Raw genomic sequence first — 112,671 nt, 5'->3', positions numbered from 1 at the left:
CTCGTGCATGTCGCTAGGCCGGGAAACCCAACCCAGGCGACTCATGCCCGCCGCCACGGCGCCGGAAGACACCAGCACCAGCTCGACGCCCGCGCAATGCAGCGCGACCATCTGCTCGACCCAAACCGCCATGGCGTCGCGATCCAGACCGCGACCATCGGCGGTCAGCAACGCACTGCCAATCTTGACTACCCAGCGCTTGGCGCCGGTGACCTTCTCACGCATACCCTCAACCTTAGAAGTCAGGCTTCACACGTTTCATCCGGACCGGCCGGCGCCGCTCCGATCAAGGCACGTAGAAGATTTCCGGCCCATCGCCGTCGTCTTCGTCATCCTCGAAATCATCGTCATCCAGATCGTCGGCATTCTTCAGGCCGGCGCGACGCAGGGCACGAGCATCGTCCAGCGCCTGCAGACGGGCACGGGCCTCGTCCTCGATGCGCTGATCCAGCGCCGCCAGGGCTTCGCCGTAGGCCGGCTCTTCCTCGATGCGCAGGGTGCGCTCGTCCAGGTACTTCATGATGTCCTGGCTCAGGGCCTCGGTGCCTTCGCGCTCCAGGGCGGAGATCACGTAGACCGGACCTTCCCAGCCCAGACGCGCCACCACTTCCTGCTTGCGACGCTCCTGCTCCTCGGGCTCGAGGATCTGGTCCATCTTGTTCAGCACCAGCCAGCGGTCACGCTCGGTCAGCGCCGGGCTGAATTTCTCCAGCTCGTTGACGATGGTTTCCGCGGCATCGGCCGGGTCGCTCTCGTCCAGCGGCGCCATGTCGACGATATGCAGCAGCAGACGAGTGCGCGCCAGGTGCTTGAGGAAGCGGATGCCCAGGCCGGCGCCTTCGGCAGCGCCTTCGATCAGGCCCGGGATATCGGCGACCACGAAGCTCTTGAAGCGGCCGACGCTGACCACGCCCAGGTTCGGCACCAGGGTGGTGAAGGGGTAGTCGGCGACCTTCGGCTTGGCGGCGGACACCGCACGGATGAAGGTGCTCTTGCCGGCGTTAGGCAGGCCCAGCAGACCGACGTCCGCCAGCACCTTCAGCTCCAGCTTGAGGTCGCGGGCCTCGCCGGGCTTGCCCGGAGTGGTCTGGCGCGGCGCACGGTTGGTGCTGGACTTGAAGCGGGTGTTACCCAGGCCGTGCCAGCCACCCTGGGCAACCATGATGCGCTGACCGGCAGTGGTCAGGTCGCCGATGATTTCCTGGGTGTTGGCATCGATGATGGTGGTGCCGACCGGCACCGGCAGGACCAGATCGTCGCCCTTGGCGCCGGTGCAGTCCTTGCTGCCGCCGTTCTCGCCGCGCTGGGCGTCAAAACGGCGGGTATAGCGGTAGTCCACCAGGGTATTCAGGTTCTCGTCGGCCTCGAGGAACACCGAGCCGCCGTCACCACCGTCACCGCCGTTGGGACCGCCTTTCTCGATGAACTTCTCGCGGCGGAAGCTCATGAGGCCGTTGCCGCCGTCACCGGCTTTCACGTGGATGGATACTTCGTCGACGAATTTCATTGCGAACGCCTCCCGCAGCACCTGCGGGTTGAAAATAAGAAAAGGAGCATAGGATACAGCCAAGTCCGCGCAAACGCCCGAACCGACAGCACCTCGCCTGGAAACGCCAGAAACAAAAAAGCCCCGTCGCGAGACAGGGCTTTTTCAGTGAGAGCTCGCTTAGGCAGCGACGACGCTTACGTAGCGACGGCCAAAGGCGCCTTTCACTTCGAACTTGATCACGCCGTCGATTTTCGCGAACAGGGTGTGATCCTTGCCCATGCCAACGCCGTAGCCAGCGTGGAACTGGGTGCCGCGCTGACGCACGATGATGTTGCCTGCTTTCACAGCCTGGCTACCGAACAGCTTCACGCCAAGGCGTTTACTTTCGGAATCGCGACCGTTGCGGGTACTACCGCCAGCTTTTTTGTGTGCCATGAGTCAATCTCCTGAAAAGGAATTAGGCCTGGATGCCGGTGATCTTGATTTCAGTGAACCACTGGCGGTGGCCCTGACGCTTCATGTGGTGCTTGCGGCGGCGGAACTTGATGATGCGCACTTTGTCGTGACGACCGTGGGAAACCACTTCAGCGGTCACTTTCGCGCCTTCTACCACCGGCAGGCCGATCTTGACGTCATCGCCGTTGGCGACCAGCAGAACGCGATCCAGGTTGATCGCTTCGCCGGTGGCGACGTCGAGTTTCTCGACCTTGAGGAATTCGCCTTCGGTGACTTTGTATTGCTTGCCACCAGTAACAATTACTGCGTACATCTGGATGTCTCCGTTAGACCTGCTCACCCGACGCTTTATAGAAAGAGGAATCGGTCGGCATGGCTGCATGGGGCCGGAAAGGACGCCCGTGCAATTGCGTAAGGCAGGGTATGCCAGGGAAGTTCGGGGCCGCGATTGTACGCAAAGCCATGTCCCGGATCAAGCCTCACGGGGCCTTACCTTGACAGCCCTACCCCCGGCACCTAGCATGCCGCGCAATCTACGAGGAGCGCTGTCTTTGATGCAACCCCAGGCTTTCTATCGCGTGGTGGCGGACGACTTCACCGCCGTCGACGGCATTATCCGCCGCCAGCTCACTTCCCGCGTTCCCCTGGTGGAAAAGATCGGCGACTACATCATCTCCGCCGGCGGCAAGCGTCTGCGTCCGCTGCTGGTGCTGCTCTCGGGCAAGGCCCTGGGCTACTCGGGCGATGACCTGAAACTGCTGGCCGCCACCATCGAGTTCCTGCACACATCCACCCTGCTGCACGACGACGTGGTCGATGCCTCCGGCCTGCGCCGCGGCCGCGCCACCGCCAACGCCCAGTGGGGCAACGCGCCGAGCGTGCTGGTGGGCGACTTCCTCTACGCCCGCTCCTTCGAAATGATGGTCGAGCTGGGCTCCATGCCGGTGATGCGCATCATTTCCCAGGCCACCCGCGTGATCGCCGAAGGCGAAGTGCTGCAGCTGACCAAGGTGCGCGACGCCAGCACCACCGAAGAAACCTACATGGAAGTCATCCGCGGGAAGACCGCGATGCTCTTCGAAGCCTCGACCCACAGCGCCGCCGCGCTGGCCAACGCGCCGGCCGAGCAGTCCGAGGCGCTGCGCCTGTTCGGTGATGCCCTGGGCGTCGCCTTCCAGCTGGTCGACGACCTGCTCGACTATCGCGGCGACGCCACCACCCTGGGCAAGAACGTCGGCGACGATCTGGCCGAAGGCAAGCCCACCCTGCCGCTGATCGCCACCATGCGCGACGGCACTCCGGAACAGGCCGCGCTGGTGCGCAAGGCCATCCAGCAGGGCGGCAGCCAGGACCTGGAAGGCATCCGCGCCGCCGTCGAGGCCGCAGGCGCCCTGGACTACACCGCCAACCTGGCCCGCGAGTACGCCGCCCGCGCCATCGACTGCCTGAAGGTGCTGCCGGACAACGAATACCGCACCGCACTGATCGAGCTGGCCGAGTTCGCCGTCGCCCGCACACACTGATCCGCCGTTTCGCAAAAGCCCGCCCCGGTTCGCCGCGGCGGGCTTTTTGTTGCCCTTCCGTTGCCCCGGGGCAAGGGATCATCGTCCGCGCAGAAAAATCTTCGATTGGGACTTGCTATTGAGATAATAAGAATTATTCTCAATAAACGATTCACACGGAGGAACTGCCATGACCTACATGATCGACGCCTGGCTGGATCGCCCGCATCCCTATCTGCGCATCCTGCATCGGGATACCGGGGAAGTCTGCGCGGTACTGGAGGAAGAGGCGCTGGACGAGCTGCGCGAACAGGGCGGACTGGAGCTATCGGAGCTCAATACCAGCGAGCCGCTGGTGCTCAAGGAGCTGGTGCGCAACCTCTTCCTGTTCTGTTACGCCCGCGCGCTGCGCTGAAGGCGCTTGAGAGATTACGGCGGCGCCGGTTGCGTCGTCGGTGCTCCGCCGCCCGGGAGGCGGATGCACAAAGGGGCGCCGGAGCGCCCCTTTCTCCTGCGGAGTTGCCAGGGACGGCACTCCGCAGTGAGCCGCCCGATATCAGAGGATATCCAGCAGCTCGACGTCGAACACCAGCACGCTGTGCGGCGGGATGCTGCCGACAGCCTGGCCGCCATAGGCCAGCTCGCTCGGCACGTGCAGGCGCCACTTGCTGCCAGCATTCATCAGCTGCAGGGCCTCGACCCAACCGGCGATCACGCCGCCTACCGGGAACTCGGCCGGCTGGCCGCGCTCGTAGGAGCTGTCGAACACGGTGCCGTCAACCAGGGTGCCGTGGTAGTGGGTGCGTACGGTGTCTTCGCGGGACGGCTTGGCGCCTTCGCCTGCGACCAGCACTTCGTACTGCAGGCCGGACGGCAGGACGGTCACGCCCTCACGCTTGGCGTTGTCCACCAGGTACTCGCGGCCAACGGCGGCGGCGGCTTCGGCTTTCGCCTGGGCTTCGGCCTGCATGCGCTCGCGGATCACCTGGAAGCTGGCGGACAGGGCTTCGCCCGGCACACGGCTTTCCACGTTGGCGTAGGCGTCGGACAGGCCGGCCAGGATGGCGTCGAGGGTCATGCCCGGAACCGGGTTCTCGCGCAGCTGGTCGCCGAGCTGACGGCCGATGCCGTAGCTGACGCGGGCTTCGTCGGTGGAAAGGTTGAGTTCGCTCATGGCGGCGCTCCGCTGGGGGTTCAAAAAAGGGCCGCCAGCCTAGCACAGATGGTTCGCCGTCCCCACCGCCGCCGGCCTAGTGCAGCGGGATGGGCACGCCGTCGCCGATATCGCGCTCGTCCTGCATGCCGACCATCTCGTCATGCACCACCGCGTGCACCAGCCGGAACGGCACTATCGGCAAGGCACGCAGCAGCTCGCGGGCATGCTCGACGGAGCGCACGCTGAGCACGTGCCCCATCGCGTCCTGGACCGGATAGAAACGGCCGCCCATCCGCGCTTCCAGCACATAGATATCGCCTTCCAGCGACACCAGATTGATTTCGTCGATATCCCCGGCGAGCGAGCGGTTGGTCAGTTCCTCGAGGTTCATGGGGTACCTCCTGCACGTGGCGTCATGCAAAAAGTCTTGTACAGCTCCCCGTCACCGCAAGGCGGAAACGCAGCCGCCCGTCCGTTTCACAACGGCCGGGCGGCTGGAGGGGGACTTTCGGGATCAGTGGTCGTGGCGCGTGGCCTTGTCCAGGTAGCCCATGGCGAACGCGGACAGGACAAAAGTGAGGTGGATGATCACGTACCACATCAGCTTGTTGTCCGGGACGTTCTTGGCATCCATGAAGATGCGCAGCAGATGGATCGAGGAGATCGCCACGATGGAGGCGGCCACCTTGTTCTTCAGCGAACTGGCGTCCATCTTGCCCAACCAGCTGAGCTTCTCCTTGCTCTCGTCGATATCCAGCTGGGAAACGAAGTTCTCGTAGCCGGAGAACATCACCATCACCAGCAGGCCGCCAACCAGCGCCATGTCGATCAGCGACAGCAGCACCAGCACCAGGTCCGCCTCGGCGATGGTGAAGATGCTCGGCAGGATATGGAAGATTTCCTGGAAGAACTTGATGGTCAGGGCCAGCAGCGCCAGCGACAGGCCGATGTAGATCGGCGCCAGCAGCCAGCGGGCGGCATACAGGGAGTTTTCGACGAAGCGTTCCATGGCTCTCGAGGGGACTGTTCGGAAGGTGCGGAGTATAGCCGAAGGCAATTTCGGAGCCGTCCCGCATTTCTGTGGACAAATATGTCGGCTGCCCGGGATCGACAGGCGAACGTCAGGCACCACAAGCATCCGCTGCTCAGACGGTGTCCCGCATCAGGATTCGGGGCGGAACTGATAATTCCCGAGATTGCGGCTGCGCTCACCGTTCAGACGGCGCAGCTCAGCTTGCAGGTGCAACTGCCAGATCGGCGGATCGTACGCCTCGACATAGCCCTGCTGGGCCAGGCAGTCGGAAATCGCTTCGAGCACACCCTCGGCAACGAAGGGCCCGAAGAACGGGCCTTGTGCCTTGATGGCGGTGGGTTGTGCGCCGGCCATGCCGGCCGCGCACAACAAGGTCCAGAGTCCATTCTCTCCAGCCAACGGCCTGATCGCGCATTCGATTCGCGTGGTCAGCCCCAGACAGGGGCGGATAAGGCAGAGGTTACGCGGCATGGCGGCACCCTCGCGGCGGTCCTGAGTTCGAGACTACACCCAGGTTCCGACACGCGAAAGCGCCGTTTTATCCACGCCGGCTGTGGATAAGCATGTGAACTGCGCGGGGGCAGTAGCGCCGGAGCGCCGCCCCGCGCGGTGCGTCCCCGGCTGATCAGGTTCTGCTCAGTCGGCATCCTTCTTCTTGCGCGCCCGCTCCTTCTCCACCGGCGCCTTCGCCGCCTTGGCCTTCGCCACGGCCTCCTTGACCGGCTTTTCCTTCTCGTCCTCCTCCATACCCAGCTCGGAGATCTCCTTCAGGCGCTCGACGACGCGGGCATTCACACTGCCCTTCGGGAAGTTGCCCTTGGCATCCGGCGCACCGGCCGGCTGACCGACCAGCAGGCTCAACGCCTCGTCGGCCTGGCGAACGGCATAGATATGGAACTGGCCGTTGCGAACCGCCTGCAGCACACGTTCATCGAGCATCAGGGTACTGACGTTGGAGCGCGGGATGATCACCCCCTGCTCACCGGTCAGCCCACGGGCCTCGCAAAGACGGAAGAAGCCTTCGATCTTCTCGTTGACCCCGCCGACCGCCTGCACCTCGCCGAACTGGTTGATCGAGCCGGTAATGGCGAAGCACTGGCGCAGCGGCGTGCGCGACAGCGCGGAGATCAGCGTGCAGACCTCGCCCAGCGAGGCACTGTCGCCATCCACGTAGCCGTAGGACTGCTCCAGGGCGATGCTCGCGGAAATCTCCAGCGGGAATTCCTGCGCATAGCGGCTGCCCAGGTAGCCGGTCAGGATCATCACGCCCTTGGAGTGGATCGGCTGGCCGAGGCTCACCTCGCGCTCGATGTCGACGATGCCGCTGCCGCCGGGGTAGACGGTGGCGGAAATCCGCGCCGGCACGCCGAAGGCCGAGTCACCGACTTCCAGCACGGTCAGGCCGTTGCACTTGCCGACGGCGGCGCCTTCGGTATCGATCAGGATGATGCCGGCCAGCATGTCGTCGAGGATGCGTCCGGACACCCGCCCGGTGCGGGTCTCCTTGGCCTTCAGGGCGCGCTCGATATGGCCGAGGTCGGTCACCGTCTCATTCGCCAGCTGGCGGATGAAGTCCGCCTCGCTGACCAACTGGAACAGGTCGCTGATGCGCGCCGACAGGCGTCCCTGGTGCTCGGCCAGGCGCGCACTGTAGGTCGCCAGGCGGGCTACGGCGGCGCTGGTCAGCGGCGCCAGTCCCTCTTCCGAGGTGCGGGTTTTCAGCAGTTGGGCGAACTGTTCGAGGCTGTCCTCGCCCAGCGGGATGTCTTCGTCGAAGTCCACCAGGACGCGGAACATCTCCTGGAAGTCCGGATCGAGATCCTGCAGCGTGTAGTAGATCTGCCGCGAACCGATGATGATCACCTTGATGTTCAGCGGGATCACCTGCGGCGTCAGGCTCATGGCCGCCAGGCGGCCCAGTTCGGCCAGCGGCGACTCCATCTTCAGCTGGCGCGAATGCAGCGCACGCTTGAGCGCATCCCAGACGAACGGCTCGCTGAGCAGCTTCTCCGCTTCCAGCACCAGGAAGCCACCATTGGCGCGGTGCAGCGCGCCCGGACGCAGCTGGCGGTAGCTGGTGTACAGCGCGCCCTGGTCGGAGGCGTACTCGATGCGGCCGAACAGGTTGTCGTAGGTCGGGTGCGACTCGAAGATCACCGGCGCACCGCTGGTGGCATGGTGGCCGATCACCTGGTTGGGCGCGTACTGCTCCTGCAGACCCTGCTTGCGCTGCGGATCGGTGCGGTCGGAGTCCACCAGTTGATCAACCACGGTCTTCAGCAGGTTCAACTGCATCGCCTGCAGATAGGCGCTGACACCGGAGTTGTTGTTGTACTTCTCCACCAGCGGCGCCAGCAGTGGCTGCAGGGCCAGTGTGATGGTTTCCTCGTTGAGCTGGCGCAGCTGGTTGCTGGACTCGCGCTTCCACTGCGGCAGGCTGGCCAGTTCTTCGTTGAGGTGCTCTTCCAGTTCAGCGATGTCGGCGTGGAAGCGCTCGCGCTCCGCCTCGGGCAGTTGGGCGAACTCCGCTTCGTCCAGCGCCTTGCCATCGCTCATCGGGGTGAAGGCGATGTTCGCGCTGTCGCGGTACAGCGCCACGTCCTTCTCCAGCGCCAGGCGCTCGACGGTGTCGAGGGCCTTGTCGTAGCGCTGGTTGAAGGCGCGGTCGATGGCGCTCTTCTTCTGCTGGTAGGCCGGGTTCTCGAAGACCGAGGGGAAGGTGGCGAGCAGGTTGTCGATCAGGTGGTCGAGGTCGGCGCCGAAATCCGCCGCGCTACCCGGCGGCAGCTCGATGGCGCGCGGCTCGCGGGATTCATCGAAATTGTTGACGTAGACCCAGTCCGCCGGGGTCGGCAGACGCTTGCCTTCTGCCTTCAGGTAGCGCTGCACGAACGAGAAGCGACCGGTGCCCGGCTCGCCCATGACGAACACGTTGTACCCCGGACGCGGCATCGCCACGCCGAACTGCAAGGCCTCCACCGCGCGCTCCTGGCCGAGTACGCCAAGGAAGGGCTCCAGTTCGTCGGTGGTGGTGAAGGGAAATTGTTCGGGGAAGAAGGGACGGGTCAGTTCATCGGGCGCCAGGCGCAGGCCTGCTGCAACGGAATCGGGCATCGGAAATCCTTGCTTCGGGCGGCGCAAGGCCGCGGAGAGTTGTCCGCATTCTCGCGCCGCCCGCGCGCCACTGGCAAGGCAGTATTGGTGACAGTTTCAGTCCACCGCATCGGCGCAGCGCAGGCAGTGCTCCGCCGCCGGCAACGCCTGCAGCCGGCGCGCCTCGATGGGCTCTCCGCAGCGCGCGCAGAAGCCGTAGGTGCCGTCCGCCAGGCGCAGACGCGCCAGGCCGACCAGCCGCATGCCCGCCTCCGCTTCCGCCAGCAACGCCCGCAGGACGTCGTCATTCTGCCGCTGCTGGGCCTGCTCGGCGAAATCCGGCGAATGGGTCCGGCCGAGATCGCGACGGATCGCCTCGGCGCGCCGGGAATACTCCATCGCCAGTTGATCCAGGCGCGGACGCGGATCGAAATCGGCCATGGCGACCTCCTTGCAAGGGGAACTCCTTCCAGTGTGGCCCGTTCCAAGGCAACCGCCGCTGATGCCGATCAATAACCTGCCGGCAGGCGGCGGAAAGCCCGAATGCGCCGCACAGGAGCGCACCGGCTTCCTTGACACCCCGCGCTCATTCCTAAAAGCTTCAGGCGGCGCTGTTTGCTGTCAGCGACACCTGCCCGTATTCAAGAAAAGAGAGAAAAACGATGAAAAGGATTCTGATCGGTACCCTCCTCGCCACCGCCTCCCTGAGTGCTATGGCCGACGCTCCCGGTAGCGACGGCTGCGGCTGGGGCAACATGCTCTTCAAGGGCCAGCGCGGCACCGCCACTCACGTCCTGGCGGCCACCACCAACGGCACCAGCGGCAACAACACCTTCGGCATGACCACCGGCACCAACGGTTGCCACACCAACGGCGCACTGACCTACGGCGGCAAGCCGATGATCGTGCTCAGCAGCATGATGGACGAGCTGTCCGAAGACATGGCCAAGGGCAACGGCGAAGCCCTGACCACCTACGCCGTGGTCCTGGGCGTGCAGCCGCAGGATCGCGCGCACTTCGCCGAAGTGACCCACCAGCACTTCGCCCAGATCTTCAACAAGTCCGACGTCACCGCGGAAGACGTGTACGCCAACACCCAGGCTGTCCTGAAGCAGGACGCCCAACTGGCCAAGTACGCCGAACAGGCCTGACGGCCACGCGCGAGCCCACCGTCACGGTGGGCTCTCTTCTCCCCTTCCAGTAGCCCCCTCCATGCCCAAACGCCTGTTGCCCTGGATGGCGCTGTGCGCCTGCACCCCACTGTTCGCCGCACCACAGATCGCTCCGGAGCGCCTGCAAGCACTGGCCAGCGAACCCTACTGGCTCGCCCTGGGGCACTACGAACATGCCAGGCTGGGCGGCTGGCGCAGCTTCGTCGACGACCCGAAGTTCTTCCTCGCCGCCGACGGCGAGCAGCACCCCGATGCCGAACTGGCCGCGACCATGAAGGCGCTCTACGCCCCCGCCGAGCTCGGCGACAAGCACGCCCAGTGCGTCTACCCGGCGCGTACCCGCTGGCTGCGCCAGCAACTGCAGCTCGACGACCTGCCGTCCGTGGCCTGCCAGGAGTACAAGACCTGGTACACCGACATCAATCCGCACAGCGCGGTGCTGGTATTCCCGGCGGCCTACCTGAACAGCCCGTCCTCGATGTTCGGCCACACGCTGTTGCGCATCGACCAGGCCGACGTCGACTCCGACAACACAGCCCTGCTGAGCTATGCGCTGAACTTCGGCGCCTACATCGAGGGCATGGACAACAGCATCCTCTACGCCTGGAAGGGCCTGATGGGTGGCTACCCCGGGCTGTTCGCCCTGGTGCCGTACCGCGAGAAGCTCTCCGAGTACAGCCGCCTGGAGAACCGCGACCTCTGGGAATACCGGCTCAACCTGAACCCTGAAGAAACCGGGCGGATGGTCGAACACGTCTGGGAGCTCAAGCAGGTCCGCTTCAAGTACTACTTCTTCGACGAGAACTGCTCGTTCCGCCTGCTGGAGCTGCTGGAAATCGCCCGCCCCGGCACCGAACTCACCGACCAGTTCCCGCTCACCGCCATTCCCACCGACACCGTGCGCGCGGTGAAGAACGCCGGGATGATCGACCGCATCGACTACCGCCCCTCCCGCGAGCGCGAACTGCTCGCCCGCGGCGCGCCGCTGAGCCACGACGAGAAGGTCCTGGCACGCCAACTGGCGGACGATGACCGGCTGCTCGACAGCCCCGAATTCAAGGCCCTGCCCGCCGACCGCCAGGCGCTGGTGCAGGACACCGCCTTCCGCCTGGTGCGCTACCGCGCCACCGGCCAGGAACGCGACGCCTCTACTGCCTCGCGCAGCTACAACCTGCTCAAGGCGATCAACCAGAACCCGCCGCCAGCCCTGACCGTGGAGCGCCCCGGCCAGCCGGAAGACGGCCACGAGTCGCGCACCTGGCAGCTCGGCGCCGGCAGCCGCGACGGCGAAGCCTTCGCCCAGTACGGCCTGCGCATGGCCTACCACGACCTCGCCGACAACCAGTACGGCTTCCCCCTCGGCGCGCAGATCGAAATCGGCCAGATGAAGCTGCGCCAGTACGAGGGCAATCGCTGGCAATTGCAGCAACTGGACCTGGTCACCATCCGCTCGATGACGCCGCGCAACGAACTGCTCAAGCCGCTCTCCTGGCAGGTTTCCGGCGGCTGGGAACGGGTGCTCGGCAAGCACAGCGACGACGACCACGACACCCTGGCCGGCCATCTCAACGGCGGCGCCGGCGGCAGCTGGAAGCTCAGCGACGAGCTGCAGGCCTATGCCCTGGGCACCGCGCGGATCGAGAACAACCCGGACTTCGCCGCGACCATCGCTCCGGCGCTGGGCTTCGACACCGGCCTGCTGTGGAGCAACCCGCTGGGCAACCTGACCCTGGAAGCCAAGGGCGACTACTTCCACAACGGCGAAGTGCGCCGCAACGTGAGCTTCGGCCAGCAGGTGGAGCTGGGCCGCAACCTCGGCCTGCGCCTGTCGGCCCAGCGCGAGTTCAGCCAGCTGGCCACCCCGGTCAACGAGGTGATGCTGGAGCTGCGCTGGTACCACTACTGAGGCGCCACGCGTCTCAGTTCTTCAGTGCCGCCCAATCCAGGCCGAACCGGGCGAGGTACTTGCGCAGGCGGTCGGCGTCGTTGGGGTTCTGCTTCTCCTGGCGCGAAACGGCGAACAGCTGGCGCCCGGCGTCGGACAGGTTACGCGCCTGCCGGCACACGGCGATGACCGCTTCCAGTTGCAGGCGGTCGAACAGATCCAGCGCCTCGGCGCCTTCGCCCAGTAGCGCCTCCACACTGCCCTCCGACTGCGCGGCGCCCCAGAAGCGACGCAGACGGCCGATCTCCTCCTCCACCAGCGTCTCATCGATGCGCCCGCTGTCAGCCAGGGTCGCCATGCGTGTGATGGAGGCGGACAACTCGCGGAAGTTGCCGCTCCACAATGCCTGCGCTGAGTTGGCGAAAGCCAGGTAGCGCGTGCGCGCCTCGCGGTTGAAGCGCACCAGGCGACCCTGCTCGCGGGCGTGGCGCTCCAGCTCGAAATCGATGTTCGGCTCGATGTCTTCGCGGCGCCCGGCCAGGCCCGGCAGGTCGAAGGTCCAGAGGTTGATGCGGGCGAACAGGTCCTCACGGAACAATCCTTGGGCGACGCGCTCACGCAGGTCGCGGTGGGTGCCGGCGATCAACTGGAAGTCGCTGCCCACCTCGCGGTCCGAGCCCAGCGGAAAGAAGCGCTTCTCCTCGATGGCCTTGAGCAGCATGGCCTGCTCGTCCAGCCCCAGCTCGCCGATCTCGTCGAGGAACAGCATGCCGCCGTCGGCCGCGCGGAGCAGGCCTTCGCGGGCATTCTGCGCGCCGGTGAACGCCCCCTTGATGTGCCCGAACAGCGCGGACATGGCGCCATCGCCGCGCAGGGTCGCGCAGTTCACCTCGACGAAACGGCCCTGGAACTGGTGCCGGGCGCGCTTGAGTTCGTAGACGCGGCGAGCGAGGAAGGACTTGCCGGCGCCCGTCGGGCCGATCAGCAGCATTGGCGCGCGGGAGCGCCCGGCGACCCGCTCGATCTGCTCGATGGAACGGTTGAATGCGGCATTGCGCGTGGCGATACCGGACTTGAGGAAGGCCAGGCTCTCCTCCTGCTCGCGGCGGAAGCGCGTGGCAATGCGGTCGTAGCGCGACAGGTCGAGGTCGATCACCGCCACCGTCCCTTCCGGGTGCCGCGCCTCATCCTTGCGCCGCGACGGCGAGGCCTGCACCAGCCGCGCCGGCAGGTAGCGCGCCTCGGTCAGGAGGAACCAGCAGATCTGCGCCACGTGGGTCCCGGTGGTGATGTGCACCAGGTAATCCTCGTGCTCGGTGTCGAAGGCGTAGCTACCGACGAAGTCATGCAGCGCGCCGTAGACCTCCTCGAAATCCCAGGGGTTGCGCAGCGCCATGGGATGCAGGCGCACCTCGGTCTCCGGTGAAACGTGCCGGACGTCGTCGGCGATGCGTTCAGCCAGGCTCACATCCCGCGCATCCAGCCCATGGATCAGCTCCAGGCGGTCGATCAGCAGGTCCTGCTGCTGGCACAGACCAACGGTCGGCCGCCATTTCTGCCAGCGCGCCGCGCCCTTGCCGACCCGATCCAGGGTCGAGCCGAGGAAGCCAATGGCGACGGTTTTCTTCGCCTGCATCTTTTATCCCAAAAGATAAATACCGATCCAAAGATATCCATAAATCAGGAAAACCACCAAGTCGTAGCAGCATATTGAAACCCAGTAAAAATAATTAAATCGTTATCTATCAACAACTTGAATAAAAACTCAGGCAGGCCAGGAGAAACCTGGCACGCCCCTCGCTATATCCCTTTCGACCGCATCGCTGATGCAGCCCACGGGCAGGGACTCCAACTCCCGCCGGTGCCCGAGCCCACCCCTGGTGTCGGCTTCGCGCATGCCGCTGCAGCAGTCACGGTCAATGGCGCGGTAGCTCAGCCTGGTAGAGCACTCCCCTTGAAGGGAACCGTCGCAGGTTCGAATCCTGCCCGCGCCGTTCGATAGCTCAGTCCGGTAGAGCAGCCATCGAAGGAATGGCCTGTCGCGGGTTCGACTCCCGCTCGAACACTGCCCTGTTAAGGCAGCTACTCATGAATGCAACACCCCGCCGGTGCGGCAACGGGACATGCGCCAGCAGCCAGGATGGCTGAACAACGCAAGGGACCCGGAGCCACCGCCGGCCCGCCCGGTACGCGAATCGGGCTTGCGACAAGGCAGGTGCTGGCCGAAGGAATCGGCCGCCTGGACAGGACGCCCGCAGCGCCCGCCTCTCGCAGGCTCCATCCGCGCCACCCGGCGGGCCGGCGAGCACCGGCACCAGGACAAGAGAAAAGAAGGAAGAGAGCAATGAAACTGCTGAAGCGCTTTACCGTGAAGAAGAACGAACGCGGCCTGCTGTACTCCGAGGGCGACTTCCTGGCGATCCTCGAGCCGGGCATCCACCGCCACTTGGACCTGTACAACCGCCTGAGCGTGGAAACCTTCAGCCTGAACACCCCGCTGTTCGAGCACCGCCTGGCCGGTTACCTGCGCCAGTCCGAACCGGCGCTGGTCGAACGCTACTTCACCCGTATGGACCTGGCCGAGAACGAGGCAGGCCTGCGTTTCGAGGACGGCGTGCTGGCGGAAATCCTGCCGCCGGGCAGCCGCCGGCTGTACTGGAAGGGCCAGACCGAACAGCGCCTGGAGCGCATCGACCTGAGCCAGGACTACCGGCTGGCCGCCCCGCTGCTGGCCCAACTGAGCCAGCCGAACCTGCGCGGCCGAAGCCTCACCGGCCTGGACGCGGTGCTGATGGCGCAGGTACCGGCCTACCAGGTCGGCGTACTGAAGGTCGACGGCGCGGTCATCGAACTGCTGCCGGCGGGCCAGTACGGCTTCTGGCGCTACAACCGCCAGGTGAGCGTGGAGCTGATCGATACGCGCATCCAGGCGCTGGAAGTCAGCGGCCAGGAAATCCTCACCCGCGACAAGGTGAGCCTGCGCCTGAACCTGGCCGCCAACTGGCGCTACAGCGACGTGCTGACGGCGTACTCGCGCCTGTCCAAGCCGCTGGAGCACCTGTACCGCGAGCTGCAGTTCGGCCTGCGGGCGGCGGTGGGTACGCGTTCGCTGGATGAGCTGCTGGAGAACAAGCAGGTCATCGACGAGTCGGTCGGCGCCCACCTCGCCGAGCGGCTGGCGGGCACCGGCATCGAGGTCAGCGGCCTGGGCGTGCGCGACATCATCCTGCCGGGCGAGATGAAGGCGCTGCTGGCCCAGGTGGTGGAAGCGGAAAAGGCCGCACAGGCCAACGTGATCCGCCGCCGCGAGGAAACCTCGGCGACCCGCTCGCTGCTGAACACGGCCAAGGTGATGGAAGAAAACCCCACCGCCCTGCGCCTGAAGGAACTGGAAACCCTGGAACGGGTGGCCGAACGAATCGACCGCATCTCGGTATTCGGCGGCCTGGATCAGGTATTGAATGGACTGGTAACGCTGAAGCAGGCCTGAACAGGGCCTGCCCGGCAAAGAGGAAGGCGCCTTGAAAAGCAACAAGCAACGCCGCCAGGAAATCCGCCTGGCCCGGCAGCGCCGCAAGGCAAAGAGGGCCCGGCCCGCGGAACAGCCCATGGCCCCAAGCGCGCCCGTCGGCACCTTCCCGGTCACCCGCTCCGAGCTGGCGCCCTACAACAGCTACGGCGATCCGCTTTTCGTCCGGCGCGGCTGGTATGAGGATAAGGCCTTTACCTGCCAGGACTGCGGAGCCCGGGAAACCTGGACCGCCGCACAGCAGAAATGGTGGTACGAGGACTGCAAAGGGCAGGTCTACTCCACTGCGATTCGCTGCCGGGCGTGCCGATTGAACAAACGAATTCGCGACGGCCGGGCACAACCCGCCCCCGGCCAGCTCGCCACCGAACAGAAGAGAGTCAAAGCATGAGCAACAAGACCTTCCAGCTGCTGGAAATCGCCAACGGCAAGCCGATCAAGCTCTGGACCCAGGGCGTGCCGGTCGAGGACGACGCGCGCCAGCAACTGATGAACACCGCGAAGATGCCGTTCATCTTCAAGCACCTGGCGGTGATGCCGGACGTGCACCTGGGCAAGGGTTCGACCATCGGCAGCGTGATTCCCACCCGGGGCGCGATCATCCCGGCGGCAGTCGGCGTGGATATCGGCTGCGGGATGATCGCCGCGCGCACCTCGCTGATGGCGGCCGACCTGCCGGACAACCTGCACGGCCTGCGCAGCGCCATCGAGAAGGCCGTGCCCCACGGCAAGACCTTCGGCCGCCGCGACCAGGGCGCCTGGGAAAACGTGCCGGATCACGCCGATGACGCGTGGAAGGCGCTGGCCGGTCGCTTCAAGGCGATCACCGCCAAGTACCCGAAGCTGGAGAAGACCAACAACCGCCAGCACCTGGGAACCCTCGGGACCGGCAACCACTTCATCGAGGTCTGCCTCGACGAGGCCGACCGCGTCTGGTTCATGCTGCACAGCGGCTCGCGCGGGGTGGGCAACGCCATCGGCAACCTGTTCATCGAACTGGCCCAGGCCGATATGCGCCAGCACCTGGCCAACCTGCCGGACCGCGACCTGGCCTACTTCGAGGAAGGCAGCCGGCACTTCGACGACTACGTGGAAGCCGTGGGCTGGGCCCAGGACTTCGCCCGACAGAACCGCGAGCTGATGATGCGCGCGGTGATCGCGGCGGCGCGGCAGGTCATCCGCAAGCCGTTCGAGGCCAGCCTGGAAGCGGTGAACTGCCACCACAACTACGTGCAGAAGGAACGCCACTTCGGCGAAGAGGTGCTGGTGACCCGCAAGGGCGCGGTGTCCGCGCAGAAAGGCCAGCTCGGCATCATTCCGGGATCGATGGGCGCCAGGAGCTTCATCGTCCGCGGGCTGGGTAACGAAGAGGCGTTCTGCTCGTGCAGCCACGGCGCCGGCCGGACCATGAGCCGGACGAAGGCCAAGAAGCTGTTCACCGTGGAAGACCAGGTGCGCGCCACCGCCCATGTCGAATGCCGGAAGGACAAGGACGTGATCGACGAGATCCCCATGGCCTACAAGGACATCGACGCCGTGATGGCGGCCCAGCGCGAGCTGGTGGAAGTGCTGCATACCCTGCGTCAGGTGGTGTGTGTGAAGGGATAGCGCGAGGCACGCCGAATACGGCCCGCCTCGACTGCAAGACAAGGAATCGAAAGATGAGCAAGGACCTGATCGAACTCGACGGCGCCGAAGGCGGCGGCCAGATCCTGCGCAGCGCGCTGAGCCTGTCGATGATCACCGGCAAGGCGCTGCGCATCGTCAATATCCGTGGCCGGCGTTCGCGGCCGGGACTGTTGCGCCAGCACCTCACGGCGGTGCGGGCGGCGGCGGAAATCTGCGGCGCGACGGTGGAAGGCGCGGAGCTGGGTTCGCGCAGCCTGACCTTCCGTCCTGGTGCGATCCTCGGCGGCGACTACCGCTTCGCCATCGGTAGTGCGGGCAGCGCCGTGCTGGTGCTGCAGACCCTGCTGCCGGCGCTGCTGTTCGCCGACGCACCGGGCAGCCTGGCGCTCAGCGGTGGCACCCACAACCCGCTGGCGCCGCCGGCCGATTTCATCGAGCGCACCTGGCTGCCCCTGCTGCGGCGCATGGGAGCGAGGGTGGATTTCGAGCTGCTGCGCCACGGTTTCATGCCGGCGGGAGGCGGCGAGCTGGTGGTGAGGGTGCTGCCCAGCGAGCTGCAGCCGTTGCACCTGATGGACGCTGGCGCCGAGCGCTCCCGCTCGGCCCGCGCCCTGCTGACGGGCGTACCCGGCCACGTCGCCGAGCGCGAACTGGAACGGGTCCGCCGCCACCGTGGCTGGAGCGCCGCCAACACCAAGGTAGTGCGCCTGCCCGAGGACCAGGGGCCGGGCAACGCGCTGCTGCTGGATATCGAGTGCGAGCAGCTGACGCTGGTGTTCTGCGCCTTCGGCCAGCCGGGCGTCAGCGCCGAGCGGGTTGCCGGCCAGGCGCTGCAGCAGGCGGATGCGTGGCGCACCAGCGGTACCGCCGTCGACGAACACCTGGCGGATCAGTTGCTGCTGCCGATCGCCCTGGCTGGCGGCGGCAGCTTCACCACTCCGCTGCTGAGCGATCACTTGCGGAGCAACCGCGCGGTGATCGAAGCTTTCCTGCCCATACGAATCGACTGCCAGGCCCATCCGGCGGGTGGCCAGCACATCCGCATCACACCGGTTTGACGCGTTCCTCACAGCTCGCCGGATAGATTGCTGACACGTCCCCTGCCGGGACGTGCCTCTCCATCCGGCGCGTGCGCCCGCCCATTGGCACACGGGAGTTCCCATGGCGCCCCGCGCCATCCTCATTCTGCTTCTGCTCGCACCGCTGGCCGGCTGCGAGACCACCCACCAGACGCTCATCGCCCAGGGCTATCCGCCCGCCTACGCCGACGGCTTCGACGACGGTTGCGGCAGTGGTCGCCAGGCGGCGGGCGCCATCACCGGCGAGTTCCGCAAGAACGTGCCGCGCTACCTCGATGAGCCGAAGTACGCCCTGGGCTGGAACGACGGCTTCCAGCAATGCCAGGCCATGCGCGTGAGCCAGGAGCGCCAGCAGTACGAAGAACAGCGCAACAGCGACCGGGACAGAGACTGGGAACAGCAGAAAGACCGTGCACTGTCCCGCGCCCTGCGCGGCAACTGACCGCTGCGGCAACCCTCCACCCCCGTACGGCGCCGCGCGCTTGATTCCGGTCAAGCCGCGCCCCGTCCGTCTGGCCTCTTCTTGAACTCAGAACAAACCAGAAAAGCCTGAGAAAAAGGAGACTCCACATGCAGCCCATCAAACTGGTCCTGGGCAGTCTGCTGCTGGCCGTGAGCACGGCGGCGGCGCAAGCGAACGCCGACGTCCTGCGCGACAACGCCAACAGCATCTTCAAGCCCATCCCGGAGCAGGCCAGCGACAAGCTCGACCCCAACCAGATCGAACTGGGCCGGCAGCTGTTCTTCGAGCCGCGCCTGTCCGCCAGTCACGTGATCAGCTGCAACACCTGCCACAACATCGGCACCGGCGGTGCCGACAACGTGCCCGCGTCCAGCGGCCATGCCTGGCAGAAAGGCGCGCGCAACTCGCCCACCGTGTTCAACGCGGTGTTCAACGTTGCGCAGTTCTGGGATGGCCGCGCCAAGGACCTGGAAGAACAGGCCAAGGGCCCGGTGCAGAACCCGGTGGAGATGCACAACACACCGAAGAACGTCGAGGCCACGCTGCGCAGCATGCCGGAGTACGTCGCCTCCTTCGAAAAGGCCTTCCCCAGCGACAAGCAACCGGTCAGCTTCGACAACATGGCCCGCGCGCTGCAGGCCTTCGAGTCGACCCTGATCACCCCGGACTCGCGCTTCGACCTTTACCTCAAGGGCGACGACAACGCCCTCGACGCCAAGGAGAAAAGGGGGCTGCAGACCTTCATGAGCTCAGGCTGCATCAGCTGCCACAACGGCGTGAACCTGGGCGGCCAGGCCTACTTCCCGTTCGGCCTGCTGAAGAAGCCCGACGGCAAGATCCTGCCCACCGGCGACAAGGGCCGCTTCGCGGTGACCAAGACGCAGAACGACCAGTACGTGTTCCGCGCCGCGCCCCTGCGCAACATTGCGCTGACCGCGCCGTACTTCCACAGCGGGCAGGTCTGGGACCTGGAGGAAGCGGTGGCGATCATGGGCACCGCGCAGCTGGGCAAGCAGTTGAACGCCGAGGAAGTCGGCGATATCGTCGCCTTCCTCAAGACCGCCACTGGCAAGCAGCCGAAGGTGGAATACCCGATCCTGCCGCCGAGTACCGCGACCACGCCCAAACCGGTGGATTAACGACAGGACTGCAGGACCGAGGGGGGCGCCCAGCCCTTGCTCGCGAACGAGCCGAGCAGCGGAGCCAGACCGATTCGCGAGCAAGCTCGCTCCTACGAAAAGCCTGCGCGAGCCACAAAGAAAAACGGGCCCATCGGGCCCGTTCTTCATTTCCAGGGTGCGATCAGACCACGCCCTGCGCCAGCATGGCGTCGGCGACCTTGACGAAGCCGGCGATGTTGGCGCCTTTCACGTAGTTGATCCGGCCATGCTCTTCGCCGTAGGCGACGCAGGCATGGTGGATGTTCTGCATGATGCTGTGCAGGCGCTGGTCCACCTCGCCGGCGGTCCACAGCAGGCGCATGGCGTTCTGGCTCATTTCCAGGCCGCTGGTGGCCACGCCGCCGGCGTTGGAAGCCTTGCCCGGCGCGTAGAGAATGCCGGCCTCGAGGAAGATATCCACAGCCTCCAGGGTCGACGGCATATTGGCGCCCTCGGCTACGCAGACACAGCCGTTGGCCAGCAGGGTGCGCGCATCACTGGCGTCCAGTTCGTTCTGAGTGGCGCAGGGCAGCGCGATGTCGCAGGCGAGCGCCCATGGACGCTGGCCGGCCAGGAAACGCAGGCCGGGGCCGGACATTTCGCTGAGACGGCCGCGACGGACGTTCTTCAGCTCCATGACTTCTTCCCACTGCTCCAGGGTCAGGCCCGCCTCGGCGAACAGGGTGCCTTCGGAGTCGGACAGCGAGATCACCTTGCCGCCCAGCTCCATCACCTTCTGCGCCGCGTACTGGGCAACGTTGCCGGAGCCGGAAATCGCCACGCGCTGGCCGTCGAAGCCGCTGTTGCGCGCCTTGAGCATTTCCTGGGCGAAGTACACGCAGCCGTAGCCGGTGGCCTCCGGGCGGATCAGGCTGCCGCCGTAGGCCAGGCCCTTGCCGGTCAGCACCGAGGTGAACTCGTTGGACAGGCGCTTGTACTGGCCGAACAGGTAGCCGATCTCGCGGGCGCCCACGCCGATGTCACCGGCCGGCACGTCGAGGTCCGCGCCGACATGGCGGAACAGCTCGCTCATGAACGACTGGCAGAAGCGCATGACTTCGGCGTCGCTCTTGCCCTTGGGATCGAAGTCCGAGCCGCCCTTGCCGCCGCCCATGGGCAGCGAGGTCAGCGAGTTCTTGAACACCTGCTCGAAGGCCAGGAACTTGAGCACCCCCAGGTTCACCGAGGGGTGGAAGCGCAGGCCGCCCTTGTACGGGCCGATGGCGCTGCTCATCTGCACGCGGAAACCACGGTTGACTCGCACGCGACCGGCGTCATCCACCCACGGCACACGGAACAGGATCGCGCGTTCGGGTTCGACGATACGCTCGACGATGCCGGCTTCCAGGTAGTGCGGATTGGCTTCGAGGAACGGCCAGAGGGAGCGCAGCACCTCTTCCACCGCCTGGTGGAACTCGGGCTGATCGGGGTCGCGCCGCTTGAGGCGCTCGAGGAACGAGTCAACGGATTGCGTCATGTCTACACCGGTACTTTTCTGGTTATGTGATGCTTTTTTGCCGGCAGACTCTAACAAGCTGAAACGCACACAGATAGTGCAAAGTGACGCCTTTATGAATCTTTTTGGTGCAAATATATAAACCAAGGCTCGCCGGCCCATGCAGAAAACCAGATTTTTGTATACAAAATCAATAGCGATCGCATGCAAACAAGTGGCTGAATGAGGAGCGCCATGACCACCCGACTCGCCGCTCTCCTGCTGAGCGCAGCACTCGCCAGTGCCAGCCTTCCCGCCCAGGCGGCCATGAAGCTGGGCAACTTCACCCAGTCCGGGACGCTGCTGGTGGCGGATACCTTCGACAGCGAGACGCTTCACAAGTCGGACTTCAGCACCGACGACCTCAAGCGCATGGCCCGGCAACTCGAAGAACAGCAGCGCACCCTGGCGGACCAGGCGCGGCTGATCGACAAGCTGGAGCGCCGGCTGGAAGAGCAGCAGCGCGCGCTGGACGATCTCAAGCGCAGCCGCTGAAGCACCGGGAAGAAAAACGCTGAAACGAAAACGGGGCCCGAAGGCCCCGTTTTCATGCAGAAGCGGCTTACGCCAGCTTCTTGTAGCGCACGCGGTGCGGCTGGGAAGCCGCGTCGCCCAGACGCTTCTTGCGGTCGGCTTCGAACTCGGTGTAGTTGCCTTCGAAGAAGGTCACCTTGCCGTCGTCCTCGTAGGAGAGGATGTGGGTGGCGATACGGTCCAGGAACCAGCGATCGTGGGAAATCACGATGGCGGCGCCGGGGAAGTCCAGCAGCGCTTCTTCCAGCGCACGCAGGGTTTCCACGTCGAGGTCGTTGGACGGTTCGTCGAGCAGCAGCACGTTGCCGCCCTGCTTCAGGGTCAGGGCCAGGTGCAGGCGGCCACGCTCACCACCGGAGAGGTCCTTGACGAACTTCTGCTGGTCGGCGCCCTTGAAGTTGAAGCGACCGACGTAGCTGCGCGACGGGACTTCGTAGTTGCCGATCTTGATCTGCTCGAAACCGTCGGAAACCTGTTCCCATACGGTCTTGCTGCCGTCCAGGCTGTCGCGGCTCTGGTCGACGCTGGCGATCTGCACGGTATCGCCGATCACGATGGAGCCCGAGTCCGGTTGCTCCTTGCCGGTCAGCATGCGGAACAGGGTGGATTTACCCGCGCCGTTACCACCGATCACGCCGACGATGGCGCCCTTGGGAATGCTCAGGGACAGGTCGTCGATCAGTACGCGATCGCCGTAGCCCTTGCTGACGTTGTGCAGCTCGATGACCTTGTCGCCCAGGCGCGGACCTGCGGGGATGTAGATCTCGTTGGTCTCGCTGCGCTTCTGGAATTCCTGCGACTGCATTTCCTCGAAGCGCTGCAGACGGGCCTTGGACTTGGCCTGGCGGCCCTTGGCGCCCTGGCGCACCCATTCCAGTTCGGCCTTCATGGCCTTGGCGTGGGAGGCTTCCTGCTTGGCTTCCTGGGCCAGGCGGTTGGCCTTGGATTCCAGCCAGCCGGAGTAGTTGCCTTCGAACGGGATGCCGTGGCCACGGTCCAGTTCCAGGATCCAGCCGGCGACGTTGTCGAGGAAGTAGCGGTCGTGGGTGATCGCCACCACGGTGCCCGGGAAGTCGTGGAGGAAGTGTTCCAGCCAGGCGACGGAGTCGGCGTCCAGGTGGTTGGTCGGTTCGTCCAGCAGCAGCATGTCCGGGGCGGACAGCAGCAGGCGGCAGAGCGCTACACGGCGCTTCTCGCCACCGGAGAGGTGCTCGATCTTGGCGTCCCACGGCGGCAGTCGCAGGGCGTCGGCGGCGACTTCCAGCTGACGCTCCAGGTTGTGGCCGTCGGAGGCATGGATGATCGCTTCCAGCTTGGCCTGCTCGGCGGCCAGGGCGTCGAAGTCGGCATCCGGATCGGCGTAGGCGGCATAGACTTCGTCCAGACGGGCCTGGGCGGCCTTGATCTGGCCGACGGCCTCTTCGACGATTTCACGCACGGTGGCCTGCGGATCGAGCTTGGGCTCCTGCGGCAGGTAGCCGACGTTGATGCCCGGCATCGGGCGGGCTTCGCCTTCGATCTCGGTGTCGACGCCAGCCATGATGCGCAGCAGGGTGGATTTACCCGCGCCGTTCAGGCCGAGCACGCCGATCTTGGCGCCGGGGAAGAACGACAGGGAGATGTCCTTGAGGATTTCACGCTTGGGCGGTACGACTTTGCCGACCCGATGCATGGTGTAGACGTATTGAGCCATGGATACCTGACTTCTGAGATGAAAAGTGATCGGAATGAGCCGGAATGGACTGCGGCAGTGCCGGCGCTGCTGGCCGGATACGGTGGAGCGCCCCACCGGCGGGCGCAGAGGGCCGGTTCAGGGCCTTCGCGCGAAGCATGGCGCGGTCATGTTCACCCGCGCGCGTGCGGCAAAGCTACCGGAATGGGCCAGGAAGGGCAAACGACGCTCGTCGGCCGTGCTGGCACATCGCCGTACTTCCGGGCATCCTAGCCATGCCGAATTCCGCCGTATCGCCCCCAGGTAACAGGTCCTTGTCTACAACACCCCGCCCGTCCCCGGACACCCTGACCCGACCTGGCCGCGTGGCGACCCGGACAGCCCTGATGCTGCTGGTATTGCTGATGCTCGGCCTGCTGGCCTGGCAGCTGCACCAGGAGTTCCGCAGCCAGGAACGCTTCGAGCGCGAGCGGGTGACGCTGCACAGCGAACAACTGGCCCAGCGCATCTCGCTGACCCTGGAGCTCAAGGCCATGGCCGCACAGGCCCTGCTCCGGCAACGCGACGACCGCGGCGATGTCGACGGCGAGCCCGCCCTGCTCAGCGGCTTGCGCCGCATCTATCCGGCCTTCCACAGCCTGGTGCGCCTGGACAGCAACGGCGTACCGCGGCGCGACTCCGCCATTGGCTTCAAGGATGCCGCCTTCCTGGCCGCCCTGCGCGAGCGCGGCGGCCAGCAGGACTATCACTACGCCTTCAGCGAAGAGAACGGCGGGGTGTTCTACATCTGGCTGCGCGCCACCGTGCCTGGCGGAGGGGACAGCATCATCCGCCTCGACGAGCGGCTCGCCCGCCGTGGCTGGAGCGGGCAGCTGCGTCCGAATGCGCCGCCATGGATTCTCGAAGACCAGGTACGGCACAAGGTCCTCGGCCGCTCCAGCGGTTCGCGCCCCGGCCCGCTTACCGCTGCCTCGCCGCTGGAGCAGGCGCAGAGCCTCGAAGCACTGCCGATCCAGAACACCGACTGGCAATTGCGCCCGCTGTTCGACGCCCAGCGCGTGCGCACCGCACTGCTGCCGCGGCTGGTCGGGGAACTGGCGCTGCTGCTGTTGCTCGCCGGCGTCACCGGCGGCGCCCTGCTGCGCCTGCAGCGTGAACAACAGAACCTGCGCGCGCTGACCGTCGACTCCCAGCAACGCCTGCGTCAGGCCGCGCAGGCGCTGGGCGCCATCGACGAGCGGGTGCTGGTGACCCGCGCCGACGGCCGCCTGGCCTACCTCAACCCGCAAGCGGAGCTACTGTTCGGCATCCCGGCCGACCAGGCCGCCAACCATCATCTGCTGGAACTCCTGCCGGGGCTGGGCGCCCAGCAGAGCGGCGAGGTCAGCCCGCTGGACAACGGCAGCACCGAGCTGGTCCGGGTCAACCATACCGGGCAGCCGCGTCTGTTCGCGGTCAGCCGCCGCCCGCTGGACGACAATCCCCTCGCACCGGAGCTGCCATGGCTGCTGCGCGACAACCTCCCGCACGGTGGCCAGGTCTGGGTGCTGCGCGACGTCACCGAGGAACAGCAGGCGCTGCATATCCTCGAAGAGACGCGGCGGCGCTACCAGGACATCTTCGACGGCGTCGGCGTCGCCCTCTGTGTGCTCGACCTGTCGGCACTGCGGCAGAACCTGGTGGACCTCAACCTGCGCCGGCAGAACGATCTGCAGGAGTGGATCGCCGCGCAACCCGAGCGTCTGCCCGGGCTGCTGCGCCAGGTGCGCATCACCGAGATCAACAACGTCGCCAAGCGCCTGATGGGCGTCAGCACCACCGAGCAGGCCTGGCAGGTGCTGTTCGGCAGCGCCGGCATGCGCCCGGACGGGGTGCGCAGCAAGATGCTCGACGCGGTGCTGGCCGGCCACGGCATGATCGAGCTGGAAGCCTGCATCCAGACGCGCCAGGGCGAGCAGCGCCACCTCTGGCTGCAACTGCGTGTGCCGGAGATGATCCAGGACTTCCACGCGGTCACCCTCAGCCTCTCCGACATCACCTCGCGCAAGCAGGTCGAGCTGTCGCTGGTCGAGCGCGAGAAGTTCTGGTCCGACGCCGTGCGCGCGGTGCCCGACACCCTGTACATCCACGACATCGCCGCGCGCCGGGTGATCTTCAGCAATCACAACCTCGGCTACCAGCTCGGCTACAGCCCCGACGAGCTGCGGGCGATGGGCGAGCGCTTCTGGGAAAAGGTCCTGCACCCGGACGACGTCGAATACTACTGGCGCGTGCGCAACCTGCAGCAGGTGGTGGGCGACGGCCTGCTGCTCGACAGCCAGCTGCGCTGGCGCCACCGCGACGGCAGCTGGCACTGGTTCGACGTCCGCGAGCAGGCCTTCACCCGCGACGCCGCCGGCCGCGTGGCCCGGCTGATCGGCGTGGCCAAGGACATCACCGACACCGTCGAGGCGCACAACTCCCTGCGCGAGAGCAGCCGCCGCTACCGCATGCTGGCCGAGAGCATCAGCGACGTGATCGTCTCCACCGACGCCCAGGTCAAGCTCAACTATGTCAGCCCGTCGATCCAGCAGGTGTTCGGCTACAGCGCGGACTGGGTGCTGCACAACGGCTTCCAGCAGGTGGCCGCCAACCCGGCGCAACTGGAACGCCTGAGCGCACTGCTGGAGCGGCTGCACGACGCCATCGGTGAGCCCACGCGCCTCGCCGAGCTGCGCGAGAACACCGAGCCGCAGCTGTTCACCCTCGACTGCATACATGCCGATGGGCACAAGATTCCGGTGGAGCTGCGCATCGCCCTGATGTGGGACGACCACGGTTGCTTCGAGGGCCTGCTCGGCGTCGCCCGCGACATCAGCCAGCAGCGCCGCGCGGAACGCGAGATGCGCATGGCCGCCACGGTATTCGAGCACTCCACGGCGGCGATCATGGTCACCGACCCGGTCGGCTACATCGTGCAGATCAACGACTCCTTCACCCGCCTCACCGGCTACCAGGCCGAGGAAGTGCTGGACCAGTTGCCGCGCCTGCTCACCGCCGACCGCCAGGAGGCCAACCAGCTCAAGCACGTGCTGGACAGCCTGCGCAAAAGCGGTAGCTGGGAAGGCGAGATCCTGCAGAAGCGCAAGAACGGCGAGCTGTATCCGTCCTGGGTCGGCATCACCGCCGTGCACGACGAGGAAGGCGACCTGGTGAGCTTCGTCTGCTTCTTCAGCGACATCAGCGAGCGCAAGGCCAGCGAGCGGCGCATTCACCGCCTGGCCTACTACGACGCCCTGACCCACCTGCCCAACCGCACGCTGTTCCAGGACCGCCTGCACACCGCGCTGTTGCAGGCGGAGCGACACCAGCAGTGGGTGGTGCTGATGTTCCTCGACCTCGACCGCTTCAAGCCGATCAACGACTCCCTCGGCCACGCCGCGGGCGACCGCATGCTCAAGGAAGTGGCCGAGCGCCTGAGCCACTGCGTCAGTGACGACGACACCGTGGCGCGCATGGGCGGCGACGAGTTCACCCTGCTGCTGCCCGGCCAGGGCGACCGTGAGCGGGCGCTCCGCCAGGCGATCCAGGTGGCCGAACAGATCCTCGCCAGCCTCGCCCGTCCCTTCACCCTCGAAGGCCGCGAATTCTTCGTCACCGCCAGCATCGGCGTGGCGCTGTCGCCGCAGGACGGCGCCGAGCTCAGCCAGTTGATGAAGAACGCCGACACGGCGATGTACCACGCCAAGGAGGTGGGCAAGAACAACTTCCAGTTCTACCAGGCCGAGATGAACGCCCGCGCGCTGGAGCGCCTGGAACTGGAAAGCGACCTGCGCCGCGCCATCGAGCAGGAAGAATTCATCCTGCATTACCAGCCGCAGTTCACCGGTGACGGCCGCCGCCTCACCGGCGCCGAGGCGCTGCTGCGCTGGCAGCATCCCAAGCGCGGGCTGATCCCGCCGACGGAGTTCGTTCCGGTGCTGGAAGAGCTGGGCCTGGTGGCCCAGGTCGGCGACTGGCTGCTTGAGCAGGCCTGCCTGCAGCTCAAGGCCTGGCACCGCGACAAGGTACGGGTGCCGAAAGTCTCGGTGAATCTCTCCGCCCGGCAGTTCGCCGACGGCCAGCTGGGCGAGCGCATCGCCGGCATCCTCCGCGACACCGGCATTCCGCCGGCGTGCCTGGAACTGGAGCTGACCGAAAGCATCCTGATGAGCGACGTGTCCCAGGCCATGCAGATTCTCCGCGGGCTGAAGCGTCTGGGCCTGGCGATCGCGGTGGACGATTTCGGCACCGGCTACTCCTCGCTCAACTACCTCAAGCAGTTCCCCATCGACGTGCTGAAGATCGACCGCAGCTTCGTCGACGGCCTGCCCCATGGCGAGCAGGACGCGCAGATCGCCCGCGCCATCATCGCCATGGCCCACAGCCTGAACCTCATGGTGATCGCCGAGGGCGTGGAGAGCCACGACCAGCTGGAGTTCCTGCGCCAGCACGGCTGCGACGAGGTACAGGGCTTCCTCTTCGGCCGCCCGGTGCCGGCGGACCAGTTCGCCGCGCTGTTCGCCAGCAACGCGATCTTCCTGCTCGGCTGATCGCCGAGCAGCTGCAAGCTGCAAGCTGCAAGCTGCAAGCCAGCTCAGGATGGCCTGGCTTCTCGCCTGAAGCTTGTGGCTTGGCGCTTGCAGCTGGCCGTGAAGGCCATTTGTCAGCCACATGACCGCCTTTCATGTGCCAGCACAGCCGCCTTGGGTTAGAATGCGCGCCTTTCCCCAGCACCCGATCCTTAAGAGGACCGCCATGTTCAGCCGTGATTTGACCCTCGCCCGCTACGATGCCGAACTCTTCGCCGCGATGGAGCAGGAAGCCCAGCGCCAGGAAGAGCACATCGAGCTCATCGCCTCCGAGAACTACACCAGCCCGGCGGTGATGGAAGCCCAGGGTTCGGTGCTGACCAACAAGTATGCCGAAGGTTATCCGGGCAAGCGCTACTACGGTGGCTGCGAGTACGTCGACGTCGTCGAGCAGCTGGCCATCGACCGCGCCAAGCAGCTGTTCGGCGCCGACTACGCCAACGTCCAGCCGCACGCCGGCTCCCAGGCCAACTCCGCCGTCTACCTGGCCCTGCTCAACGCCGGTGACACCATCCTGGGCATGAGCCTGGCCCACGGCGGTCACCTGACCCACGGCGCCAGCGTTTCCTCCTCCGGCAAGCTGTACAACGCCGTGCAGTACGGCATCGACGCCAACGGCCTGATCGACTACGACGAAGTCGAGCGCCTGGCCGTCGAGCACAAGCCGAAGATGATCGTCGCCGGCTTCTCCGCCTACTCCCAGGTGCTGGACTTCGCCCGCTTCCGCGCCATCGCCGACAAGGTCGGTGCCTACCTGTTCGTCGACATGGCCCACGTGGCCGGTCTGGTCGCCGCTGGCGTCTACCCGAACCCGGTGCCGTTCGCCGACGTGGTCACCACCACCACCCACAAGACCCTGCGCGGCCCGCGCGGCGGCCTGATCCTCGCTCGCAAGAACGAAGAGATCGAGAAGAAGCTGAACTCCGCCGTCTTCCCGGGCGCCCAGGGTGGCCCGCTGGAGCACGTGATCGCCGCCAAGGCCGTGTGCTTCAAGGAAGCCCTGCAGCCCGAGTTCAAGGCCTACCAGCAGCAGGTCCTGAAGAACGCCCAGACCATGGCCAGCGTGTTCATCGAGCGCGGCTTCGACGTGGTTTCCGGCGGTACCCAGAACCACCTGTTCCTGCTGTCCCTGATCAAGCAGGACATCACCGGTAAGGACGCCGACGCCGCCCTGGGTCGCGCCTTCATCACCGTGAACAAGAACAGCGTGCCGAACGACCCGCGTTCCCCGTTCGTCACCTCCGGCCTGCGCATCGGCACCCCTGCCGTCACCACCCGCGGCTTCAAGGAAGCCGAGTGCCGCGAGCTGGCCGGCTGGATCTGCGACATCCTGACCAACATGGGCGACGAGTCCGTGGTGGACAGCGTGCGCGAGAAGGTCAAGGCCATCTGCGCCAAGTTCCCGGTATACGGCGCCTAAGCTGAAACCGCGAACCGCTATACGAAAAAGCCCGGCTGATGCCGGGCTTTTTCATGTCTGCGATTTGGTCGGCGCGACGTGGCTCCTACAAAAGCAGGCACCGGAGCGGGCCATCCCCCCTTTATTACGGTTGCCCACTCGACTTCTGCTCCGGCTGGACCGGAACCTGCCGTAGCTCATTGAGCTGCCGCACCAGCGTTTCCGCCTCGGCCTGGCTGGCGAACCCCTGCAGCGTCACCCGGCCATCGGTCACCGGACGCTCGACCCTGGGCAACAGGCGCAGTTGCCCATCGATCACCACCGCCAGGGCCTTGCCCTGCTCCTCGCGGGTCAGGCGTGCCAGGCGCTGGCTGGCGTCAGGGGTGAACTGCACCTGTACCGCGGGCTTGCCGTCGGCGACGCTGGCCAGTTCGGCCTGCTGTACGTCGCGCTGGGTCAGGGTCGGCTGGGTCGTCACCAGCACCGCCTTGCCCTGCGGGTCGGCCAGGGTGCGGGTGCTGGCCGAGGCGCGCTCGGCCAGGGCGTGGACGTCGAAGCTGTGCTGCGGGGCGGTCGGCGGAGCACCGGCGCAGGCGGCCAGCAGTGCAGCTAGAAGGAACGGTATCGAGCGTTTCATCGGATGCGAATCAGGCAGAACGGCCAATCAGGCCAGGGTCATATAGAGAGTCAGACCACCTTCGTGGCACAAGTTGCACTCCCTTGGTCGGCACCCGCGACTATGCTGGATGACGAACGGATGCTGGCGGTCCGGTCAGAAATTCTCCGGCGCGGGACGAGCTGGTATCATGCGCGCCTTTTTGCCGGCCACAAGAAAAGGCGCAGGGCCCATCTGGGCATGCACCTTGCTTTTCCCGGCCAGAACGATAACGGCGCGAGAGCGCCACGGGGAGCCAAACATGCTGGAAAAGCTGTTCCAACTCAAGGCGCACAATACCAACGTGCGCACCGAGATCCTGGCGGGTATCACCACCTTCCTGACCATGGCCTACATCCTCTTCGTCAACCCGAGCATCCTCGGCGAAACGGGCATGGACAAGGGCGCGATCTTCGTCGCCACCTGCCTGGCCGCCGCCATCGGTTCGGCGGTGATGGGCCTGATCGCCAACTACCCGATCGCCCTGGCTCCCGGCATGGGCCTGAACGCCTTCTTCACCTACACCGTGGTCCTGCACATGGGCCACACCTGGCAGGTGGCGCTCGGTGCGGTGTTCCTCTCCGCGTGCATGTTCTTCATCATTTCGATCTTCCGCATCCGCGAATGGATCATCAACAGCATCCCACTGGCGCTGCGCTCGGCCATTGCCGCGGGCATCGGCCTGTTCCTCGCGCTGATCGCGCTGAAGGAGTCGGGCATCGTCGTTGCCAACGCCGCCACCCTGGTGGGCATGGGTGACCTGGCCAAGCCCGAGCCGCTGCTGGCAATCCTCGGCTTCATCCTGATCGTCGCCCTGGAAGCCCGCCGCGTGACCGGCGCGGTGATGATCGGCATCCTGGTGGTGACCTTCATCGCCATCGCCCTGGGCGTCTCCAAGTTCGGCGGCGTGGTGTCGATGCCACCGTCGCTGGCGCCGACCTTCCTACAACTGGACATCAAGGGCGCCCTGGACATCGGCCTGACCAGCGTGATCTTCGCCTTCCTCTTCGTCGACCTGTTCGACAACTCCGGCACCCTGATCGGCGTGGCCAAGCGCGCCGGTCTGATGGGCAAGGACGGACACATGCCGAAGATGGGCCGCGCCCTGATCGCCGACAGCACCGCCGCCATGTTCGGCTCGCTGCTGGGCACCTCCACCACCACCAGCTACATCGAGTCGGCGGCGGGGGTTTCCGCCGGCGGCCGCACCGGCCTGACCGCCATCGTGGTCGCCGTGCTGTTCCTGCTGGCACTGTTCTTCGCCCCGCTGGCGGGCAACGTCCCGGCTTTCGCCACCGCGCCGGCGCTGTTCTTCGTCGCCGTGCTGATGGCCTCGGGCCTGGCCGAGATCGACTGGGACGACCTGACCGTCGCAGCTCCCGTGGTGGTCACCGCCCTGGCCATGCCGCTGACCTTCTCCATCGCCAACGGCATCGCCTTCGGCTTCATCACCTGGACCGCCTGCAAACTGCTGTCCGGCCGCTTCCGCGAGCTGAACCCGGCGCTGGTCATCCTGTCCGTGCTCTTCGTGATCAAGCTGGGCTGGTACAACGCCTGATTTTTCTTTCGCGGCATGGGTATCGCTGCGCTCCACCCATCCTACAAGCGGCACTGATGTAGGATGGCGTGGAGCGAAGCGATACCCATCAAATGCCGCCGCCTCCACACGAGTTACCCGCCCCATGAGCAGTCCGCGTTTCGATCCCTCCCAATACGACAGCCAACTGGCCGACAAGGCCGCGCGCCTGCGCGAGCTGCTGGCGCCCTTCGCCGCGCCGGAGCCGGAGGTGTTCGATTCGCCCCGCGAGCATTACCGCCTGCGCGCCGAGTTCCGCCTGTGGCGCGAGGGCGAGGCACGCCATTACGCGATGTTCGAGCAGGGCGACAAGCACACGCCGATCCTGATCGAACAGTTCCCCATCGCCAGCCAGCGCATCAATGAACTGATGCCGCGCCTGAAAGCCGCCTGGGCCGAGCCGACGCTGGGCCACAAGCTGTTCCAGGTGGAATTCCTCACCACCCTGGCGGGCGACGCGCTGATCACCCTCTGCTACCACCGCCCGGTGGACGCTGCCTGGCAGGCCGCCGCCGAGAAGCTGGCTGCGGAGCTGGGCGTCAGCATCGTCGGCCGCTCCCGTGGCAAGCGCTTGGTCGTCGGCCGTGATTACGTGAATGAAGAACTGACCGTTGCCGGCCGCAGCTTCCGTTACCGTCAGCCGGAGGGCGCCTTCACCCAGCCCAACGGCGAGGTCTGCCAGAAGATGCTCAACTGGGCGTACGAAGCCCTGGGCCAGCGCGACGACGACCTGCTGGAGCTGTACTGCGGCAACGGCAACTTCACCCTGCCGCTGGCCACCCGTGTGCGCAAGGTGCTGGCCACCGAGATCAGCAAGACCTCAGTGAACGCCGCCCTGGCGAACCTGGCCGATAACGCCGTGGACAACGTGACCCTGGTGCGCCTGTCCGCCGAGGAGCTGACCCAGGCGCTCAATGACGTGCGCCCGTTCCGCCGCCTGGCCGACGTGGACCTGAAGTCCTATGACTTCGGCAGCGTATTCGTCGACCCGCCGCGCGCCGGCATGGACCCGGACACCTGCGAGCTGACCCGCCGCTTCGACAGCATCCTGTACATCTCCTGCAACCCGGAGACCCTGGCGCAGAACATCGCCCAGCTGCACGACACCCACCAGGTCAGCCGCTGCGCCCTGTTCGACCAGTTCCCCTACACCCACCACATGGAAGCCGGCGTGCTGCTGACCCGCCGCTGAGCACTCTTCGCCCAACAGCGGGCCGCCCAACCAAGGGTTGGGCGGCACCCTCCCCGCCAGGGGCTAGGCTTGGGGGACAACAGCCAGAGTACCGTCCATGCCCCGCCTGATCCTGCCCCTTCTGCTCCTCCTGCTGGCCGGCTGCGCCAGCGATCCCGCCAGTGTCAGCGTTTCGCCGAACGCCGACGGTCACCAGAGCACCTTCTTCATCCAGGCCGTGCGCGCGCCGGGCCACCGCGACGACCTCGAAGACCGCTTCGACCTCGGCGTCCGCCGGGCGCTGGAGGCCAAGGGTTATCGCTACCAGGAAAATGCGGGAGATCTGCGAGTGATCTACATGCTCGGCCTGGACACCCAGACCGGCGTGATCCAGCGGCCGGTGGCAACCCAGGCGGGTGTGATCACCCAGACGCAGATCGCCGACTCCGAACAGGCCCGGCTGGCCCTGCGGATTCTCGACGATGCCTCGGGCGAGGTGCTGCTCCAGGCCCAGGTGGCGCGCCAGCTGCACGATCCGTCCCTGACCCAGCAGGCGTTCGACGACGCCATCGCCCGGCTGCTGCAGGAATTCCCCGCACACGCCGGACGCTGAGAGAGGCTCTGGATATCAGCTGTAGTTGGACGGCGACTTGCGGACGAACTTGATGCTGTACTTGAAGTCAGCCTTGCGCGTGACGCTGATGGCGCGGCGGGTCACGGTGTCGATGGTGACGTTCCAGTAGCCGGTGCTGGGCACCTTGATCTTCGCGGGGAAACGGTCGAACGCGCCGCCGTGGTAGGCGTGGCGGCCGCCGTTCTTGAAGCTGCGGAAATTGGCGTCGGTCATCAGGCGGATGTTGCAGGTCATGGAGCACTCGATGACCACCAGATCGCCTTCGTTCAGGTGTTCACGTTGATGTACGAACTTCATCTTTGGCCCCGCACCGGTTCTTCCGCAAAATCAATACGATAGCACGACACGCGGGGTAACCCGGCATTCCGGGTGCGTTGAGCCGCGCCGCTCATCCGGAGGCAACCGCTGCCTCCCGCGGCTCACAGGCCTTCGAAGTCCGCGCGATGCTCGTCCGACTCGTCATGGTCGTCAGGCTTCCTGGCCGAGGGCGGGGTCGAGCGGTTGCGCGACTGCCGCTCCAGCCAGTAGAGCGCGAGTATCGCCAGCGCGGAAATCGCTCCGCGATAGACCACGCCGGCCAGCTGCGCGTCCACCGCCATCCCGCCTTCGGTCCAGGCGATCAGCAGGCGCGACAGGGTCAGGGTGAGCTGCACCAGGATCACCAGGATCAGCGCCGGGCGCACCAGCAGGCGGCGGCGCAGGGCGAATACCAGGAACAGCGCGAGGGCGAACTGGTGCCCGCCATAGAACACCCGGGCATCGCTCACGGAGGAAGGTTCCATCAGTAGCATGCCGCTGAGGTTGGCCATTTCGTAGGGGCGTATCCAATACAGCAGCCCCAGGCCACCCCACACCAGAGCCTGGACCAACAGGACGAGACGGGCGAAGAGCATGCTCTTTCTCCTTGGCCGAACAGCCATTTCCAACACGTCCACACCTGCGACCCAGTGCCGCGGACGCATCACCGATCAGCTACAGACCCCGGAAGACGCGGCAAGTTCGGGGCCTCCGTCATATATAGATACAGCTGATGGATGGGGTGGTCCAGCCACCGGGAGTATCCTCGGGCGCTTCCGGTCCTCGAGGTTTCCACCATGCGTACCCTGCTTCTGCTCACCGCCCTTGTCGCCGGCGCCGCCCAGGCCGCCGAGCCGCTGACCATCGACGTGCACCGCGATGCCAACTGCAGCTGCTGCAAGGACTGGATCAAGCACCTGGAGAACAACGGTTTCACCGTCAACGACCATGTGGAGGCGGACATGAGTGCAGTGAAGACCAGACTCGGCGTGCCTTACAGCATGGGCTCGTGCCATACCGGGGTGATCGACGGCAAGTTCGTCGAGGGCCATGTGCCGGCAGCCGACGTACTCAAGCTGCGCGAGCGCGCGGACCTGGCTGGCGCCGCCGTACCCGGCATGCCGGTGGGCTCGCCGGGCATGGAAATGGGCGACCGCCACGACGCCTACCAGGTGGTTGGCCTGACCAGGACCGGCAAGCGTGAAGTGCTGGCGGACTACCCCGCGCACTGACTCGGCTCGCTACTACCGGGAAATACTGCAAATGAAAGGGGCGGCCAGTTGGCCGCCGCTTTTTTATTCCGCCTTCGCCGGCAACAGGCCGTCGGCGCGGAACATCGCCTTGATCCCCCGCACCGCCTGGCGCAGGCGGTCGCGGTTCTCGATCAGGGCGAAGCGCACATGGTCATCGCCGTAGTCGCCGAAGCCGATGCCCGGCGACACCGAGACCTTGGCGTCCTTGAGCAGCTTCTTGGCGAACTCCAGAGAGCCCAGGTGCGCATAGGCATCGGGAATCTTCGCCCAGATGTACATGGAGGCCTTGGGGTTCTCCACCATCCAGCCGGCTTCGTGCAGACCTTTCACCAGCACGTCGCGGCGTTTCTGGTACTGCTCGGCGATGTCGCGCACGCACTGCTGGTCTCCTTCCAGCGCGGCGATGGCCGCCACCTGCAGCGGGGTGAAGGTGCCGTAGTCGTGGTAGCTCTTGATCCGCGCCAGTGCCGAGACCAGCTCCGGGTTGCCGACCATGAAGCCGATGCGCCAGCCGGCCATGTTGTAGCTCTTGGACAGGGTGAAGAACTCCACCGCGATGTCCTTGGCGCCGGGCACCTGCATGATCGACGGGGCCTTCCAGCCGTCGAAGGTGATGTCCGCATAGGCCAGGTCGTGCACCACCAGCACGTCGTAGCGCTTGGCGAGATCGACCACGCGCTCGAAGAAGTCCAGCTCCACGCACTGCGCGGTGGGGTTGGACGGGAAGCCGAGGATCATCATCTTCGGCTTGGGAATGGATTCGCGGATCGCCCGCTCCAGCTCGTTGAAGAAGTCGATCCCCGGCACCAGGGGCACCGAGCGCACCTGGGCGCCGGCGATCACCGCGCCGTAGATGTGGATCGGGTAGCTGGGGTTGGGCACGAGGATGGTGTCGCCGTGGTCCAGGGTGGCGAGCATCAGGTGCGCCAGGCCTTCCTTGGAACCGATGGTGACGATGGCCTCGGACTCGGGGTCGATCTGCACGTCGTAGCGATCGCGGTACCAGTGCGAGATGGCGCGGCGCAGGCGCGGAATGCCACGGGAAGTGGAATAGCCGTGGGTGTCCTCGCGCTGGGCGACCTGGCAGAGCTTCTCGACGATGTGCGGCGGCGTGGCCCCGTCCGGGTTGCCCATGGACAGGTCGATGATGTCCTCGCCACGGCGGCGGGCGGCCATCTTCAGTTCCGCGGTGATATTGAAAACGTAGGGGGGCAGGCGATCGATGCGCGCAAAGCGACGAGCTGAACGGGGTTCAGTCATGGTGTCCTCTGATGAACGTAGGCGCCCGGAACCGTCCGAGCGACGCCGGCCACTGCGGTGGCCTGGAAAGCGCGGCGCTGTGACGGGCGCTTTCTTGTCGGCGAACATATAGCTCGCTAGGCTGGCTGTCGAGTTTTTCTTATCGGCCGCTCAGACGCGGCCCCTGGAGTCCCATGTCCCCCCTTCAGTATTGGCAACTCGACGTCTTCGCCCAGCAACCGCTGAGCGGCAACGGCCTGGCGGTGTTCCCCGACGCGCGCAGCCTGCCGGATGCGACGCTGCTGGCGTTGACGCAGGAACTGCGCCAGTTCGAATCCATCTTCCTGTTCCCCTCCGCTACGCTGGACACCTATTCGGCGCGCATCTTCACCCCCGAAGAGGAACTGCCGTTCGCCGGCCACCCGGTGCTGGGCGCCGCCGCGCTGCTGCACCACCTGCACCAGCGCGGCGAGGAGGAGCTCTGGACCCTGCAACTGGCCGCCAAGGACGTGAAGGTCGCCACCCGCAAGCGCGGCGCCGGTTTCCACGCCGAGATGAACCAGGGCACGGCGGATTTCGGCAACGTGCTGGATGACGAGACCCGTCGCGGGTTCGCCGAGGCCTTCTCGCTGTCCGCCGCCGACCTCGCCGACTACCCCGCCGTCGTGGTCAGCACCGGCCTGCCCTACCTGCTGCTGCCCGTGAAAGGCGAAGCCCTGGGCCGCGTGCGGCAGCGCACGGACGTGAGCGCCGAGCTGGCGAAGCTCCACGCCGCCTTCGTTTTCGTGCTGGATGTGGATAACCGCGAGGGCCGTACCTGGGATGGCGCCGGCATCATCGAGGACGTCGCCACCGGCAGTGCCGCCGGCCCCGTCGCCGCCTACCTGGTGGAGCTGGGCAAGGCCCGCCATGGCGAGCCGTTCCACCTCTCCCAGGGCCGCTTCGTCGGCCGCCCCAGCCGCCTCGACGTACTGGTCGGACACGACGACGAGGTCCGCGTCGGCGGCGATGTGCAACTGCTCGCCCGTGCCGAACTGCTGCACCGCCTGGCCTGACGATCGGGCTGGCGGCGCAGCCCCCCCGAGACAACACTGAATCAACTTCCTCAAGGAGACGCCGCCATGCTCTGGCGCAAAGGACGACGCAGCGACAACGTGGTGGACGCACGGGACGAAACCGGCGGCGGCATGGGCGGTGGCGGCGGCCCGCGCATCGGCGGACGCGGCCTCAGCCTGGGTGGCGTGGCCATCGTCGTGGTGGTCGGCCTGCTGATGGGCCAGGACCCCATGCAGATCCTCGGCTCGCTGCTCGGCCAGATGGACGTCTCGCAACAGGCGCCGAGCCGCCCGGTGCAGGGCAAGCCGGCCAACCCCAACGACCCGCAGGTGGAATTCGTCCGCTCCATCCTCGGCGACACCGAGGACACCTGGGGAGAAATCTTCGCCCGCAGCAACGCCCAGTACGAGCAGCCCAAGCTGATCCTGTTCAACGGCGGAGTGAATTCAGCCTGTGGCTTCGCCTCCTCGGCGGTCGGCCCCTTCTATTGCCCGGGCGATCATCGCGTCTACCTCGACCTCGGCTTCTTCCGCGAGATGGAGCAGAAGTTCTCGGCCGCCGGCGACTTCGCCCAGGCCTACGTGATCGCCCACGAGGTCGGCCACCACGTGCAGAACCTGCTGGGCATTTCCGCCAAGATCCAGGCCGCCCGTCAGCGCGGTGCGCGCATGGAAGGCGCCGATGGCCTGTCGGTGCGCCAGGAACTGCAGGCCGACTGCTTCGCCGGGGTCTGGGCCAATCACGCCCAGCAGCGCCTGAACTGGCTGGAGCCGGGCGACGTGGAAGAAGCGCTGAATGCCGCCAACGCCATCGGTGACGACCACCTGCAGCGCCAGGCGCGCGGCACCGTGATGCCCGACTCCTTCACCCACGGCTCGTCGGCGCAGCGCGTGCGCTGGTTCAAGCTGGGCTTCCAGAGCGGCTCGCCGGGCAAGTGCGATACGTTCAAGGCGCAGACGCTGTAATCCCCGTAGGGCGTACAACCGTTCGCGGTTGTACGCCGACTCACCTCAGCACATCGGCCGGCTCCAGGCCGGGTTCGGAGCGCCCGGAAACCAAGGTCAAACGGCGTCTGACGTCGAACGTTATACGTTCTGCGTTCCTGACTACCGACAGGCCTACAAGCTACGGCTCAGCACGTACAGGAAGTACTCCGGGTCCACCGGCTTGAGCACGACTTCCAAGACGTTCAGCCCCATCGCCTCGATTAGGTCGAGGGTGTCGGCCTGGCCTGAAAGGACGATGATCGGCAGGAAGGTGCCGATGGCGTTGAGATCGCGGATCAGCTCCAGTCCCGCCCCCTTGCGCTCCATCGGCAGGTCGGTGATCAGCAGGTCGATGTCCGACTCATCCCGGCGAATACGGCGTAGTGCTTCGGCCGCGCTGTGGGCGATCAGGCAACGGAAGTCGGCAGTCTCGATCAACTCGCACAACCCGGCCAACACCTCGGGATCGTCCTCAACCAGTAGCGCCACGGGTTTGCGCGGAGTCGGCGTGGTGACTTCCCGCAGTGCCGCGAGCTCTTCCTCGTCGAGAATGTCCGGGGTGACCATGACTGCAATACCACCCGTAGAGGCCTATTCGACCAGTATAGAAGCAGCTGGCCATCACTCACCCTGGCCAGGGACGGCGGATAAAAAAGGGCCGCTCGAAGGCGGCCCTGGAAAGACGCCGGCAAGGCCGGCGCGTGGGATCAGCTCGCCTTGGCCAGCCCGGCCGCTCCCAGGCGCTCGGCGATCTCGCCGAGGATGCTGGGATCGTCGATGGTGGAAGGCGGCGCGTATTCCTCGCCATCGGCGATCTTGCGCAACACCGCGCGGAGGATCTTGCCGGAGCGGGTCTTGGGCAGGCGCTTGACCACCACCGCGCGCTGGAAGCAGGCCAGTGCACCGATGCGTTCGCGCACCAGCGCCACCAGCTCGCGCTGCAATACGTCCTCGGCAATCCTGGCGTCGTCCTTGAGCACCACCAGGCCCAGCGGCACATGGCCCTTGAGATTGTCCGCCACGGCCAGCACCGCACACTCGGCCACCGCATCATGCAGCGCCAGCAGCTCCTCCATCTCGCCAGTGGAGAGGCGGTGGCCGGAGACGTTAATCACGTCATCGGTCCGGCCCATGATGTAGACGAAACCCTCCTCGTCCACATAGCCGCCGTCGCCGGTGTGGTAGTAGCCGGGATAGGTCTTCAGGTAGGCCTGCAGGTAGCGCGGATGATCATTCCACAGGGTCTGCGCGCAACCGGGCGGCAGCGGCAGGGCGATGACGATGGAGCCCTGCTCGTTCGGGCCCAGTACGCGGCCTTCGTCATCCACCACCTGCACGTGGTAGCCCGGCACCGCACGGTTGGTGGAACCGGCGCGCAGGTCGTGGCCGTCCAGGCCGGTACAAGGCGCGGTCACCGGCCAGCCGGTCTCGGTCTGCCACCAGTGGTCGTGCACCGGTTTGCCGGTGAGTTCCTCCAGCCAGTGCTGGGTGCTGCTGTCGAGCTTCTCGCCAGCGAGGAACAGGTGGCGCAGCGAACTCAGGTCGTAGTGCTTGAGCAGATCGCCGTGGGGGTCTTCCTTGCGGATCGCGCGGATCGCCGTGGGCGCGCAGAACAGGCTGTTGACCTTGTGCTCCTCGATCACCCGCCAGTAACTGCCGGCATCCGGTGTGCGCACCGGCTTGCCCTCATAGAACACCGTGGTGCAGCCATTCATCAGCGGGCCATAGACGATCAGCGAGTGGCCGACCACCCAGCCGACATCCGACACGCCCCACCAGACATCGCCCGGCTGCAGGCCGAAGATGGTCGGCAGCGCATAGTGCAGCGCCACCGCGTGGCCACCGTTGTCGCGCACGATGCCCTTGGGTTTCCCGGTGGTTCCGGAGGTGTACATGATGTACAGCGGGTCGCCGCTGACCAGTTCCACCGGTTCCGCCGGCTGGGCGTGGGCCAGGGTTTCGCGCCAGTCGAGATCGCGCCCGGCGAACAGCTCGGCCATCGCCTGCGGGCGCTGCAACACCAGCACATGGGCGGGCTGGTGCAGCGCCAGCTCCAGGGCCTTGTCCACCAGCGGCTTGTATTCGATGACCCGGTCGAACTCCAGCCCGCAGGAGGCGGTGAGGACCAGCTTGGGCTTGGCGTCGTCGATGCGCAGCGCCAGTTCGTAGGGCGCGAAGCCGCCGAATACCACCGAGTGCACCGCGCCGATGCGCGCGCAGGCGAGCATCGCCATCGCGGCCTGCGGCACCATCGGCATGTAGATGATCACCCCATCGCCCCGCTCCACCCCCAGCGCGCGCAGGGCGCCGGCCAGGCGGGCGACTTCGTCGCGCAGCTCGAGGAAGGTGAAGCGTTGCTGGGTCCGGGTGACGGGGGAGTCATAGATCAGCGCGGTCTGCTCCCCGCGACCGAGTTCGATCTGGCGGTCGAGGGCGAGGTAGCTGGAGTTCAGGCGGCCATCGGCGAACCAGCGGTGGCTGCCGTCGGGCAGGGACTGCAGGATGTCCTGCGGGGCGCGGTACCAGGCCACGCGGCGGGCCTGCTCGGCCCAGAAGGAGGACGGCTCCGCAATGGAGCGGTCATAGCACTGCCGGTAGTTCATCATCTGAGCCTCTTATTTGTTGTTATCGAGGTCGAACAACGAGTATGGCCGGGGTTTATCACCCCACCATCAACCTTTGGTCGTATGCTGGCCGCTCTCAGACAGCAGCCGGCTTTTATTGCGCAAGCAACGGCAGAACACTTCGCGCAAAGGCAAAGCTATCACCGGCACACAGCGCCGGAGATCGACTAAATTGTGCTCTTGCTGGATTAAATTGCTGAGCGGACTACTCATATGTCGAGAACCTCGGACTGGCCCCTTCCCGCCGACAGCCTGCGTCTGGTGCTACCGCCGACACTGCTGCAGAAGCTCTCCACCCACCCGCTCAGCCGCGACCTCTATCCCAGTTCCCTGGGCCACTACCGGCGCGCCCGCGACCACCAGATGAGCCGCGAGCAGCACGACGATCACCTGCTGATCTACTGCAGCGAAGGCCAGGGCGAACTCGTTGCCCAGAGGCGGACCCAGGCGGTCGGCTGTGGCGACCTGATCTGGCTGCCACCGGGCATGGCCCACGCCTACCATGCCGACACCGCCAATCCCTGGACGATCCACTGGGTGCATCTGCGCGGCGACGGCGCCGATTGGCTGCGCCATGCCGCCGGCTACGAAGATTCGCCGGTCCGCCACTGGGGCCTGCAGCACACCCTGGTCAGTGGCTTCGCCCAATTGCTGGAGGCGCGCCTGAGCGGCTACCGCTTCCAGCCGTTCCTGCTCGCCGCCAGCCGCCTGCGCGCCCTGCTCTGCCAACTGCCGCTGCTGCGCCCGGTTCGCGATGCCGGGCTCGACCTGGACGGCCTGCACGCCTACATGCGCGACAACCTGCACCAGCGCCTGGAACTGCCGCAGCTGGCGGCCTTCTGCAACCTCTCCAAGTTCCACTTCGTCAACCGCTACCGGGCGCTCACCGGGCGCACGCCGATCCAGCACTTCCTGCACCTGAAAATCGAATACGCCTGCCAATTGCTGGACAGCAGCGCCTGCGGCATCGCACAGGTCAGCCAGGCCGTGGGGTATGACGACAGCTATTACTTTTCAAGACTTTTCAGCAAGGTGATGGGGCTCTCGCCCAGCGCCTACCGCAGGCGCCTGAGCCAGGGCCGCGGCGGCGCATGAAAGGCGGACCGGCCGGCCGTCGGCGACCCCATGTCGCATCCTTTAGCGTTCGGTGACGGGTCTACACTGAGATTCCCTTCAAGAGACCGTCCAGGGGTGCCCATCATGCACATCCTCGTTCGCCCGTCCTCCGCCAACAAGAATCAGCCGTGGGAAGTCTGCCTGGATCAACAGGCCGTCGGCTTCCGCAGCGAGCGGGAAGCTCGCACCTTCGTCGATACCCTGGAAGCCCGGTTGCGGGCACCGCACCACTTGCCCGAGCTGCGCCAGCGCGCCGCGGGCTGATTCAGTTCAGGCGGCGCGTTCGCTGATCTGTCCGCTGGACCAGCCAAGCAGCGCGGCCGCCAAGCCGCAGGCGGTGATCACCAGGGCCATCGGCAGCGCCGAGCCATCGTGCAGCGCGCCGACCAGGGCCGAGGCGCCTGCCGCCACGGTGAACTGCAGACTCCCCATCAGGGCCGACGCGCTTCCGGCGTGTCGCCCCTGGCTGGCCATCGCGCAGGCCGAAGCATTGGGCAGCAGGAAGCCCAGGCAGGCGATGGCGCCGAACAGAGGGATCAACAGCGGCCACAGTTCAGCCGGCCTCGCCAGGGTGATCGCCAGCAGCGTCGCGCCGCAGGCGAAGTACACCCACACCGCCCTGCGCAACCAGAAACCCGGCCCGCGATAGCGCAACAGCCGTGCGTTCACCTGCGCCATCAGGATGAACCCCGCCGCGTTGCTGCCGAAGATCCAGCCATAGTGCTCGGCAGGCACGCCATAGAGCTGGATGAACACGAAGGGCGATCCGGCGATGTAGGAGAACATCCCCGCGACGGCGACACCGCCGGTCAGCGCGTAGGTGAGGAAGGAGCGATCGGAAAACAGCGACAGATACTGCCGCCCTGCCCCGCGCAAGGGTGCGCGTGGGCCGGCCGGGATGGTTTCCGGCAACCACAGGGCGATGGCCGCGCCGGCCAGCGCGCTGAACAGCGTCAGGCAATAGAAGATCGACTGCCAGCCGGCCAGGTCCAGCAGCAGGCCGCCGCCCAACGGCGCGAGTATCGGCGCCAGCCCCATCACCAGCATCAGTTGCGAAAAGGCCTTGGCGGCGGCGATCGGGTCGCACAGGTCACGCACCACCGCCCGCGAGATCACCATGCCCGCGCAGCCACCCAGTGCCTGGACGAATCGTGCAGCGATCAGCCACTCAAGGTTCGGCACGAAGGCGCAGGCCAGCGAGGCCAGGGTGAAGATGCTCACTCCCAGCAACAGGGGAATTCGCCGGCCGATACGATCCGCCAGGGGGCCGTAGAGCAGTTGGCCGATGGCAAGGCCGGCGAAGTACGCCGACAGGCTCAACTGGATGTGTTCGACGTCGGTGTCGAAGGCGTGCGCCAGCGACGGGAAGCTGGGCAGATAGAAGTCGATGGCCATTGGCCCGAAGGCACTCAAGGCGCCAAGGATCAGCAGGATGCGGAGATTCATGAAGTCACCTGGGCACACACCGGCGGTGGCGGTTCAGGCGCCAGGGCGGACGGGGTGTAAGGTTCTGCCGCGAGCGCGCTGCGCGACGAAGCCTTGCATTGTGACAATGGCCGGGAAATTAGCAAGCTCACTAATCAATTCCCGAAAAGATGGTAGGCGGACCGGCACACTGCCGGTCCGCCCTGGCTTCAGGCCTTGTGAGCCTCGGCCTCCGCAGGCTTCTTCTTGCGGGCGGCGAGCTTGTCGGACAGCGACTCCACCAGCATGTAGAACATCGGGATGAGGAAGGTCGCCAGCAGGGTCGCGGCGAGCATGCCGCCGATCACGCCGGTGCCGATCGAGTGGCGGCTCGCCGAGCCCGCGCCGGTGCTGATCGCCAACGGCACGCAACCCAGAATGAAGGCCAGCGAGGTCATGACGATCGGACGGAAGCGCAGCTTGGCCGCTTCGAGCGCCGCCTGCATCGGGCCCATGCCCTGCTCTTCGCGGCAGAGCACGGCGAACTCGATGATCAGGATGGCGTTCTTCGCCGCCAGGCCGATCAGCGTCACCAGGCCCACCTGGAAGTACACGTCGTTATCGATGCCGCGCAGCCAGATGGCAAGGATGGCGCCGAATACCGCGAAGGGTACCGCGGTGACCACCGCCAGCGGCAGCGACCAGCGTTCGTACTGGGCCGCGAGGATGAGGAAGACCAGGATCAGGCCGAAGAGGAAGGCCTGGCCGCCCGAGCCTTGCGCCTCCAGTTCCTGGTAGGCCGAACCGATCCAGGTCAGCATGTAGTCCTCACCGAGGGTCTCGTCGGCCACCTGCTGCATCGCCGCCAGCGCCTGGCCGGAGCTGTAGCCCGGTGCCGGGCCGCCGAGCAGCTTGGCCGCAGGGAACACGTTGAAGCGCGAGAAGGTGTCCGGACCAAGGATGCGGCGCACCTGCACCAGTGTCGAAAGCGGCACCAGGTCGCCGGTGACGGAGCGCACGTAGACCTGCTGGAGGTCATCCGGCTTGCGGCGGAAGTCCGACTCGGACTGCAGGTTTACCTTCCAGGTACGGCCATAGAGGCTGAAGTCGTTGACGTAATAGGCGCCGAAGGTCGCCTGCATGGCGGTGAACACATCGTCGATCGCCACACCCAGCGCGCGCGCCTTGGTGCGGTCCAGGTCGATGTAGTACTGCGGCACGTCGGCGTTGAAGGTGGTGGTCACGCCGGCCAGTTCGGGGCGCTTGGCCGCCGCGGCCATGAACTTCTTCACGATCTCCTGCAACTGCTCAGGGGTGCCGCCGCTGCGGTCCTGGATGTAGGCCTCGAAGCCGCCGGTAGTGGACATGCCGGTGATGGGTGGCGGGTTGAAGCTCAGGGTCATGCCGTCCTGCTCGCGCATGCCCATGCCCATGAAGGTGCGCGTCAGGTTGCGCGCGTCCAGCGACGGCTCCTGGCGCTCTTTCCAGTCCTTGAGGGTCACGAAGGACACACCAGCGCTGGTGACGTTGGTGTTGGTCAGGATGTTCAGACCGGAGAAGGTCACCACGTCCTTGACCGCCGGGTGCTTGCGCAGTTGCTCGGAGACCGCCTCGGTGAGCTCCTCGGTGCGTTTGAGCGAGGAAGCCGGCGGCAGGATATAGGCGTTGAGCACATAGCCCTGGTCCTCGTCAGGCACCAGCGAGCCGGGCACCCGGCCGAACAGTACCACCATCAGCGCGATCATCCCGCCGACCAGCAGCAGGCCGATGGAGGCGCGCTTGAGGAAGAACTGCACGCCGGCGCCATAGCCTTCGGTGGCCTTGTCGAACATGCGGTTGAACCAGCGGAACGGCGCTGCCGGCTCCTTGTGCTCGGGCTTGAGGATCAGCGCGCAGAGCGCCGGCGACAGGGTTAGCGCGACGATGCCGGAGATCACCACCGACACCGCGATGGTGATCGCGAACTGCTGGTACATCTGACCGGCGAGACCGCCGAGGAAGCCAACCGGAATGAACACCGCGCAGAGCACCAGCACGATGGCGACGATCGGCCCGGTCACCTCTTCCATCGCCTTGATCGCCGCTTCACGTGGGCCGAGCTTCTCCGTTCGCATCACCCGTTCGACGTTTTCCAGCACCACGATGGCGTCGTCGACCACGATGCCGATCGCCAGCACCAGGCCGAACAGGGTCAGAAGGTTGATCGAGAAGCCCAGCAGGTACATGCCGGCGAAGGTGCCGACCAGGGACACGGGGATCGCCAGCACCGGGATCAGGGTGGCGCGCACGTTCTGCAGGAACAGATAGACCACCAGCATCACCAGCACCAGGGCCTCGAAGAAGGTGTGCACCACCTCCTCGATGGACACCTTCACGAATACCGTGGTGTCGTAGGGGATAGTGTGGACGATGCCCTGCGGGAAGCGCTTGGACAGCCGTTCCATGGTGCTGCGCACGGCTTCGGCGGTATCCAGGGCGTTGGCGCCGGGCTGCAGGTACACCCCGAAGGCCGCGTTCTGCTGGCCGTTCAGGGTGGTTTTCATCGAGTAGTCCTGGGCCCCCAGTTCGACTCGGGCGACGTCCTTGAGCAGCAGGCTGGCGCCGGTGCTGTCGGTGCGCAGGATGATGTTCTCGAACTGCTTCGGATCGGAGAAGCGGCCCTGCGTGCTCACCGTGTAGGTGAAGTCCTGCGGGGTGTTCAGCGGCTCCTTGCCGAAGTTGCCGGCGGCGAACTGCGAGTTCTGCTCCTGGACGGCGTTGACCACATCGGTCGGTGTCAGGTTGTACTGCGCCAGCTTGTCCGGGCGCAGCCAGATGCGCATGGAGTAATCCTTGGCGCCGAACTGGGTGACGTCGCCCACGCCGGGCAGACGCTTGAGTTCATCGATCACGTTGATCAACGCGTAGTTGCTGATCTGTACCGGGTCGACCGAGTTGTCCGGCGAGTACAGGATGACCAGCTGCAGGATGTCCGAGGACTTCTTCTGTACCTTCACGCCCTGCCGGCGCACTTCCTGCGGCAGCTTGGCCAGCGCGGCCTGCACCTTGTTGTTGACGTTGATGGTGGCCTGGTCAGGGTCGGTACCGACCTTGAAGTACACGGTGAGGGTCATGGCACCGCTGCTGTCCGAAGTGGACAGCTGGTAGATCATGCCCTCCACGCCGTTGATTTCCTGTTCCAGCGGCGCGGCGACGGTTTCCGCGATCACCTGCGAACTGGCGCCCGGGTAGTTGGTGGTCACCGACACCTGCGGCGGCAGGATCTCCGGGTACTGGGCAATCGGCAAGGCATGCATGGCCGCCATCCCGCCAAGCAGGATGACGATGGAGATCACCATGGCAAAGATCGGACGATCGATGAAGAAGCGCGAAATCACGATAGGCGCTCCTTAGGACTGGGTCTGGGCAGTATTGGCCGCAGACGGCTGCGCACCACCTTCGACCGCTTTGACCGGCTGATCGGGACGGACCTTGATCAGGCCATCCACGATGACTCTATCCCCGGCATCCACGCCGGAATCGATGACCCAGCGGCCATCCACGGTCTGCGTGGTGGTGACCTGCCGTACACGGGCGATACCGTCCTTGTCCACGACGTAGACGAAGGTACCGCGCGGGCCCTGGGCCAACGCCCGCTCGGGCAGCGTGACCGCGTTCTTGCGGGTGATGCCCTTGACCAGCACACGCACGAACTGGCCGGGGATCAGCTGGTTCTTCGGGTTGGGCACCACGGCGCGGGCATTCACCGTGCCGGTGCCGGTGTTGACGAAGCTGTCGGTGAAGTCGACCACGCCATCGATGGGGTACTGGCTACCATCGCCGAAGTGCAGCTCGGCGCTGAGCTTGCCGTCCGCGGGCAGGCTCAGCCGGCCGCTCTGCACGCCATCGCGCAGGCGCGCCGCCTCGGTATCGGGGTAGGCGAAGTTGACGTACACCGGGTCCAGCTGGGTGAGCTTGGTCAGCAGGCTGGACCCGGGGTCGGCTGCGGCCACCAGACTGCCTTCGGAGCGGACTTCCTTGCTCGCCATGCCGGAGATCGGCGCGGTCACCGTGGTGTAGTTCAGGTCGATCTGCTTGGCCTGCACATTGGCGCGGGCGGCTTCGACGTCAGCCTTGGCTTGTTCGAAGTTGGAGATGTAGCGGTCCAGCTCGCTCTCGCTGGCGAAGCCTTTCTTCTGCAGTTCACGGATACGGCGCAGGTCGCGGTCAGTCTGGCGGTAGCGCGCCTGGGCCTGTGCGAGCGAGCCCTGGGCCTGGCCCAGCGCGGCCTGGTAAGGACGCGGATCGATGCGGAACAACACCTGGCCTTCCTTGACCGGACGGCCTTCTTCATAGGTGCGGCGCTGCAGGATGCCGCTGACCTGGGCGCGCACCTCGACCTCGCGGTAACCGGCGGTGCGGGCGGCGTATTCCAGGGTCACGGGGACGACAGAGCTCTTGGCGACTTCCACGGTCACCGGCGGCGGAGGTGGTGCGGCAGCAGCAGGTTTGTCCTCAGCCTGGAGCGCCGTGGCGAACAAGGCAGGTAAGCCGAATACAATAATTGCAACGGGCAAACGGCGGACGAACTGCATGTAACCTCTCCATGGAATGACCAAAATAACGGAACGGTAGGAATATTGACTGAGAGGAGTTCACTTGCGCCAGTGCCTGCAAGGGACTGTTCGTACTTTAAAATCAGTAAACTGCCAACTGAGTAGTGATCCTAGCCTGTATACCAGCAAGTGCCATGCGAAGAACTAAAGAAGATTCGGAAAAGACGCGCCAAACGATTCTCGACTCGGCCGAGCAACTTTTTCTGGCCAAGGGCGTCTCCAACACGAGCCTGGAGGAGATCGCCAGAAGTGCCGGCGTGACCCGTGGCGCGGTGTATTGGCACTTCCAGAACAAGGCGCATCTGTTCAACGATCTGCTCAACCAGGTACGCCTGCCGCCCGAACAACTGGCACAACGTCTCTCCGGCTGCGACGGGCACGACCCGATACAGTCATTGTTCGAATTGAGCGTGGAAGTCATCGAGAACCTGGCGCGCCACCCGCAACGCCGGCGCATCCTCACCATCCTGCTGCAACGCTGCGAGTTCACCGACGAACTGCGCGATGCGGAGGAGCGCCACAACCACTTCATCCGCCAATTCATCGAACTGTGCGAGCAGTTGTTCACCCGCGAGAGCTGCCGTAGCCGGCTGATGCCCGGCGTGACGCCGCAGATCGCTTCGCGCGCGGTGCATGCGATGATTTTCGGCCTGCTCAGCGACTGGCTGCGCGACCCGGAACTGTTCGACGCGGAACGGGAGACCCGTTTCCTGTTCGATGCACTGTTCAGAGGGCTGGTGCGCGACTGGAGCACGCCGCCGGCCTGATGGGCCGGCGTGGAACCGGCCCGGAAGGAACGAAAGAAGACTCAGGCCGCCTTGGCCTCGTAACCCTCTTCGCGGATCGCTGCGAGAATGGCTGCCTCGTCCAGGCGGCTGGCGACGCGCACTTCGCCCTGGCCCAGATCGACCTGGACTTCAGCGGCCGCATCCAGTGCCTGGACCGCCTGGGTGATGGCACGGACGCAGTGACCACAGCTCATGCCTTTGACTTGGAAGGTATGCATGGGAAAGCTCCTGTCGTGTGATGATTCGTTGGAGGCAGTTTCGACCTTCCCCTCGTGGCAAGGTCAAGTCCCCCGGCGATTTGTTTCCACGTGCTTGTCCTGCGTCAGGCTCTCAGCCAAGCTGCCCGGATGATCCCCTCCCGGAGAACGCCCATGCGCCGTTCCCTCCTTCTAACCCTCGGCCTGCTGGCCTGTGCACTGGCGCAGGCCGACGGCTCGTCCGATACGCCACCTCCCCCGCAGCCCCCAGCCCAGCCGGCGCCCGCCATGCCCAGTCCCTGGCCGGTGCCCGACGCCCAGCCGGTGGCCTACGCCGTGCTGATCGTCAGCCGCGAACGCCTGGACACCGGCACCGCCTGCGACATCGACCTCTACGTGCAGGACCAGAAGGTCTCGCGCCTGCAGCCCGAAGGCGAGGTCGCCCTCAACCTGCCGCCGGGCGAAACCTCCCTGCGCCTGCAGACCGCCAACTCCGGCCTCTGCCACGGCGGCATCGAGCCGCTGCGCGCGCAGTCGGTGATGCTGCGCGCCGGCGAGGTGCGCAAGTTCCGCATCGCCAACAGCGAGAGCGGCCTGTACCTGACACCGGTTTCCAGCGGCGGTTGAACGGGCAGTCATGACCTGCGGCAAGGGACTGCCGGGAAGGGGTTGACCTTACCCTTGTGTCAAGGTTGATCCTGTTGGGGAACTTCAGGGAGAGCCCCATGAACAGCGCAAACCCCATCGAACTCGACCTCCCGGTCTCCGGGATGACCTGCGCCAGCTGTGCCGGCCGCGTGGAACGCGCCCTGCGCAAGGTGCCCGGCGTGCAGGAAGCCAGCGTCAACCTCGCCAGCGAGCAGGCGCGCGTCCAGCTGGCCGGCCCCTCCAGCGGCGACACCCTGCCCGCCCTGGTGGCGGCCGTCGAACAGGCCGGCTACGCGGTGCCGGCGCACAGCCTGGAGCTGGCCATCGACGGCATGACCTGCGCCAGCTGCGTGGGCCGCGTCGAGCGCGCCCTGCGCAAGGTGCCCGGCGTACGCGAGGTCAGCGTGAACCTCGCCAGCGAACGCGCCCACCTGGACCTGCTCGGCGCGGTGGAGACCGCCGAGCTGATCGCCGCCGTCGACAAGGCCGGCTACAAGGCCCGCCCCGTTGAATCCGAGCAGCCCGGCGTCGCCCCGCAGGTAGCCCGCCTGGCCCGCGAGCGCTGGTGGCTGGCGGCCTCAATCGCCCTGTCGCTGCCGCTGGTGCTGCCGATGATCGGCGACTGGTTCGGCCTGCACTGGATGCTGCCGGCCTGGGTGCAGTTCCTGCTCGCCACACCCGTGCAATTCCTCATCGGCGCGCGCTTCTACGTTTCCGCCTGGAAAGCCGTGCGCGCCGGCAGCGGCAACATGGACCTGCTGGTCGCCCTCGGCACCAGCGCCGGCTACGGCCTGAGCCTGTACCTCTGGTACGCCGCAGCGCCGGGGCAGATGCCGCACCTGTACTTCGAAGCCAGCGCGGTGGTCATCACCCTGATCCTGCTCGGCAAGTACCTGGAAAGCCGCGCCAAGCGCCAGACCGCCGCCGCCATCCGCGCCCTCGAAGCCCTGCGCCCGGAACGCGCCACCCGCGTCCGCGACGGCATCGAGGAAGATGTAGCCATCGCCGAGCTGCGTCTGGGCGACGAAGTGCTGGTGCGCCCCGGCGAGCGCTTCCCGGTGGACGGCGAGGTGCTCGACGGCCAGAGCCATGCCGACGAGGCACTGATCACCGGCGAGAGCGTACCGGTGGCCAAGGGCGTCGGCGACGCCGTCACCGGCGGCGCCATCAACGGCGAAGGCGTGCTGCGGGTGAAGACCACTGCCCTGGGCGGCGAGACCGTGCTGGCGCGGATCATCCGTCTGGTGGAAGACGCCCAGGCGGCCAAGGCGCCGATCCAGAAGCTGGTGGACAAGGTAAGCAACGTGTTCGTCCCGGTGGTGATCGGCATCGCGCTGGTTACCCTGGTCGGCTGGCTGCTCGCCGGCGCCGGCTGGGAACATGCGCTGATCAACGCCGTGGCGGTGCTGGTGATCGCCTGCCCGTGCGCCCTGGGCCTGGCCACTCCCACCGCGATCATGGCCGGCACCGGTGTAGCGGCGAAACACGGCATCCTGATCAAGGACGCCGAGGCGCTGGAAGTCGCCCATGCGGTCGATGCCGTGGCCTTCGACAAGACCGGCACCCTCACCTCCGGCCAGCCGCGCATCACCAACCTCGCCGCCGATGACGAAGCCCAGGCCCTTGCCCTGGCCGGCGCCCTGCAGCGCGGCAGCGAGCACCCGCTGGCCAAGGCCGTGCTCGATGCCTGCGCCGAGCGCGGGCTGGCCCCGACCGCCGCCGATGCCATCCAGGCGCTGGCCGGACGCGGCATCCAGGGCCAGGTCGACGGTCGCCTGTTCGCACTGGGTAACCGCCGCCTGCTGGACGAACTGCAACTGCCGCCCGGCGACCTGGCGGAATCCGCGCAGAAATGGGAAACCCAGGGACGCACCCTGTCCTGGCTGATCGAGCGCGAGCCGCAGGCCAGCGTGGTGGCCCTGTTCGCCTTCGGCGACAGCCTCAAGGACGGCGCCAGGCCCGCCATCGACGCCCTGCGCCAGCGCGGCATCGCCAGCCACCTGATCACCGGCGACAACCGCGGCAGCGCCAAGGTCGTGGCCGATGCGCTGGGCCTGGACGACGTGCACGCCGAAGTATTGCCCGGCGACAAGGCCGAGGTGGTCGGCGCCCTGCGCAAGAACGGCAAGGTGGTGGCCATGGTCGGCGACGGCATCAACGACGCCCCGGCGCTCGCCGCCGCCGACGTGGGCATCGCCATGGGCGGCGGCACCGACGTGGCCATGCACGCCGCCGGCATCACCCTGATGCGCGGCGACCCGCGCCTGGCCCCGGCGGCGCTGGACATCTCCCGGCGCACCTACGCGAAAATCCGCCAGAACCTGTTCTGGGCCTTCATCTATAACCTGGTGGGCATCCCGCTGGCCGCCTTCGGCCTGCTCAACCCTATGGTCGCCGGCGCGGCGATGGCCGCCTCCAGCGTCAGCGTGGTGAGCAACGCCCTGCTGCTCAAGCGCTGGAAACCGCAGGGTCACCAGTGACAACCACGCCCCGCGCAGGCGGGGCGTTCGATCGAGAGGAATCGGCATGAACATCGGCGAAGCGGCGAAGAAGAGCGGCCTGACCGCGAAGATGATCCGCTACTACGAATCCATCGGCCTGCTCGCCCCCGCCGGCCGCAGCGCCAGCGGCTATCGCCACTACAGCGAGCAGGACCTGCACACCCTGGCCTTCATCCGCCGCTCGCGGGACTTCGGCTTCTCCCTGGAAGAAGTCGGCCAACTGCTCGCCCTCTGGCAGGACCGCCAACGCGCCAGCGCCGACGTGAAGGCCCTGGCCGCTCGGCATATCGAAGAGTTGAACCGCAAGATCGCCGAACTCAGCAGCCTGCGCGACACCCTGCAGGAACTGAGCGACCACTGCCAGGGCGATCACCGGCCGGACTGCCCGATACTGAAGGACCTGGAGTCGGGGAATTGCTGTCATTGAGGAGCTTTCGGACGGGGCTAAGCGCCCCGTTCGATTTGTGCTCATCGCGGTTACTGATAGATACCAAAGCCCGAGGGCAGAACGACTGCCCAACAGAGCGGGACAATTCCTTCATGAGATATCAAGGCTACGCCGCCCGCATCGAATACAGCGATGACGACGGGCTGTTCATCGGCCACATCGCCGGTATCCGCAACGTGATTGGTTTTCACGGCGAGTCGGTGAGCGAGTTGCGTGGGGCGTTCGAAGAGGCCGTGGACGACTACCTGGTCACCTGCGAGAAACTCGGCCGCGAACCGCAGCGGCCAGTCTCTCACTGACGACCCAAGACAACTGGTGATGGATCACCGCGGCGCAGCAATCTGACCCTTCTACAGGTACGGGTCAGCCTTGGGCGCTCACTGTCGTACGGCGACGCCACAGCGACGCCGGCAGCACGGTCACGGCCAGGCCGACGAAAACCAGCACGCAAGCCATCCAGTCCTGGGTGGTCAGCGCTTCGCCGAGGAACAGCCAACCCGACAGCAGACCTGAAACCGGTACGGCCAGAGCGAAAGGCGTGACCTGGCTGGCCGGGTAGCGGCGCAGCAGGAAGCTCCACAGGCCGAAGCCGACGGTGGTGGCGAGGAAAGCGATGTAGAGCAGCGCGCCGGCACCGGTCCAGTTGATGTTCAGCACGGCGTGCCCGATCGCCTCGGGACCTTCGAATATCCACGACAGCACCAGCAGGGGCAGCGGCGGAATCAGGCTGACCCAGCTGATCAGGCGCAGCATGTCGCTGGCGCCGGAGCGCTTGGTGGCGATGTTGGAGAAGGCCCAGGCCAGGGCCGCGGCGATCACCAGCAGGAAGGCCAGCAGGCTGTCGCCCAGCGGCCGCTCCAGGCCGATCAGCAGCAGGCCACCGGCGGCCAGCGCCAGGCCCAGCAAGGCGCGCGGGGTGGGCCGCTCGCCCAGCAGCGCGGCGGCGATCAGCACGGTGAAGAACACCTGGCTCTGCAGGACCAGCGAGGACAGGCCGGCGGGCATGCCCAGGTGCATGCCGACGAACAGCAGACCGAACTTCACCACGCCCAGCAGCAGGCCGATCTGCACGATGCGCCAGAACGGCGCCGGCAGCGGGCCGCGCAGGAAGATCAGCGGCAACGCCGCCAGGGCAAAGCGCAGGGCGCAGAACAACAGCGGCGGGAAGTCGTGCAGGCCGACCTTGATCACGACGAAATTGACGCCCCAGATCAGGGTGACCAGCAGGGCGAGCAGGATATGGCGCAGCGGCATGGCGGGTAGCTCGGGGTGGGATGGGCTAACGCTACCAGTCTGGCCCGCCGCTGTATGGATACAGTTGGTGCCGTACAGTTGTGCCTCGTTACGTCGCCGCGACCGGGCTGGACTCGGAAGGCCCTGAGGCCGGGGCAAACAGAGCGTCTGGGCTTTTGCTCTCGTAGGAGCGGAGCTTCTCCGCGAATCCTTCAGCGTGCACCAATGTTCGCGGAGAAGCTCCGCTCCTACGAGATACATCTGCCCTCGGGGCGGCCCTCACCCCAGCCCTCTCCCAGGGGGAGAGGGCTGGGGTGAGGGAGAAAGCCCAGGCAAAGACTTCCGAATAAGGACAACTGCTTCTACAGAGGTTCGATCTGCAAGTTGGGCCAGCGCGCCAGCCAGTTCTTGGCCGCGAGCCGCTCGCGATAGATATCCGGCTTGGAATGGAAGCGTTCGGTTGGCCGAACACGCAGGCTCAGCAGGTCGTCGACGCCCAGCGGCGCCAGCAATTCCAGCTCATCGCCGCGCAAACGCACCGCCACCGCCGTGCAGACTTCCGCCCAGTGCCGCAATGCGTCGGCGCAATCCCGGTAAGCTCTGTCGCCATTGCGCACATGCATGCGCGCCTGGTTGCGCACTGACCAGGGCACTTCCGGGCAAGCCTCCCGCAAGCGGCGCTCCCAGGCGTCGTCCGCTTCGGCGTCCAGGCAGTCTTCGGCGAAATACAGCACGTCCACATCGGCCAGCGGCGTCGCGTCGACATAGCCGTGCAACGCATCCCACACGGCGTTGCGCACGAAGCCGGCGCCGATCCAGGCATCGGCCGGGCCGTGGTCGCGCACGCCGCGCAGCAGGCGCATGCGCTCGGGCTGGGCGGCGATCAATGTGAGGATGTCAGCGGGGTCGTTCAACCCGATCAAGCCCGCTCCCACGGCGGAGGCGGCGGTTCGTCGCGGGTCTGCGGCGTATCCTGGGCGGCGCGACCGGCCTCCCGGCGGGCCTGTTCGCGCAGGGCATCGGCGATCTCGCGCAGTACGGAGTCGACGTCCGCTTCGTCCTCGGGATCGTCGAAATGGCCGGTCAGCGGGGTGTCCGGCAGCAGTTTCCCTTCCTCGTAAAGCGCCCACATTTCCTTGGCGTAGTGGGTGTACTTCAATTCCGGGGCGAAGCGGCCGAAGTAGGCGGCCATGTTGCCCACGTCGCGCTCCAGCATGCGGAAGGCGTGGTTGTTGCCGGCGGCGTCCACCGCCTGGGGCAGGTCGATGATCACCGGGCCGTCCGGCCCAACCAGCACGTTGAACTCGGACAGGTCGCCGTGCACCAGGCCGGCGCAGAGCATCATCACGATTTGCCTGATCAGGAAGGCGTGGAATTCGCGCGCCAGCTCCGGCTCCATCACCACGTCGTTCAGGCGTGGCGCGGCGTCGCCGTCCTCGTCGGCGATCATTTCCATCAACAGCACGCCGTCGAGGAAGTCGTAGGGCTTGGGCACCCGCACGCCGGCATTAGCCAGGCGGAACAGCGCGGCAACCTCGGCGTTCTGCCAGGCCTCCTCCTGTTCCTTGCGGCCATACTTTGAGCCCTTGGCCATGGCGCGCGCCTGGCGGCTGTTGCGCACCTTGCGCCCTTCCTGGTACTCGGCGGCCTGGCGGAAGCTGCGCTTGTTGGCTTCCTTGTAGACCTTGGCGCAGCGCAGCTCGTCGCCGCAGCGCACCACGTAGACCGCAGCTTCCTTGCCGCTCATCAGCGGTCGCAACACTTCGTCGATCAGGCCGTCTTCGATCAGCGGCTCAATGCGTTTCGGGGTCTTCATCGGGCTTCCTGGCATACCTCTCTGCGGGCGCTGCGCACCTTATACGGCAATCCCCGACGGTCGCCCAGCACGATCAGGGGGCAGGCGGCGTCAGTTCGATGTTTTCGATCACTGCGTCCTCCAGGCGCAGCAGTTCCAGCCCCAGGGCCTCGTCGCTGTCGGCATAGCGCAGGGCGATGCTGGCGAAGCCTTCGGCGGCCTCGCTGAAGGCCTCCACCATGCGCGGGTCGAACTGGCTGCCGGCGCCGGCCTTGATCCGCGCCGCCGCTTCGTCCGGGCCCAGCGAGGTGCGGTAGGCGTGGCGGCTGGTCATCTCGTCGTAGCAGTCGATCAGCGTCAGCATCCGTGCGGCCATCGGGATACGTTCGCCGGACAACCCTTCCGGATACCCCCCGCCGTCCCAGCGCTCGTGGTGGCTATGGGCGATCTCCTTGGCGTAGCGCAGGAAGTCGGCCGGGTAGCCCAGCTTGCGCTCGGCCGCCGCCAGGGCGTCGCGCCCCACCGTGGTGTGGCTCTGCATGATCGCCTGGTCAGCCTCGTCGAGCTGGCCGGGGTGGTGCAGGATGCGGTCGGGCACCGCGACCTTGCCGATATCGTGCAACTGCGCCGAGCGCGCCAGCAGTTCGATGTTTTCCACCGAGAGTTCGTTGGAGAACTCGTTGCGCAGCGCCAGGGTGCTGCCCAGCAGGCGCATGTAATGCTCGATGCGCACCAGGTGCTGGCTGTGGGCGTTGTCGCGCAGGTCGCAGAGGGTTGCCATGGCCTCCAGCGTGGCGTCCTGGATGGCCTGCAGCTCACGGGCGCGGCGCCGCACTTCCAGCTCCAGGTACTCGCTCTTGTCGCGCAGGAAGTCGGCGTTGGCCTTGAGGTTGAGATGCGCGCGGATGCGCGCCAGGGTCACCGGCGGGCTGATCGGCTTGGTGATGTAGTCCACCGCCCCCAGGTCCAGCCCCTTCTGCTCATCGGAGGCGTTGACCATGCCGGTGAGGAAGATCACCGGGATGTCCCGCGTGGCCGGGTCGGCCTTGAGCTGCCGGCAGACCTCGTAGCCGTCCATCTCCGGCATCATGATGTCGAGCAGCACCAGGTCCGGGCGCGGATCGCTCTGCACCAGGCGCAGGGCCTTGGCGCCGCTGGACGCGACGCGCACCTGATAGCGGTCCATGAGCAGCTCGCTCATGAGCATCAGATTGTCCGGCTGGTCATCCACCACCAGGATCAGCTCCTGTTCGGGCCGGTCCAGCATGCTATCCATCGCATTCCCCTCTAATTGTTCAGACTGCCACGCGGCACCGGATCGGACCGTTCATCCGCGCCGGCGTTCAGATCCTGATATCGCACTCCCTCGCGAGATTCACCAGGTGCTCCAGGGCGCGTTCGAACTCGAAGCGCCTGACGTTCGTCGCGATGCCCTCGTATCCCTCATTGAAGACGCTGCGCAGCAGGCTTGCACGCTCGCCCAGCAGACGCCCGGCGCGCGGGTCGTCGGCCGCCAGCAGCTGCGCCAGGCGCCGGCAGACGCGCTCGACCTCGACCCCGTCGCCACCGCTGACCGGCGCCCGCGCCACCGCCTGCGCCGGCGGCTCGGGGGACGGGAGCGCGGCATGGCTGATGCTGTCCAGGTTGACTTCCGTCGCATCATCCACCCGCCCCATCGGCAGGCGGCACCAGAACAGGCTGCCCTGCCCCGCCTCGCTTTCCACACCGACGCTGCCACCCATCGCCTCGGCCAGCCGCTTGCAGATCGCCAGCCCCAGACCCGAGCCGCCGTAGCGCCGGGTGATCGAGCTGTCGGCCTGGCGGAACGATTCGAACAGGCGGTCCTGCTGCGCCGGGGAGATGCCAATGCCGGTGTCGCGCAGGCCGAAGTACAACAGCAGGCTGTCCTCGTCCTCCTCCTCCAGCTCGACGACCAGCACCACCTCGCCACGCTCGGTGAACTTCAGCGCGTTGTTGGCGTAATTCATCAGGATCTGCCGCAGGCGCAGCGAGTCGCCCACCACCTTGGCTGGCACCCGCGAATCGATTTCGCAGCGCACCGCCAGCCCCTTGCTCGCGGCGCGGATGCTCAGCAGGTCGAACAACTCGCCGAGCATGCGTTCGAGGTCGAAATCGATGTGCTCGAACTCCAGCTTGCCGGCCTCAACCCGCGACAGGTCGAGGATGTCGCTGATCAGCTCCAGCAGGTACTGGCCCGAGCCCTGGATCTTGCCCAGGTAGTCCAGTTGCTGCTCGTCCAGGGTGGTTTCCTGCAGCAGGTGGGCAAGGCCGATGATGATGTTCAGCGGCGTGCGGATTTCGTGGCTCATGTTGGCCAGGAAGTCGCTCTTGAGCTGCGCGGCCTCCTCGGCGAGGTCGCGAGCCTGGGCCAGCGCGACTTCGGTGGACTTGCGCGCGGTAACGTCGCGACTCACGCCGACCAGCCCCAGCAGGCGCCCCTGGTCATCCTGGAAGGCGCTGCGCAAGGTATCGAACAGCACCTGCCGGCCATCCGGGTAGATCACCCAGCCTTCGCTGGCGTAGGGCCCGCTGCCAGTCAGCGCCTGGTGGTCGCGGTCGTGCCGGCCGGCGGCGGCAGTGCGGCTGAACAGCTGGCGGTCGCTGCGCCCGACGATCTCGTCCGGGCGCCGCCCCAGGCAGTCGGCGAACGCCTGGTTGACCCCCAGGTAGCGGCCCTGGGTGTCCTTGAACCAGATCGGGTCGGGGATCGCGTTGATCAGTGCCAGCAGCGTGCTGCGCTGGCGGCGCTCCTCGGCCTCGGCGCGGGCGCGCTCGGCGACCTGGATCGACAGCCGCCGGTTCCACACCAGGACGAAGGCCAGCAGGGCGAGCACGCCGACCACCCAGGGCCAGGCGATCTGCAACAGGTGCATCCAGTCGAACACGTCCAGGGACGGCAGCCAGCGCGCCTGGATCGCCTCCTGCTCGCTGCGGCTGATGTCGCCCAGGGCGCGGTCGAGCAACGGCACCAGCGGCTCCAGCTCCTTGCGCACGGCGAAGCGCACCTGGCTGTTGCCCAGGCCGCTGTCGCCCCGGACTTCCATATTGCTCAGGCTCAGTTGCTCGATCAGGTAGCTGGAGGTGATCAGGTTGCCTACATAGGCATCGGCCTTGCCTGTGGAAACCGCCTTCAAGGCACTGGAGGAATCGTCGCTGACCACGAAGACGACGCCGGGCACGGCCTTCGTCAGCAGCTCCTGCACGGCATAGCCCTGCTCCACCGCCACCCGCCGCCCGGACAGGTCGTCGAGCACGCGGATGGTGCTGTCGCGGCGGGCGAAGATCAGGCTGCTGGTCAACAGGTACGGCCGGCTGAAACTGAGGAAGCGCTTGCGCTCCTCGGTCATCGCCACCGACGGCACCAGATCCACCTCGCCGGCATGCACGGCGGCCAGCACGTCTTCCCAGGTGTTGTAGATCACCGGCCGGACCTTCATGCCCAGGCGCTCGGAAATCAGCTGCAGGTAGTCGGCGCTGATACCGTGGAACTGGTCGAACTCGTCGATCACCTCGAACGGCGGCCAACCGGCGCGGAACAGGCCGACGCGGATCGGCTCGTGGGCACTGACGAAGGCCCGTTCCTGCTCGTTCAGCGCCAGGCTATCGGCATGAGCCGGAGCGAACAGCGTGACGAGCAGCAGGCAGCAGAAGCAGAATCGCAGCAAGGCAACGCTCTCTGAAGGCGGACATCGGCAAGCGTAGCCCGCAGTTTGAAAACGCGATGCGGATTGCCCGCCCGCAACGGCGGACAGACAATTTCCCCATCGCCGAATTCCATGGAGACCCACCATGATGAGCCTCGAACTGAACCCTGAACGTTGCTGGCAGGCGGTCTGCGAACGGGATTCGCGTTTCGAGGGGCGCTTCGTCTTCAGCGTGCGCTCCACCGGTGTCTACTGCCGCCCCAATTGCCCGGCCCGCCGGCCTTCGCGTGGCAACGTGGCCTTCCACGAAAGCCCGGCCGCCGCCGAGGCCGCCGGATTCCGCCCGTGCAAGCGCTGCTCACCGAACGGCCCCAGCCCTCGCGAGCAGCTGGATGCCCTGGTCGCCGCGGCCTGCGAATTGCTCGACCGTGCGGAGAAACCGCTGACCCTGGGCGAGCTGGCCAGGCGCATCGGCCTCTCCGCCTCGCACCTCGCCCGCGCCTTCAAGGCCCGCACCGGCCTGACCCCGCGCGCGTGGGCCGAGTCACGCCGCGAACAGCGCCTGGCCGCTGCCCTTCCGCAAGCGCGCTCGGTGCTGGATGCGGCCCTGGAAGCCGGCTACTCCGGCACCCGCGCCCTCTACGAAAGCGCCACCCCGCTGACCCCGGCGCAGCGCCGGCAAAAAGGTGCGGGAGAACACCTGCGCTACGTCATCGCGCCCTGCCCGCTGGGCCAGATGCTGCTGGCGGCCACCGACAAGGGGGTCTGCGCCCTGCTGTTCGCCGATAACGCCAGCGAGCTGGAGCAACAGCTGGCCGAACGTTTCGGCGCCGCCGAGCGCGTGCCCGACGACGCGGGCCTGGGCGACTGGCTGCAGCAGGTACTGGCGCAGCTGGCAGAACCCGAACAGGCCGCCCACCTGCCGCTGGACCTGCACGGCAGCGCCTTCCAGCTGCGCGTCTGGCGCGCCCTCACGCGCATCCCCAGCGGCGAGACGCGGCGCTACGGCGAGCTGGCCGAACAGTTGGGCAGCCATCCCCGCGCCATCGCCCGCGCCTGCGCCAGCAACCATGTCGGCCTGCTGGTGCCCTGCCACCGGGTGGTCGGCGGTACCGGCGAAGGTGGCTACCGCTGGGGACTGCCGCGCAAGCGAGAGTTGCTGCGCCGCGAGGGACTCGCCGCCGTACAGATCAACGACCAGGACTGAAGTCCATTCCCCATGGAACCGCCGCCCCGCTCCGGCGGTTCCGACACTTGGCGCGGCCTCCAGGCAAAGTTCCCAGGCGAAGCCTCGGCAGCAATCGTTCGGATTTCCGAACGTGAATTCGTCGAATATCCGGATTACCGAACAGCGCGCCACGCATCAGTCTCGGCCATCAATAAAAATATGCTTTATATTCAGTAACTTAAAAACAAATGCAGAAGTTGGCACAGAGCCTGCTGCTGTCCATCCCGAGCATGCGGCATGGCTACCCCTCGCCAGTCGCAGGACTGAATAACAAACACAACCAGTCGAGGTAGATTCCATGCGTTTCGCACCCCGCGCGCTGGGCGCCGCCATTGTTGCAGCGCTGCTCGCCACTCCCGTCGTCGCTGAAGAGCTCACCGGTACCCTGAAGAAGATCAAGGACTCCGGCACCGTCGTCCTCGGCCACCGTGACGCCTCCATCCCCTTCTCCTACCTCGCCACCGATCCGCGCCAGCCGGTGGGCTACTCCCATGACCTGCAACTGAAGGTCGTCGAAGCCCTGAAGAAAGAGCTGAACCTGCCGGACCTCAAGGTGCGCTACAACCTGGTCACCTCGCAGACCCGTATCCCGCTGGTGCAGAACGGCACCGTGGACATCGAGTGCGGCTCCACCACCAACAACCTGGAGCGCCAGAAGCAGGTCGACTTCTCCGTCGGCATCTTCGAAGTCGGCACCCGCCTGCTGACCAAGACCACCTCGGGCATCAACGACTTCGCCGACCTGAATGGCAAGAACGTGGTGACCACCGCCGGCACCACCTCCGAGCGCCTGCTCAAGCAGATGAACGCCGAGAAGAAGATGGGCATGAACATCATCTCGGCCAAGGACCACGGCGAGTCCTTCCTGATGCTCGAATCCGGCCGCGCCGTGGCCTTCATGATGGACGACGCGCTGCTCTACGGCGAAATGGCCAAGGCCAAGAAGCCGGACGACTGGCACGTGGTCGGCAAGCCCCAGTCCTACGAAATCTACGCGTGCATGGTCCGCAAGGGCGACGCGCCGTTCAAGAAGGTGGTCGACAAGGCCATCGCCGACACCTTCGCCTCGGGTGAAGTCAACAAGATCTACGACCAGTGGTTCATGAAGCCGATCCCGCCGAAGAACCTGAACCTCAACTTCCCGATGAGCGATGAGCTCAAGAAGCTGATCGCCACTCCGACCGACAAGTCTGCCGAGCAGATGTAACGGTCGCGTCGGTCTGCGCCCATAAGGCGCAGACTGGCGGGGGATCGGGAGCGCAGGCCCTGCGCTCCCGGCCCACTCCTACTGATGACGATGCCGGAACATCCGCTACCCGCGGGTGGCGGGCCGCTGCATGCCCGCTTCCGGCTTCGTGCCGTGAATACAAATACCTGTTCACGCTCCGCGCAACGGAGCGTGAACGACTCTGAGGGGAAACCCGACATGGACTACAACTGGGACTGGGGCGTGTTCTTCAAGTCCACCGGGATCGGCGATGAGCGCTACCTGGACTGGTACATCACCGGCCTTGGCTGGACCATCGCCGTCTCGCTCGCGGCCTGGGTCATCGCCCTGGCGCTCGGCTCGCTGCTGGGGGTGATGCGCACCCTGCCCAACCGCTGGCTGTCCGGCATCGCCACCGCCTACGTGGAGCTGTTCCGCAACGTGCCGCTGCTGGTGCAGCTGTTCATCTGGTACTTCCTGGTGCCGGACTACCTGCCGCAGCCGATCCAGGACTGGTTCAAGCTGGGCCTGGCGCCGGAAACCTCGGCCTTCGTCAGCGTCGTCGTGTGCCTGGGCCTGTTCACCGCCGCGCGGGTCTGCGAACAGGTGCGCACCGGCATCCAGGCGCTGCCCAAGGGCCAGCTCGCCGCCGCCAGCGCCATGGGCTTCCGCCTGCCGGCGATCTACCGCCACGTGCTGCTGCCGCAGGCCTTCCGCATCATCATTCCGCCGCTCACCTCGGAGTTCCTCAACGTCTTCAAGAACTCCTCGGTGGCGTCGCTGATCGGCCTCATGGAGCTGCTGGCACAGACCAAGCAGACCGCCGAGTTCAGCGCCAACCTGTTCGAGGCCTTCACCCTGGCCACGCTGATCTACTTCACCCTGAACATGAGCCTGATGCTGTCCATGCGCATGGTCGAGAAGAAGGTCGCGGTACCGGGCCTGATCTCCGTGGGAGGTAAATGATGGACTTCAGTCAGATCGTCCCCGCCCTCCCCGGCCTGTGGGAAGGCATGCTCACCACCCTGCAGCTGATGGCGCTGGGCGTGCTGGGCGGCGTGGTGCTGGGCACCATCCTGGCGCTGATGCGCCTGTCCAACAGCAAGCTGCTGTCGAACATCGCCGGCTTCTACGTGAACTATTTCCGCTCGATCCCGCTGCTGCTGGTGATCACCTGGTTCTATTTCGCGGTGCCCTTCATCCTGCGCTGGATCACCGGCCAGGACACCCCGGTGGGTGCGTTCACCTCGTGCCTGGTGGCCTTCATGATGTTCGAGGCGGCCTACTACTGCGAGATCGTCCGCGCCGGCATCCAGGCCATCCCGAAGGGCCAGATCGGCGCGTCCTACGCCCTGGGCATGACCTACGGCCAGGCGATGCGCCTGATCATCCTGCCCCAGGCGTTCCGCAAGATGACCCCGCTGCTGCTGCAGCAGAGCATCATCCTGTTCCAGGACACCTCGCTGGTCTACTCGGTGGGCCTGATGGACTTCCTCAACGCCGCCCGTTCCCGCGGCGACATCATCGGCCAGCCCCATGAGTTCCTGATCTTCGCCGGTCTCGTCTACTTCGTCATCAGCTTCGCCGCGTCCTTCGGCGTGAAGCGCCTGCAGAAAAGGTTAACCGTATGATCTCCATCGATAACGTCAGCAAGTGGTATGGCGACTTCCAGGTGCTCACCGACTGCAACACCAAGGTGTCCAAGGGTGAAGTCGTGGTGGTCTGCGGGCCGTCCGGCTCGGGCAAGTCGACCCTGATCAAGTGCGTCAACGCGCTGGAGCCCTTCCAGAAGGGCGACATCACCGTCGACGGCACCTCCATCGCCAATCCGAAAACCGACCTGCCGAAACTGCGCTCGCGCGTCGGCATGGTGTTCCAGCACTTCGAGCTGTTCCCGCACCTGTCCATCACCGAGAACCTGACCATCGCCCAGCGCAAGGTCCTGGGCCGGAGCAAGGAAGAGGCAATGGACAAGGGCATGAAGCTGCTCGACCGCGTCGGCCTCAAGGCCCACGCCCACAAGCACCCCGGCCAGCTCTCCGGCGGCCAGCAGCAGCGCGTGGCCATTGCCCGCGCGCTGGCGATGGACCCGATCGTCATGCTGTTCGACGAACCGACCTCGGCGCTCGACCCGGAAATGGTCAACGAGGTGCTCGACGTGATGGTCCAGCTCGCCCAGGAAGGCATGACCATGATGTGCGTGACCCACGAGATGGGCTTTGCGCGCAAGGTCGCCGACCGGGTGATCTTCATGGACCGCGGGCAGATCGTCGAAGACTGTCCGAAGGAAGAGTTCTTCGGCGACCTGCAGAACCGCGCCGAACGCACCCAGCAATTCCTCGCCAAGATCCTGCCGCACTGATCCACCGGTGCGCCCCGCTGAAGCGGGGCGCGCCACCTCACCGCAAACACAACAATAAATAAGGAAGGTCCATGCGTCTGATCCACTTCACGAAACTGCCCCTGGGCGTCGCGATCCTCGCCGCCAGTTCCTCGGTCTTCGCCGCCACCCTCGACGGCGGCGCGGTGGCCGCGCCTGACCAGTACGGCGCCAAGGTCGCCGCCGAGATCCTGAAGAAGGGCGGCAACGCCGTCGACGCAGCGGTCGCCACCGCCTTCACCCTCGCGGTCACCTACCCCGAAGCCGGCAACATCGGCGGCGGCGGCTTCATGACCCTGTATGTCGACGGCAAGCCGTACTTCCTCGACTACCGCGAGATCGCGCCGAAGGCCGCGACCAAGACCATGTACCTGAACGACAAGGGCGAGGTGATCGAGAACCTCAGCCTGGTCGGCACCAAGGCTGCCGGCGTGCCCGGCACCGTGATGGGCCTGTGGGAAGCCCACAAGCGCTTCGGCAAGCTGAAGTGGAGCGAACTGCTGACCCCGGCCATCGGCTACGCCAGGACCGGCTTCAAGGTCGCCGACCAGCAGTACCAGTACCGCCAGGACGCCATCGCGCTGTTCAACGGCAAGACCAACTTCGGCGACTACTTCGGCACCATGAAACCGGGGCAGACCTTCAAGCAGCCGGAACTGGCCAAGACCCTGGAGCGCATCGCCGACAAGGGCCCGGACGACTTCTACAAGGGCGAGACCGCCAAGCTGCTGGTCGCGCAGATGAAGCACGACGGCGGCCTGATCACCCAGGAAGACCTCTCCGGCTACGAGGCCAAGTGGCGCGAACCGATGCGCATCGACTGGCAGGGCAACAGCCTGTACACCGCGCCGCTGCCCAGCTCCGGCGGTATCGCCCTGGCCCAGCTGATCGGTATCAAGGAGCAGCGCGCCGCCGACTTCAAGGGCGTGGAACTGAACTCCGCCAAGTACATCCACCTGCTGGCCGAGATCGAGAAGCGCGTGTTCGCCGACCGCGCCGACTACCTGGGCGACCCGGACTTCTCCAAGGTGCCGGTGGCCCAGCTGACCGACCCGGCGTACATCGCCAAGCGCGCCACCGAGGTCAACCCGAACGCCATCTCGCCCACCGAGAAAGTCCGTCCGGGCCTGGAGCCGCACCAGACCACCCACTTCTCCATCGTCGACAAGGACGGCAACGCCGTCAGCAACACCTACACCCTGAACTGGGACTTCGGCAGCGGCGTGGTGGTCAAGGGCGCCGGCTTCCTGCTCAACGACGAGATGGATGACTTCAGCGCCAAGCCGGGCGTGGCCAACGCCTTCGGCGTAGTGGGCAGCGACGCCAACGCCATCGAGCCGGGCAAGCGCATGCTCTCCTCCATGAGCCCGAGCATCGTCACCCGCGACGGCAAGGTCAGCCTGGTGCTGGGTACTCCCGGCGGCTCGCGGATCTTCACCTCGATCTTCCAGGTGCTGAACAACGTCTACGACTACCACCTGCCCCTGGAGAAGGCCGTGGCCGCGCAGCGCGTGCATCACCAGCTGCTGCCCAAGGACACCCTCTACTTCGACGCCTACGCACCGCTCACCGGCAAGGTCGCCGACGAGCTGAAGGCCATGGGCTACACCCTGGAAGACCAGGGCTGGAACATGGGTGACATCCAGGCCATCCGCGTCGACGGCAAGTCGCTGGAAACAGCCTCCGATCCGCGAGGCCGCGGCGTCGGCCTGGTGGTGAAGCCCTAACCATGTGGTACCCGAGCCAGTCCATCGCCGTGCCCCGGCGAAAGGGTCTGTAGGCACTTCGGCACGACCGCGGCGGAGCCGCATTTTGCGCAGAGCAAGGCGCGAGGAGAGTAGTTTGGTCATTCCAAATGAACGACGAGTAACGCAGCACTGCGCAAAATGCGGCCCGCCCCTCCGGGTTGCGCGGCAAATCACGCCATGCGTCGTTGCGGGACTTGCCAAGGGAATGACCATTGCCTACGTCCCGCGCCTAGCCTGGCGTGATTTGTCGCAGCAACGCGGCTCGCGCCGAAGCGCCTACAGACCCTAGACTGGCTCGGCCCGGACGACTGTGATGCAATGCCCTCCCAGCCCATTGCCACCGCCGCTCACCGTGAAACCACGCCTGCTGCGCAACCTCCTCCTGCCTCTCCTGCTGCTCCTGCTCACCCTGGGCTTCGGCTATGGCGGCTACCTGATCAGTGATGGCGCCGGCACCCGCGCCCTGATCGGCAGTGGCGAACGTCAGCTGGAGCTGCACGCCCGCGGCGTGGAAAGCGAGATGAGCCGCTACTCCTACCTGCCCAGCGTGCTGGAGCTGGAAAAGAACGTCACGCGCCTGCTGCTCGACCCCACCCCCTACAACCGCAACCTGGTCAACGCCTACCTCGAAGGCCTGAACCGCCGCGCCGGCAGCCGTGCCATCTACCTGCTGGACACCTCCGGGCGGGTGCTGGCCACCAGCAACTGGCAGAACGTGGACAGCTACCAGGGCGAGGACCAGTCCTTCCGCGCCTACTTCCAGGACGCCATGGCCGGCCGCCCGGGGCGCTTCTACGGCATGGACAGCACCACCGGCGAGCCCGGCTACTACCTGGCCCACGGCCTGGTCAGCGGCGACCAGATCATCGGCGTGGCGGTGGTCAAGGTGAAGATGGAGGCGCTCGAAGAGCGTTGGCAGAAAGCCCGCCTGCAAGCCTTCGTCAGCGACGAGAACGGCATCATCATCCTCTCCAGCGATCCCGCCCTGCGCCTGAAAGCAGTGCGCCCGCTCAGCGCCGACGACAAGGAACGCATGGCGCGAAGCCTGCAGTACTACTGGTGGGCGCTCAACGAATGGCAGCCGCTTACACGCCGTTCGCTGGGCGACGGCGTGGAGGAAATCAGCTTTCCGCCACAGTCGCCGGAAGCCGACGGGCACAGCCCCGTCAACTACCTGATGCAGACCCGTCGCCTGAACGACACCTCGTGGAACTTCACCCTGCTCAGCCCGCTCCACGACGTACGCCGCGAAGCCATGATCCACGGCATGCTCGCCGCCCTGGGCTTCGCTCTGCTGGCCTTCCTGCTGATCGCCTCGAACGAGCGGCGCAAGGTCATCGCCACCCGCCTCGCCGCCCGCGAAGCGCTGGAGCAGGCCAACAACGCCCTGGAGCGGCGCATCGCGGAACGCACCAGCGACCTGCGCGCCAGCAACCAGCACCTGCGCGAGCAGATCCGCGAACGCCGCCAGGCAGAGGACACCCTGCGCAAGGCCCAGGACCGCCTGGTACAGGCCGGCAAGCTGGCTGTGATCGGGCAGATGTCCACCAGCATCGCCCACGAACTCAACCAGCCGCTGGCGGCGCTGCGCACGCTCTCGGGCAACACCGTGCGCTTCCTGGCGCGCGGCAAGCTGGATATCGCCAGCAGCAACCTGGTCGCGATCAACGAGATGGTCGACCGCATGGGTCGCATCACCGGCAGCCTGCGCGCCTTCGCCCGGCGCGCCGACGACCACGGGCAAGCCAGCCTGGACAAGGCGGTGGACGCCGCAATGATGGTCCTGCAGGTGCGCCTCAAGGAGGTACCGGTGAGCCTGCATCGTGACTACCCTGACGCCCGCCTGGCCATCGACCAGACCCGCCTGGAACAGATCCTGGTCAACCTGATCGCCAACGCCCTGGACGCCATGAGCCCGCAGGACGACCGCCAGCTCTGGCTGGAAGGCCGTGTCGAAGGCGACGACCGCTATCGCCTGGTCGTGCGCGACAACGGCCCCGGCATCCCCCAGGACGCCCGCGCGCACCTGTTCGAACCCTTCTTCACCACCAAGCCCGGCGAACTCGGCCTGGGCCTGGGCCTGACCCTTTCGGCCAGCCTCGCCACCGCCGCCGGCGGCAGCCTGGGCGTGGCCTACCCGGAGGCCGGCGGCACCGCCTTCGAGCTCTACCTGCCGCTGCTGCCTGCCCTGGAGAACCCCGCATGAGCGAAGAATCCCTGCGCGTCCTGATCGTCGAGGACGACCCGCACGTCCTGCTCGGCTGCCAGCAGGCGCTGGCCCTGGAAGACATCGACAGCGACGGCGTGGGCAGCGCCGAGGAGGCGCTGAAGAAGATCGGCGCCGACTTCCCCGGCATCGTCATCAGCGACATCCGCATGCCCGGCATGGGCGGACTGCAGTTGCTGGAGAAACTCAAGGCGCTGGACCCCAGCCTGCCGGTGGTGCTGATCACCGGCCACGGCGACATCGCCATGGCGGTGAAGGCCATGCGCGACGGCGCCTATGACTTCATGGAGAAACCCTTCTCGCCCGAACGCCTGGTCGACACCGCGCGCCGGGCGCTGGCCCAGCGGGCGCTGACCCGCGAGGTCAGCCAACTGCGTCGCCAGCTGGCCGGCCGCCAGGCCCTGGAAAGCCGGCTGATCGGCCGGTCGCCGGCCATGCAGGCGCTGCGCGAGCTGATCACCAACGTCGCCGACACCTCGGCCAATGTGCTCATCGAAGGCGAGACCGGCACCGGCAAGGAACTGGTCGCCCGCTGCCTGCACGACTACAGCCGGCGCCAGGCCAAGCCCTTCGTCGCGCTCAACTGCGGCGGCCTGCCGGAAAGCCTGATCGACAGCGAGATCTTCGGCCACGAGGCCCACGCCTTCACCGGCGCCGGCAAACGGCGCATCGGCAAGATCGAGCACGCCAACGGCGGCAGCCTGTTCCTCGACGAGATCGAGAGCATGCCGCTGAACCTGCAGATCAAGCTGCTGCGCGTGTTGCAGGAACAGCAGCTGGAACGCCTGGGCTCCAACGAACTGATCCCGGTGGATTGCCGGGTGATCGCCGCGACCAAGTCCGACCTCGCTGCCATGGGCCGCGACGGCAGCTTCCGCAGCGACCTCTACTACCGCCTCAACGTGGTCACCCTCAACCTGCCGCCACTGCGCGAGCGCCGCGAAGACATCCTGATGCTCTTCGAGCACTTCCTGCAGCAGTCCTCGCTGCGCTTCGACCGCCCGGCGCCGGTCATCGACAACGCCACCGCCGCCACCCTGATGGCCCACGACTGGCCCGGCAACGTACGCGAACTGCGCAACGTCGCCGAACGCTTCGCCCTCGGCCTGCCGGTGCTGGCCGGCGGCAACCTCGGCCCCGACGCGGGCGAACCGCGCTTCGCCGAAGCCGTGGAGGCCTTCGAGAAGAGCCTGCTGTCCACCGCCCTGGAACGCCACGCCGGCAACCTCAGCCAGGCCGCGCACGCCCTGGGCATGGCCAAGACCACGCTGTTCGACAAGGTGAAGAAGTACGGCCTGAAGGGCGAGTGAACGCAAATGCTTTTGGTAGGAGCGAGCTTGCTCGCGAACCTGCCTGAAGCCGTGCTATCCACCTGAAAGCGTTCGCGAGCAAGCTCGCTCCTACAAAGGTAATGCCACGCGGCGGCGCGCCCCATTGATCTGCCGGGAACTGTCCCGGACACTACCCACCTTTGAACCGACCGCACGAGCGGGAGCCCCCATGTCCACCCAAGCCGAAACCCTCTGGAACCAGCTCTGCGCCGATGCCGGCGTCGACCCGCAGCAGCGCATGGCCGCACGCCGCGCCATCCTCGCCCACGCCGACGCACTGGATGCCGACGTCTACCGCCCGGACGACAACGATCCGGATGCCGAAGAGCTGGACATGGGCAGTGCCAAGGTGCTCTTCCTCGGCCCCTTCGAAGCCCCCGCCGAGTGGGACGCCGCCGAACGCGAAGACTTCTACGACGACGCCGACCCGGAGCTGTTCTTCAACGCGCGCCTCGAATCCGAAGCCGAGCCGGGCACGCCGGGCTTCTTCGTTCCGGAAGTCGGCGACTTCCTGGCGGTGATGGACGCCGGCAAGATCCAGATGTACTTCCTGCACGACTGGAGCGAAGACAATGACGGCTGCACCTGCGTGCTGATCCGCGACGATATCCAGCTCTGATCTGAATGCACGCTCTTGCAGGAGCAACTGCCTTCCTCTGGACAGTCTGTGCCTGCGCCTCCCCCCAGCCCTCGCCCTCCGGGAGGGGGGCAGACCGTGCCGGCTGACACCTCGGCGACTCCGTTCAAGGCCTTCGCCGGGGACTCGTCACTGCAGGGCGCACGGCCTGGAGAAAATAATTTTCTACAAATTCATCGGGGGCCCCCGATGAACTTGGCGCAGGTCCGGTGTCTCAGGGTAGGCACGCCACTTTTCCCACCGGACCATCCGCCATGCATGACGATCCCGAAAGCCTCTGGGTCGAAGTGGAGACCTGGTCTCCCTACCGACCGCAACGCATTCTTCGCGGCCGCATCAGCCGGGAAGACTTCCTTGCCCTGCACGAAGGCCATGCGCCCGCCATGGTGCGCCTGGACGACTGCCAGAACCGCGAGGCACCCAGCGGCGCCGTACAGGACCTGTTCCTCGCCAGCTCCCACATTCTCAGCGTCACTCCGCTGCACCGCGCCGCCTGATTTCGCTCAGTCGGCCATGCCGCGATACACATAGGTCATCGGCCGGAGACCCGGCAGGTAGTCCTGGACCAGCTCGCGCAGCGTGAAGCCGCCGGCCTGGATCAACGCCGGCATGTCGCGGTCAAGGTGACAGCCGCCGGCCAGCGGCTTCCACACCGGTGTCAGCCGGTGCTGCCAGGCGCGCACGCTGGCGTCCGGCGCCAGGCCGTGCTCGCAGAAGAGGAATTCGCCACCCGGCTTGAGCACCCGGCGCATTTCCTTCAGCGCCGCCACGGCATCGGGAATGCTGCACAAGGTAAAGGTGCAGACGATGCTGTCGAAGCTCGCGGCGTCGGCACGGATCTCGCCCAGCTCCAGCGCCACCATCTCCACCGGAATGCCAATGCGCCCGACGCGCTCGCGGGCGAGCTTCTGCATCTGCGCCGCGGGGTCGACCCCGACGATTGTCGACACTTTCGCCGGATCGTAGAACGACAGGTTCAGCCCGGTGCCCATGCCGATCTCCAGCACCCGGCCATGGGCGCGGGGCACCAGCAGCGAGCGCTGCTTCATCACATCGCCCAGGCCGCAGGCGAAATCGATCAGCCGGGGCAGCACATAGCGGTCGTAGAGTTGCATGCACGCGATCTCCGTTTTTCCCCCGATCCTAGCGGGCCTGAGCGGCGCCGGCACAGCGGCTGACGAGGGGATATCCGCCATTTGCGCGGACAGCATCGCCGCCGGACCTGTCCACACGGGTATAAACCCAGGGGCTTGTTAGACGATTGTCGACACTTCATCAAATCTTCATTGACCAAGGCGCATTGGAGGGGTAGCTTTCGCCGCACATCAAGAAGATTGTCGACACCATGAACGATAGCCTGACTCTGCCAAGCCTGGTTTCGGACGACAGCGAGACCCTCTCGGAACACGTGTTCCGCAAGATCCAGTCCGCCATCGTCAAAGGCGAGATCGCCCCCGGCAGCAAGATTTCCGAGCCGGAGCTGGCGCGTACCTACGGCATCAGCCGGGGCCCGCTGCGCGAGGCAATCCACCGCCTGGAAGGCCAGAAGCTGCTGGTGCGCGTGCCGCACGTCGGTGCGCGGGTCGTTTCGCTCAGCCACGAGGAGCTGCTGGAGCTCTACGAGATCCGCGAATCCCTCGAAGGCATGGCCTGCCGCCTGGCCGCCGAGCGCATGAGCCAGGAAGAGATCGACGAGCTGCGCCGGGTGCTCGACACCCACGAGCGCGACGAGGCCTTCCAGGCCGGGCGCGGCTACTACCAGCAGGAAGGCGACTACGACTTCCACTACCGGATCATCCAGGGCAGCGGCAACCGCACCCTCACCCGCATGCTCTGCGGCGAGCTGTACCAGTTGGTGCGCATGTACCGCCTGCAGTTCTCGGCGACGCCCAACCGGCCGCGCCAGGCCTTCGCCGAGCACCACCGGATTCTCGATGCCATCGCCGATCGTGACGGCGAACTGGCCGAGTTGCTGATGCGCCGTCACATCGGCGCCTCGAAACGCAATGTGGAGCGTCACTACCTGGACGCCCAAGCCAAGACAGCCAACGTACGAGGTGAACAATGAGCTACAAGACCGCCGGCCAACGTTTCCGCGAAGCCCTTGCCGAAGAAAAGCCGCTGCAGGTGATCGGCGCGATCAACGCCAACCACGCGCTGCTGGCCAAGCGCGCCGGCTTCAAGGCCATCTACCTCTCCGGTGGCGGCGTGGCGGCGGGCTCCCTCGGCCTACCGGACCTGGGCATCAACACCCTGGATGACGTGCTCACCGACGTGCGCCGCATCACCGACGTCTGCGACCTGCCGCTGCTGGTGGACATCGACACCGGCTTCGGCCCCAGCGCCTTCAACATCGAGCGCACCGTGAAGAGCCTGATCAAGGCCGGTGCCGCCGCCGCCCACATCGAAGACCAGGTCGGCGCCAAGCGCTGCGGCCACCGTCCGGGCAAGGAAATCGTCTCCGTCGAGGAAATGGCTGACCGCGTGAAAGCCGCCGCCGATGCCAAGACCGACCCGAACTTCTTCCTCATCGCCCGTACCGACGCCATCCAGGCCGAAGGGGTGGACGCCGCCATCGAACGCTGCCAGCGTTATGTCGAAGCCGGCGCCGATGCCATCTTCGCCGAGGCCGCCTACGACCTGCCGACCTACAAGCGCTTCGTCGATGCGCTGAACGTGCCGATCCTGGCCAACATCACCGAGTTCGGCGCCACCCCGCTGTTCACCCGCGACGAGCTGGCCTCGGTCGGTGTGGCCATCCAGCTCTACCCGCTGTCGGCCTTCCGCGCCGCCAACAAGGCCGCCGAAGCCGTCTACACCGCGATCCGCCAGGAAGGCCACCAGCAGAACGTGATCGAACTGATGCAGACCCGTGCCGAGCTGTACGACCGCATCGGCTACCACGCCTTCGAGCAGAAGCTCGACGCGCTGTTCGCTGCTGGCAAGAAGTGAGATGAATCGGCGAATCGGGCCTAGCGCAGGATTCGCCATTGTTTCCGGGTCCCCGCCTTCGCGGGGATGACGAAGCAAGCAAACGTAGGGCGCATAACGCCACAGGCGTTATCCGCCGACCAGATTCGAACCGACCGCACGGCCTGTGCCAGCGGAACAAGAACAAGCAACCGGATTTGATGAGGAGACACGCGATGAGCGCTACCGCAGAAACCACCACCGGCTTCAAGCCGAAGAAGTCCGTGGCCCTGAGTGGCACCGCCGCTGGCAACACCGCCCTGTGCACCGTCGGCCGTACCGGCAACGACCTGCACTACCGTGGCTATGACGTCCTGGACTTCGCCAACCGCTGCGACTTCGAGGAAATCGCCCACCTGCTGGTCCACGGCAAGCTGCCCAACGCCGCCGAACTGGCCGGCTACAAGGCCAAGCTGAAAGCCCTGCGCGGCCTGCCGGCAGGCGTGAAGGCCGCCCTGGAAACCCTGCCGCCGTCCGCCCATCCGATGGACGTGATGCGCACCGCCGTGTCCGTGCTCGGCTGCCTGTCGCCGGAGAAGGACGACCACAACCATCCGGGCGCCCGCGACATCGCCGACAAGCTGATGGCGTCCCTGGGCTCCGCGCTGCTCTACTGGTACCACTTCAGCCACAACGGCAAGCGCATCGAAGTCGAGACCGACGATGAGTCCATCGGCGGCCACTTCCTGCACCTGCTGCACGGGCAGAAGCCGCGCGAGTCCTGGGTGCGCGCCATGCACACCTCGCTGAACCTGTACGCCGAGCACGAGTTCAACGCTTCCACCTTCACCTCCCGCGTGATCGCCGGCACTGGCTCGGACATGTACTCCTGCATCGCCGGCGCCATCGGCGCGCTGCGCGGCCCGAAACACGGCGGCGCCAACGAAGTGGCCTTCGAGATCCAGAAGCGCTACGACAACCCGAACGAAGCCGAGGCCGACATCCGTGCCCGCGTCGAGCGCAAGGAAGTGGTGATCGGCTTCGGCCACCCGGTCTACACCGTGTCCGACCCGCGCAACAAGGTGATCAAGGAAGTCGCTCACCAGCTGTCCGTCGAGCAGTCCAACACCAAGATGTATGACATCGCCGAGCGCCTGGAAAGCGTGATGTGGGAAATCAAGAAGATGTTCCCCAACCTCGACTGGTTCAGCGCCGTCAGCTACCACATGATGGGCGTGCCCACCGCCATGTTCACCCCGCTGTTCGTGATCGCCCGTACCGCCGGCTGGTCCGCCCACGTCATCGAGCAGCGCATCGACGGCAAGATCATCCGCCCGAGCGCCAACTACGTTGGCCCGGAAGATCTGCAGTTCGTGCCGCTCAAGGACCGCAAATGATGAACACTCAATTCCGCAAACGCCTGCCCGGCACCGCGCTGGATTACTTCGACGCCCGCGAGGCGGTCGATGCGATCCAGGCCGGCGCCTGGGACAAACTGCCCTACACCTCCCGCGTGCTGGCCGAACAGCTGGTGCGCCGCTGCGAGCCCGCGGAGCTGACCGCTTCGCTGGAGCAGCTGGTCTACCGCAAGCGCGACCTGGACTTCCCCTGGTACCCGGCGCGCGTGGTCTGCCACGACATCCTCGGCCAGACCGCGCTGGTCGACCTCGCCGGCCTGCGTGACGCCATCGCCGAACAGGGTGGCGACCCGTCCAAGGTCAACCCGGTGGTGCCGACCCAGCTGATCGTCGACCACTCGCTGGCCGTGGAAGCCGCGGGCTTCGACCCGGACGCGTTCGAGAAGAACCGCGCCATCGAGGACCGCCGCAACGAGGATCGCTTCCACTTCATCGACTGGACCAAGACCGCGTTCAAGAACGTCGACGTGATCCCGGCCGGCAACGGCATCATGCACCAGATCAACCTGGAGAAAATGAGCCCGGTGATCCAGGCGCGCGGCGGCGTGGCCTTCCCCGACACCTGCGTCGGCACCGACTCGCACACCCCGCACGTGGATGCCCTGGGCGTGATCGCCATCGGCGTCGGCGGCCTCGAGGCCGAGACCGTGATGCTGGGCCACCCGTCGATGATGCGCCTGCCCGACATCGTCGGCGTCAAGCTGACCGGCAAGCGCAAGCCGGGCATCACCGCCACCGACATCGTCCTGGCCCTGACCGAGTTCCTGCGCAAGGAACGCGTGGTCGGCGCCTACGTCGAGTTCTTCGGCGAGGGTGCGGACAGCCTGACCATCGGCGACCGCGCGACCATCTCCAACATGTGCCCGGAATACGGCGCCACCGCCTCGATGTTCTACATCGACGGCCAGACCATCGACTACCTCAAGCTCACCGGCCGCGAGCCCGAGCAGGTAGCGCTGGTGGAGAACTACGCCAAGACCCTCGGCCTGTGGAGCACCGCGCTGGAAACCGCGGAGTACGAGCGCGTGCTGGAGTTCGACCTGGGCAGCGTGGTGCGCAACATGGCCGGCCCGTCCAACCCGCACCGCCGCCTGCCGACTTCGGCGCTGGCCGAGCGCGGCATCGCCGACGAAGCCAAGCTGGCCGCCGGCAAGGGTGAAGAAGCCCAGGGCCTGATGCCCGACGGCGCGGTGATCATCGCCGCCATCACCAGCTGCACCAACACCTCCAACCCGCGCAACGTCATCGCCGCCGGCCTGGTGGCGAAGAAGGCCAACGCGCTGGGCCTGATCCGCAAGCCGTGGGTGAAGACCTCCTTCGCGCCGGGTTCGAAGGTCGCCAAGCTGTATCTGGAAGAAGCCGGCCTGCTGCCGGAGCTGGAGAAGCTCGGCTTCGGCATCGTCGCCTATGCCTGCACCACCTGTAACGGCATGTCCGGCGCGCTGGATCCGGCGATCCAGAAAGAGATCATCGACCGCGACCTGTACGCCACCGCCGTGCTCTCGGGCAACCGCAACTTCGACGGCCGCATCCACCCCTACGCCAAGCAGGCCTTCCTCGCCTCGCCGCCGCTGGTGGTCGCCTACGCCATCGCCGGCACCGTGCGCTTCGACATCGAGCAGGACCCGCTGGGCACCGACAAGAACGGCAACCCGGTTACCCTGAAGGACCTCTGGCCGTCCGACGAAGAGATCGACGCCATCGTCGCCTCCAGCGTCAAGCCCGAGCAGTTCAAGCAGGTCTACATCCCGATGTTCGACCTGGGCAGCGTGCAGGAAGCGGAAAGCCCGCTGTACGACTGGCGCCCGATGTCCACCTACATCCGCCGTCCGCCGTACTGGGAAGGCGCACTCGCGGGCGAGCGCACGCTGAAAGGCATGCGTCCGCTGGCAATCCTGCCGGACAACATCACCACCGATCACCTGTCGCCATCCAATGCCATCCTGGCGGACTCGGCCGCCGGTGAATACCTGGCAAAAATGGGCCTGCCGGAGGAGGACTTCAACTCCTACGCCACCCACCGCGGCGACCACCTCACCGCCCAGCGCGCCACCTTCGCCAACCCGCAGCTGGTCAACGAAATGGCCGTGGTCAACGGTGAGGTGAAGAAGGGCTCGCTGGCCCGCGTCGAGCCGGAAGGCAAGGTCATGCGCATGTGGGAAGCCATCGAAACCTACATGAACCGCAAGCAGAACCTGATCATCGTGGCCGGCGCCGACTACGGCCAGGGCTCGTCCCGCGACTGGGCGGCCAAGGGCGTTCGCCTGGCGGGCGTGGAAGTGATCGTGGCCGAAGGCTTCGAGCGCATTCACCGCACCAACCTGGTGGGCATGGGCGTGCTGCCGGTGGAGTTCAAGCCGGGCACCACCCGCCTGACCCTGGGCCTGGACGGCACCGAGACCTACGACATCAAGGGCGAAGTCTCGCCGCGTTGCGACCTGACCCTGGTCATCCATCGCAAGAGCGGTGAAGTCGTCGAAGTCCCGGTCACCTGCCGCCTCGACACCGCCGCCGAAGTGAAGGTGTACAAGGCCGGTGGCGTACTGCAGCGCTTCGCCAAGGACTTCCTGGAAGGCGCGGTAGCGTGATGTAACAGCCGGCCCGCTCGCGGGCCGGCACAACTTCTGTAGGAGCGAGCTTGCTCGCGAACCCATCCCCGCTGCGGGGCCGTTCGCGAGCAAGCTCGCTTCTACAAGTAACGCACAGGACCTGAGAATGCCCCACGTACCCCAAGTGAAGATCCCCGCCACCTACATCCGCGGCGGCACCAGCAAGGGCGTGTTCTTCCGCCTGCAGGACCTGCCCGAGCGCTGCCAGGTGCCCGGCGCGGCCCGCGACAAGCTGTTCATGCGCGTGATCGGCAGCCCCGATCCGTACAGCGCGCACATCGACGGCATGGGCGGCGCGACCTCCAGCACCAGCAAGTGCGTGATCCTGTCCAAGAGCACCCAGCCGGACCACGACGTCGACTACCTCTACGGCCAGATTTCCATCGACAAGGCCTTCGTCGACTGGAGCGGCAACTGCGGCAACCTCTCCACCGCCGCCGGCTCCTTCGCCATCCACGCCGGCCTGGTCGACCCGTCGCGCATTCCGGACAACGGCACCTGCGTGGTGCGCATCTGGCAGGCCAACATCCAGAAGACCATCATCGCCCACGTGCCGATCACCAACGGCCAGGTGCAGGAAACCGGCGACTTCGAGCTGGACGGCGTGACCTTCCCCGCCGCCGAGATCGTGCTGGAGTTCCTCGACCCGTCCGACGATAGCGACGAAGGCGGCTCAATGTTCCCCACCGGCAACCTGGTGGACGACCTGGAAGTCCCCGGCATCGGTACCTTCAAGGCGACCATGATCACCGCCGGCATCCCGACCATCTTCGTCAACGCCGAGGACATCGGCTACCAGGGCACCGAGCTGCGCGAAGCGATCAATGGCGACCCCGAACAGCTGGCTCGCTTCGAGAAGATCCGCATCGCCGGCGCGCTGCGCATGGGCCTGATCAAGACGGCCGAAGAAGCCGCGACCCGCCAGCACACGCCGAAGATCGCCTTCGTCTCCCCGCCCAAGGACTACCTGTCCTCCAGCGGCAAGCCGGTGAAGGCCGGCGATGTCGACCTGCTGGTGCGCGCGCTGTCCATGGGCAAGCTGCACCACGCCATGATGGGCACCGCCGCCGTGGCCATCGGCACCGCCGCCGCCATTCCCGGCACCCTGGTGAACCTCGCCGCCGGTGGTGGCGAACGTACCGCGGTGCGCTTCGGCCACCCCTCCGGCACCCTGCGCGTAGGCGCCGAGGCCAAGCAGGTGGACGGCGAGTGGACCGTGACCAAGGCCATCATGAGCCGCAGCTCGCGCATCCTCATGGAAGGCTGGGTGCGGGTGCCGGGGGATTCGTTCTGATCCTTCGCTGACGCCGTGAAAACACAAGGCCCGCATTCGCGGGCCTTGTCGTTTCTCCTGGGAAGATCGTGCCTGGGTTTCCCCTCACCCCGGCCCTCTCCCACTGGGAGAGACTTGGGGTGAGGGCAGGCAGCGGCGCCAATGCTTACCCTGTAGGAGCGAGCTTGCTCGCGAACCGAACCCTGCTACGGAGTCTGTTCGCGAGCAAGCTCGCTCCTACGAAAAGCCGCTGCGTCAGGCCACGAAATCGCCCTGCAACTGCTCCAGCAAAACCTGAATCCGCGCCAGGCGCACGGTCGGGTCGTCCATCTCCAGCAGCACCTGCTTCTGGTCACGCTCGAAGGGCAACAGGTAGGCGAGCTGACAGGCCAATTCCTGTTGGCCGTTGACCTCCCCGCCCATCTCCAGCGCGGAAACCATGGGGTGCATGGACAGCGCCTCCAGCAACGCCGCCAGGTCGTCGTGCTCCTTGGTCAGCGGCTGGTCGGGCTGCTCGTCCAGCCACTCCACCTCAGCCACGCTCAACTGGTCCGGCTGCACATTGGCGGAGAGCACGCGGAAACGCCGGCCGCCTTCGACGCGAATGCCCAGCAGGCCATTGGGTCGCTGTTGCCAGTCGCGGATACGCGCCTCGCAACCAACCAGGCTGTAGCGCTCCGGCGCACCGCCGACCTCCTCGCCCTCGACGATGGACACCACACCGAAACCGGCGTCCTGTTTCATGCAACGGCCGATCATGTCCAGGTAGCGCGCCTCGAAGATCTGCAGGTCGAGGCGACAGCCGGGGAACAGTACGGTGTTGAGGGGAAACAGCGGAAACATCATGGTCATTCCTCGAAACCCTGGGCGGCGTCAGGCAAGCAGCGCTACCGCCAACGGTAGCAGTACCGCAGTGGCCACGCCCATCAGGCTCATCGCCAGGGCGGCGAAGGCGCCGCATTCCTCGCCCTCCTGCAGCGCGCGGGAAGTGCCCACGGCGTGGGCGGTCATGCCCAGCGCCATGCCCTGCGCGGCCGGGTGATGCACACCGACGCGGCGCAGCAGTTCCGGACCGAGGATGGCGCCGAGCACGCCGGTGATCAACACGAACACCGCCGCCAGCGCCGCCACGCCGCCGATCTGGCTGGCCACCAGCATGGCGATCGGCGAGGTCACCGACTTGGGCGCCAGGCTCATCAGCAGCTCGTGGTCAACGCCGAACAGCCAGCCCAGGCCGATGCCCAGCCCGGTGGCGAACAGCCCGGCCACCACCAGGGTGATCAGGGTCGGCCAGAACAGCTGGCGGATGCGCTTGAGGTTGAGGAACAGCGGCACCGCCAGCGCCACGGTGGCGGGGCCGAGGAGAATGGTCAGCACCTTGGCGCTGGTGCTGTATTCGGCGTAGTCGATGCCGCAGGCCAGCAGCACGCCGATGACGATCAGCATCGACACCAGCACCGGCTGCAGGAATACCCAACGCGTGCGTTCATAAGCGGCCAGCGCCAACTGGTAGGCACCCAGGGTGACGCCGACGCAGAACAGCGGATGGTGGATGACGGCGTTCACCGCACCTTGCCAGTCGAACATCAGGCGCCCTCCTTCCGCTGGCGCTGGCGGTCGATGAGCTTCTGCATCAGCCAGCCGGCGAACACGAAGGACACCAGCAGCGACAGCGCAAGCGCCCCGACGATGGCCCAGAAGTCCGCGGCAATCTGCTTCGCGTAAGCCATCACCCCCACCGCCGCCGGCACCAGCAGCAACGGCAGATAGCGCAGCAGCGAGCCGGCCGCCTCGTTCACCGGCGCACTCACTTCCCCGCTCCACACCAGGTACAGAAAGAGCAGCACCAGCCCAATGATGGGGCCGGGAATCATGTGCAGGATGAGAGCATTCAGACCCGTGCCGAGCAGTTGGAACAGCACCAGCCAGGTCAGGCCACGTAACAGCATGGGGACATCTCCAGCGCAAGGAGGCGCCATTATGCCCAGCCAGGCGCCGCTATGGCACGGCATTCGCCCAAAGCATGAATGCCGGGCCGGCTTGACCGCACCCGGTACCCATGCTGATCTACTGGCTGCTTTACGCTCTGCTGGACGCACTAGAAGAAAAAAACGCATTCCCCGGAGGAAACATGGCATTCGTACCTGTTAGCGCACTGAAGGACTACATCGGCAAGGATCTGGGCCACTCGCAGTGGATCACCATCGACCAGGAGCGCATCAACCAGTTCGCCGAGTGCACCGAGGACCACCAGTTCATCCACGTCGACCCGGAAAAGGCGAAGAAGACCCCGTTCGGCGGCACCATTGCCCACGGTTTCCTCTCCCTGTCGCTGATCCCGAAACTCTGCGAAGGCCTGCTGGTGCTGCCGGAGAACCCCAAGATGGTGGTGAACTACGGCCTGGACAGCGTTCGATTCATCCAGCCGGTACCGGTCAACTCCCGCGTGCGCCTGCAGGTGACCATCAGCGACATCACCGAGAAGAACCCCGGCCAGTGGCTGATCAAGGCGCGCTGCACCCTGGAGATCGAAGGCCAGGCCAAACCCGCCTACATCGCCGAATCCCTGAGCCTGTGCTTCGTCTGAAACATTTCCTGACGGTTATGGATTAGAATGACGGAGGCCGCCAGCCAGGCGGCCTCCGGCCATTCACAAGGACAGTCCCATGACCGAAAAACGCATTCTCCCCGCCTTCCTGCTGTGCTTCTTCCTCGGCACCTTCGGCGCCCATCGCTTCTATGTGGGCAAGATCGGCACCGGTATCCTGCAGATCCTCACCCTGGGCGGCCTGGGTATCTGGACGCTGGTCGACTTCATCATGATCATCGTCGGTGCCTTCAAGGACAAGGAAGGCAACAAGCTCACCCAGTGGACTTGAGCAAGGTTCCCTGAAAAAAGCCCGCACCCGCGGGCTTTTTTACGTCCACACTGAAATCGCGCCCCACCGCAATTCGAGACCTCCCATGCCACGCCATCTCCTGCCCCTCGGCCTCGCCCTGCTCCTTGCCGCCTGCGGCGAAGGCGAGCCCCTGACGCCACCCGACGGCCGCCTGCCCGATGGTGCGCGCTATCGTGGCGAACTGGTGAACGGCCAGTTACAGGGAAAAGGCCGCCTGGACTACCCCAACGGCGCCTGGTACGACGGCGAATTCGACAAGGGCCTGCAGAACGGCCAGGGCAAGTGGCGCGGCGGTGATGGCACGACCTATGTCGGAGGCTTTCGCGAGGGTCTGTTCGAGGGGCGGGGCCATCTGCAGTTCGCCGACGGCAGCACCTATGACGGCCAGTTCAAGCAGGGTGAGTTCGACGGCGAAGGTCGTCTGACCCAGGGCCAGACCAGCTACAGCGGCGGCTTCCGCAAGGGGCGCTACGAAGGCACGGGCACCCTCGAACAGCCCGACGGCACCCGCCACCAGGGCTGGTTCGCAGGCGGCGAAGCCAATGGCGAAGGCGCGCGCGTGGACAGCCTCGGCAACCAGTACAGCGGACAATTCAAGAACGGCACGCTCAACGGCAAGGGCACCTTCCGCGACGATGCCGGCGACCACTACAGCGGCGAGTTCCGCAACGATCAGTTCGACGGCAAGGGACGCTTCCAGAACCTCGCCGGCGACGTCTGGCTCGGCACCTTCAAGGAAGGTTCGCTGGACGGCACGGGCGAGTTCATCGGCAGCGACGGCAGCCGCTACCAGGGCGAGTTCCGCCAGTGGCGCTTCGACGGCAAGGGCACCCTCAGCCAGGCCGACGGGCAGGTCTACCGCGGCGGCTTCGCCCGTGGCGAATACTCGGGCGAAGGCACCCTCACCCGCAGCGACGGCAGCGTTCAGCGCGGCAGCTGGAGCCGTGGCCAGCGCACGCGCGACGAGCACGGCGCACTGCTGCCCAACGCGCTGGAGATCGGCCTGCTGGAACAGGGCCCGCTGCTGCAGAAGGCGCTGGCGGCCATCCCGCCGTCCACGCCAGCCATCGAGCTCTACGGCCTGAGCCTGGGCGGCGACGGCAAGCAGAGCGTGTTCCTGCGCGAGGCCGACTATGTCGCCAACCTGCTGGGCCAGCGCTTCGGCGCACAGGGCGTGGTGACGCTGGTGAACCATCGCGACCATCTCACCGACCGGCCAATGGCCACCCGCGAAAGCCTGGCCCGCACCCTGCGTACGCTGGCTGAACGCAGCGGCCCGGAAGACCTGGTCTTCATCTACCTGACCAGCCACGGCTCCTCCGACCACCAACTGGTGCTCGACATGCCGGGCCTGAAGCTCGACGACCTGCCGGCCAGCGAACTGGCCACCCTGCTTGCGCCGTTGAAGGACCGCTACAAGGTCCTGGTAATCTCGGCCTGCTACAGCGGCGGCTTCATCCCCGCGCTCAAGGACGACAAGACCCTGATCATGACCGCCGCCCGCAGCGACCGGGTATCCTTCGGCTGCTCCGAAGAGGCCGACTTCACCTACTTCGGTGACGCGCTGTTCGCCAAGGCCTTCCAACAGACGGATGACCTCGAGGAAGCCTTCGCGCAGGCCAGCAACACGGTCGCCCGGCGCGAGAAGGAGGAACAGTTCGAGCCATCCGAGCCGCAACTTTGGGCGCCAGCGACGGTTCTAAACCATTGGAAGGCCCTGCGTGCCCAGCAGCGCCATATGCCACTCGATGCCAAGAGTGTCGCCGTACAGGCAAAACAATAGGCCGGCAACTAAGCTTGTCAGTGTGTCAGGGAGAAACACAGATGTACTCAACACCGACGAATATCCTGCTTGCCGGAGCGACCGGTCTCACGGGTGAACACCTGCTCGACCGCATGCTCAACGAACCCACCGTGAAGCGCGTGCTGGCCCCTACCCGACGGAAGCTGGCCGAACATCCGCGCCTGGAAAACCCCATCGGCCCGCTGGCCGAACTGATCCCGGACCTGACCCGGCCGGTGGACACCGTGTTCTGCTGCCTGGGCACCACGATCAAGGAGGCGGGCTCCGAAGAGGCCTTCCGCAACATCGATTTCGACCTGCCCCTGGCACTGGGCGCCCGTGGTCTCGAACTGGGTGCACGGCACTACGTGGTGATCAGCGCCCTGGGCGCCGACAGCAAGTCGTCGATCTTCTACAGCCGGGTCAAGGGCGAGCTGGAAGACGCCCTGCGCCAGCAAGGCTGGCCGCAGCTGACCATCGCCCGCCCCTCGCTGCTGCTGGGCCAGCGCGAAGAGGTACGCCTGGCCGAGCTGCTCGCCGCCCCCTTCGCCCGCATCCTGCCGGGCAAACTGCACGGCATCGAAGCCTGCGCCCTGGCCCGCGCGCTCTGGCGCCTGGCGCTGGAAACCGGCAAGGGCACCCGCGTTGTCGAATCGGACGAACTGCGCAGGCTGGGTAAGTAATCCTCCGCAATCCCCCATTCGCCCCCGGAACGCAGGGCGTACAACCGTTCGCGGTTGTACGCCGATACACCGTTATTGGCCATCGACGCCGGGATGAAACTCGGAGAGCCCTGAGATCAAGGTCAAACGGCGCACGACGTCGAACGTCATACGCCCTACAGGCCGTCAGTTCCCGCCGCGTACCTGCAGGCCGACGCCCAGTTCCGCCGCAATGGAGAATGGCAGCAGCAAGGTGTCGAGCAGCGCGCTGCCCGGCAGGTCCAGCGCCGGATAGGCCGGCGCCTCGACACCGAAGCGGTCCATCGGGCAGCAGCCGCCATTGAGCGAATACCAGTCCAGCCGGGTGCCGGCATAGATCAGCGGCGCGTCGGGCTTGGCGGCGTTGAGGGTCTTCACGGTGGCGCAACCGCCCAGTTGCAGCAGCAACAGGGCGGCGAGGAGCTTATTCGTCACTGACAAGATGGTGTTCGCCCCAGCGCGGCAGCATGTCCTGGGGGATGCCCAGTTGATTGAGGATGCGCGCGACGACGAAGTCGATCAGGTCGTCCACCGTCTGCGGCTGATGGTAGAAGCCGGGCGCGGCGGGAAGGATCACCGCGCCCATGTTCGAAAGCTTGAGCATGTTCTCCAGGTGAATGCTGGAGAACGGTGCCTCGCGCGGCACCAGGATGAGCTGGCGGCGCTCCTTCAGCGCCACGTCGGCGGCACGTTCGATCAGGTTGTTGCAGGCGCCGGTGGCGATGGCCGAGAGCGTCCCCGTCGAGCAGGGCACCACCACCATCGCGCTGGGCGCCCCGGAGCCGGAAGCCACCGGCGCCATCCAGTCTTCCTTGCCGTACACGCGGATCTGCCCGGGAGCGGCGCCGGTGTATTCGCTGAGGAAGGCCTGCATCGCCTGCGGCTTGCCCGGCAGGGTCACGTCGGTCTCGGTGGCCACCACCAGTTGCGCGGCCTTGGAGATCAGGAAGTGCACCTCGCGATCCTCCTGCACCAGGCAGTCGAGCAGGCGCAGGCCGTACTGGGCGCCCGAGGCGCCGGTCATGGCGAGGGTGACGCGTTCGGCTCCGGCCATGGATCAGCCCTCCAGCGCCTGGGCGAGCTTGCCGTGCAGGCCGCCGAAACCGCCGTTGCTCATGATCACCACCTGGGTGCCCGGCGTGGCGATGGCTTTCACGCCCGCGATGATGGCGTCCAGCGAGTCGCACACCTGGGTCGGCACGGTGGAGCTGGCCACGGTGGCGGCCAGGTCCCAGCCGAGGTTCGGCGGGGCGTACCAGAACACGCTGTCGGCCTGCACCACGGACTCGGGCAGGCCGTCGCGGTGGGCGCCGAGCTTCATGGAGTTGGAGCGCGGCTCGACCACGGCAATCACCGGCGCATCGCCGACGCGCTTGCGCAGACCGTCGAGGGTGGTGGCGATGGCCGTCGGGTGGTGGGCAAAGTCGTCGTAGATGGTCACGCCGTTGACTTCGGCGACCTTCTCCATGCGCCGCTTGACGCTCTTGAAGGCCGACAGCGCGGCGCAGCCCAGCTCCGGCACCACGCCGACATGGCGGGCCGCCGCGAGGCAGGCCAGGGCGTTGGCGACGTTGTGCTGGCCGGTCAGTTCCCAGTCCACGGTGCCCTGCACCTGGCCGTCGAACAGCACCTCGAAGTGCGAGCCGTCGTCGCTGAGCAGGCGCGCCTGCCACTGGCCGCCTTCGCCGGTGGTCTGCACCGGGGTCCAGCAGCCCATGCCGATCACGCGCTTGAGTGCGGTTTCGGACGTGGGATGGATGATCAGGCCTTCGCCGGGGATGGTCCGCACCAGGTGGTGGAACTGCCGCTCGATGGCGGCGAGATCGGGGAAGATATCCGCGTGGTCGAATTCCAGGTTGTTCAGGATCGCCGTGCGCGGGTGGTAGTGGACGAACTTGGAGCGCTTGTCGAAGAAGGCGCTGTCGTACTCGTCGGCTTCGACCACGAAGAACGGCGTGCCGCCCAGGCGCGCGGAGACACCGAAGTTCTGCGGCACGCCACCGATCAGGAAGCCCGGGCTCATGCCGGCATGCTCCAGCACCCAGGCCAGCATGCTGCTGGTGGTGGTCTTGCCGTGGGTGCCGGCGGCGGCCAGTACCCAGCGGCCTTGCAGCACGTGGTCGGCCAGCCACTGGGGGCCGGAAACGTAGGGCAGGCCCTTGTTCAGGACGTATTCCACAGCGGGGTTGCCGCGCGACAGGGCGTTGCCGACCACCACCAGGTCCGGTGCCGGATCGAGGTGCGCCGGGTCATAGCCCTGCATGAGCTCGATGCCCTGGGCTTCGAGCTGGGTGCTCATCGGCGGGTAGACGTTGGCGTCGGAACCGGTCACGCGGTGACCAAGCTCCTTGGCCAGGACGGCCAGCGACCCCATGAAGGTGCCGCAGATGCCGAGGATGTGGATATGCATGCAGACTCCTGCAATCAAGCCTTTCCAGGCGCTTCGAATGGGCGGCAGAGTAGCACAGCGCGCCCCCGCGCGGCCCGCCGCCGGGGCATCAGACGACGAGGTGGGGAGGCGGTTCCCGGTGGGCGGAGAATGTCGTCACGGGAGCGAACCGTAGGGCGTACAGCCGTTCGCGGTTGTACGCCGCTATACCGTTGTCTGCCGCCAGCGCCTGGTTGAGCCCGGAGCGCCCTGCGCTCAAGGTCAAACGCATATAACGTCGAACGTTATACGCCCTACGCTCCTTCGGTGAAGGGGCGAAGTCAGCCGGGGGATCCATCCCAAGCCTGGCACCTGTTAGCGAGCAAGCTCGCTCCTACAGGTTCGGCGCGCGTGCTCTTCGTAGGAGCGAGCTTGCTCGCGAACCGCATGGCACCGGGCCAATCGCGGACAGAGTCCGCTGCTACCGGGACCGTCCTGTTCAGGTTCGGCGACTCAGTCCGTGGCGGTTGAGCTTGCGGTACAGCGTGTTGCGGCTGATGCCCAGTTGCTGCGCCACCCGGCTGACGTGCCAGTGATGCGCCTCCAGCACTTCCAGCAGGGCCAGGCGCTCGGCATTGCCCAGTGCATCGCCACCCTCCTCGCTTGCCACGACGGGCGTAGCGACGGCAGCGGGGGCCGGCGCGCGGCGCAGGTCCGGCGGCAGGTCGGCCATCTGGATGCGCCCGCCCTCGCACAACGCGCACAGCGTCCGCAGCACATTGCGCAACTGACGCACGTTGCCCGGCCACGGATAGTCGAGCAGGTGGCGGCGGACGTCTGCCTCCAGGCGCACCGCACGGCCCTTGCTCTCCTCGGCCAGCAGATGATCGAGCAGCGCATCCCGGTCCGCACGCTCGCGCAGCGGCGGCAACGCCACCACCAGGCCGTTGAGCCGGTAGTAGAGGTCTTCGCGGAACTGCCCGGTCGCCACCAGTGCCTCCAGGTCGCGGTGGCTGGCGCTGATCAGACGGATATCCACGTCCTGCGGCTCGCCGCCGATGGGCACCACCTGGCGCTCCTCCAGCACCCGCAGCAGGCGCGTCTGCAGGGCCAGCGGCATGTCGCCGATTTCGTCGAGGAACAGGGTGCCGCCGTCGGCCTGTTGCAGCTTGCCGCGCATGCCTTCCTTGCGTGCGCCGGTGAAGCTGCCGCCGCGATAGCCGAACAGCTCGCTCTCGATCAGCGTCTCGGGAATCGCCGCGCAGTTCAGCGCGACGAAGCTCTTGCCGGCACGCTCGCCGCCCAGGTGCACGGCGCGAGCGAAAGCCTCCTTGCCGGTGCCGGTCTCGCCCTGCAGCAACAGCGGCACGTCGTGGGCGTAGACCTTCAGCGCCCGGCGGAAATCGTGGGCCAGTTGCGGATCATCGATGCACAACCCTTTGGCCAGCGGTGCACGCGGCAGCACGGGCGCTGCGGGCACGGGACGCTGCCCACGCAGCAGAGCGTACAGCGTGCGGCCGGAATGGGTACGCAGCGGCCAGCTGGCATTGGGCTGCGGATCGGCGCGGTTGAAGAGGTCGTCCAGCCGGCAGTCGAAGAACTGTTCCAGCGAGCGCCCCAGCAGGCTCTCGCGATGGCTGCCGAGCAGGTTGATGGCGCTCTGGTTGGCTGCCTGGATGCGGCCGGCACCGTCGAACGCAATCATGCCTTCACTGAACAGGCCCAGGCCGTCCGGCTGCAGGTGGAAGCGCAGCAGCCATTGGTCCTCGAAATGGCGCAGGAAGTAGCAGCCCTCGATGGCCTTGGCCGACAGATTGACCAGCGCCATGGTGTGGAACTGGCTTTGCCGCGAGGCATCGCGACGCGCGGAGGACACATCGAGCACCGCCAGCAGTTCGCCCTGGGGGTCGAAGACCGGGCTCGCCGAGCAGGTCAGTCCGGTGTGGCGGCTGCGGAAGTGTTCGTCCTGGTGGATGGTCAGCGCCTGGCGCTCGACCAGGCAGGTGCCGATGCCGTTGGTGCCTTCGCGCGCCTCGCTCCAGTCGGCGCCGAGCCACAGCCCGGCCTGCTCGAAGGTGCGCCGCTCGGCAGCCTCGCTGACGCAGTTCAGTATGACGCCGCGCGAATCGGTGAGGAGTACCGCATGGCCGGCGCCGGAAAGCTGCTGGTGCAGGCTGGTCATCTCGTCGCTGGCGATTTCCAGCACCTGCTGCAGGCGCTCGCGGCGCTCCAGCATGCGGGCATGTTCCAGCACCGTAGGCGCCATGGTTTGCGCCGGGTCCAGGTGGTACTGCTCCAGGCAGCGCATCCAGGAACGGGCGATCGACGGGTCGGCGCCGGGAGCGCCGGCACGAGCACGGCCCTCGGCGACGGTCATGACCTGGCGGGCGTGGCGGCTCATATCGTTGGCACGCATTCTTGTTGTTCTCCGCAATGGGGACGGGGAGGCAGCCCCGAAGGTCCGTCGCCGTCATGAATCGGCCACGAACCTCGGACAGCATCCTCCACGTGTCCGGGCAATGCAACGCCTGTCCGACCGTCAGGTCACGACTGTCACGAATACGGGACAAAGTGTCACGACGCACTGTCCCAGGCCTGCCACAGCGGGCGTTTCAGCAACCCCCGGCGAAAGTCCCGAGGCCTTGTGCGGCGCGGCTTGCGCTGGCATGGCCCGGCCCTTGCTCTACGCTTGATCAACGTCCTCCCCAACAAGCACAAGACCCAGGAGATTCGACCATGCGTTATGCCCACCCCGGTACCGAAGGCGCCATCGTTTCCTTCAAGGCGCGCTACGGCAACTACATCGGCGGCGAATTCGTCCCGCCGGTAAAGGGTCAGTACTTCACCAACACCTCGCCGGTGAACGGCCAGGCTATCGCCGAATTCCCCCGCTCTGACGCCTCCGACATCGACAAGGCACTGGACGCCGCCCACGCCGCCGCTGACGCCTGGGGCCGCACCTCGGTACAGGACCGCTCCAACATCCTGCTGAAGATCGCCGACCGCATCGAGCAGAACCTGGAACTGCTGGCCATCACCGAGACCTGGGACAATGGCAAGCCGATCCGCGAAACGCTGAACGCCGACATCCCGCTGGCCGCCGACCACTTCCGCTACTTCGCCGGTTGCATCCGCGCCCAGGAAGGCTCTGCCGCCGAGATCAACGACAGCACCGTCGCCTACCACATCCACGAGCCGCTGGGCGTGGTGGGGCAGATCATCCCGTGGAACTTCCCGCTGCTGATGGCCGCCTGGAAACTCGCCCCGGCCCTGGCCGCCGGCAACTGCGTGGTGCTCAAGCCGGCCGAGCAGACCCCGCTGGGCATCTGCGTGCTGATGGAAGTGATCGGCGACCTGCTGCCGCCGGGCGTGCTCAACGTCGTCCAGGGCTTCGGCCGCGAAGCCGGCGAGGCGCTGGCCACCAGCAAGCGCATCGCCAAGATCGCCTTCACCGGCTCGACTCCGGTGGGCTCGCACATCCTCAAATGCGCCGCAGAGAACATCATTCCGTCCACCGTGGAGCTGGGCGGCAAGAGCCCGAACATCTACTTCGAGGACATCATGCAGGCCGAGCCGACCTTCATCGAGAAGGCCGCCGAGGGCCTGGTGCTGGCCTTCTTCAACCAGGGCGAGGTGTGCACCTGCCCGTCCCGCGCGCTGGTGCAGGAGTCCATCTACCCGCAGTTCATGGAAGTGGTGATGAAGAAGGTCAAGGCGATCAAGCGCGGCGACCCGCTGGACACCGACACCATGGTCGGCGCCCAGGCTTCGCAGCAGCAGTACGAGAAGATCCTCTCCTACCTCGACATTGCCCAGCAGGAAGGCGCGCAGGTTCTCACCGGCGGCCAGGTCGAGCGCCTGAGCGGCGACCTCGCCAGCGGCTATTACATCCAGCCGACCCTGCTCAAGGGCAACAACAAGATGCGCGTGTTCCAGGAGGAAATCTTCGGCCCGGTGGTGGGCGTCACCACCTTCAAGGATGAGGCCGAGGCGCTGGCGATCGCCAACGACACCGAGTACGGCCTGGGCGCCGGCCTCTGGACCCGTGACATCAACCGTGCCTACCGCATGGGCCGTGGCATCAAGGCCGGCCGTGTGTGGACCAACTGCTACCACCTGTACCCGGCGCACGCCGCGTTCGGCGGCTACAAGAAATCCGGCGTGGGCCGCGAGACCCACAAGATGATGCTCGACCACTACCAGCAGACCAAGAACCTGCTGGTGAGCTACGACATCAACCCGCTGGGCTTCTTCTGATCCACCCGCCCGGCGCGAGCCGGGCATTCTCTCCAATCGATCTTTGCGCGGCCTGCGGGTCGCGCTTTTTTATGCCCGGGAAAAGGGTTCGGCGGGATGTCTTTCGTAGTAGCGGACTTCGTCCGCGATGTTCTACGGCGGCTCGGACCATCGCGAACGAAGTCCGATCCTGTACCTGGTTTGAATATCGTGCGGAATTGTAGGAGCGAGCTTGCTCGCGAACCCGCCCAGCTCAGGTGCCGCCGGGAAATCCGTTCGCGAGCAAGCTCGCTCCTACAGAGAGGGATCGGTTCGCAGGACCGGATCGCGGCCGATCAGCTCGCGTCGCTACGCCACTGCCGCGGGCTCACCCCGAACCAGCGGCGGAAGGCACGGGAGAACGCGCTGGTCTCGGAGTACCCCAGCAGCGGCGCGAGCTCGGAGATCGGCCGCTGCCGCTGGCGCATGTAGTGCAGCGCCAGTTCGCGGCGGGTGTTTTCCACCAGTTGGCTGAAACTCAGCCCGGCCTCGCGCAGGCGGCGCTGCAGGCCGGCAGTGGTGAGTTCGAGCTGCTCGGCAATGATCTCCAGCGAAGGCTCGCCCTCACTCAACGCCAGGCGAATCTGCGTGCCGGCATCCTCCACCAGGTTCGGCGCGCCGCCCTGCTCGCCCAGGCGACGGATCACGTCCTGCACCAGGAACAACAGGTTGGCGTCGCGCTCCGGCATCTGCCGGCCGTAGAGGTCGCGTTTGGGAATCAGCATGGAATTGCAGCCGCGCTGGAACAGCACCGGCGCGTCGAACACCCGCCCATGCTCCTGCCAGCCTTCGGGGCGCGCATGCTCGAAGCTCACCGCGCGCGGCGCCCACTCGGGACCGAGCACATGGCGCATCAGGTTCAGCGCCATGCCCAGGGTCAGCTCGGCATCCTGGCGGCGGTCGAGAATGGCGCCATGGCGCACCTGGTAGTCGAAGCGGTAGCACTCGCCACAATCCACCAGGCGGATCAGGGTGTCGTGCTGGTGATAGGGGAAGGCGGCAGAGAAGTTCTTCAGCGCGTCCTCCAGCGTCTCGGAGCACAGCCCGACGTAGCCCAGCAGCCCCAGTTCGCGGGGCCGGAACTGCTCGCCGTAGCGCAGCCCGAAGTTGTCGCAACCGGACTGTCGCGCCGCCTCTTCGAGCACCTGGCAATAGTTGGTCAGCGCCAGGCTCAGGGTGGGATGCAGCAGGCGTTCCGGGTCGATGCCCGCGCGGCCGAAGACCCGATCGATGTCGCCACCCTGGTCGCCGATGAAGCGACCCAGGCCGCTGGCCGCAGCGGACAGCACGCCGATGTTGTTGGCCAGAGGCACGCTCAGGCCGGGATGGGAGAACAGGGGCTGGCTCATGACGGTTACCGATCTTGTTATGAAACACGCAAGGCACTCGATCCCCCTGAAAACGGGGACCTTTATACAAAGCAAATCCCGTGCCTCACGCGCATTGGCCAAAGCGCCGGACACAGCGCCACGCCTGGCCTGCAGCTGCCACAGCTTGGGGCACCTGGCACGATTTCGGCACCATCATCGGGCGCTGCGCCCTGTGTGGGGCGATGGGTAACAGCCAGTTGACCCTGCGCGGCGAAAGCCGGTTCCAGCGGTCAAGTCTCGCGAGGCTTTGCGCCACTACCATCGAGGCTCAGGTATCCGTCCACGCCCCGAGGGGAAAGAGGAATCACGATGAGCGCATCACAACTAAAACCGACGCTTGGAACCTTGCATCTCTGGGGGCTCGCCGTGGGCCTGGTGATCTCCGGCGAGTACTTCGGCTGGAGCTACGGCTGGGCTGCGGCCGGTACCCTGGGCTTCCTCGTCACTACCCTGCTGGTGGCGGTAATGTACACCTGCTTCATCTTCAGCTACACCGAGCTGACCACCGCCATCCCCCATGCTGGCGGTCCCTTCGCCTACAGCCTGCGCGCCTTCGGCAAGACCGGTGGGATGATCGCCGGCGTCGCCACCCTGATCGAATTCGTCTTCGCCCCGCCCGCCATCGCCATGGCCATCGGCGCCTACCTCAACGTGCAGTTCCCCGGGCTCGATCCGAAGTGGGCGGCCACCGGCGCCTACGTGATCTTCATGACCCTGAACATCCTCGGCGTCAGCATCGCCGCCACCTTCGAGCTGGTGGTGACCGTGCTCGCGGTGGCCGAGCTGCTGGTGTTCATGGGCGTGGTTGCACCGGGCTTCAGCTTCAGCAACTTCGTACTCAACGGTTGGGCCGGCTCCGACGTGTTCGGCGCCCCGGCGATGGCCGGCATCTTCGCCGCGATCCCCTTCGCCATCTGGTTCTTCCTCGCCATCGAGGGCGCGGCCATGGCGGCCGAGGAAGCCAAGGACCCGAAACGCACCATTCCGCGCGCTTACATCGCCGGCATCCTCACCCTGGTCGCGCTGGCCATCGGCGTGATGATCTTCGCCGGTGGAGTGGGCGACTGGCGCGCGCTGTCGAACATCAACGACCCGCTGCCGCAGGCGATGAAGGCCGTGGTCGGCAACGACTCCACCTGGATGCACATGCTGGTCTGGATCGGCCTGTTCGGCCTGGTGGCCAGCTTCCACGGCATCATCCTGGGCTACTCGCGGCAGTTCTTCGCCCTCGCCCGCGCCGGCTTCCTGCCCCGCGGCCTGGCGAAACTCTCGCGCTTCCAGACCCCGCATCGGGCGATCCTCGCCGGCGGCGCGGTGGGCATCGCGGCGATCTTCAGCGACGGTCTGGTCAGCCTGCAGGGCATGACCCTGACCGCTGCGATGATCACCATGAGCGTATTCGGCGCCATCGTCATGTACATCATGAGCATGTTCAGCCTGTTCAAGCTGCGCCGCAGCGAGCCGAACCTGGAGCGCAGCTTCCGCGCCCCGGGCTACCCGGTCGTGCCCGGCATCGCCCTCGCTCTGGCGCTGCTGTGCCTGGCCGCTATGCTCTGGTTCAATAGCGTGATCGCCTCGGTGTTCCTGGTGCTGATGATCGGCGGCATCTCCTGCTGCAGCATCGTGGTCAGCCTCAATCGCGGCACCGACGCGTCGTTCGCCAGCCAGGGTTGAGGAGTAGCGCCATGTCCGGATTCGCCCACAGCGTCGGAGGCCAGACCTGGCGCTTCGACAGCCTGCGCGAGGTGATGGCCAAGGCCAGCCCGGCGCGCTCCGGCGACCGCCTCGCCGGGGTCGCCGCCGGCAGCGACGCCGAGCGTGTCGCCGCACAGATGGCGCTGGCCGACATCCCGCTCAAGCGTTTCCTCGACGAGGCGCTGATCCCCTACGAGAGCGACGAGGTCACCCGGCTGATCATCGACACCCACGACCGCCAGGCCTTCGCGCCGGTCAGCCATCTCACCGTGGGCGGCCTGCGCGACTGGCTGCTGGGCGAGCAGGCCGACGAAACCAGCCTGCGTGCCCTGGCGCCGGGGTTGACGCCGGAAATGGCAGCCGCGGTATCGAAGATCATGCGCGTGCAGGACCTGGTGCTGGTGGCGCAGAAGATCCGCGTGGTCACGCGCTTCCGCAACACCATGGGGCTGCGCGGGCGGATGTCCACGCGCCTGCAGCCCAACCACCCCACCGACGACCCCGCCGGCATCGCCGCCAGCGTGCTCGACGGCCTGCTCTACGGCAACGGTGACGCCATGCTCGGCATCAACCCGGCCACCGACAGCCTGCAATCGATCTGCACCCTGCTGGAAATGCTCGATGCGATCATCCAGCGCTACGAGATTCCCACCCAGTCCTGCGTGCTCACCCATGTCACCAGCTCCATCGAGGCGATCAACCGCGGCGCACCGCTGGATCTGGTGTTCCAGTCCATCGCCGGCACCGAGGCGGCCAACGCCAGCTTCGGCGTGAGCCTGTCGATCCTCCAGGAAGGCTACGAGGCGGGGCTGTCGCAGAAGCGCGGCACCCTGGGCGACAACCTCATGTACTTCGAGACCGGCCAGGGCAGCGCGCTGTCGGCCAACGCCCACCACGGCGTCGACCAGCAGACCTGCGAAACCCGCGCCTATGCGGTGGCGCGGCACTTCAAGCCGTTCCTGGTGAACACCGTGGTCGGTTTCATCGGCCCGGAGTACCTGTACAACGGCAAGCAGATCATCCGCGCCGGCCTTGAAGACCACTTCTGCGCCAAGCTGCTCGGTGTGCCCATGGGTTGCGACATCTGCTACACCAACCACGCCGAAGCCGACCAGGACGACATGGACATGCTCCTGACCCTGCTGGGCGTGGCCGGCATCAACTTCATCATGGGCATCCCCGGCTCCGACGACGTGATGCTCAACTACCAGACCACCTCCTTCCACGACGCGCTCTACGCGCGCCAGGTGCTGGGCCTCAGGCCCGCGCCGGAGTTCGAAGCCTGGCTGGAACGCATGGAAATCCTCCACCAGCGCGACGGCCGGGTACACATGGCCGGCCAGTTGCCCACCGCCTTCCGCCACGCGCTGGCGCAGTTGTCCTGAGGAGGCCTCGATGAGCGACAGCTACATCCCCAACCCCTGGCAGGAACTGCGCCGCCTGACCTCCGCGCGGATCGCCCTGGGCCGCGCCGGCACCAGCCTGCCAACCCGCGCACAGCTGGACTTCCAGTTCGCCCACGCCCAGGCCCGCGATGCCGTGCACCTGCCCTTCGACCGTGAAGGCCTGGCCCGGCAGTTGGCCGAACGCGGCCTCGAATGTCTGCAGCTGCACAGCGCCGCCGCCGACCGCGACATCTACCTGCAACGCCCCGACCTGGGCCGCAGGCTGAACGAAGAGTCGGCGGAAATCCTGCGCCGCCATGCCGACCGCCATCCCCAGGGTTACGACCTGGCAGTGGTGATCGCCGACGGCCTGTCCTCGCTGGCGGTGCAACGTCACAGCCTGCCCTTCCTCGAACGCCTGGAAGAACAGGCACGCAACGAAGGCTGGAGCCTCTCGCCGGTGGCACTGGTACAGCAGGGGCGCGTTGCCGTGGCCGACGAAGTGGCCGAACTGCTGCGGGCGAAGATGGTGGTCATCCTGATCGGCGAGCGTCCGGGCCTGTCGTCACCCGACAGCCTCGGCCTGTACTTCACCTGGGCGCCGAAGGTCGGCCTGAACGACGCCTACCGCAACTGCATCTCCAACGTGCGGCTCGAAGGCTTGAGCTACGGCCTGGCCGCCCACCGCCTGCTCTACCTGATGCGCGAGGCGTGCCGCCGGCAACTGTCAGGAGTGAACCTGAAGGACGAGGCGGAACTGCCGACGCTGGAAGGCACAGGGCCCGGAGCGAATTTCCTGCTGACCTGAAGCCCTGCGACAGCCGACATGAACGGCTCTTCGTAGGAGCGAGCTTGCTCGCGAACCCTCCAGCCGGGGGAACTCGGTGCCTTGCGGTTCGCGAGCAAGCTCGCTCCTACAGCCCTTGCCCACCACCAGCACATCGACGCACTGTCACCACCCCGCAAACCTTCGCGAGCAAGCTCATGCCCACACACGGCTGGGAATGGTCCGCCAAACACACCAGATCAAACGCTTGCTTGGATTGCGCTTTCAACAATTTCTGGTGCAGCATCGGACCGCTGGCTATCCGCTGGCATAGCCCCTGCATTGCCATACCAGCCCATTCACACCACGCCGAGGCCCGCCCATGCGTATCGTGCAAGCCACGCTCGACCACCTCGATCTGCTCGCGCCGCTGTTCGTCAAATACCGTGAGTTCTACGGCAAGCTGCCCTACCCCGAATCCTCGCGGAAATTCCTGGAAAAGCGCCTGCGCCGCAAGGAATCGGTGATCTACCTGGCTCTGCCGGACGACGATGACGGCAAGCTGCTGGGCTTCTGCCAGCTCTACCCGAGCTATTCCTCCCTGTCCCTCAAGCGCGTATGGATCCTCAACGACATCTACGTCGCCGAGGAAGCGCGCCGCCAACTGGTGGCCGACCACCTGCTGCAGACCGCGCGACAGATGGCCCGCGAGACCCAGGCGGTGCGCATGCGCGTCTCCACCAGCGTCAACAACGAAGTGGCGCAGAAGGTCTACGAGTCCATCGGCTTCCACGAGGACACCGAGTTCAAGAACTACATCCTGCCGATCAGCGACGACCTGACCTGACGGCGGCCCCGAGGCCCGCTGGCGTCGGCGGGCCGGGCGCACTAGAGTGATGACCGGCCATCGCCTCGCCATCCTCACCAGCAAAGGGAAGCCATGCGTCGTCCCCTGCTCGCCAGCCTCCTCCTCGCGCTCCTGTGCTCCGCCGGCCAGGCGCAGACCCTGCGCATCGCCACGCTGGACTGGGCCCCCTATGTCGGCCCCGACCTGCCCGGGCACGGCCTTGCCGCCCGCATTCTCGACGAGGCCCTGGCGCTCAATGGCGACCGGGCCGAACTGATCTTCCTGCCCTGGCAGCGGGCACTCAACGAAACCCGCGAAGGCCGTTTCGACGCGCTGATGCCGGCCTACCTCTCCGCCGACCGCAGTCGTGATTTCTACACCTCGATGCCACTGCTGGACTCCCAGCTCGGCTTCTTCCGCCGCCGCGACCATGCGTTGCCGATCGTTCCCGGCGATCTCGACAGCCTGCGCCCCTATCGCATCGGCGTGGTGCGCGGCTACGTCAACCAGAGCGCCTTCGACGCCGCCGACTTCCTCAACAAGGAAGTGGTCAGCAACGACTGGCAGAACCTGGAAAAACTCCTGCGCGGACGCATCGACCTGGCGGTGGCGGACCGCTATACCGGCTATCAGCTGCTCGCCCAGAACGCCCCGGCGCTGCGCGACCAGCTGGTCTTCGTGGAGCCGCCGCTGGACATCAAGCCGCTCTACGTCCTGGTCCCCAGAAAGCGCGCCGATGGCGAGGAGCTGGCGGCCAGCCTCGACCGCAGCCTGCGCACCCTGCGCCGCAGCGGGCGCCTGCAGCAACTGATCGCCGAGGCGCACCTGGAAACCGCCATGCACTCACGGGACGTGGCGAACCATCCCGTCGCCAAACAGTTGCCAAGGCCCGCCACCGCGCCTGCGCAGCACTTCGGCGGCGCCCCCAGGCCTGAGCTGCTGAGCTGGCAGGCGAGCCTGCTCTGACGCGGGTCTGTCGCCAAACGAGGCGGACCGCCCCATTTGTCACAGGGCATTTCAGCCATCACCCCAACCGAATTTTCACCTTCCACCTGTAATATCCTGAGTTGACGTTCGTCGCAGGACGCGATGAACAGCGTTCCCGGCGCGCAACCGTCCCTATAATGCGCACCCTGGCCGTTCACCCCCGCTGTCAAAACAGGCTTCTCATGGATTTCAACCCGATCGACCTGATTCTCCACCTCGACACCTACCTGTCGATGCTGGTGGCCAACTACGGCACCTGGATTTACGCCATCCTCTTCCTGGTGATTTTCTGCGAGACCGGCCTGGTCGTAACGCCCTTCCTGCCGGGCGATTCGCTGCTCTTCATCGCCGGCGCCATCTGCGCCACCGGCGGCATGGACCCCTGGCTGCTCGGCAGCCTGCTGCTGGTTGCGGCCATCACCGGCGACAGCACCAACTACGTGATCGGGCGAACCCTGGGCAAACGCCTGTTCAGCAACCCGGACTCCAAGGTCTTCCGCCGCGACTACCTGGACCAGACCCACGCCTTCTACGAGCGCCATGGCGGCAAGACCGTGACCCTGGCGCGCTTCCTGCCCATCGTGCGCACCTTCGCGCCCTTCGTCGCCGGCATGGCGTACATGCCTTATCTGCGCTTCCTGGCCTTCAGCGTGGCCGGCAGCGTGGCCTGGGTCGGCGGCCTGGTGACCCTGGGCTACTTCTTCGGCAACGTGCCGTTCATCAAGCAGAACCTCTCGCTGATGATCATCGGCATCATCGCCTTCTCCCTGCTGCCCATGATCATCGGCGTCATCCGCCACAAGCTGCGCCCGTCGGCCAAGGCCCAGACCGGCGAGCGCTGAGCCACCCATGTGGTCCTTCAGCGACTGGCGCCGCCGGCGCTTCCTCGCCCGCCATCCGCTGGATGCGCAGCTGTGGGCGCAGGTACGCCGGCACCTGCCGATCCTCGATGGCCTGAACGATGACGAACTGCGCCTGCTCGGCGAGCGGGCGTTGCTGTTCCTGCGCGACAAACACCTCTCCGCCCTGCCCGGCGTCGAACTGGACGACTTCCGTCGCCTGCTGCTCGCCGCCCAGGCGCAACTGCCGCTGCTGCATCTGCCGGAGCTGAACTGGTACCAGGGCTTCCACGAACTGGTGCTCTATCCCGACGACTTCGTCAGCCCGCAGAAGCACCGCGACCCGGCCGGCGTCATCCACGAATTTGACGACGAGCGCGCCGGCGAAACCTCGCTGCAAGGCCCGGTGATCCTTGCCTGGCCTGGCGTGGAAAGCGGCGGCGGCTGGGACGCCTACAACCTGGTGATCCACGAACTGGCGCACAAGCTGGACATGCTCAACGGCGACGCCAACGGCCTGCCGCCGCTGCACCGCGACATGCGCGTCACCGACTGGGCCTCCGCCATGCAGAGCGCCTACGACGACATGAACCGCCAGCTCGACCGCGATCCGCAGGCGCATACCGCCATCGACCCCTATGCGGCCGAGAATCCGGCGGAATTCTTCGCCGTCACCAGCGAGTACTTCTTCACTGCCCCCGACCTCCTTCAGGAGGCCTATCCCAAAGTCTATGAACAGCTTTCGCTGTTCTACCGGCAAGATCCGCTTTCGCGCCTGCACCTGCTTCAGGCCGAGCACCCCGAATATCAGGAAACTCAGGCGCACTAGGCGATGTCTGTGGCTTGGACACGGCAATCTGCCTATAATCCGCCGCACTTTTTCGGCCCGACCATTATCTGGAGTCGTCCATGAGCTACAGCAGCATCCCGGCTGGCAAAGACCTGCCGAACGACATTTACGTCGCCATCGAGATCCCGGCCAACCACGCGCCGATCAAGTACGAAATCGACAAGGACACCGACTGCCTGTTCGTCGACCGTTTCATGGCCACCCCGATGTTCTACCCGGCCAACTACGGCTTCATCCCGAACACCCTGGCCGACGACGGTGACCCCCTGGACGTGCTGGTCGTGACCCCCTACCCGGTCGCTCCGGGCTCCGTGATCCGCGCCCGTCCGGTTGGCGTGCTGAACATGAGCGACGAAGCCGGCGGCGACGCCAAGCTGATCGCCGTACCGCACGACAAGCTGACCGTCCTGTACAAGGACGTGAAGGAATACACCGACCTGCCGGCCCTGCTGCTGGAGCAGATCAAGCACTTCTTCGAGAACTACAAGGATCTCGAAAAGGGCAAGTGGGTGAAGGTCGAGGGCTGGGGCAACGCCGCACAAGCTCACGACTACATCACCAAAGCCGTCGCCGCCTTCCAGGCCAAGTGATGGTCGCGCGGATTATCCGCGCAGCGAAAAGCCCCGCCCAGGCGGGGCTTTTTCATGACCGGGATTAGGCTTTTCGTTCCGGCTTTGCTACTATCTGCGCCCCGCGAGCAGCTCACTGCGTCGCCACAGAATCAAGGCGGTCTGCTTTACCAGAAGTAAGGTTGGACCACCCCCTGAAAGCCGGCCACAAGCCGGCTTTTTTAATGCCCGCGAAAAGCCTCGCCACCGATCACCAACCATCGCGCCAGTGTCATCCATAGCGTCAAGGATCGGGCGATTCCCGCTGCCATGAAACACTGCCCTACTGCTGGCTGCCCTAGCCCTCTGTATCCAGCTCCAGCGGCACAGGTAGCGCTGGGCGGAGACCATGGCATTTGCCCGCAATCCCCGTCTCTGCTAGTGTCCCGAGGTTTCCGAATACCCCGCCGAGATGTCCGCATGGCCCGCAAGAAAGCTTCCCTTGACTTCGAACAGTCCCTCGCCGAACTGCAAACGCTGGTGGAGCGTCTGGAAAGCGGCGAGTTGTCGCTGGAGGATTCGCTGGGTGCCTTCGAGCAGGGCATTCGCCTGACCCGTGATTGCCAGGCGGCGCTGACCCAGGCGGAGCAGAAGGTGCAGATCCTGCTGGAGCGCGACGGCGAGTTGAGCGAAGCGCCCTTCGATCCGGAAGGCGAAGACGCATGATTTCTGCCTACCAGGCGCGCTGCCAGGCGCGTGTCGATGCTGCGCTGGAAACCCTGTTCGTCGCCCCCCGTGAAGAGCTCACCCGCATCTATGCCGCCATGCGCTACAGCGTGGTCAACGGCGGCAAGCGCGTGCGCCCGCTGCTGGCCTACGCGGCCTGCGAGGCGCTGGGTGGCGAGCTTGCGCGCGCCGATGGCGCGGCCTGTGCGGTGGAGCTGATCCACGCCTACTCCCTGGTGCACGACGACCTGCCGGCGATGGACGACGACGACCTGCGTCGTGGACAGCCGACCACCCATATCGCCTTCGACGAAGCCTGCGCGATTCTCGCGGGCGACGGTCTGCAGACTCTGGCCTTTGAGGTGATCGGTAACGCCGACCTCAATCCGCAGGACGCCCAGACCCGCCTGGACATGCTGTTGATCCTGACGCGCGCCGCCGGCTCCGCCGGGATGGTCGGCGGACAGGCGATCGACCTGGAATCCGTGGGCCGCAAGATCGACCAGGCGGCTCTGGAAACCATGCACCGGCACAAGACCGGCGCGCTGATCGAGGCCAGCGTGCAACTCGGCGCCCTGGCCAGCGGCCGTGCCGGCGCTGCCGATCTGGAAGCGCTGCGCCGCTATGCCGAAGCCATCGGCCTGGCCTTCCAGGTGCAGGACGACATCCTCGACGTGGAAAGCGACACCACCACCCTCGGCAAGACCCAGGGCAAGGACCAGGCCCACGACAAGCCCACCTACCCCGCCCTGCTCGGCCTCGACGCCGCCAAGGCGTATGCCCTGACCCTGCGCGACCAGGCGCTGGCCGCGCTGGAAGGCTTCGGCGACTCCGCCGAGCCGCTGCGCGCGCTGGCCCGCTATATCGTCGACCGCCGCAACTGATCCCTGTTACCGGGCACGCGCTTTGCGTGTCCATTGGCGTGAAGCGCCCGATCAGCGGGCCCTCCCTGTGCCCTGGTCGTTTCGTATACAATATTCGACACTATCCACCTGATCGGAGCGCCTCGTGACGCTACCCCTGCGCAACGCGCCCAACCTGGGCATCGTTCCTTCCGCCTCGGAGATCATCGCCAAGCATTTGCGGGAGGCGATCATTTCCGGTCAATTGCCGGAAAACGAGCCGATCCGCCAGGACGATATCGCCCAGGTGTTCAACGTCAGCAAGATTCCCGTGCGCGAGGCGCTCAAGCGCCTGGAGGCCGAGGGCCTGGTGGAATTCCAGCGCAACAAGGGCGCGCTGGTGACGAAGATTTCCGAGCCGGAACTGGCGCAGATGTTCGAGGTACGGGTGATCCTCGAAGCCCAGGCGATCCGCCTGGCGGTGCCGAACATGACCGCGGAGACCTTCGAGCGCGCCGAGCGCATCTGTGCCGAGTTCGTCGGCGAGGATGACGTGGGCCGCTGGGCCGAGCTGAACTGGGAGCTGCATGCCTGCCTCTACGAGCCAGCGCAGCGGCCGTACCTCGTCGGCCTGATCCGCTCGATCCACGACAAGCTCGAACGCTACCTGCGGATGCAGATGAGCCTGTCCGCGGGCAAGGAGCGCGCCGACCACGAGCACCACGACATTCTCGACGCCTGCCGCGCCGGCGACGGCGAGCTGGCGGCGCGGCTGCTGGAAGAACACATCAATGGCGTCTGCCGCACGCTCTACGAGCACCTGCCAAACCGCCCGACACCGAGCTGATCGAAAGACACCGCTGTGCCGATTTCATCATCGGCCCGGCGGAAAACCCTCAAGCCCTCCGAACCTCCCCGCGCCACCCTAGGGTCTACAACAAGACACCTCAGGGGGCAGCATGAAACGCATCCAGGTTCTCGATTCCCATACCGGCGGCGAACCCACCCGCCTGGTGCTCGACGGCTTTCCCGATCTGGGCGACGGCAGCATGGCCGAGCGCCGCTCGCGGCTGGCCAAGGAGCATGACGCCTGGCGCGCCGCCACGGTGCTGGAGCCGCGCGGCAGCGACGTGCTGGTCGGTGCACTGCTCTGCGAGCCGGTGGACCCGAGCGCCTGTGCCGGGGTGATCTTCTTCAACAACACCGGCTACCTGGGCATGTGCGGCCACGGCACCATCGGCCTGGTGGTTTCGCTGGCGCACCTGGGGCGCATCGGTCCCGGTACGCACAAGATCGAAACGCCGGTGGGCACCGTCGAAGCGACCCTGCACGACGACCGCTCGGTGAGTGTGCGCAACGTGCCCGCCTACCGCTACCGCAAGCAGGTGCCGGTGGAAGTGCCCGGTCATGGCCTGGTGCGCGGCGATATCGCCTGGGGCGGCAACTGGTTCTTCCTGATTTCCGAGCACGGCCTGCGCGTGGCCGGGGACAATCTCGAAGCGCTCACCGCCTACACCGTCGCCGTGCAGAAGGCGCTGGAGGACCAGGGCATCCGTGGCGAAGACGGTGGGCTGATCGACCATATCGAGCTGTTCGCCGACGACCCCGACGCCGACAGCCGCAACTACGTGCTCTGCCCCGGCAAGGCCTATGACCGCTCCCCTTGCGGCACCGGCACCAGCGCCAAGCTGGCGTGCCTGGCCGCCGACGGCAAGCTCGCTGCCGGCGAAGCCTGGCGCCAGGCCAGCGTGATCGGCAGCCAGTTCGAGGGCCGCTTCGAATGGGCCGGCGAGCCGGAGGAAGGGCGCATCATCCCGACCATCCGGGGCCGCGCCAACATCAGCGCCGAAGCCACCCTGCTGCTGGAAGAGGACGATCCCTTCGCCTGGGGCATCCGCCCGTGAGCGATGCCGACATCATCGTCATCGGCGCCGGCATCGTCGGCGCCGCCTGCGCCCACGCCTTCGCCCAGCGCGGGCTGGACGTGCTGGTGCTGGACGCGCGCCTGCCCGGCGCCACCGCCGTCGGCATGGGCCATCTGCTGGTGCTGGACGACAACGCCGCCGAACTCGCACTGAGCGACTACTCGCTGCAACGCTGGCGCGAGTGGGGCCGCGACATGCCCGCCGAGTGTGCCTATCGCAGCAACGGCACGCTGTGGCTGGCGGCCAATGCCGAAGAGATGGCCGAAGCCGAGCGCAAGTTCGCTGTGCTGCGCGAGCACGGCGTGGCTGCCAGGCTGCTGAACGGCGCGGAGCTGCAGCGGGAAGAACCCGAGCTGCGCAACGACCTGCACGGCGGGCTGGAGATCACCGGCGACGGCATTCTCTACGCACCGCGCGCCGCCGCCTGGCTGCTGGAGTCGGCGCGCAAGCCGATCCGCCAGCGCCAGGCCAGGGTGGTGGAAATCGACGAGCCCCGCGTGCGCCTGGACAACGGCCAGTGGCTGAGCGCCAGGGCCGTGGTGCTGGCCAACGGCATCCAGGCCGGCGAGCTGTGCCCGGGGCTGCCCATCGAGCCGAAGAAGGGCCATCTGCTGATCACCGACCGCTACCCCGGCAAGGTGCGCCGCACGCTGGTGGAGCTGGGCTACGTGACCAGTGCGCACAATGCCAGCGGGCCGTCGGTAGCCTGCAATATCCAGCCACGCCCGACCGGGCAACTGTTCATCGGCGCCTCGCGGCAGTTCGGCACCACCGACCCGCAGGTGGAAGGCTGGATGCTGGCGAAGATGCTGCGCCGCGCCGTGGACTACATGCCCGGCCTGGCCTACCTCAACGTGATTCGCAGCTGGGCCGGTTTCCGTGCCGCCAGCCCGGACGGCCTGCCGCTGGTGGGCGAGCACCCACAACGCCCCGGCCTGTGGCTGGCGGTCGGCCACGAAGGTCTCGGCGTGACCACCGCGCCGGGCACCGCCGACCTGCTCGCCGCGCAACTGTGCGACGAGCCGTTGCCGCTGGCCGCCGAACCCTATTCCCCGCGCCGCTTCCTCGGAGTCACCGCCCATGCCTGACCTGATCCTCGACGGCCGCCCGCTGCGGGTCGCCGCCGGCACCACGGTGGCCGCCGCGCTCGCCCTGGGTGGCGACGGCACCACCCGCACCTCGGTCAGCGGCCAACGCCGCGCGCCGCTGTGCGGCATGGGTGTCTGCCAGGAATGCCGGGTAAGCATCGACGGCCAGCGCCGCCTGGCCTGCCAGACCCTCTGCCGCGACGGCATGCAGGTGGAGACCCGCCCATGAGCGCAGTGGCCGATATCGTCATCATCGGCGCCGGCCCGGCCGGGCTGTCCGCCGCTCTCGCTGCCGCACCGAGCGGCGCCAGCATCGTCATCCTCGACGACAACCCGTTGCCCGGCGGCCAGATCTGGCGCGACGGTCCGAATGCGCATCTGCCCCGGGCCGCCATTGAGTTGCGTGAGAAGGTTGTCGCCTGCGCCAATGTCCGCATTCACAACGGTACCCGCGTGGTGGCGCTGGCCGGCGAACAGGGCCTGCTGCTGGAAGATGCCGAGCGCGGCTGGCGGCTGGATTACCACAAGCTGATTCTCTGCACCGGTGCCCGCGAATTGCTGCTGCCCTTCCCCGGCTGGACGCTGCCGGGTGTTACCGGCGCCGGCGGTTTGCAGGCGCTGATCAAGGGCGGCATGCCGGTCAATGGGCAACGCGTGGTGATCGCTGGCAGCGGCCCGCTGCTGCTCGCCAGCGCCGCCACCGCCCGCAGCAACGGCGCCCGCATCCTGCGCATCGCCGAGCAGGCTTCGTGGCCTGCGCTGGCGCGCTTCGCGGTGATGCTGCCGCGCTGGCCGAACAAGCTGCTGCAGTCCTTCGGTCTCTACGATCGTACCTACCGCGCCGACAGCCATGTGGTCGCCGCGCTGGGCAACGAGCGTCTCGAAGCCGTGCGCATGAACCAGGGCGGCAAGGTGGTGGAAATCGAATGCGACCGACTGGCCTGCGGGTTCGGCCTGGTCCCCAACACCCAGCTCGGCCAAGCGCTGGGCTGCCCCATCGAGAACGGCGCGATCCGCATCGATGCCTGGCAGGCGAGCACCCGCGCCGGTATCTACGCGGCGGGCGAATGCACCGGTTTCGGCGGCTCCGAACTCGCTCTGGTGGAAGGCCGCATCGCCGGCCATGCAGCAGTGGGCGAACACGAACACGCCCGCGCACTGTGGCCGCAGCGCCAGCGCTGGCAGGGCTTCGCCGATGCACTGCGGCGCGACTTCGCCCTCGACCCGCGCCTGAGCCAACTGGCCGAGCCGGACACCCTGGTCTGCCGCTGCGAGGACGTGCCCTACTCGGCCCTCGTTGGCAAACCGGACTGGACCGCCGCCAAGCTCGCCAGCCGCTGCGGCATGGGCGCCTGCCAGGGCCGCGTGTGCGGCGCGGCGGTGCAGCAACTGTTCGGCTGGCAACCGCCGGCGCCGCGCCCGCCGTTCAGCCCGGCACGGGTGGAAACCTTGTTGCAGTTGGCCGAAGACTGAAGGCACAAGCGGCGAGTGGCGGATAACGCTTGAGGCGTTATGCGCCCTACGTCCGCCTCATACAGCGCACCCCGTAGGGCGCATAAAGCGGCACGCTTGATCCGCCGTCTCTACCTCCGCCCTACGCACGCACACGCAACTTCCCCCAGGCCTATTCGTCCCGTATCTTCAGCCGTGTTTCGTCAGCCAAGCCACTTCCCGATGCACGACCTGATTCCCCAGGGCGCCCGCGACCTGGACAGCCTGCTGCAGACCCTGCAGCAGATCACTCCGCTGCTCGACGCCATGCCCGGCGTGGTGTTCTTCATCAAGGACACCGCCGCGCGCTACGTGATGGTCAACCGGACCCTGGCGCGGCGTTGCGGCGTGAAGGATGCCGGCGAGCTGCTCGGGCGTACCGCCGAGGACGTCTTCCCTTCGCGCTTCGGGCCGATCTACACCGAGCAGGATCGCCGTGTGCTGGAAACCGGCGGGCAGCTCAGCGACCAGCTGGAACTGCACCTCTACCCCGCGCGCCAGCCCGGCTGGTGCCTGACCCACAAGCTGGCGCTGCGCGATGCCGACGGCAAGGTGATCGGCATGGCCGGCATCTCCAGCGACCTGCAGGCAGCGCAGTCGACCCATCCGGCGTACCAGCGCCTGGCCACGGTGGACGCCTATATCCGCGAGCACTTCGACAAGCCGATCAACCTCAGTGAACTCACCGAACTGGCCGGTCTGTCCGTCGCCCAGCTGGAGCGTCACTGCAAGCGCATCTTCCAGCTCACGCCGCGGCAGATGATCCACAAGGCGCGCCTCGGCGCCGCCACCCGCCTGCTCGCCGAAGACCTGCCGATCACCGAGATCGCCCTACGCTGCGGTTACACCGACCACAGCGCCTTCAGCCGCCAGTTCCGCGCCCTCACCGGGCTGTCGCCGACCCAGTATCGCGAGTCGCAGAGCACGCTGCGCTGACTCGTAGTGCTTCCATTCGGGGCAGCGAAACACTCGCCTGCTTCATTCGGTAACAGCCTTCGGAAGCATCCCTTCAGCCACTTCCCTCGCTTACCCAGGGTCCGCCCCCTCAACGGCGGGGCCTGCGTCCCACGACACCCGCTCGGACGATTTCTGGCACATGCCTTGCTCTAGAAAATATCGTATACGAAATCCCTAATACAAAAATCACTGCACAACACTGACCAGAGCGAGGCCCCCATGAAATTCAGTCGAATCGCTGTAGCCCTCACCGCTGTTGCCAGTACCTTCCTTATCAGTCAGGCCCAGGCCGACAAGCTCGACGACATCATCGAATCCGGCAAGCTGCGCTGCGCGGTGACCCTGGACTTCCCGCCCATGGGCTCGCGCGATGCGCAGAACAACCCGGTGGGCTTCGACGTCGACTATTGCAACGACCTGGCGAAAGTCCTCGGCGTTACCGCCGAAGTCGTCGAGACGCCCTTCCCCGACCGCATCCCGGCACTGGTCTCCGGCCGCGCCGACGTCATCGTCGCCTCCACCTCCGACACCCTGGAGCGCGCCAAGACCGTGGGCATGACCGTGCCCTACTTCGCCTTCCAGATGGTGGTGCTGACCCGCGAAGACACCGGCATCAACAGCTACGCCGACATCAAGGGCCGTCCGGTGGGCAACACCAGCGGCACCTATGAAGCCATCGCCCTGGAGAAGGACGTGAAGAAGTGGGGCAACGGCAGCTTCCGCGCCTACCAGACCCAGAACGACACCATCCTCGCCGTCGCCCAGGGCCACATCGACGCCACCGTGGTCACCAACACCGTCGCCGCCTCCACCCTGAAGTCCGGCAAGTACAAGGGCCTGAAGGTGGCGGGCAACGCGCCCTACGTCATCGACTACGTGTCGCTGGCCGCCCAGCGCAACGAGTTCGGCCTGATCAACTACCTCAACCTGTTCGTCAACCAGCAGGTGCGCACCGGCCGCTACGCCGAGCTGTACGACAAGTGGGTCGGCGGCACCCCGGTCGAACTCACCGTTCCCCACGTGTACTACTGACGGCGGACCGATGATGTCTTCGATGCACGCATCAGAGGTTATGGACGTGGCCCTCAGCGGCCGCGTCCTGATGGGCGGCAGCGCCGAGGGGGCGTTGTTGTGCGCGGGGACGGGGCTGAGCCTGTGGGGGGGCGTCGATCCCTTCAGCGGCGAAGTCATCGACCGCCACCACCCGCTCAGTGGCCAGCTGCTGCCTGGCCGGGTTCTGGCGATCCCCAGCGGACGCGGCTCCTGCACCGGCAGCAGCGTGATGCTGGAAATGCTGCTCAATGGCCACGCGCCAGCGGCCTTGCTGTTGGCCGAGCCGGACGAAATCCTCACCCTCGGCGTGCTGGTGGCGCAGGTGCTGTTCGGCCGCGCGATCCCAGTGCTGTGCCTGGGGCGTGACGGCTTCGAGCGGCTCGCCGGCGGCGTCTGGGCGCGCATCGAAAATGACCGGGTAACGCTTTATCCACAGCGCCCCGCCGATGACTGGCGGGGCGTGATGGCCAGCGATGCCGGCCCGTTGCCCGAGGGCCTGGCGCTGGACGCCGATGATCGTGCGCTGCTCGACGGCGCACACGGCAAGGCGGCCCAGGCAGCCATGCAGATCCTCCTGCGCATGGCCGCGCTGCAAGGCGCCAAGGACCTGCTGGACGTGACCCAGGCGCACATCGACGGCTGCATCTACACCGGCCCTGCGAGCCTGCGCTTCGCCCGCCAGCTGGTGGACTGGGGCGCCAAGGTGCGGGTGCCGACCACCCTCAATTCGATTTCCGTGGACCACCGCCAGTGGCGCGAGCTGGGGGTCGACAAGGACTTCGGCGAGCCCGCCAGCGCGGTGGGCGACGCCTACATGGCGATGGGCGCGCAGCTCAGCTACACCTGCGCGCCCTACCTGCTGGACACCGCCCCTGGCCTCGGCGACCAGGTGGTCTGGGCCGAGTCCAACGCCGTGGTGTACGCCAACAGCGTGCTCGGCGCGCGCACCCTGAAGTACCCGGATTACCTCGACATCTGCATTGCCCTCACCGGCCGCGCGCCGAACGTCGGCAGTCACCGCGACGAAGGCCGGCTGGCCACGCTGCGGGTGGATGTCGAGCTGCCGGCGACCCATGACGAGTCGATCTACCCGCTGCTCGGCTACCACATCGGTTCGCTGTGCGGCAGCCGCATCCCGGTGGTCGAGGGCCTGCAAGCACTGGCCCCGGACAGTGACGCGCTGAAAGCCTTCGGCGCGGCCTTCGCCACCACCTCCGCGGCGCCGATGTTCCACATCGCCGGGGTGACCCCGGAAGCGCCGGACGTGGCCACCGCCCTCGGCGGCCAGGCGCCGCGCCAGCAGTTGCGCGTCACCCCGGCGGACCTGGTCGCCACCTGGCGCGAGCTGGACCGCGCCAGCGAGCCGACCGTGCAGCTGGTGTCCCTGGGCAACCCGCACTTCTCCGCCAGCGAATGCGCCAGCCTCGCCCGGCTGCTGGCCGGGCGCCGCAAGCATCCGGACGTCGCGCTGGTCATCACCCTCGGTCGCGCCGTGCAGGAGCAGGCGCGGGCGGCGGGCCACGTGCAGGTGCTGCAGGACTTCGGCGCGCTGCTGGTCAACGACACCTGCTGGTGCATGCTCGGCGAGCCGATCATCCCGCCGCACTGCACCGCGCTGATCACCAACTCGGCGAAATACGCCCACTACGGTCCGGGCCTGGCCGGCCGCCAGGTGCATTTCGGCAGCCTGGCCGTGTGCGTCGAGGCTGCCTGCAGCGCACGTGCCGACGGCGGCGTGCCGGCCTGGCTGAGCGGGGAGGCAGGCTGATGTTCAACTACAGCTTCCACTGGCGCTCGGCCTTCCAGGCCCTGCCGGACATGCTCGGCGGCGCCCTGGTGACCCTGGAGACCGCCGCCCTGTCGATGCTCCTCGGGGTGCTCATCGCCCTGCTGCTGACCGTCATGCGGCAGATGAAGAATCCGTGGCTGAAGGGCTTCGCCGATACCTGGGTATCCATTGCGCGCAACACCCCATCGCTGTTCCAGATCTACATCCTGTACTTCGGCCTGGGCTCCTTCGGCCTGCACGTCAGCTCCTGGGTGGCGCTGCTGGCGGGGATCACCTTCAACAACGCCGGCTACCTCGCGGAGAACTTCCGCGGCGGCCTCAAGGCCGTGCCGGACACCCAGATGCGCGCCGCGCGCTCGCTGGGCATGAGCGCCTTCCAGGCGTACCGGCTGATCGTCATTCCGCAGTTGCTGCGCATCGTCTTCTACCCGCTCACCAACCAGATGGTCTGGGCGGTGCTGATGACCTCCCTGGGCGTGGTGGTGGGGCTCAACAACGACCTCACCGGCGTCACCCAGGACTTCAACGTGCGCACCTTCCGCACCTTCGAGTACTTCGCCCTGGCGGCGGTGCTCTATTACATCATCGCCAAGGTCATCGTGGCGGCCGCCCGCCTGCTGGGCTGGCGTCTGTTCCGCTACTAAGGGAGGCACGGCATGTTCGAAACGAGCTTCACCGCCAATGACCTGCAGTTCCTCCTCCAGGGGGCCTGGGTCACCGTCAAGCTGACCATCGCCGCCATGCTCATCGGCACCCTGGCCGGCGTGCTGCTGGGCTGGCTGCGCGCCACCCTGCCACGCGCCAGCCTGCCGCTGGGCTGGTTTCTCGACCTGTTCCGCAGCGTGCCGCTGCTGATCCAGTTCGTGCTGTTCAACTCGCTGAAAAGCATCGCCGGGCTGAACTGGAGCGCCTTCTCCGTCGGCTGCCTGGTGCTGGGCATCTACGCGGCGGCGTACTGCACCGAGATCGTCCGCAGCGGCATCCTCGCCGTGCAGCCCAACCTGCGCCGCGCCAGCCGCTCGCTGGGGCTCTCCTACTGGCAGGACCTGCGCTACATCGTCCTGCCGCTGGCCACCCGCGTGGCCTTCCCCGGCTGGCTGAACCTGGTGCTGGGAGTGATGAAGGACACCGCGCTGGTCATGTGGATCGGCATCGTCGAGTTGCTGCGCGCTTCGCAGACCATCGTCACGCGCATTCAGGAGCCCCTGCTGGTGCTGTGCATCGCCGGGATCATCTATTACCTCATGAGCTGGGTGGTGGCGCGCCTCGGCACCCGTCTGGAAAGAAGGTGGCAGGAAAATGATTGAAATCGACAACGTGCACAAAGCCTACGGCGACCTCGAAGTGGTCAAGGGCGTGAGCCTGAGCGTGAAGAAGGGCGAAGTGGTCTCGATCATCGGCGGCTCGGGTTCGGGCAAGTCCACCCTGCTGATGTGCATCAACGGCCTGGAGCCGATCCAGAAGGGCAGCATCCGCGTCGACGGCACCGAGGTGCACGCCAAGGGCACCGACCTGAACAAGCTGCGGCAGAAGATCGGCATCGTCTTCCAGCAGTGGAACGCCTTCCCGCACCTCACCGTGCTGGAGAACGTCATGCTGGCCCCGCGCAAGGTGCTCGGCCAGAGCAAGGAAGAGGCCGAGGCGATGGCGGTGAAGCAGCTCAAGCACGTGGGCCTGGGCGACAAGCTCAAGGTCTTCCCCAACAAGCTCTCCGGCGGTCAGCAGCAGCGCATGGCGATCGCCCGCGCGTTGGCCATGTCGCCGGACTACATGCTGTTCGACGAAGCCACCTCGGCGCTCGACCCGCAGTTGGTGGGCGAGGTGCTCGACACCATGCGCCTGCTCGCCGAGGAAGGCATGACCATGGTGCTGGTGACCCACGAGATCCGCTTCGCCCGCGACGTGTCCGACCGCGTGGCGTTCTTCCGCAACGGGCTCGTGCATGAGATCGGCGAGCCGGAACAGGTGATCGGCAACCCGCAGAAACCGGAGACGGCGGAGTTCTTGAGATCGGTGCTGTAACCGCGCACCTACCCAGGCCCCAAAGGAATCAGGAGACAGACATGCGTTCGAGCAAGATCATCCACATGGTCAGCTGCCACGCCGAAGGCGAGGTCGGCGACGTCATCGTCGGCGGCGTCGCCCCGCCGCCGGGCGACACCCTGTGGGCGCAGTCGCGCTGGATCGCCAGCGACAACACGCTGCGCAACTTCGTCCTCAACGAGCCGCGCGGCGGCGTGTTCCGCCACGTGAACCTGCTGGTCCCGGCAAAGGACCCGCGCGCGCAGATGGGCTGGATCATCATGGAGCCGGCGGACACCCCGCCGATGTCCGGCTCCAATTCGCTGTGCGTGAGCACCGTGCTGCTCGACAGCGGCATCCTGCCGATGCAGGAACCGCAGACCCGCCTGACCCTGGAAGCTCCCGGCGGGCTGATCGAGGCCGTGGCCGACTGCAAGGACGGCAAGGTGCAGCGCGTGGAAGTGCGCAACCTGCCCTCCTTCGCCGACAAGCTCGACGCCTGGATCGAGGTGGAAGGCCTCGGCTCGCTGCAGGTGGACACCGCCTATGGCGGCGACAGCTTCGTCATCGCCGACGCCCAGGCCCTGGGCTTCAGCCTGCACGCCTCGGAGGCCGCCGACCTGGTCGCCACCGGGCTGAAGATCACCCACGCCGCCAACCAGCAGCTGGGCTTCGTCCATCCGGAAAACCGCGACTGGGCACACATCTCCTTCTGCCAGCTGGCCGCCCCGGTGGAGCGCATCGACGGCGTGCTGCACGGCCGCAACGCCGTGGTAATCCGCCCCGGCAAGATCGACCGCTCGCCCTGCGGCACCGGCTGCTCGGCACGCATGGCCGTGCTGCATGCCAAGGGCCAGTTGAAGGACGGCGACCGCTTCGTCGGCCACTCGATCATCGGCTCGCAGTTCCACTGCCGCATCGACGGCCTCACCAGCGTTGGCGGCAAGGCGGCCATCCACCCGCGCATCGCCGGGCGTGCCTGGATCACCGGCACCCACCAGCACCTGCTCGACCCGGACGATCCGTGGCCCGAAGGCTACCGGCTCTCCGACACCTGGCCCAACGGTTACTGACCCACCCCTTTCGCCGCGTAGCGGCACCCAACGGACCCGCGCAACGGGTCGAATGACGAAATGCAGCGGAACTCTCCAACCCATTTCGTATACGAAATACGCCAATTGGAGGCAACATGAGCAAGAAGGTTAATTGGAGCGGTGTATTCCCTGCGGTCACCACTCAGTTCAACGACGATTTCTCGG

Annotated in this window: 105 protein-coding genes, 1 tRNA gene and 1 pseudogene (2 of these 107 only partly in view); 70 read left to right on the top strand and 37 right to left on the bottom strand. The window is 66.4% G+C overall.

Annotated features, from left to right (window positions below; all coding sequences use genetic code 11):
• From proB to rplU, 4 genes are all read right to left on the bottom strand, one after another.
• On the bottom strand, positions 1-225 hold the beginning of the coding sequence (proB, locus tag ACAW63_RS09405) for a glutamate 5-kinase (RefSeq protein ID WP_371233231.1). Its footprint begins 894 nt before the window's first position; 225 of the gene's 1,119 nt are visible here — the first part of the coding sequence; the start codon lies at positions 223-225; the stop codon falls past the left edge of the window.
• Between the two features lie 61 nt (positions 226-286).
• Positions 287-1,507 (bottom strand): Obg family GTPase CgtA, encoded by a 1,221-nt coding sequence (cgtA, locus tag ACAW63_RS09400; protein ID WP_371233229.1) that lies wholly within the window; start codon positions 1,505-1,507, stop codon positions 287-289.
• A 159-nt stretch (positions 1,508-1,666) separates the two neighbouring features.
• Complete coding sequence (rpmA, locus tag ACAW63_RS09395) at positions 1,667-1,924, bottom strand: 50S ribosomal protein L27 (RefSeq protein ID WP_009617551.1); 258 nt, start codon at positions 1,922-1,924, stop codon at positions 1,667-1,669.
• 22 nt (positions 1,925-1,946) lie between these two features.
• Entirely contained in the window at positions 1,947-2,258 is a 312-nt protein-coding gene (gene rplU / locus ACAW63_RS09390) for a 50S ribosomal protein L21 (protein ID WP_017521623.1), read from the bottom strand.
• Positions 2,259-2,499: 241 nt separating this feature from the next.
• On the opposite strand from rplU, the gene ACAW63_RS09385 reads away from it, so the two are divergent.
• Both ACAW63_RS09385 and ACAW63_RS09380 read left to right on the top strand, forming a co-directional pair.
• Entirely contained in the window at positions 2,500-3,468 is a 969-nt protein-coding gene (locus ACAW63_RS09385; RefSeq protein ID WP_371233226.1) for a polyprenyl synthetase family protein, read from the top strand.
• Positions 3,469-3,637: 169 nt separating this feature from the next.
• Complete coding sequence (locus ACAW63_RS09380; RefSeq protein ID WP_045217230.1) at positions 3,638-3,862, top strand: hypothetical protein; 225 nt, start codon at positions 3,638-3,640, stop codon at positions 3,860-3,862.
• Positions 3,863-4,003: 141 nt separating this feature from the next.
• On the opposite strand, the gene ACAW63_RS09375 is transcribed toward ACAW63_RS09380, so the two are convergent.
• From ACAW63_RS09375 to ACAW63_RS09350, 6 genes are all read right to left on the bottom strand, one after another.
• Complete coding sequence (locus ACAW63_RS09375) at positions 4,004-4,621, bottom strand: FKBP-type peptidyl-prolyl cis-trans isomerase (protein WP_371233223.1); 618 nt, start codon at positions 4,619-4,621, stop codon at positions 4,004-4,006.
• A gap of 76 nt (positions 4,622-4,697) precedes the next feature.
• Positions 4,698-4,994, bottom strand: a complete 297-nt coding sequence (locus ACAW63_RS09370; RefSeq protein WP_371233221.1) for a DUF6482 family protein — start codon at positions 4,992-4,994, stop codon at positions 4,698-4,700.
• A 123-nt stretch (positions 4,995-5,117) separates the two neighbouring features.
• Entirely contained in the window at positions 5,118-5,612 is a 495-nt protein-coding gene (locus tag ACAW63_RS09365) for a TIGR00645 family protein (RefSeq protein WP_371233219.1), read from the bottom strand.
• A 153-nt stretch (positions 5,613-5,765) separates the two neighbouring features.
• Positions 5,766-6,107 (bottom strand): hypothetical protein, encoded by a 342-nt coding sequence (locus ACAW63_RS09360; RefSeq protein ID WP_371233217.1) that lies wholly within the window; start codon positions 6,105-6,107, stop codon positions 5,766-5,768.
• Between the two features lie 165 nt (positions 6,108-6,272).
• Positions 6,273-8,750 carry a Lon protease family protein gene (locus tag ACAW63_RS09355; protein WP_371233215.1) on the bottom strand — a complete coding sequence of 826 codons (2,478 nt, stop codon included), beginning with the start codon at positions 8,748-8,750 and terminating at the stop codon, positions 6,273-6,275.
• 96 nt (positions 8,751-8,846) lie between these two features.
• Positions 8,847-9,170: a TraR/DksA family transcriptional regulator gene (locus tag ACAW63_RS09350; protein ID WP_371233213.1), complete on the bottom strand. Its 324-nt coding sequence runs from the start codon at positions 9,168-9,170 to the stop codon at positions 8,847-8,849.
• A 221-nt stretch (positions 9,171-9,391) separates the two neighbouring features.
• Between ACAW63_RS09350 and ACAW63_RS09345 the strand changes: the two genes are divergently transcribed.
• Together ACAW63_RS09345 and ACAW63_RS09340 are read left to right on the top strand one after the other, a co-directional pair.
• The gene (locus tag ACAW63_RS09345) at positions 9,392-9,880 is read left to right on the top strand and encodes a DUF3015 domain-containing protein (protein ID WP_275610226.1); all 489 of its coding nucleotides are present in this window, start codon (positions 9,392-9,394) and stop codon (positions 9,878-9,880) included.
• A gap of 61 nt (positions 9,881-9,941) precedes the next feature.
• Positions 9,942-11,807: a DUF4105 domain-containing protein gene (locus tag ACAW63_RS09340; protein ID WP_371233211.1), complete on the top strand. Its 1,866-nt coding sequence runs from the start codon at positions 9,942-9,944 to the stop codon at positions 11,805-11,807.
• 13 nt (positions 11,808-11,820) lie between these two features.
• Here the strand turns inward: ACAW63_RS09340 and rtcR are convergent, their stop codons facing one another.
• The gene (gene rtcR, locus ACAW63_RS09335; protein WP_371233209.1) at positions 11,821-13,422 is read right to left on the bottom strand and encodes an RNA repair transcriptional activator RtcR; all 1,602 of its coding nucleotides are present in this window, start codon (positions 13,420-13,422) and stop codon (positions 11,821-11,823) included.
• A 285-nt stretch (positions 13,423-13,707) separates the two neighbouring features.
• Between rtcR and ACAW63_RS09330 the strand changes: the two genes are divergently transcribed.
• The 7 genes from ACAW63_RS09330 (at position 13,708) to ACAW63_RS09300 (ending at position 19,625) form a co-directional block, all read left to right on the top strand.
• A tRNA-OTHER gene (locus ACAW63_RS09330) sits at positions 13,708-13,780 on the top strand.
• A 350-nt stretch (positions 13,781-14,130) separates the two neighbouring features.
• Complete coding sequence (locus tag ACAW63_RS09325) at positions 14,131-15,276, top strand: slipin family protein (RefSeq protein ID WP_371233207.1); 1,146 nt, start codon at positions 14,131-14,133, stop codon at positions 15,274-15,276.
• 31 nt (positions 15,277-15,307) lie between these two features.
• The gene (locus tag ACAW63_RS09320; protein WP_371233205.1) at positions 15,308-15,706 is read left to right on the top strand and encodes a zinc-ribbon domain-containing protein; all 399 of its coding nucleotides are present in this window, start codon (positions 15,308-15,310) and stop codon (positions 15,704-15,706) included.
• Positions 15,703-16,923, top strand: coding sequence for an RtcB family protein (locus ACAW63_RS09315; protein WP_371233203.1), 1,221 nt, complete (start codon positions 15,703-15,705; stop codon positions 16,921-16,923). Before ACAW63_RS09320 ends, ACAW63_RS09315 begins: the two co-directional genes overlap by 4 nt.
• Before the next feature lie 53 nt (positions 16,924-16,976).
• Positions 16,977-18,002: an RNA 3'-terminal phosphate cyclase gene (gene rtcA, locus ACAW63_RS09310; protein WP_371233201.1), complete on the top strand. Its 1,026-nt coding sequence runs from the start codon at positions 16,977-16,979 to the stop codon at positions 18,000-18,002.
• 103 nt (positions 18,003-18,105) lie between these two features.
• Positions 18,106-18,465, top strand: a complete 360-nt coding sequence (locus ACAW63_RS09305; protein ID WP_371233200.1) for a hypothetical protein — start codon at positions 18,106-18,108, stop codon at positions 18,463-18,465.
• Between the two features lie 128 nt (positions 18,466-18,593).
• Positions 18,594-19,625, top strand: coding sequence for a cytochrome-c peroxidase (locus ACAW63_RS09300; protein WP_371233198.1), 1,032 nt, complete (start codon positions 18,594-18,596; stop codon positions 19,623-19,625).
• A gap of 163 nt (positions 19,626-19,788) precedes the next feature.
• Here ACAW63_RS09300 and gdhA read toward each other — a convergent pair whose 3' ends face one another.
• Positions 19,789-21,123, bottom strand: a complete 1,335-nt coding sequence (gene gdhA, locus ACAW63_RS09295) for an NADP-specific glutamate dehydrogenase (RefSeq protein ID WP_371233196.1) — start codon at positions 21,121-21,123, stop codon at positions 19,789-19,791.
• Between the two features lie 213 nt (positions 21,124-21,336).
• On the opposite strand from gdhA, the gene ACAW63_RS09290 reads away from it, so the two are divergent.
• Positions 21,337-21,636 (top strand): hypothetical protein, encoded by a 300-nt coding sequence (locus ACAW63_RS09290; protein ID WP_371233194.1) that lies wholly within the window; start codon positions 21,337-21,339, stop codon positions 21,634-21,636.
• A 67-nt stretch (positions 21,637-21,703) separates the two neighbouring features.
• On the opposite strand, the gene ettA is transcribed toward ACAW63_RS09290, so the two are convergent.
• Positions 21,704-23,368: an energy-dependent translational throttle protein EttA gene (gene ettA, locus ACAW63_RS09285; RefSeq protein ID WP_371233192.1), complete on the bottom strand. Its 1,665-nt coding sequence runs from the start codon at positions 23,366-23,368 to the stop codon at positions 21,704-21,706.
• Positions 23,369-23,622: 254 nt separating this feature from the next.
• Between ettA and ACAW63_RS09280 the strand changes: the two genes are divergently transcribed.
• Together ACAW63_RS09280 and glyA are read left to right on the top strand one after the other, a co-directional pair.
• The gene (locus ACAW63_RS09280) at positions 23,623-27,918 is read left to right on the top strand and encodes an EAL domain-containing protein (protein ID WP_371233190.1); all 4,296 of its coding nucleotides are present in this window, start codon (positions 23,623-23,625) and stop codon (positions 27,916-27,918) included.
• Between the two features lie 205 nt (positions 27,919-28,123).
• Positions 28,124-29,377, top strand: coding sequence for a serine hydroxymethyltransferase (gene glyA / locus ACAW63_RS09275; RefSeq protein WP_371233188.1), 1,254 nt, complete (start codon positions 28,124-28,126; stop codon positions 29,375-29,377).
• Positions 29,378-29,501: 124 nt separating this feature from the next.
• Here the strand turns inward: glyA and ACAW63_RS09270 are convergent, their stop codons facing one another.
• A complete protein-coding gene (locus ACAW63_RS09270) occupies positions 29,502-29,993 on the bottom strand; it encodes a hypothetical protein (RefSeq protein ID WP_371233187.1) in 492 nt (163 codons plus the stop codon).
• Positions 29,994-30,273: 280 nt separating this feature from the next.
• Here ACAW63_RS09270 and ACAW63_RS09265 point away from each other — a divergent pair, with 280 nt between their 5' ends.
• From ACAW63_RS09265 to ACAW63_RS09255, 3 genes are all read left to right on the top strand, one after another.
• Positions 30,274-31,569: an NCS2 family permease gene (locus tag ACAW63_RS09265; RefSeq protein ID WP_371233185.1), complete on the top strand. Its 1,296-nt coding sequence runs from the start codon at positions 30,274-30,276 to the stop codon at positions 31,567-31,569.
• Positions 31,570-31,693: 124 nt separating this feature from the next.
• On the top strand, positions 31,694-32,779 hold the full coding sequence (trmA, locus tag ACAW63_RS09260) for a tRNA (uridine(54)-C5)-methyltransferase TrmA (RefSeq protein ID WP_343575107.1): 1,086 nt from the start codon (positions 31,694-31,696) through the stop codon (positions 32,777-32,779).
• 97 nt (positions 32,780-32,876) lie between these two features.
• Positions 32,877-33,371 carry a DUF4136 domain-containing protein gene (locus ACAW63_RS09255; RefSeq protein WP_371233183.1) on the top strand — a complete coding sequence of 165 codons (495 nt, stop codon included), beginning with the start codon at positions 32,877-32,879 and terminating at the stop codon, positions 33,369-33,371.
• Positions 33,372-33,386: 15 nt separating this feature from the next.
• Here the strand turns inward: ACAW63_RS09255 and ACAW63_RS09250 are convergent, their stop codons facing one another.
• Together ACAW63_RS09250 and ACAW63_RS09245 are read right to left on the bottom strand one after the other, a co-directional pair.
• Positions 33,387-33,689, bottom strand: coding sequence for a DUF1883 domain-containing protein (locus ACAW63_RS09250; protein ID WP_152220377.1), 303 nt, complete (start codon positions 33,687-33,689; stop codon positions 33,387-33,389).
• Positions 33,690-33,811: 122 nt separating this feature from the next.
• The gene (locus tag ACAW63_RS09245) at positions 33,812-34,285 is read right to left on the bottom strand and encodes a DUF4345 family protein (RefSeq protein WP_371233182.1); all 474 of its coding nucleotides are present in this window, start codon (positions 34,283-34,285) and stop codon (positions 33,812-33,814) included.
• 201 nt (positions 34,286-34,486) lie between these two features.
• Between ACAW63_RS09245 and ACAW63_RS09240 the strand changes: the two genes are divergently transcribed.
• Positions 34,487-34,921 carry a DUF411 domain-containing protein gene (locus ACAW63_RS09240; RefSeq protein WP_371233180.1) on the top strand — a complete coding sequence of 145 codons (435 nt, stop codon included), beginning with the start codon at positions 34,487-34,489 and terminating at the stop codon, positions 34,919-34,921.
• Between the two features lie 63 nt (positions 34,922-34,984).
• Here the strand turns inward: ACAW63_RS09240 and alaC are convergent, their stop codons facing one another.
• On the bottom strand, positions 34,985-36,202 hold the full coding sequence (gene alaC, locus ACAW63_RS09235) for an alanine transaminase (protein WP_371233179.1): 1,218 nt from the start codon (positions 36,200-36,202) through the stop codon (positions 34,985-34,987).
• Positions 36,203-36,375: 173 nt separating this feature from the next.
• Here alaC and ACAW63_RS09230 point away from each other — a divergent pair, with 173 nt between their 5' ends.
• A complete protein-coding gene (locus ACAW63_RS09230; protein WP_371233177.1) occupies positions 36,376-37,236 on the top strand; it encodes a PhzF family phenazine biosynthesis protein in 861 nt (286 codons plus the stop codon).
• A gap of 66 nt (positions 37,237-37,302) precedes the next feature.
• Complete coding sequence (locus ACAW63_RS09225) at positions 37,303-38,202, top strand: neutral zinc metallopeptidase (protein ID WP_371233175.1); 900 nt, start codon at positions 37,303-37,305, stop codon at positions 38,200-38,202.
• Between the two features lie 153 nt (positions 38,203-38,355).
• Here ACAW63_RS09225 and ACAW63_RS09220 read toward each other — a convergent pair whose 3' ends face one another.
• Together ACAW63_RS09220 and ACAW63_RS09215 are read right to left on the bottom strand one after the other, a co-directional pair.
• On the bottom strand, positions 38,356-38,790 hold the full coding sequence (locus tag ACAW63_RS09220; protein WP_371233174.1) for a response regulator: 435 nt from the start codon (positions 38,788-38,790) through the stop codon (positions 38,356-38,358).
• A 140-nt stretch (positions 38,791-38,930) separates the two neighbouring features.
• The gene (locus ACAW63_RS09215; protein ID WP_371234628.1) at positions 38,931-40,826 is read right to left on the bottom strand and encodes a propionyl-CoA synthetase; all 1,896 of its coding nucleotides are present in this window, start codon (positions 40,824-40,826) and stop codon (positions 38,931-38,933) included.
• A 234-nt stretch (positions 40,827-41,060) separates the two neighbouring features.
• On the opposite strand from ACAW63_RS09215, the gene ACAW63_RS09210 reads away from it, so the two are divergent.
• Both ACAW63_RS09210 and ACAW63_RS09205 read left to right on the top strand, forming a co-directional pair.
• Positions 41,061-41,942: an AraC family ligand binding domain-containing protein gene (locus ACAW63_RS09210; protein WP_371233172.1), complete on the top strand. Its 882-nt coding sequence runs from the start codon at positions 41,061-41,063 to the stop codon at positions 41,940-41,942.
• Between the two features lie 105 nt (positions 41,943-42,047).
• Entirely contained in the window at positions 42,048-42,227 is a 180-nt protein-coding gene (locus ACAW63_RS09205; RefSeq protein ID WP_275610202.1) for a hypothetical protein, read from the top strand.
• 6 nt (positions 42,228-42,233) lie between these two features.
• Here ACAW63_RS09205 and ACAW63_RS09200 read toward each other — a convergent pair whose 3' ends face one another.
• The 3 genes from ACAW63_RS09200 to ACAW63_RS09190 form a co-directional block, all read right to left on the bottom strand.
• A complete protein-coding gene (locus ACAW63_RS09200) occupies positions 42,234-43,409 on the bottom strand; it encodes a multidrug effflux MFS transporter (RefSeq protein ID WP_371233170.1) in 1,176 nt (391 codons plus the stop codon).
• Positions 43,410-43,597: 188 nt separating this feature from the next.
• Positions 43,598-46,744: an efflux RND transporter permease subunit gene (locus tag ACAW63_RS09195; protein WP_371233169.1), complete on the bottom strand. Its 3,147-nt coding sequence runs from the start codon at positions 46,742-46,744 to the stop codon at positions 43,598-43,600.
• Between the two features lie 12 nt (positions 46,745-46,756).
• Positions 46,757-47,941, bottom strand: coding sequence for an efflux RND transporter periplasmic adaptor subunit (locus ACAW63_RS09190; RefSeq protein WP_371233168.1), 1,185 nt, complete (start codon positions 47,939-47,941; stop codon positions 46,757-46,759).
• Positions 47,942-48,096: 155 nt separating this feature from the next.
• Here ACAW63_RS09190 and ACAW63_RS09185 point away from each other — a divergent pair, with 155 nt between their 5' ends.
• Complete coding sequence (locus ACAW63_RS09185; RefSeq protein WP_371233167.1) at positions 48,097-48,729, top strand: TetR family transcriptional regulator; 633 nt, start codon at positions 48,097-48,099, stop codon at positions 48,727-48,729.
• Positions 48,730-48,770: 41 nt separating this feature from the next.
• Here ACAW63_RS09185 and ACAW63_RS09180 read toward each other — a convergent pair whose 3' ends face one another.
• Entirely contained in the window at positions 48,771-48,968 is a 198-nt protein-coding gene (locus ACAW63_RS09180; RefSeq protein ID WP_275610197.1) for a heavy-metal-associated domain-containing protein, read from the bottom strand.
• A 153-nt stretch (positions 48,969-49,121) separates the two neighbouring features.
• On the opposite strand from ACAW63_RS09180, the gene ACAW63_RS09175 reads away from it, so the two are divergent.
• From ACAW63_RS09175 to ACAW63_RS09160, 4 genes and pseudogenes are all read left to right on the top strand, one after another.
• On the top strand, positions 49,122-49,574 hold the full coding sequence (locus ACAW63_RS09175; protein WP_371233165.1) for a hypothetical protein: 453 nt from the start codon (positions 49,122-49,124) through the stop codon (positions 49,572-49,574).
• Between the two features lie 98 nt (positions 49,575-49,672).
• Positions 49,673-52,075 carry a heavy metal translocating P-type ATPase gene (locus ACAW63_RS09170; RefSeq protein ID WP_371233163.1) on the top strand — a complete coding sequence of 801 codons (2,403 nt, stop codon included), beginning with the start codon at positions 49,673-49,675 and terminating at the stop codon, positions 52,073-52,075.
• Between the two features lie 46 nt (positions 52,076-52,121).
• On the top strand, positions 52,122-52,523 hold the full coding sequence (gene cueR, locus ACAW63_RS09165) for a Cu(I)-responsive transcriptional regulator (protein ID WP_015475603.1): 402 nt from the start codon (positions 52,122-52,124) through the stop codon (positions 52,521-52,523).
• A gap of 113 nt (positions 52,524-52,636) precedes the next feature.
• A pseudogene (locus ACAW63_RS09160) lies at positions 52,637-52,837 on the top strand (type II toxin-antitoxin system HicB family antitoxin); the annotation flags it as partial.
• 70 nt (positions 52,838-52,907) lie between these two features.
• Here ACAW63_RS09160 and ACAW63_RS09155 read toward each other — a convergent pair.
• The 5 genes from ACAW63_RS09155 to ACAW63_RS09135 all read right to left on the bottom strand — a co-directional run bounded on the left by ACAW63_RS09155 (position 52,908) and on the right by ACAW63_RS09135 (position 59,258).
• Positions 52,908-53,798, bottom strand: a complete 891-nt coding sequence (locus tag ACAW63_RS09155; protein ID WP_371233162.1) for an EamA family transporter — start codon at positions 53,796-53,798, stop codon at positions 52,908-52,910.
• Positions 53,799-54,139: 341 nt separating this feature from the next.
• Positions 54,140-54,691: a nucleotidyltransferase family protein gene (locus ACAW63_RS09150; protein WP_371234627.1), complete on the bottom strand. Its 552-nt coding sequence runs from the start codon at positions 54,689-54,691 to the stop codon at positions 54,140-54,142.
• A 5-nt stretch (positions 54,692-54,696) separates the two neighbouring features.
• The gene (locus tag ACAW63_RS09145; protein WP_371233161.1) at positions 54,697-55,593 is read right to left on the bottom strand and encodes a PA4780 family RIO1-like protein kinase; all 897 of its coding nucleotides are present in this window, start codon (positions 55,591-55,593) and stop codon (positions 54,697-54,699) included.
• A 73-nt stretch (positions 55,594-55,666) separates the two neighbouring features.
• On the bottom strand, positions 55,667-56,848 hold the full coding sequence (locus ACAW63_RS09140) for an HD domain-containing phosphohydrolase (RefSeq protein ID WP_371233159.1): 1,182 nt from the start codon (positions 56,846-56,848) through the stop codon (positions 55,667-55,669).
• Between the two features lie 67 nt (positions 56,849-56,915).
• The gene (locus ACAW63_RS09135; RefSeq protein ID WP_371233157.1) at positions 56,916-59,258 is read right to left on the bottom strand and encodes an ATP-binding protein; all 2,343 of its coding nucleotides are present in this window, start codon (positions 59,256-59,258) and stop codon (positions 56,916-56,918) included.
• Between the two features lie 124 nt (positions 59,259-59,382).
• Between ACAW63_RS09135 and ada the strand changes: the two genes are divergently transcribed.
• The 10 genes from ada (at position 59,383) to ACAW63_RS09085 (ending at position 70,492) form a co-directional block, all read left to right on the top strand.
• Positions 59,383-60,444: a bifunctional DNA-binding transcriptional regulator/O6-methylguanine-DNA methyltransferase Ada gene (ada, locus tag ACAW63_RS09130; RefSeq protein ID WP_371233154.1), complete on the top strand. Its 1,062-nt coding sequence runs from the start codon at positions 59,383-59,385 to the stop codon at positions 60,442-60,444.
• A gap of 319 nt (positions 60,445-60,763) precedes the next feature.
• The gene (locus tag ACAW63_RS09125) at positions 60,764-61,672 is read left to right on the top strand and encodes a glutamate/aspartate ABC transporter substrate-binding protein (protein WP_370600702.1); all 909 of its coding nucleotides are present in this window, start codon (positions 60,764-60,766) and stop codon (positions 61,670-61,672) included.
• A gap of 219 nt (positions 61,673-61,891) precedes the next feature.
• The gene (locus ACAW63_RS09120; RefSeq protein ID WP_275610187.1) at positions 61,892-62,638 is read left to right on the top strand and encodes an amino acid ABC transporter permease; all 747 of its coding nucleotides are present in this window, start codon (positions 61,892-61,894) and stop codon (positions 62,636-62,638) included.
• Positions 62,635-63,303 carry an amino acid ABC transporter permease gene (locus tag ACAW63_RS09115; protein ID WP_275610186.1) on the top strand — a complete coding sequence of 223 codons (669 nt, stop codon included), beginning with the start codon at positions 62,635-62,637 and terminating at the stop codon, positions 63,301-63,303. The genes ACAW63_RS09120 and ACAW63_RS09115 overlap by 4 nt, the downstream gene beginning before the upstream one ends.
• Positions 63,300-64,034, top strand: a complete 735-nt coding sequence (locus ACAW63_RS09110) for an amino acid ABC transporter ATP-binding protein (protein WP_371233152.1) — start codon at positions 63,300-63,302, stop codon at positions 64,032-64,034. Before ACAW63_RS09115 ends, ACAW63_RS09110 begins: the two co-directional genes overlap by 4 nt.
• Before the next feature lie 71 nt (positions 64,035-64,105).
• A complete protein-coding gene (ggt, locus tag ACAW63_RS09105; RefSeq protein ID WP_371233151.1) occupies positions 64,106-65,779 on the top strand; it encodes a gamma-glutamyltransferase in 1,674 nt (557 codons plus the stop codon).
• A 334-nt stretch (positions 65,780-66,113) separates the two neighbouring features.
• Complete coding sequence (locus ACAW63_RS09100) at positions 66,114-68,006, top strand: ATP-binding protein (RefSeq protein WP_371233149.1); 1,893 nt, start codon at positions 66,114-66,116, stop codon at positions 68,004-68,006.
• Between the two features lie 47 nt (positions 68,007-68,053).
• Positions 68,054-69,337: a sigma-54-dependent transcriptional regulator gene (locus ACAW63_RS09095; protein ID WP_371234624.1), complete on the top strand. Its 1,284-nt coding sequence runs from the start codon at positions 68,054-68,056 to the stop codon at positions 69,335-69,337.
• 190 nt (positions 69,338-69,527) lie between these two features.
• The gene (locus ACAW63_RS09090) at positions 69,528-69,977 is read left to right on the top strand and encodes a hypothetical protein (protein WP_371233147.1); all 450 of its coding nucleotides are present in this window, start codon (positions 69,528-69,530) and stop codon (positions 69,975-69,977) included.
• 272 nt (positions 69,978-70,249) lie between these two features.
• Entirely contained in the window at positions 70,250-70,492 is a 243-nt protein-coding gene (locus ACAW63_RS09085; protein ID WP_371233145.1) for a hypothetical protein, read from the top strand.
• Between the two features lie 6 nt (positions 70,493-70,498).
• Here the strand turns inward: ACAW63_RS09085 and ACAW63_RS09080 are convergent, their stop codons facing one another.
• A complete protein-coding gene (locus ACAW63_RS09080) occupies positions 70,499-71,110 on the bottom strand; it encodes a class I SAM-dependent methyltransferase (protein ID WP_371233144.1) in 612 nt (203 codons plus the stop codon).
• 230 nt (positions 71,111-71,340) lie between these two features.
• On the opposite strand from ACAW63_RS09080, the gene ACAW63_RS09075 reads away from it, so the two are divergent.
• From ACAW63_RS09075 to prpF, 5 genes are all read left to right on the top strand, one after another.
• Positions 71,341-72,063 (top strand): GntR family transcriptional regulator, encoded by a 723-nt coding sequence (locus ACAW63_RS09075; RefSeq protein WP_275610178.1) that lies wholly within the window; start codon positions 71,341-71,343, stop codon positions 72,061-72,063.
• Positions 72,060-72,947 carry a methylisocitrate lyase gene (gene prpB / locus ACAW63_RS09070; RefSeq protein ID WP_371233141.1) on the top strand — a complete coding sequence of 296 codons (888 nt, stop codon included), beginning with the start codon at positions 72,060-72,062 and terminating at the stop codon, positions 72,945-72,947. Before ACAW63_RS09075 ends, prpB begins: the two co-directional genes overlap by 4 nt.
• Positions 72,948-73,141: 194 nt before the next feature.
• On the top strand, positions 73,142-74,302 hold the full coding sequence (prpC, locus tag ACAW63_RS09065; RefSeq protein ID WP_371233140.1) for a 2-methylcitrate synthase: 1,161 nt from the start codon (positions 73,142-73,144) through the stop codon (positions 74,300-74,302).
• Positions 74,302-76,911 (top strand): Fe/S-dependent 2-methylisocitrate dehydratase AcnD, encoded by a 2,610-nt coding sequence (acnD, locus tag ACAW63_RS09060; protein WP_371233139.1) that lies wholly within the window; start codon positions 74,302-74,304, stop codon positions 76,909-76,911. Before prpC ends, acnD begins: the two co-directional genes overlap by 1 nt.
• Before the next feature lie 127 nt (positions 76,912-77,038).
• The gene (prpF, locus tag ACAW63_RS09055; RefSeq protein ID WP_371233137.1) at positions 77,039-78,226 is read left to right on the top strand and encodes a 2-methylaconitate cis-trans isomerase PrpF; all 1,188 of its coding nucleotides are present in this window, start codon (positions 77,039-77,041) and stop codon (positions 78,224-78,226) included.
• Positions 78,227-78,460: 234 nt separating this feature from the next.
• Here prpF and ACAW63_RS09050 read toward each other — a convergent pair whose 3' ends face one another.
• Genes ACAW63_RS09050 through ACAW63_RS09040 form a run of 3 tightly spaced genes read right to left on the bottom strand, consistent with a single transcriptional unit; the run spans position 78,461 to position 80,154 of the window.
• Positions 78,461-79,051 carry an LON peptidase substrate-binding domain-containing protein gene (locus ACAW63_RS09050; RefSeq protein WP_371233136.1) on the bottom strand — a complete coding sequence of 197 codons (591 nt, stop codon included), beginning with the start codon at positions 79,049-79,051 and terminating at the stop codon, positions 78,461-78,463.
• Between the two features lie 27 nt (positions 79,052-79,078).
• A complete protein-coding gene (locus tag ACAW63_RS09045; protein ID WP_371233135.1) occupies positions 79,079-79,792 on the bottom strand; it encodes an LrgB family protein in 714 nt (237 codons plus the stop codon).
• A complete protein-coding gene (locus tag ACAW63_RS09040) occupies positions 79,792-80,154 on the bottom strand; it encodes a CidA/LrgA family protein (protein WP_371233134.1) in 363 nt (120 codons plus the stop codon). The genes ACAW63_RS09045 and ACAW63_RS09040 overlap by 1 nt, the downstream gene beginning before the upstream one ends.
• 182 nt (positions 80,155-80,336) lie before the next feature.
• On the opposite strand from ACAW63_RS09040, the gene ACAW63_RS09035 reads away from it, so the two are divergent.
• The 4 genes from ACAW63_RS09035 to ACAW63_RS09020 all read left to right on the top strand — a co-directional run bounded on the left by ACAW63_RS09035 (position 80,337) and on the right by ACAW63_RS09020 (position 83,571).
• Positions 80,337-80,792 (top strand): MaoC family dehydratase, encoded by a 456-nt coding sequence (locus tag ACAW63_RS09035; RefSeq protein ID WP_371233132.1) that lies wholly within the window; start codon positions 80,337-80,339, stop codon positions 80,790-80,792.
• A 79-nt stretch (positions 80,793-80,871) separates the two neighbouring features.
• The gene (locus ACAW63_RS09030) at positions 80,872-81,084 is read left to right on the top strand and encodes a TM2 domain-containing protein (RefSeq protein WP_152220258.1); all 213 of its coding nucleotides are present in this window, start codon (positions 80,872-80,874) and stop codon (positions 81,082-81,084) included.
• An 85-nt stretch (positions 81,085-81,169) separates the two neighbouring features.
• The gene (locus ACAW63_RS09025; RefSeq protein ID WP_371233131.1) at positions 81,170-82,888 is read left to right on the top strand and encodes a C13 family peptidase; all 1,719 of its coding nucleotides are present in this window, start codon (positions 81,170-81,172) and stop codon (positions 82,886-82,888) included.
• 41 nt (positions 82,889-82,929) lie between these two features.
• The gene (locus tag ACAW63_RS09020; protein ID WP_275610169.1) at positions 82,930-83,571 is read left to right on the top strand and encodes an oxidoreductase; all 642 of its coding nucleotides are present in this window, start codon (positions 82,930-82,932) and stop codon (positions 83,569-83,571) included.
• 165 nt (positions 83,572-83,736) lie between these two features.
• Here the strand turns inward: ACAW63_RS09020 and ACAW63_RS09015 are convergent, their stop codons facing one another.
• The 4 genes from ACAW63_RS09015 to ACAW63_RS09000 form a co-directional block, all read right to left on the bottom strand.
• Positions 83,737-84,024, bottom strand: coding sequence for a YceK/YidQ family lipoprotein (locus ACAW63_RS09015; protein ID WP_275611881.1), 288 nt, complete (start codon positions 84,022-84,024; stop codon positions 83,737-83,739).
• The gene (ubiX, locus tag ACAW63_RS09010; protein WP_371233129.1) at positions 84,014-84,643 is read right to left on the bottom strand and encodes a flavin prenyltransferase UbiX; all 630 of its coding nucleotides are present in this window, start codon (positions 84,641-84,643) and stop codon (positions 84,014-84,016) included. The genes ACAW63_RS09015 and ubiX overlap by 11 nt, the downstream gene beginning before the upstream one ends.
• A gap of 3 nt (positions 84,644-84,646) precedes the next feature.
• On the bottom strand, positions 84,647-85,999 hold the full coding sequence (mpl, locus tag ACAW63_RS09005; RefSeq protein WP_371233127.1) for a UDP-N-acetylmuramate:L-alanyl-gamma-D-glutamyl-meso-diaminopimelate ligase: 1,353 nt from the start codon (positions 85,997-85,999) through the stop codon (positions 84,647-84,649).
• A gap of 457 nt (positions 86,000-86,456) precedes the next feature.
• Positions 86,457-88,373, bottom strand: a complete 1,917-nt coding sequence (locus tag ACAW63_RS09000) for a sigma-54-dependent Fis family transcriptional regulator (RefSeq protein WP_371233125.1) — start codon at positions 88,371-88,373, stop codon at positions 86,457-86,459.
• Between the two features lie 320 nt (positions 88,374-88,693).
• Between ACAW63_RS09000 and ACAW63_RS08995 the strand changes: the two genes are divergently transcribed.
• On the top strand, positions 88,694-90,214 hold the full coding sequence (locus ACAW63_RS08995; protein WP_275610166.1) for an aldehyde dehydrogenase family protein: 1,521 nt from the start codon (positions 88,694-88,696) through the stop codon (positions 90,212-90,214).
• Positions 90,215-90,528: 314 nt separating this feature from the next.
• Here the strand turns inward: ACAW63_RS08995 and ACAW63_RS08990 are convergent, their stop codons facing one another.
• Positions 90,529-91,581 (bottom strand): AraC family transcriptional regulator, encoded by a 1,053-nt coding sequence (locus ACAW63_RS08990; protein WP_371233123.1) that lies wholly within the window; start codon positions 91,579-91,581, stop codon positions 90,529-90,531.
• 330 nt (positions 91,582-91,911) lie between these two features.
• Here ACAW63_RS08990 and eat point away from each other — a divergent pair, with 330 nt between their 5' ends.
• The 23 genes from eat to ACAW63_RS08875 all read left to right on the top strand — a co-directional run.
• Positions 91,912-93,276, top strand: a complete 1,365-nt coding sequence (eat, locus tag ACAW63_RS08985; protein ID WP_371233122.1) for an ethanolamine permease — start codon at positions 91,912-91,914, stop codon at positions 93,274-93,276.
• 11 nt (positions 93,277-93,287) lie between these two features.
• Positions 93,288-94,682, top strand: a complete 1,395-nt coding sequence (locus tag ACAW63_RS08980; protein ID WP_371233120.1) for an ethanolamine ammonia-lyase subunit EutB — start codon at positions 93,288-93,290, stop codon at positions 94,680-94,682.
• Positions 94,683-94,692: 10 nt separating this feature from the next.
• Positions 94,693-95,490, top strand: a complete 798-nt coding sequence (eutC, locus tag ACAW63_RS08975) for an ethanolamine ammonia-lyase subunit EutC (protein ID WP_371233117.1) — start codon at positions 94,693-94,695, stop codon at positions 95,488-95,490.
• A gap of 340 nt (positions 95,491-95,830) precedes the next feature.
• Positions 95,831-96,295: an N-acetyltransferase gene (locus tag ACAW63_RS08970; RefSeq protein WP_275610161.1), complete on the top strand. Its 465-nt coding sequence runs from the start codon at positions 95,831-95,833 to the stop codon at positions 96,293-96,295.
• A 93-nt stretch (positions 96,296-96,388) separates the two neighbouring features.
• Positions 96,389-97,261: a substrate-binding periplasmic protein gene (locus ACAW63_RS08965; RefSeq protein WP_371233116.1), complete on the top strand. Its 873-nt coding sequence runs from the start codon at positions 96,389-96,391 to the stop codon at positions 97,259-97,261.
• A gap of 203 nt (positions 97,262-97,464) precedes the next feature.
• The gene (locus ACAW63_RS08960; RefSeq protein WP_275610159.1) at positions 97,465-98,124 is read left to right on the top strand and encodes a DedA family protein; all 660 of its coding nucleotides are present in this window, start codon (positions 97,465-97,467) and stop codon (positions 98,122-98,124) included.
• Positions 98,125-98,131: 7 nt separating this feature from the next.
• Positions 98,132-98,950, top strand: a complete 819-nt coding sequence (locus tag ACAW63_RS08955; protein WP_275610158.1) for a zinc-dependent peptidase — start codon at positions 98,132-98,134, stop codon at positions 98,948-98,950.
• An 80-nt stretch (positions 98,951-99,030) separates the two neighbouring features.
• Positions 99,031-99,561: an inorganic diphosphatase gene (gene ppa, locus ACAW63_RS08950; protein ID WP_254471204.1), complete on the top strand. Its 531-nt coding sequence runs from the start codon at positions 99,031-99,033 to the stop codon at positions 99,559-99,561.
• A 438-nt stretch (positions 99,562-99,999) separates the two neighbouring features.
• Positions 100,000-100,245: an exodeoxyribonuclease VII small subunit gene (locus ACAW63_RS08945; RefSeq protein WP_024764669.1), complete on the top strand. Its 246-nt coding sequence runs from the start codon at positions 100,000-100,002 to the stop codon at positions 100,243-100,245.
• The gene (gene ispA / locus ACAW63_RS08940) at positions 100,242-101,129 is read left to right on the top strand and encodes a (2E,6E)-farnesyl diphosphate synthase (protein ID WP_371233114.1); all 888 of its coding nucleotides are present in this window, start codon (positions 100,242-100,244) and stop codon (positions 101,127-101,129) included. The genes ACAW63_RS08945 and ispA overlap by 4 nt, the downstream gene beginning before the upstream one ends.
• Before the next feature lie 136 nt (positions 101,130-101,265).
• Positions 101,266-101,934 (top strand): GntR family transcriptional regulator, encoded by a 669-nt coding sequence (locus ACAW63_RS08935; protein ID WP_275611880.1) that lies wholly within the window; start codon positions 101,266-101,268, stop codon positions 101,932-101,934.
• 112 nt (positions 101,935-102,046) lie between these two features.
• Complete coding sequence (locus tag ACAW63_RS08930) at positions 102,047-102,991, top strand: 4-hydroxyproline epimerase (RefSeq protein WP_371233112.1); 945 nt, start codon at positions 102,047-102,049, stop codon at positions 102,989-102,991.
• Positions 102,988-104,100, top strand: a complete 1,113-nt coding sequence (locus ACAW63_RS08925) for an NAD(P)/FAD-dependent oxidoreductase (RefSeq protein WP_371233110.1) — start codon at positions 102,988-102,990, stop codon at positions 104,098-104,100. Before ACAW63_RS08930 ends, ACAW63_RS08925 begins: the two co-directional genes overlap by 4 nt.
• Positions 104,093-104,329: a 2Fe-2S iron-sulfur cluster-binding protein gene (locus ACAW63_RS08920; protein ID WP_275610132.1), complete on the top strand. Its 237-nt coding sequence runs from the start codon at positions 104,093-104,095 to the stop codon at positions 104,327-104,329. The genes ACAW63_RS08925 and ACAW63_RS08920 overlap by 8 nt, the downstream gene beginning before the upstream one ends.
• Positions 104,326-105,573 (top strand): FAD-dependent oxidoreductase, encoded by a 1,248-nt coding sequence (locus ACAW63_RS08915; protein ID WP_371233108.1) that lies wholly within the window; start codon positions 104,326-104,328, stop codon positions 105,571-105,573. The genes ACAW63_RS08920 and ACAW63_RS08915 overlap by 4 nt, the downstream gene beginning before the upstream one ends.
• Positions 105,574-105,774: 201 nt before the next feature.
• Positions 105,775-106,527: a helix-turn-helix domain-containing protein gene (locus ACAW63_RS08910; RefSeq protein WP_371233106.1), complete on the top strand. Its 753-nt coding sequence runs from the start codon at positions 105,775-105,777 to the stop codon at positions 106,525-106,527.
• 240 nt (positions 106,528-106,767) lie between these two features.
• The gene (locus ACAW63_RS08905) at positions 106,768-107,580 is read left to right on the top strand and encodes a transporter substrate-binding domain-containing protein (protein WP_275610129.1); all 813 of its coding nucleotides are present in this window, start codon (positions 106,768-106,770) and stop codon (positions 107,578-107,580) included.
• A 22-nt stretch (positions 107,581-107,602) separates the two neighbouring features.
• Positions 107,603-109,369 carry an aconitase X gene (locus ACAW63_RS08900; RefSeq protein ID WP_371233103.1) on the top strand — a complete coding sequence of 589 codons (1,767 nt, stop codon included), beginning with the start codon at positions 107,603-107,605 and terminating at the stop codon, positions 109,367-109,369.
• Positions 109,369-110,034: an amino acid ABC transporter permease gene (locus ACAW63_RS08895; protein WP_331318390.1), complete on the top strand. Its 666-nt coding sequence runs from the start codon at positions 109,369-109,371 to the stop codon at positions 110,032-110,034. The genes ACAW63_RS08900 and ACAW63_RS08895 overlap by 1 nt, the downstream gene beginning before the upstream one ends.
• 12 nt (positions 110,035-110,046) lie before the next feature.
• Positions 110,047-110,697, top strand: coding sequence for an amino acid ABC transporter permease (locus tag ACAW63_RS08890; protein WP_275610126.1), 651 nt, complete (start codon positions 110,047-110,049; stop codon positions 110,695-110,697).
• Entirely contained in the window at positions 110,690-111,412 is a 723-nt protein-coding gene (locus ACAW63_RS08885; RefSeq protein WP_371233100.1) for an amino acid ABC transporter ATP-binding protein, read from the top strand. Before ACAW63_RS08890 ends, ACAW63_RS08885 begins: the two co-directional genes overlap by 8 nt.
• 41 nt (positions 111,413-111,453) lie before the next feature.
• Positions 111,454-112,485 (top strand): proline racemase family protein, encoded by a 1,032-nt coding sequence (locus tag ACAW63_RS08880; RefSeq protein ID WP_371233098.1) that lies wholly within the window; start codon positions 111,454-111,456, stop codon positions 112,483-112,485.
• Between the two features lie 116 nt (positions 112,486-112,601).
• Positions 112,602-112,671, top strand: partial view of a dihydrodipicolinate synthase family protein gene (locus ACAW63_RS08875; protein ID WP_371233097.1) — the beginning only. 848 nt of this gene lie beyond the right edge of the window; the window shows 70 of its 918 coding nt (coding positions 1-70); its start codon is at positions 112,602-112,604; its stop codon lies off the right edge, out of view.

It is taken from the genome of Pseudomonas sp. QE6, from assembly GCF_041379005.1.
Classification (GTDB): Bacteria; Pseudomonadota; Gammaproteobacteria; order Pseudomonadales; family Pseudomonadaceae; genus Pseudomonas.
This window is presented reverse-complemented; position numbering and strand designations above follow the sequence as displayed.

Coding starts and splice junctions, on each gene's coding strand:
- cgtA (WP_371233229.1), bottom strand. CDS start 1,507: ATGAAATTCGTCGACGAAGTATCCATCCACGTGAAAGCCGGTGACGGC.
- rpmA (WP_009617551.1), bottom strand. CDS start 1,924: ATGGCACACAAAAAAGCTGGCGGTAGTACCCGCAACGGTCGCGATTCC.
- rplU (WP_017521623.1), bottom strand. CDS start 2,258: ATGTACGCAGTAATTGTTACTGGTGGCAAGCAATACAAAGTCACCGAA.
- ACAW63_RS09385 (WP_371233226.1), top strand. CDS start 2,500: ATGCAACCCCAGGCTTTCTATCGCGTGGTGGCGGACGACTTCACCGCC.
- ACAW63_RS09380 (WP_045217230.1), top strand. CDS start 3,638: ATGACCTACATGATCGACGCCTGGCTGGATCGCCCGCATCCCTATCTG.
- ACAW63_RS09375 (WP_371233223.1), bottom strand. CDS start 4,621: ATGAGCGAACTCAACCTTTCCACCGACGAAGCCCGCGTCAGCTACGGC.
- ACAW63_RS09370 (WP_371233221.1), bottom strand. CDS start 4,994: ATGAACCTCGAGGAACTGACCAACCGCTCGCTCGCCGGGGATATCGAC.
- ACAW63_RS09365 (WP_371233219.1), bottom strand. CDS start 5,612: ATGGAACGCTTCGTCGAAAACTCCCTGTATGCCGCCCGCTGGCTGCTG.
- ACAW63_RS09360 (WP_371233217.1), bottom strand. CDS start 6,107: ATGCCGCGTAACCTCTGCCTTATCCGCCCCTGTCTGGGGCTGACCACG.
- ACAW63_RS09355 (WP_371233215.1), bottom strand. CDS start 8,750: ATGCCCGATTCCGTTGCAGCAGGCCTGCGCCTGGCGCCCGATGAACTG.
- ACAW63_RS09350 (WP_371233213.1), bottom strand. CDS start 9,170: ATGGCCGATTTCGATCCGCGTCCGCGCCTGGATCAACTGGCGATGGAG.
- ACAW63_RS09345 (WP_275610226.1), top strand. CDS start 9,392: ATGAAAAGGATTCTGATCGGTACCCTCCTCGCCACCGCCTCCCTGAGT.
- ACAW63_RS09340 (WP_371233211.1), top strand. CDS start 9,942: ATGCCCAAACGCCTGTTGCCCTGGATGGCGCTGTGCGCCTGCACCCCA.
- rtcR (WP_371233209.1), bottom strand. CDS start 13,422: ATGCAGGCGAAGAAAACCGTCGCCATTGGCTTCCTCGGCTCGACCCTG.
- ACAW63_RS09325 (WP_371233207.1), top strand. CDS start 14,131: ATGAAACTGCTGAAGCGCTTTACCGTGAAGAAGAACGAACGCGGCCTG.
- ACAW63_RS09315 (WP_371233203.1), top strand. CDS start 15,703: ATGAGCAACAAGACCTTCCAGCTGCTGGAAATCGCCAACGGCAAGCCG.
- rtcA (WP_371233201.1), top strand. CDS start 16,977: ATGAGCAAGGACCTGATCGAACTCGACGGCGCCGAAGGCGGCGGCCAG.
- ACAW63_RS09305 (WP_371233200.1), top strand. CDS start 18,106: ATGGCGCCCCGCGCCATCCTCATTCTGCTTCTGCTCGCACCGCTGGCC.
- ACAW63_RS09300 (WP_371233198.1), top strand. CDS start 18,594: ATGCAGCCCATCAAACTGGTCCTGGGCAGTCTGCTGCTGGCCGTGAGC.
- gdhA (WP_371233196.1), bottom strand. CDS start 21,123: ATGACGCAATCCGTTGACTCGTTCCTCGAGCGCCTCAAGCGGCGCGAC.
- ACAW63_RS09290 (WP_371233194.1), top strand. CDS start 21,337: ATGACCACCCGACTCGCCGCTCTCCTGCTGAGCGCAGCACTCGCCAGT.
- ettA (WP_371233192.1), bottom strand. CDS start 23,368: ATGGCTCAATACGTCTACACCATGCATCGGGTCGGCAAAGTCGTACCG.
- ACAW63_RS09280 (WP_371233190.1), top strand. CDS start 23,623: ATGCCGAATTCCGCCGTATCGCCCCCAGGTAACAGGTCCTTGTCTACA.
- glyA (WP_371233188.1), top strand. CDS start 28,124: ATGTTCAGCCGTGATTTGACCCTCGCCCGCTACGATGCCGAACTCTTC.
- ACAW63_RS09270 (WP_371233187.1), bottom strand. CDS start 29,993: ATGAAACGCTCGATACCGTTCCTTCTAGCTGCACTGCTGGCCGCCTGC.
- ACAW63_RS09265 (WP_371233185.1), top strand. CDS start 30,274: ATGCTGGAAAAGCTGTTCCAACTCAAGGCGCACAATACCAACGTGCGC.
- trmA (WP_343575107.1), top strand. CDS start 31,694: ATGAGCAGTCCGCGTTTCGATCCCTCCCAATACGACAGCCAACTGGCC.
- ACAW63_RS09255 (WP_371233183.1), top strand. CDS start 32,877: ATGCCCCGCCTGATCCTGCCCCTTCTGCTCCTCCTGCTGGCCGGCTGC.
- ACAW63_RS09250 (WP_152220377.1), bottom strand. CDS start 33,689: ATGAAGTTCGTACATCAACGTGAACACCTGAACGAAGGCGATCTGGTG.
- ACAW63_RS09245 (WP_371233182.1), bottom strand. CDS start 34,285: ATGCTCTTCGCCCGTCTCGTCCTGTTGGTCCAGGCTCTGGTGTGGGGT.
- ACAW63_RS09240 (WP_371233180.1), top strand. CDS start 34,487: ATGCGTACCCTGCTTCTGCTCACCGCCCTTGTCGCCGGCGCCGCCCAG.
- alaC (WP_371233179.1), bottom strand. CDS start 36,202: ATGACTGAACCCCGTTCAGCTCGTCGCTTTGCGCGCATCGATCGCCTG.
- ACAW63_RS09230 (WP_371233177.1), top strand. CDS start 36,376: ATGTCCCCCCTTCAGTATTGGCAACTCGACGTCTTCGCCCAGCAACCG.
- ACAW63_RS09225 (WP_371233175.1), top strand. CDS start 37,303: ATGCTCTGGCGCAAAGGACGACGCAGCGACAACGTGGTGGACGCACGG.
- ACAW63_RS09220 (WP_371233174.1), bottom strand. CDS start 38,790: ATGGTCACCCCGGACATTCTCGACGAGGAAGAGCTCGCGGCACTGCGG.
- ACAW63_RS09215 (WP_371234628.1), bottom strand. CDS start 40,826: ATGAACTACCGGCAGTGCTATGACCGCTCCATTGCGGAGCCGTCCTCC.
- ACAW63_RS09210 (WP_371233172.1), top strand. CDS start 41,061: ATGTCGAGAACCTCGGACTGGCCCCTTCCCGCCGACAGCCTGCGTCTG.
- ACAW63_RS09205 (WP_275610202.1), top strand. CDS start 42,048: ATGCACATCCTCGTTCGCCCGTCCTCCGCCAACAAGAATCAGCCGTGG.
- ACAW63_RS09200 (WP_371233170.1), bottom strand. CDS start 43,409: ATGAATCTCCGCATCCTGCTGATCCTTGGCGCCTTGAGTGCCTTCGGG.
- ACAW63_RS09190 (WP_371233168.1), bottom strand. CDS start 47,941: ATGCAGTTCGTCCGCCGTTTGCCCGTTGCAATTATTGTATTCGGCTTA.
- ACAW63_RS09185 (WP_371233167.1), top strand. CDS start 48,097: ATGCGAAGAACTAAAGAAGATTCGGAAAAGACGCGCCAAACGATTCTC.
- ACAW63_RS09180 (WP_275610197.1), bottom strand. CDS start 48,968: ATGCATACCTTCCAAGTCAAAGGCATGAGCTGTGGTCACTGCGTCCGT.
- ACAW63_RS09175 (WP_371233165.1), top strand. CDS start 49,122: ATGCGCCGTTCCCTCCTTCTAACCCTCGGCCTGCTGGCCTGTGCACTG.
- ACAW63_RS09170 (WP_371233163.1), top strand. CDS start 49,673: ATGAACAGCGCAAACCCCATCGAACTCGACCTCCCGGTCTCCGGGATG.
- cueR (WP_015475603.1), top strand. CDS start 52,122: ATGAACATCGGCGAAGCGGCGAAGAAGAGCGGCCTGACCGCGAAGATG.
- ACAW63_RS09155 (WP_371233162.1), bottom strand. CDS start 53,798: ATGCCGCTGCGCCATATCCTGCTCGCCCTGCTGGTCACCCTGATCTGG.
- ACAW63_RS09145 (WP_371233161.1), bottom strand. CDS start 55,593: ATGAAGACCCCGAAACGCATTGAGCCGCTGATCGAAGACGGCCTGATC.
- ACAW63_RS09140 (WP_371233159.1), bottom strand. CDS start 56,848: ATGGATAGCATGCTGGACCGGCCCGAACAGGAGCTGATCCTGGTGGTG.
- ada (WP_371233154.1), top strand. CDS start 59,383: ATGATGAGCCTCGAACTGAACCCTGAACGTTGCTGGCAGGCGGTCTGC.
- ACAW63_RS09125 (WP_370600702.1), top strand. CDS start 60,764: ATGCGTTTCGCACCCCGCGCGCTGGGCGCCGCCATTGTTGCAGCGCTG.
- ACAW63_RS09120 (WP_275610187.1), top strand. CDS start 61,892: ATGGACTACAACTGGGACTGGGGCGTGTTCTTCAAGTCCACCGGGATC.
- ACAW63_RS09115 (WP_275610186.1), top strand. CDS start 62,635: ATGATGGACTTCAGTCAGATCGTCCCCGCCCTCCCCGGCCTGTGGGAA.
- ACAW63_RS09110 (WP_371233152.1), top strand. CDS start 63,300: ATGATCTCCATCGATAACGTCAGCAAGTGGTATGGCGACTTCCAGGTG.
- ggt (WP_371233151.1), top strand. CDS start 64,106: ATGCGTCTGATCCACTTCACGAAACTGCCCCTGGGCGTCGCGATCCTC.
- ACAW63_RS09100 (WP_371233149.1), top strand. CDS start 66,114: ATGCAATGCCCTCCCAGCCCATTGCCACCGCCGCTCACCGTGAAACCA.
- ACAW63_RS09090 (WP_371233147.1), top strand. CDS start 69,528: ATGTCCACCCAAGCCGAAACCCTCTGGAACCAGCTCTGCGCCGATGCC.
- ACAW63_RS09085 (WP_371233145.1), top strand. CDS start 70,250: ATGCATGACGATCCCGAAAGCCTCTGGGTCGAAGTGGAGACCTGGTCT.
- ACAW63_RS09080 (WP_371233144.1), bottom strand. CDS start 71,110: ATGCAACTCTACGACCGCTATGTGCTGCCCCGGCTGATCGATTTCGCC.
- ACAW63_RS09075 (WP_275610178.1), top strand. CDS start 71,341: ATGAACGATAGCCTGACTCTGCCAAGCCTGGTTTCGGACGACAGCGAG.
- prpB (WP_371233141.1), top strand. CDS start 72,060: ATGAGCTACAAGACCGCCGGCCAACGTTTCCGCGAAGCCCTTGCCGAA.
- prpC (WP_371233140.1), top strand. CDS start 73,142: ATGAGCGCTACCGCAGAAACCACCACCGGCTTCAAGCCGAAGAAGTCC.
- acnD (WP_371233139.1), top strand. CDS start 74,302: ATGAACACTCAATTCCGCAAACGCCTGCCCGGCACCGCGCTGGATTAC.
- prpF (WP_371233137.1), top strand. CDS start 77,039: ATGCCCCACGTACCCCAAGTGAAGATCCCCGCCACCTACATCCGCGGC.
- ACAW63_RS09050 (WP_371233136.1), bottom strand. CDS start 79,051: ATGATGTTTCCGCTGTTTCCCCTCAACACCGTACTGTTCCCCGGCTGT.
- ACAW63_RS09045 (WP_371233135.1), bottom strand. CDS start 79,792: ATGTTCGACTGGCAAGGTGCGGTGAACGCCGTCATCCACCATCCGCTG.
- ACAW63_RS09040 (WP_371233134.1), bottom strand. CDS start 80,154: ATGCTGTTACGTGGCCTGACCTGGCTGGTGCTGTTCCAACTGCTCGGC.
- ACAW63_RS09035 (WP_371233132.1), top strand. CDS start 80,337: ATGGCATTCGTACCTGTTAGCGCACTGAAGGACTACATCGGCAAGGAT.
- ACAW63_RS09030 (WP_152220258.1), top strand. CDS start 80,872: ATGACCGAAAAACGCATTCTCCCCGCCTTCCTGCTGTGCTTCTTCCTC.
- ACAW63_RS09025 (WP_371233131.1), top strand. CDS start 81,170: ATGCCACGCCATCTCCTGCCCCTCGGCCTCGCCCTGCTCCTTGCCGCC.
- ACAW63_RS09020 (WP_275610169.1), top strand. CDS start 82,930: ATGTACTCAACACCGACGAATATCCTGCTTGCCGGAGCGACCGGTCTC.
- ubiX (WP_371233129.1), bottom strand. CDS start 84,643: ATGGCCGGAGCCGAACGCGTCACCCTCGCCATGACCGGCGCCTCGGGC.
- mpl (WP_371233127.1), bottom strand. CDS start 85,999: ATGCATATCCACATCCTCGGCATCTGCGGCACCTTCATGGGGTCGCTG.
- ACAW63_RS09000 (WP_371233125.1), bottom strand. CDS start 88,373: ATGCGTGCCAACGATATGAGCCGCCACGCCCGCCAGGTCATGACCGTC.
- ACAW63_RS08995 (WP_275610166.1), top strand. CDS start 88,694: ATGCGTTATGCCCACCCCGGTACCGAAGGCGCCATCGTTTCCTTCAAG.
- ACAW63_RS08990 (WP_371233123.1), bottom strand. CDS start 91,581: ATGAGCCAGCCCCTGTTCTCCCATCCCGGCCTGAGCGTGCCTCTGGCC.
- eat (WP_371233122.1), top strand. CDS start 91,912: ATGAGCGCATCACAACTAAAACCGACGCTTGGAACCTTGCATCTCTGG.
- ACAW63_RS08980 (WP_371233120.1), top strand. CDS start 93,288: ATGTCCGGATTCGCCCACAGCGTCGGAGGCCAGACCTGGCGCTTCGAC.
- eutC (WP_371233117.1), top strand. CDS start 94,693: ATGAGCGACAGCTACATCCCCAACCCCTGGCAGGAACTGCGCCGCCTG.
- ACAW63_RS08970 (WP_275610161.1), top strand. CDS start 95,831: ATGCGTATCGTGCAAGCCACGCTCGACCACCTCGATCTGCTCGCGCCG.
- ACAW63_RS08965 (WP_371233116.1), top strand. CDS start 96,389: ATGCGTCGTCCCCTGCTCGCCAGCCTCCTCCTCGCGCTCCTGTGCTCC.
- ACAW63_RS08960 (WP_275610159.1), top strand. CDS start 97,465: ATGGATTTCAACCCGATCGACCTGATTCTCCACCTCGACACCTACCTG.
- ACAW63_RS08955 (WP_275610158.1), top strand. CDS start 98,132: ATGTGGTCCTTCAGCGACTGGCGCCGCCGGCGCTTCCTCGCCCGCCAT.
- ppa (WP_254471204.1), top strand. CDS start 99,031: ATGAGCTACAGCAGCATCCCGGCTGGCAAAGACCTGCCGAACGACATT.
- ACAW63_RS08945 (WP_024764669.1), top strand. CDS start 100,000: ATGGCCCGCAAGAAAGCTTCCCTTGACTTCGAACAGTCCCTCGCCGAA.
- ispA (WP_371233114.1), top strand. CDS start 100,242: ATGATTTCTGCCTACCAGGCGCGCTGCCAGGCGCGTGTCGATGCTGCG.
- ACAW63_RS08930 (WP_371233112.1), top strand. CDS start 102,047: ATGAAACGCATCCAGGTTCTCGATTCCCATACCGGCGGCGAACCCACC.
- ACAW63_RS08920 (WP_275610132.1), top strand. CDS start 104,093: ATGCCTGACCTGATCCTCGACGGCCGCCCGCTGCGGGTCGCCGCCGGC.
- ACAW63_RS08915 (WP_371233108.1), top strand. CDS start 104,326: ATGAGCGCAGTGGCCGATATCGTCATCATCGGCGCCGGCCCGGCCGGG.
- ACAW63_RS08910 (WP_371233106.1), top strand. CDS start 105,775: ATGCACGACCTGATTCCCCAGGGCGCCCGCGACCTGGACAGCCTGCTG.
- ACAW63_RS08905 (WP_275610129.1), top strand. CDS start 106,768: ATGAAATTCAGTCGAATCGCTGTAGCCCTCACCGCTGTTGCCAGTACC.
- ACAW63_RS08900 (WP_371233103.1), top strand. CDS start 107,603: ATGCACGCATCAGAGGTTATGGACGTGGCCCTCAGCGGCCGCGTCCTG.
- ACAW63_RS08895 (WP_331318390.1), top strand. CDS start 109,369: ATGTTCAACTACAGCTTCCACTGGCGCTCGGCCTTCCAGGCCCTGCCG.
- ACAW63_RS08890 (WP_275610126.1), top strand. CDS start 110,047: ATGTTCGAAACGAGCTTCACCGCCAATGACCTGCAGTTCCTCCTCCAG.
- ACAW63_RS08885 (WP_371233100.1), top strand. CDS start 110,690: ATGATTGAAATCGACAACGTGCACAAAGCCTACGGCGACCTCGAAGTG.
- ACAW63_RS08880 (WP_371233098.1), top strand. CDS start 111,454: ATGCGTTCGAGCAAGATCATCCACATGGTCAGCTGCCACGCCGAAGGC.